109 protein-coding genes, 6 tRNA genes, 1 pseudogene and 1 riboswitch (1 of these 117 only partly in view) are annotated in these 112,107 nt (G+C 57.8%); of the genes and pseudogenes, 71 read left to right on the top strand and 45 right to left on the bottom strand.

From position 1 onward, the window contains the following. Positions 1 to 70: 70 nt before the first annotated feature. Positions 71 to 907 carry a branched-chain amino acid ABC transporter permease gene (locus tag ACTJKV_RS08985; RefSeq protein ID WP_274103805.1) on the top strand — a complete coding sequence of 279 codons (837 nt, stop codon included), beginning with the start codon at positions 71 to 73 and terminating at the stop codon, positions 905 to 907. 78 nt (positions 908 to 985) lie between these two features. Here the strand turns inward: ACTJKV_RS08985 and ACTJKV_RS08990 are convergent, their stop codons facing one another. After that, positions 986 to 1,516, bottom strand: a complete 531-nt coding sequence (locus ACTJKV_RS08990) for an outer membrane protein assembly factor BamE (RefSeq protein WP_062598204.1) — start codon at positions 1,514 to 1,516, stop codon at positions 986 to 988. A 274-nt stretch (positions 1,517 to 1,790) separates the two neighbouring features. Here ACTJKV_RS08990 and ACTJKV_RS08995 point away from each other — a divergent pair, with 274 nt between their 5' ends. The 8 genes from ACTJKV_RS08995 to ACTJKV_RS09030 all read left to right on the top strand — a co-directional run bounded on the left by ACTJKV_RS08995 (position 1,791) and on the right by ACTJKV_RS09030 (position 7,372). Next, the gene (locus tag ACTJKV_RS08995) at positions 1,791 to 2,330 is read left to right on the top strand and encodes a ubiquinol-cytochrome C chaperone family protein (protein ID WP_274103741.1); all 540 of its coding nucleotides are present in this window, start codon (positions 1,791 to 1,793) and stop codon (positions 2,328 to 2,330) included. 8 nt (positions 2,331 to 2,338) lie between these two features. Continuing rightward, positions 2,339 to 2,902: a YceD family protein gene (locus tag ACTJKV_RS09000; protein WP_062425589.1), complete on the top strand. Its 564-nt coding sequence runs from the start codon at positions 2,339 to 2,341 to the stop codon at positions 2,900 to 2,902. Between the two features lie 99 nt (positions 2,903 to 3,001). Continuing rightward, on the top strand, positions 3,002 to 4,063 hold the full coding sequence (gene plsX / locus ACTJKV_RS09005) for a phosphate acyltransferase PlsX (protein WP_062425588.1): 1,062 nt from the start codon (positions 3,002 to 3,004) through the stop codon (positions 4,061 to 4,063). Between the two features lie 3 nt (positions 4,064 to 4,066). Next, positions 4,067 to 5,038, top strand: a complete 972-nt coding sequence (locus tag ACTJKV_RS09010) for a beta-ketoacyl-ACP synthase III (RefSeq protein ID WP_440598614.1) — start codon at positions 4,067 to 4,069, stop codon at positions 5,036 to 5,038. A gap of 249 nt (positions 5,039 to 5,287) precedes the next feature. Further along, complete coding sequence (locus ACTJKV_RS09015; RefSeq protein ID WP_062425586.1) at positions 5,288 to 5,626, top strand: integration host factor subunit alpha; 339 nt, start codon at positions 5,288 to 5,290, stop codon at positions 5,624 to 5,626. A gap of 165 nt (positions 5,627 to 5,791) precedes the next feature. Next, entirely contained in the window at positions 5,792 to 6,331 is a 540-nt protein-coding gene (locus ACTJKV_RS09020; protein ID WP_274103738.1) for a MerR family transcriptional regulator, read from the top strand. Between the two features lie 186 nt (positions 6,332 to 6,517). After that, entirely contained in the window at positions 6,518 to 7,228 is a 711-nt protein-coding gene (locus ACTJKV_RS09025) for a nuclease (protein WP_440598615.1), read from the top strand. A 62-nt stretch (positions 7,229 to 7,290) separates the two neighbouring features. Continuing rightward, positions 7,291 to 7,372: transfer RNA gene (locus ACTJKV_RS09030), tRNA-Leu, on the top strand. A gap of 5 nt (positions 7,373 to 7,377) precedes the next feature. On the opposite strand, the gene ACTJKV_RS09035 is transcribed toward ACTJKV_RS09030, so the two are convergent. Next, positions 7,378 to 8,838: a TrkH family potassium uptake protein gene (locus ACTJKV_RS09035; protein ID WP_440598616.1), complete on the bottom strand. Its 1,461-nt coding sequence runs from the start codon at positions 8,836 to 8,838 to the stop codon at positions 7,378 to 7,380. Positions 8,839 to 8,952: 114 nt separating this feature from the next. Between ACTJKV_RS09035 and ilvA the strand changes: the two genes are divergently transcribed. Then, entirely contained in the window at positions 8,953 to 10,203 is a 1,251-nt protein-coding gene (ilvA, locus tag ACTJKV_RS09040) for a threonine ammonia-lyase (protein ID WP_062425583.1), read from the top strand. Positions 10,204 to 10,269: 66 nt separating this feature from the next. Continuing rightward, entirely contained in the window at positions 10,270 to 10,578 is a 309-nt protein-coding gene (locus ACTJKV_RS09045; RefSeq protein WP_113225424.1) for an HlyU family transcriptional regulator, read from the top strand. A 62-nt stretch (positions 10,579 to 10,640) separates the two neighbouring features. On the opposite strand, the gene ACTJKV_RS09050 is transcribed toward ACTJKV_RS09045, so the two are convergent. Then, positions 10,641 to 11,255 (bottom strand): FMN-dependent NADH-azoreductase, encoded by a 615-nt coding sequence (locus tag ACTJKV_RS09050; RefSeq protein WP_062425581.1) that lies wholly within the window; start codon positions 11,253 to 11,255, stop codon positions 10,641 to 10,643. Between the two features lie 135 nt (positions 11,256 to 11,390). Between ACTJKV_RS09050 and ACTJKV_RS09055 the strand changes: the two genes are divergently transcribed. After that, entirely contained in the window at positions 11,391 to 12,347 is a 957-nt protein-coding gene (locus ACTJKV_RS09055; protein ID WP_440598617.1) for a LysR family transcriptional regulator, read from the top strand. 81 nt (positions 12,348 to 12,428) lie between these two features. On the opposite strand, the gene ACTJKV_RS09060 is transcribed toward ACTJKV_RS09055, so the two are convergent. Both ACTJKV_RS09060 and ACTJKV_RS09065 read right to left on the bottom strand, forming a co-directional pair. After that, on the bottom strand, positions 12,429 to 14,420 hold the full coding sequence (locus ACTJKV_RS09060; RefSeq protein WP_113272249.1) for a bifunctional 2',3'-cyclic-nucleotide 2'-phosphodiesterase/3'-nucleotidase: 1,992 nt from the start codon (positions 14,418 to 14,420) through the stop codon (positions 12,429 to 12,431). A 160-nt stretch (positions 14,421 to 14,580) separates the two neighbouring features. Then, a complete protein-coding gene (locus ACTJKV_RS09065) occupies positions 14,581 to 15,048 on the bottom strand; it encodes a DUF1203 domain-containing protein (RefSeq protein ID WP_440598618.1) in 468 nt (155 codons plus the stop codon). A gap of 202 nt (positions 15,049 to 15,250) precedes the next feature. Between ACTJKV_RS09065 and ACTJKV_RS09070 the strand changes: the two genes are divergently transcribed. Beyond that, a complete protein-coding gene (locus tag ACTJKV_RS09070) occupies positions 15,251 to 16,093 on the top strand; it encodes a DUF4344 domain-containing metallopeptidase (protein ID WP_440598710.1) in 843 nt (280 codons plus the stop codon). A gap of 98 nt (positions 16,094 to 16,191) precedes the next feature. On the opposite strand, the gene sseA is transcribed toward ACTJKV_RS09070, so the two are convergent. The 4 genes from sseA to ACTJKV_RS09090 form a co-directional block, all read right to left on the bottom strand. After that, positions 16,192 to 17,613, bottom strand: a complete 1,422-nt coding sequence (gene sseA, locus ACTJKV_RS09075) for a 3-mercaptopyruvate sulfurtransferase (protein ID WP_274103731.1) — start codon at positions 17,611 to 17,613, stop codon at positions 16,192 to 16,194. 17 nt (positions 17,614 to 17,630) lie between these two features. Next, positions 17,631 to 18,368: an alanyl-tRNA editing protein gene (locus ACTJKV_RS09080; RefSeq protein ID WP_274103730.1), complete on the bottom strand. Its 738-nt coding sequence runs from the start codon at positions 18,366 to 18,368 to the stop codon at positions 17,631 to 17,633. A gap of 12 nt (positions 18,369 to 18,380) precedes the next feature. Further along, complete coding sequence (locus ACTJKV_RS09085; RefSeq protein WP_062437857.1) at positions 18,381 to 19,418, bottom strand: cysteine synthase A; 1,038 nt, start codon at positions 19,416 to 19,418, stop codon at positions 18,381 to 18,383. Positions 19,419 to 19,538: 120 nt separating this feature from the next. Next, positions 19,539 to 20,987, bottom strand: coding sequence for a cryptochrome/photolyase family protein (locus ACTJKV_RS09090; RefSeq protein ID WP_113272300.1), 1,449 nt, complete (start codon positions 20,985 to 20,987; stop codon positions 19,539 to 19,541). Positions 20,988 to 21,176: 189 nt separating this feature from the next. Between ACTJKV_RS09090 and ACTJKV_RS09095 the strand changes: the two genes are divergently transcribed. The 3 genes from ACTJKV_RS09095 to ACTJKV_RS09105 all read left to right on the top strand — a co-directional run bounded on the left by ACTJKV_RS09095 (position 21,177) and on the right by ACTJKV_RS09105 (position 22,885). Further along, on the top strand, positions 21,177 to 21,443 hold the full coding sequence (locus ACTJKV_RS09095) for a DUF982 domain-containing protein (RefSeq protein ID WP_062425573.1): 267 nt from the start codon (positions 21,177 to 21,179) through the stop codon (positions 21,441 to 21,443). Between the two features lie 233 nt (positions 21,444 to 21,676). Then, positions 21,677 to 22,234, top strand: coding sequence for a methylated-DNA--[protein]-cysteine S-methyltransferase (locus ACTJKV_RS09100; protein ID WP_440598619.1), 558 nt, complete (start codon positions 21,677 to 21,679; stop codon positions 22,232 to 22,234). Positions 22,235 to 22,441: 207 nt separating this feature from the next. Continuing rightward, positions 22,442 to 22,885: a TIGR02594 family protein gene (locus ACTJKV_RS09105; protein ID WP_111847849.1), complete on the top strand. Its 444-nt coding sequence runs from the start codon at positions 22,442 to 22,444 to the stop codon at positions 22,883 to 22,885. Positions 22,886 to 23,004: 119 nt separating this feature from the next. Here the strand turns inward: ACTJKV_RS09105 and ACTJKV_RS09110 are convergent, their stop codons facing one another. Beyond that, a complete protein-coding gene (locus ACTJKV_RS09110) occupies positions 23,005 to 23,250 on the bottom strand; it encodes a hypothetical protein (protein WP_062425570.1) in 246 nt (81 codons plus the stop codon). Between the two features lie 169 nt (positions 23,251 to 23,419). Here ACTJKV_RS09110 and ACTJKV_RS09115 point away from each other — a divergent pair, with 169 nt between their 5' ends. Next, entirely contained in the window at positions 23,420 to 23,743 is a 324-nt protein-coding gene (locus ACTJKV_RS09115) for a DUF2934 domain-containing protein (RefSeq protein WP_274103729.1), read from the top strand. A 210-nt stretch (positions 23,744 to 23,953) separates the two neighbouring features. Here the strand turns inward: ACTJKV_RS09115 and ACTJKV_RS09120 are convergent, their stop codons facing one another. From ACTJKV_RS09120 to ACTJKV_RS09130, 3 genes are all read right to left on the bottom strand, one after another. Beyond that, positions 23,954 to 24,214 carry a hypothetical protein gene (locus ACTJKV_RS09120; RefSeq protein WP_062425568.1) on the bottom strand — a complete coding sequence of 87 codons (261 nt, stop codon included), beginning with the start codon at positions 24,212 to 24,214 and terminating at the stop codon, positions 23,954 to 23,956. Position 24,215: 1 nt separating this feature from the next. Then, positions 24,216 to 24,545 carry a helix-turn-helix domain-containing protein gene (locus tag ACTJKV_RS09125; protein ID WP_274103728.1) on the bottom strand — a complete coding sequence of 110 codons (330 nt, stop codon included), beginning with the start codon at positions 24,543 to 24,545 and terminating at the stop codon, positions 24,216 to 24,218. Positions 24,546 to 24,720: 175 nt separating this feature from the next. Beyond that, a tRNA-Asn gene (locus ACTJKV_RS09130) sits at positions 24,721 to 24,795 on the bottom strand. A gap of 176 nt (positions 24,796 to 24,971) precedes the next feature. On the opposite strand from ACTJKV_RS09130, the gene ACTJKV_RS09135 reads away from it, so the two are divergent. Then, positions 24,972 to 25,265 carry a PGPGW domain-containing protein gene (locus ACTJKV_RS09135; protein ID WP_112359640.1) on the top strand — a complete coding sequence of 98 codons (294 nt, stop codon included), beginning with the start codon at positions 24,972 to 24,974 and terminating at the stop codon, positions 25,263 to 25,265. On the opposite strand, the gene ACTJKV_RS09140 is transcribed toward ACTJKV_RS09135, so the two are convergent. Next, complete coding sequence (locus ACTJKV_RS09140; RefSeq protein ID WP_062598189.1) at positions 25,252 to 25,899, bottom strand: exopolysaccharide biosynthesis protein; 648 nt, start codon at positions 25,897 to 25,899, stop codon at positions 25,252 to 25,254. The two genes, ACTJKV_RS09135 and ACTJKV_RS09140, sit on opposite strands and share 14 nt — an antisense overlap. A 537-nt stretch (positions 25,900 to 26,436) precedes the next feature. On the opposite strand from ACTJKV_RS09140, the gene ACTJKV_RS09145 reads away from it, so the two are divergent. The 4 genes from ACTJKV_RS09145 to ACTJKV_RS09160 all read left to right on the top strand — a co-directional run bounded on the left by ACTJKV_RS09145 (position 26,437) and on the right by ACTJKV_RS09160 (position 29,570). After that, positions 26,437 to 27,024: a YqaA family protein gene (locus tag ACTJKV_RS09145; protein ID WP_112518984.1), complete on the top strand. Its 588-nt coding sequence runs from the start codon at positions 26,437 to 26,439 to the stop codon at positions 27,022 to 27,024. A 132-nt stretch (positions 27,025 to 27,156) separates the two neighbouring features. Continuing rightward, positions 27,157 to 27,684 carry a dual specificity protein phosphatase family protein gene (locus ACTJKV_RS09150; protein ID WP_062598340.1) on the top strand — a complete coding sequence of 176 codons (528 nt, stop codon included), beginning with the start codon at positions 27,157 to 27,159 and terminating at the stop codon, positions 27,682 to 27,684. Positions 27,685 to 28,004: 320 nt separating this feature from the next. Next, positions 28,005 to 29,390: a glycoside hydrolase family 28 protein gene (locus ACTJKV_RS09155; RefSeq protein WP_274103727.1), complete on the top strand. Its 1,386-nt coding sequence runs from the start codon at positions 28,005 to 28,007 to the stop codon at positions 29,388 to 29,390. Between the two features lie 103 nt (positions 29,391 to 29,493). Continuing rightward, a tRNA-Pro gene (locus tag ACTJKV_RS09160) sits at positions 29,494 to 29,570 on the top strand. Between the two features lie 387 nt (positions 29,571 to 29,957). On the opposite strand, the gene ACTJKV_RS09165 is transcribed toward ACTJKV_RS09160, so the two are convergent. The 3 genes from ACTJKV_RS09165 to ACTJKV_RS09175 form a co-directional block, all read right to left on the bottom strand. Beyond that, the gene (locus ACTJKV_RS09165) at positions 29,958 to 30,107 is read right to left on the bottom strand and encodes a hypothetical protein (protein WP_111847855.1); all 150 of its coding nucleotides are present in this window, start codon (positions 30,105 to 30,107) and stop codon (positions 29,958 to 29,960) included. Between the two features lie 93 nt (positions 30,108 to 30,200). After that, positions 30,201 to 31,742 (bottom strand): undecaprenyl-phosphate glucose phosphotransferase, encoded by a 1,542-nt coding sequence (locus tag ACTJKV_RS09170; RefSeq protein ID WP_440598620.1) that lies wholly within the window; start codon positions 31,740 to 31,742, stop codon positions 30,201 to 30,203. A gap of 288 nt (positions 31,743 to 32,030) precedes the next feature. Next, positions 32,031 to 32,603 (bottom strand): polysaccharide biosynthesis/export family protein, encoded by a 573-nt coding sequence (locus tag ACTJKV_RS09175; RefSeq protein ID WP_062425562.1) that lies wholly within the window; start codon positions 32,601 to 32,603, stop codon positions 32,031 to 32,033. Between the two features lie 217 nt (positions 32,604 to 32,820). Here ACTJKV_RS09175 and ACTJKV_RS09180 point away from each other — a divergent pair, with 217 nt between their 5' ends. Next, complete coding sequence (locus ACTJKV_RS09180; protein ID WP_440598621.1) at positions 32,821 to 33,447, top strand: hypothetical protein; 627 nt, start codon at positions 32,821 to 32,823, stop codon at positions 33,445 to 33,447. A gap of 60 nt (positions 33,448 to 33,507) precedes the next feature. Here the strand turns inward: ACTJKV_RS09180 and ACTJKV_RS09185 are convergent, their stop codons facing one another. Continuing rightward, positions 33,508 to 33,720, bottom strand: a complete 213-nt coding sequence (locus tag ACTJKV_RS09185) for a DUF2842 domain-containing protein (RefSeq protein ID WP_062426135.1) — start codon at positions 33,718 to 33,720, stop codon at positions 33,508 to 33,510. 173 nt (positions 33,721 to 33,893) lie between these two features. On the opposite strand from ACTJKV_RS09185, the gene ACTJKV_RS09190 reads away from it, so the two are divergent. Then, complete coding sequence (locus tag ACTJKV_RS09190; RefSeq protein ID WP_440598622.1) at positions 33,894 to 35,012, top strand: COX15/CtaA family protein; 1,119 nt, start codon at positions 33,894 to 33,896, stop codon at positions 35,010 to 35,012. Here ACTJKV_RS09190 and ACTJKV_RS09195 read toward each other — a convergent pair. The 3 genes from ACTJKV_RS09195 to speB all read right to left on the bottom strand — a co-directional run bounded on the left by ACTJKV_RS09195 (position 35,002) and on the right by speB (position 37,828). After that, entirely contained in the window at positions 35,002 to 35,880 is an 879-nt protein-coding gene (locus tag ACTJKV_RS09195; RefSeq protein ID WP_111847858.1) for an aminoglycoside phosphotransferase family protein, read from the bottom strand. The genes ACTJKV_RS09190 and ACTJKV_RS09195 overlap by 11 nt on opposite strands. Then, entirely contained in the window at positions 35,877 to 36,803 is a 927-nt protein-coding gene (gene argC, locus ACTJKV_RS09200) for an N-acetyl-gamma-glutamyl-phosphate reductase (protein ID WP_440598623.1), read from the bottom strand. The genes ACTJKV_RS09195 and argC overlap by 4 nt, the downstream gene beginning before the upstream one ends. A gap of 71 nt (positions 36,804 to 36,874) precedes the next feature. Continuing rightward, positions 36,875 to 37,828 (bottom strand): agmatinase, encoded by a 954-nt coding sequence (gene speB, locus ACTJKV_RS09205; protein ID WP_111847860.1) that lies wholly within the window; start codon positions 37,826 to 37,828, stop codon positions 36,875 to 36,877. Between the two features lie 273 nt (positions 37,829 to 38,101). Between speB and ACTJKV_RS09210 the strand changes: the two genes are divergently transcribed. Next, on the top strand, positions 38,102 to 40,057 hold the full coding sequence (locus ACTJKV_RS09210; RefSeq protein ID WP_440598624.1) for an acyltransferase family protein: 1,956 nt from the start codon (positions 38,102 to 38,104) through the stop codon (positions 40,055 to 40,057). A 91-nt stretch (positions 40,058 to 40,148) separates the two neighbouring features. Here the strand turns inward: ACTJKV_RS09210 and rpsI are convergent, their stop codons facing one another. From rpsI to ACTJKV_RS09230, 4 genes are all read right to left on the bottom strand, one after another. Then, positions 40,149 to 40,616, bottom strand: coding sequence for a 30S ribosomal protein S9 (rpsI, locus tag ACTJKV_RS09215; protein ID WP_440598625.1), 468 nt, complete (start codon positions 40,614 to 40,616; stop codon positions 40,149 to 40,151). A gap of 2 nt (positions 40,617 to 40,618) precedes the next feature. Continuing rightward, positions 40,619 to 41,083 carry a 50S ribosomal protein L13 gene (rplM, locus tag ACTJKV_RS09220; protein WP_062425555.1) on the bottom strand — a complete coding sequence of 155 codons (465 nt, stop codon included), beginning with the start codon at positions 41,081 to 41,083 and terminating at the stop codon, positions 40,619 to 40,621. A gap of 250 nt (positions 41,084 to 41,333) precedes the next feature. Further along, positions 41,334 to 42,170 (bottom strand): DMT family transporter, encoded by an 837-nt coding sequence (locus ACTJKV_RS09225; protein ID WP_112518995.1) that lies wholly within the window; start codon positions 42,168 to 42,170, stop codon positions 41,334 to 41,336. Between the two features lie 366 nt (positions 42,171 to 42,536). Then, positions 42,537 to 43,232 carry an NADPH-dependent F420 reductase gene (locus ACTJKV_RS09230; RefSeq protein WP_440598711.1) on the bottom strand — a complete coding sequence of 232 codons (696 nt, stop codon included), beginning with the start codon at positions 43,230 to 43,232 and terminating at the stop codon, positions 42,537 to 42,539. Between the two features lie 45 nt (positions 43,233 to 43,277). Between ACTJKV_RS09230 and ACTJKV_RS09235 the strand changes: the two genes are divergently transcribed. The 4 genes from ACTJKV_RS09235 to ACTJKV_RS09250 all read left to right on the top strand — a co-directional run bounded on the left by ACTJKV_RS09235 (position 43,278) and on the right by ACTJKV_RS09250 (position 46,863). After that, positions 43,278 to 44,171, top strand: coding sequence for a LysR family transcriptional regulator (locus ACTJKV_RS09235; RefSeq protein WP_440598626.1), 894 nt, complete (start codon positions 43,278 to 43,280; stop codon positions 44,169 to 44,171). 485 nt (positions 44,172 to 44,656) lie between these two features. Continuing rightward, a complete protein-coding gene (locus tag ACTJKV_RS09240) occupies positions 44,657 to 45,091 on the top strand; it encodes a CoA-binding protein (RefSeq protein ID WP_440598627.1) in 435 nt (144 codons plus the stop codon). A gap of 84 nt (positions 45,092 to 45,175) precedes the next feature. After that, on the top strand, positions 45,176 to 46,459 hold the full coding sequence (locus ACTJKV_RS09245) for an O-acetylhomoserine aminocarboxypropyltransferase (protein ID WP_440598628.1): 1,284 nt from the start codon (positions 45,176 to 45,178) through the stop codon (positions 46,457 to 46,459). Positions 46,460 to 46,506: 47 nt separating this feature from the next. Then, entirely contained in the window at positions 46,507 to 46,863 is a 357-nt protein-coding gene (locus ACTJKV_RS09250; RefSeq protein WP_130977420.1) for a cupin domain-containing protein, read from the top strand. Positions 46,864 to 46,899: 36 nt separating this feature from the next. Here the strand turns inward: ACTJKV_RS09250 and ACTJKV_RS09255 are convergent, their stop codons facing one another. Continuing rightward, complete coding sequence (locus ACTJKV_RS09255) at positions 46,900 to 47,562, bottom strand: glutathione S-transferase family protein (protein ID WP_274103717.1); 663 nt, start codon at positions 47,560 to 47,562, stop codon at positions 46,900 to 46,902. Positions 47,563 to 47,680: 118 nt separating this feature from the next. On the opposite strand from ACTJKV_RS09255, the gene ACTJKV_RS09260 reads away from it, so the two are divergent. Then, positions 47,681 to 48,667 (top strand): helix-turn-helix transcriptional regulator, encoded by a 987-nt coding sequence (locus ACTJKV_RS09260; protein ID WP_274103716.1) that lies wholly within the window; start codon positions 47,681 to 47,683, stop codon positions 48,665 to 48,667. Here ACTJKV_RS09260 and ACTJKV_RS09265 read toward each other — a convergent pair. Both ACTJKV_RS09265 and ACTJKV_RS09270 read right to left on the bottom strand, forming a co-directional pair. Further along, on the bottom strand, positions 48,657 to 49,904 hold the full coding sequence (locus ACTJKV_RS09265) for a cytochrome P450 (protein ID WP_274103715.1): 1,248 nt from the start codon (positions 49,902 to 49,904) through the stop codon (positions 48,657 to 48,659). The two genes, ACTJKV_RS09260 and ACTJKV_RS09265, sit on opposite strands and share 11 nt — an antisense overlap. Positions 49,905 to 50,067: 163 nt before the next feature. Continuing rightward, positions 50,068 to 51,315 carry a GGDEF domain-containing protein gene (locus ACTJKV_RS09270; RefSeq protein WP_274103714.1) on the bottom strand — a complete coding sequence of 416 codons (1,248 nt, stop codon included), beginning with the start codon at positions 51,313 to 51,315 and terminating at the stop codon, positions 50,068 to 50,070. Between the two features lie 416 nt (positions 51,316 to 51,731). Between ACTJKV_RS09270 and clpP the strand changes: the two genes are divergently transcribed. The 5 genes from clpP to ACTJKV_RS09295 all read left to right on the top strand — a co-directional run bounded on the left by clpP (position 51,732) and on the right by ACTJKV_RS09295 (position 58,625). Beyond that, positions 51,732 to 52,364 (top strand): ATP-dependent Clp endopeptidase proteolytic subunit ClpP, encoded by a 633-nt coding sequence (gene clpP, locus ACTJKV_RS09275; protein WP_062437784.1) that lies wholly within the window; start codon positions 51,732 to 51,734, stop codon positions 52,362 to 52,364. A gap of 359 nt (positions 52,365 to 52,723) precedes the next feature. Further along, positions 52,724 to 54,001, top strand: coding sequence for an ATP-dependent Clp protease ATP-binding subunit ClpX (gene clpX, locus ACTJKV_RS09280; RefSeq protein ID WP_062425546.1), 1,278 nt, complete (start codon positions 52,724 to 52,726; stop codon positions 53,999 to 54,001). Between the two features lie 411 nt (positions 54,002 to 54,412). Then, positions 54,413 to 56,830, top strand: coding sequence for an endopeptidase La (lon, locus tag ACTJKV_RS09285; protein ID WP_274103713.1), 2,418 nt, complete (start codon positions 54,413 to 54,415; stop codon positions 56,828 to 56,830). A gap of 201 nt (positions 56,831 to 57,031) precedes the next feature. Beyond that, a complete protein-coding gene (gene hupB, locus ACTJKV_RS09290; protein WP_062425544.1) occupies positions 57,032 to 57,307 on the top strand; it encodes a DNA-binding protein HupB in 276 nt (91 codons plus the stop codon). 138 nt (positions 57,308 to 57,445) lie between these two features. After that, a riboswitch (FMN riboswitch) is annotated at positions 57,446 to 57,594 on the top strand. 128 nt (positions 57,595 to 57,722) lie between these two features. Beyond that, on the top strand, positions 57,723 to 58,625 hold the full coding sequence (locus tag ACTJKV_RS09295; RefSeq protein ID WP_274103712.1) for a DMT family transporter: 903 nt from the start codon (positions 57,723 to 57,725) through the stop codon (positions 58,623 to 58,625). Positions 58,626 to 59,356: 731 nt separating this feature from the next. Here the strand turns inward: ACTJKV_RS09295 and ACTJKV_RS09300 are convergent. Beyond that, a tRNA-Val gene (locus ACTJKV_RS09300) sits at positions 59,357 to 59,432 on the bottom strand. A gap of 652 nt (positions 59,433 to 60,084) precedes the next feature. Between ACTJKV_RS09300 and ACTJKV_RS09305 the strand changes: the two genes are divergently transcribed. From ACTJKV_RS09305 to dnaE, 26 genes and pseudogenes are all read left to right on the top strand, one after another. Beyond that, a tRNA-Asp gene (locus tag ACTJKV_RS09305) sits at positions 60,085 to 60,161 on the top strand. A gap of 43 nt (positions 60,162 to 60,204) precedes the next feature. After that, positions 60,205 to 60,281 (top strand) — tRNA-Asp (locus ACTJKV_RS09310). 421 nt (positions 60,282 to 60,702) lie between these two features. After that, entirely contained in the window at positions 60,703 to 61,068 is a 366-nt protein-coding gene (locus ACTJKV_RS09315) for an NADH-quinone oxidoreductase subunit A (RefSeq protein WP_062425542.1), read from the top strand. Further along, positions 61,059 to 61,643, top strand: coding sequence for a NuoB/complex I 20 kDa subunit family protein (locus ACTJKV_RS09320; protein WP_274103711.1), 585 nt, complete (start codon positions 61,059 to 61,061; stop codon positions 61,641 to 61,643). The genes ACTJKV_RS09315 and ACTJKV_RS09320 overlap by 10 nt, the downstream gene beginning before the upstream one ends. A 17-nt stretch (positions 61,644 to 61,660) precedes the next feature. After that, entirely contained in the window at positions 61,661 to 62,263 is a 603-nt protein-coding gene (locus ACTJKV_RS09325; RefSeq protein WP_111847870.1) for an NADH-quinone oxidoreductase subunit C, read from the top strand. Continuing rightward, positions 62,260 to 62,691 (top strand): GFA family protein, encoded by a 432-nt coding sequence (locus ACTJKV_RS09330; RefSeq protein WP_062437776.1) that lies wholly within the window; start codon positions 62,260 to 62,262, stop codon positions 62,689 to 62,691. The genes ACTJKV_RS09325 and ACTJKV_RS09330 overlap by 4 nt, the downstream gene beginning before the upstream one ends. Next, the gene (locus tag ACTJKV_RS09335) at positions 62,691 to 63,881 is read left to right on the top strand and encodes an NADH-quinone oxidoreductase subunit D (protein ID WP_062425538.1); all 1,191 of its coding nucleotides are present in this window, start codon (positions 62,691 to 62,693) and stop codon (positions 63,879 to 63,881) included. The genes ACTJKV_RS09330 and ACTJKV_RS09335 overlap by 1 nt, the downstream gene beginning before the upstream one ends. Positions 63,882 to 63,883: 2 nt before the next feature. Beyond that, on the top strand, positions 63,884 to 64,138 hold the full coding sequence (locus tag ACTJKV_RS09340) for a hypothetical protein (protein WP_062426132.1): 255 nt from the start codon (positions 63,884 to 63,886) through the stop codon (positions 64,136 to 64,138). A 16-nt stretch (positions 64,139 to 64,154) separates the two neighbouring features. Further along, positions 64,155 to 64,958, top strand: a pseudogene (nuoE, locus tag ACTJKV_RS09345) (NADH-quinone oxidoreductase subunit NuoE); the annotation flags it as partial. A 20-nt stretch (positions 64,959 to 64,978) separates the two neighbouring features. Further along, a complete protein-coding gene (nuoF, locus tag ACTJKV_RS09350; RefSeq protein WP_062425536.1) occupies positions 64,979 to 66,283 on the top strand; it encodes an NADH-quinone oxidoreductase subunit NuoF in 1,305 nt (434 codons plus the stop codon). Between the two features lie 159 nt (positions 66,284 to 66,442). After that, positions 66,443 to 68,524 carry an NADH-quinone oxidoreductase subunit NuoG gene (gene nuoG, locus ACTJKV_RS09355; RefSeq protein ID WP_274103710.1) on the top strand — a complete coding sequence of 694 codons (2,082 nt, stop codon included), beginning with the start codon at positions 66,443 to 66,445 and terminating at the stop codon, positions 68,522 to 68,524. A gap of 12 nt (positions 68,525 to 68,536) precedes the next feature. Continuing rightward, the gene (gene nuoH, locus ACTJKV_RS09360; protein ID WP_062425534.1) at positions 68,537 to 69,580 is read left to right on the top strand and encodes an NADH-quinone oxidoreductase subunit NuoH; all 1,044 of its coding nucleotides are present in this window, start codon (positions 68,537 to 68,539) and stop codon (positions 69,578 to 69,580) included. 39 nt (positions 69,581 to 69,619) lie between these two features. After that, positions 69,620 to 70,111, top strand: coding sequence for an NADH-quinone oxidoreductase subunit NuoI (nuoI, locus tag ACTJKV_RS09365; RefSeq protein ID WP_003502385.1), 492 nt, complete (start codon positions 69,620 to 69,622; stop codon positions 70,109 to 70,111). Positions 70,112 to 70,248: 137 nt separating this feature from the next. Further along, entirely contained in the window at positions 70,249 to 70,863 is a 615-nt protein-coding gene (locus tag ACTJKV_RS09370) for an NADH-quinone oxidoreductase subunit J (protein WP_274103709.1), read from the top strand. A gap of 29 nt (positions 70,864 to 70,892) precedes the next feature. Continuing rightward, on the top strand, positions 70,893 to 71,201 hold the full coding sequence (gene nuoK / locus ACTJKV_RS09375; RefSeq protein ID WP_062425532.1) for an NADH-quinone oxidoreductase subunit NuoK: 309 nt from the start codon (positions 70,893 to 70,895) through the stop codon (positions 71,199 to 71,201). A 7-nt stretch (positions 71,202 to 71,208) separates the two neighbouring features. After that, positions 71,209 to 73,206, top strand: a complete 1,998-nt coding sequence (gene nuoL / locus ACTJKV_RS09380) for an NADH-quinone oxidoreductase subunit L (RefSeq protein WP_062437769.1) — start codon at positions 71,209 to 71,211, stop codon at positions 73,204 to 73,206. Next, on the top strand, positions 73,206 to 74,717 hold the full coding sequence (locus ACTJKV_RS09385) for an NADH-quinone oxidoreductase subunit M (RefSeq protein WP_062425530.1): 1,512 nt from the start codon (positions 73,206 to 73,208) through the stop codon (positions 74,715 to 74,717). Before nuoL ends, ACTJKV_RS09385 begins: the two co-directional genes overlap by 1 nt. 18 nt (positions 74,718 to 74,735) lie before the next feature. Continuing rightward, positions 74,736 to 76,178 (top strand): NADH-quinone oxidoreductase subunit NuoN, encoded by a 1,443-nt coding sequence (gene nuoN / locus ACTJKV_RS09390; protein ID WP_062426130.1) that lies wholly within the window; start codon positions 74,736 to 74,738, stop codon positions 76,176 to 76,178. Positions 76,179 to 76,204: 26 nt separating this feature from the next. Further along, positions 76,205 to 76,945 (top strand): biotin--[acetyl-CoA-carboxylase] ligase, encoded by a 741-nt coding sequence (locus ACTJKV_RS09395; RefSeq protein ID WP_274103802.1) that lies wholly within the window; start codon positions 76,205 to 76,207, stop codon positions 76,943 to 76,945. A 195-nt stretch (positions 76,946 to 77,140) separates the two neighbouring features. Further along, positions 77,141 to 78,808, top strand: a complete 1,668-nt coding sequence (locus ACTJKV_RS09400) for a ribonuclease J (protein WP_274103708.1) — start codon at positions 77,141 to 77,143, stop codon at positions 78,806 to 78,808. 104 nt (positions 78,809 to 78,912) lie between these two features. Further along, positions 78,913 to 79,317, top strand: coding sequence for a methylmalonyl-CoA epimerase (gene mce / locus ACTJKV_RS09405; protein ID WP_274103707.1), 405 nt, complete (start codon positions 78,913 to 78,915; stop codon positions 79,315 to 79,317). A gap of 193 nt (positions 79,318 to 79,510) precedes the next feature. Then, the gene (locus ACTJKV_RS09410) at positions 79,511 to 79,780 is read left to right on the top strand and encodes a DUF1467 family protein (RefSeq protein ID WP_062425528.1); all 270 of its coding nucleotides are present in this window, start codon (positions 79,511 to 79,513) and stop codon (positions 79,778 to 79,780) included. A gap of 598 nt (positions 79,781 to 80,378) precedes the next feature. Further along, positions 80,379 to 81,701, top strand: coding sequence for a proline--tRNA ligase (proS, locus tag ACTJKV_RS09415; protein ID WP_274103706.1), 1,323 nt, complete (start codon positions 80,379 to 80,381; stop codon positions 81,699 to 81,701). Positions 81,702 to 81,721: 20 nt separating this feature from the next. Next, entirely contained in the window at positions 81,722 to 83,029 is a 1,308-nt protein-coding gene (locus ACTJKV_RS09420) for a lipoprotein-releasing ABC transporter permease subunit (protein ID WP_062437764.1), read from the top strand. Positions 83,030 to 83,044: 15 nt separating this feature from the next. Continuing rightward, positions 83,045 to 83,728, top strand: coding sequence for an ABC transporter ATP-binding protein (locus tag ACTJKV_RS09425; protein ID WP_062437763.1), 684 nt, complete (start codon positions 83,045 to 83,047; stop codon positions 83,726 to 83,728). A 464-nt stretch (positions 83,729 to 84,192) separates the two neighbouring features. Beyond that, entirely contained in the window at positions 84,193 to 87,690 is a 3,498-nt protein-coding gene (gene dnaE, locus ACTJKV_RS09430) for a DNA polymerase III subunit alpha (RefSeq protein WP_274103705.1), read from the top strand. 139 nt (positions 87,691 to 87,829) lie between these two features. Here the strand turns inward: dnaE and ACTJKV_RS09435 are convergent, their stop codons facing one another. The 4 genes from ACTJKV_RS09435 to ACTJKV_RS09450 form a co-directional block, all read right to left on the bottom strand. Next, a complete protein-coding gene (locus ACTJKV_RS09435) occupies positions 87,830 to 88,120 on the bottom strand; it encodes a hypothetical protein (protein ID WP_440598629.1) in 291 nt (96 codons plus the stop codon). Between the two features lie 155 nt (positions 88,121 to 88,275). Then, the gene (locus tag ACTJKV_RS09440) at positions 88,276 to 89,496 is read right to left on the bottom strand and encodes a L,D-transpeptidase family protein (RefSeq protein WP_440598630.1); all 1,221 of its coding nucleotides are present in this window, start codon (positions 89,494 to 89,496) and stop codon (positions 88,276 to 88,278) included. 151 nt (positions 89,497 to 89,647) lie between these two features. Next, the gene (locus tag ACTJKV_RS09445) at positions 89,648 to 90,922 is read right to left on the bottom strand and encodes a DNA polymerase IV (RefSeq protein ID WP_440598631.1); all 1,275 of its coding nucleotides are present in this window, start codon (positions 90,920 to 90,922) and stop codon (positions 89,648 to 89,650) included. A gap of 91 nt (positions 90,923 to 91,013) precedes the next feature. Beyond that, entirely contained in the window at positions 91,014 to 91,322 is a 309-nt protein-coding gene (locus ACTJKV_RS09450; RefSeq protein ID WP_062425521.1) for a DUF3572 domain-containing protein, read from the bottom strand. Between the two features lie 129 nt (positions 91,323 to 91,451). Here ACTJKV_RS09450 and ACTJKV_RS09455 point away from each other — a divergent pair, with 129 nt between their 5' ends. Together ACTJKV_RS09455 and ACTJKV_RS09460 are read left to right on the top strand one after the other, a co-directional pair. Beyond that, positions 91,452 to 91,823 carry a response regulator gene (locus ACTJKV_RS09455; protein WP_062425520.1) on the top strand — a complete coding sequence of 124 codons (372 nt, stop codon included), beginning with the start codon at positions 91,452 to 91,454 and terminating at the stop codon, positions 91,821 to 91,823. A gap of 18 nt (positions 91,824 to 91,841) precedes the next feature. Beyond that, the gene (locus ACTJKV_RS09460) at positions 91,842 to 93,209 is read left to right on the top strand and encodes a PleD family two-component system response regulator (RefSeq protein ID WP_112952412.1); all 1,368 of its coding nucleotides are present in this window, start codon (positions 91,842 to 91,844) and stop codon (positions 93,207 to 93,209) included. A 692-nt stretch (positions 93,210 to 93,901) separates the two neighbouring features. Here the strand turns inward: ACTJKV_RS09460 and rpmG are convergent. The 10 genes from rpmG to ACTJKV_RS09510 form a co-directional block, all read right to left on the bottom strand. Next, positions 93,902 to 94,069, bottom strand: a complete 168-nt coding sequence (rpmG, locus tag ACTJKV_RS09465; RefSeq protein WP_003496403.1) for a 50S ribosomal protein L33 — start codon at positions 94,067 to 94,069, stop codon at positions 93,902 to 93,904. A gap of 89 nt (positions 94,070 to 94,158) precedes the next feature. Beyond that, positions 94,159 to 95,331 carry an MFS transporter gene (locus ACTJKV_RS09470; protein ID WP_274103700.1) on the bottom strand — a complete coding sequence of 391 codons (1,173 nt, stop codon included), beginning with the start codon at positions 95,329 to 95,331 and terminating at the stop codon, positions 94,159 to 94,161. 9 nt (positions 95,332 to 95,340) lie between these two features. After that, positions 95,341 to 96,018 carry an NUDIX hydrolase gene (locus ACTJKV_RS09475; RefSeq protein WP_274103801.1) on the bottom strand — a complete coding sequence of 226 codons (678 nt, stop codon included), beginning with the start codon at positions 96,016 to 96,018 and terminating at the stop codon, positions 95,341 to 95,343. A gap of 6 nt (positions 96,019 to 96,024) precedes the next feature. Continuing rightward, complete coding sequence (locus tag ACTJKV_RS09480) at positions 96,025 to 96,459, bottom strand: DUF983 domain-containing protein (RefSeq protein ID WP_274103699.1); 435 nt, start codon at positions 96,457 to 96,459, stop codon at positions 96,025 to 96,027. A gap of 73 nt (positions 96,460 to 96,532) precedes the next feature. Next, entirely contained in the window at positions 96,533 to 98,887 is a 2,355-nt protein-coding gene (gene rnr, locus ACTJKV_RS09485) for a ribonuclease R (RefSeq protein ID WP_274103698.1), read from the bottom strand. Further along, on the bottom strand, positions 98,884 to 101,574 hold the full coding sequence (gene topA / locus ACTJKV_RS09490; protein WP_274103697.1) for a type I DNA topoisomerase: 2,691 nt from the start codon (positions 101,572 to 101,574) through the stop codon (positions 98,884 to 98,886). The genes rnr and topA overlap by 4 nt, the downstream gene beginning before the upstream one ends. 243 nt (positions 101,575 to 101,817) lie before the next feature. After that, on the bottom strand, positions 101,818 to 102,972 hold the full coding sequence (gene dprA / locus ACTJKV_RS09495) for a DNA-processing protein DprA (protein ID WP_274103696.1): 1,155 nt from the start codon (positions 102,970 to 102,972) through the stop codon (positions 101,818 to 101,820). A gap of 32 nt (positions 102,973 to 103,004) precedes the next feature. After that, the gene (gene plsY, locus ACTJKV_RS09500) at positions 103,005 to 103,622 is read right to left on the bottom strand and encodes a glycerol-3-phosphate 1-O-acyltransferase PlsY (protein ID WP_062598157.1); all 618 of its coding nucleotides are present in this window, start codon (positions 103,620 to 103,622) and stop codon (positions 103,005 to 103,007) included. A 43-nt stretch (positions 103,623 to 103,665) separates the two neighbouring features. Next, positions 103,666 to 104,958, bottom strand: coding sequence for a dihydroorotase (locus ACTJKV_RS09505; protein ID WP_274103694.1), 1,293 nt, complete (start codon positions 104,956 to 104,958; stop codon positions 103,666 to 103,668). After that, the gene (locus ACTJKV_RS09510; protein ID WP_274103692.1) at positions 104,955 to 105,896 is read right to left on the bottom strand and encodes an aspartate carbamoyltransferase catalytic subunit; all 942 of its coding nucleotides are present in this window, start codon (positions 105,894 to 105,896) and stop codon (positions 104,955 to 104,957) included. The genes ACTJKV_RS09505 and ACTJKV_RS09510 overlap by 4 nt, the downstream gene beginning before the upstream one ends. A 129-nt stretch (positions 105,897 to 106,025) precedes the next feature. On the opposite strand from ACTJKV_RS09510, the gene ACTJKV_RS09515 reads away from it, so the two are divergent. From ACTJKV_RS09515 to ACTJKV_RS09535, 5 genes are all read left to right on the top strand, one after another. After that, on the top strand, positions 106,026 to 107,678 hold the full coding sequence (locus ACTJKV_RS09515; protein WP_062425510.1) for an acyl-CoA dehydrogenase family protein: 1,653 nt from the start codon (positions 106,026 to 106,028) through the stop codon (positions 107,676 to 107,678). After that, positions 107,678 to 108,292 (top strand): GNAT family N-acetyltransferase, encoded by a 615-nt coding sequence (locus tag ACTJKV_RS09520; RefSeq protein ID WP_274103689.1) that lies wholly within the window; start codon positions 107,678 to 107,680, stop codon positions 108,290 to 108,292. The genes ACTJKV_RS09515 and ACTJKV_RS09520 overlap by 1 nt, the downstream gene beginning before the upstream one ends. Before the next feature lie 131 nt (positions 108,293 to 108,423). Beyond that, entirely contained in the window at positions 108,424 to 109,074 is a 651-nt protein-coding gene (locus ACTJKV_RS09525; RefSeq protein ID WP_162743437.1) for a TetR/AcrR family transcriptional regulator, read from the top strand. 233 nt (positions 109,075 to 109,307) lie between these two features. Next, on the top strand, positions 109,308 to 109,454 hold the full coding sequence (locus tag ACTJKV_RS09530) for a hypothetical protein (RefSeq protein ID WP_274103807.1): 147 nt from the start codon (positions 109,308 to 109,310) through the stop codon (positions 109,452 to 109,454). Continuing rightward, complete coding sequence (locus ACTJKV_RS09535; RefSeq protein WP_062425507.1) at positions 109,451 to 109,777, top strand: DUF6105 family protein; 327 nt, start codon at positions 109,451 to 109,453, stop codon at positions 109,775 to 109,777. The genes ACTJKV_RS09530 and ACTJKV_RS09535 overlap by 4 nt, the downstream gene beginning before the upstream one ends. On the opposite strand, the gene ruvX is transcribed toward ACTJKV_RS09535, so the two are convergent. Together ruvX and ACTJKV_RS09545 are read right to left on the bottom strand one after the other, a co-directional pair. Continuing rightward, positions 109,720 to 110,208, bottom strand: coding sequence for a Holliday junction resolvase RuvX (ruvX, locus tag ACTJKV_RS09540; RefSeq protein ID WP_274103687.1), 489 nt, complete (start codon positions 110,206 to 110,208; stop codon positions 109,720 to 109,722). The genes ACTJKV_RS09535 and ruvX overlap by 58 nt on opposite strands. Before the next feature lie 13 nt (positions 110,209 to 110,221). After that, on the bottom strand, positions 110,222 to 110,524 hold the full coding sequence (locus tag ACTJKV_RS09545) for a zinc ribbon domain-containing protein YjdM (RefSeq protein WP_274103685.1): 303 nt from the start codon (positions 110,522 to 110,524) through the stop codon (positions 110,222 to 110,224). A gap of 80 nt (positions 110,525 to 110,604) precedes the next feature. On the opposite strand from ACTJKV_RS09545, the gene ACTJKV_RS09550 reads away from it, so the two are divergent. From ACTJKV_RS09550 to gatA, 3 genes are all read left to right on the top strand, one after another. Beyond that, positions 110,605 to 111,309, top strand: a complete 705-nt coding sequence (locus ACTJKV_RS09550) for a metal-dependent hydrolase (protein WP_274103683.1) — start codon at positions 110,605 to 110,607, stop codon at positions 111,307 to 111,309. A gap of 125 nt (positions 111,310 to 111,434) precedes the next feature. After that, positions 111,435 to 111,722: an Asp-tRNA(Asn)/Glu-tRNA(Gln) amidotransferase subunit GatC gene (gene gatC, locus ACTJKV_RS09555; protein ID WP_062425503.1), complete on the top strand. Its 288-nt coding sequence runs from the start codon at positions 111,435 to 111,437 to the stop codon at positions 111,720 to 111,722. 57 nt (positions 111,723 to 111,779) lie between these two features. Then, positions 111,780 to 112,107: the 5' portion of an Asp-tRNA(Asn)/Glu-tRNA(Gln) amidotransferase subunit GatA gene (gene gatA, locus ACTJKV_RS09560; protein ID WP_111847892.1), read on the top strand. It continues 1,154 nt past the right edge of the window; the window shows 328 of its 1,482 coding nt (coding positions 1–328); its start codon is at positions 111,780 to 111,782; its stop codon lies beyond the right edge, outside the window.

Below are 112,107 nucleotides of genomic sequence, written 5' to 3' on the forward strand. Positions count from 1 at the left end.
GAGGGCTGAGATGGCCTATTTTCTGCAGCAGATTCTGAACGCGGTTCCGATTGCAGCTCTCTAAGCCGCGCTGGCCTTCGGCTATGCCATCGCCTTTGCCATCACCAAGCGTGCCGATGTCACCTTTGGGGGAATTTTTGCTTTTGCCGGACTGACCTGTCTGCTCTTTGCCGATTTTGGCTGGAACCGGCTTTGGTTGACCCTTGCTGCCACATTGGCCTTCGGGGCGGTCGCTGGTCTCTTCGGCGGACTATGGGCAGGCTTTCTGATTGGCCGCGCGGTGATGCGACCTCTTGCCCGAGCCACGCCCAACGCGGTCACGGTGGCGTCGATCGGGTCGCTGATTGCGCTGATGGAGAGTGCAAGACTTGCAGCCGACACCCGTTCGCTCTGGTTACCTCCGCTCTTCAACGATCCAGTCCGGCTCTGGCAACAGGGCGATTTCTTCGTCACGACGACGCCGATGCAGATTTTGAACTCCGCCTGCTTTTGCGCTCTGATCGCGGCTGGCTGGCTGTTCCTTCGCTCGTCTCAGTTCGGCAGGCAGTGGAGGGCCGTTTCCGAAGATGCCTTCGCAGCGAAAATGATGGGAGTGAATGCGGGCAGGGTGTTTCTGCTTTCATACTGTGCCGCAGCGCTCGTTGCCTCGGTTTGCGGGGTGCTCGCCACCTTTTATTACGGCAATATGGATTTCGGCGCGGGTCTCACGTTCGGCTTGAAAGTCGTCTTGATCTCTGCTGCCGGCGGATATTCGAGCCCGCTGAAATCCGCAGCAGGCGCTGCCGCCATTGGTGTCGCGGAGACGTTCTGGTCAGCCTACGGAGCCGTCACGTGGCGCGATGCCGGTGTCCTCCTCATGCTGATCCTGTGGCTGATCGCGGCGCGCAGCGAACGTCCTGTATTGTGACAGGGATTATGGCCGAACATAAAAAAGGCCGGCGTCCATTTGGCGCCGGCCTTTTCGAAACCATCGGTATGTCTCGCGTCAGAAGGCGCTGTTGTTGCCGCCGAGGATGCTCTTGGCGATGCCGGCACCGGCAGGGCCACCCGAAAGCAGCTGCTGCAGGAAGGTGAGGTCCTTGCCGCCCGTCGGCGTGGTGCGCGAGATGCTGTCGAAGACCTTGCCGTCCTGAAGCGTGTAGTTCGCCTTCTGGGCGACAACGCCGTTCTTGTCGAAATAGATCGCAAGAATGTTCTGCTCGACGAGCTGCGGCTTCATGAAAGCTGCTCTGCGAACGCGCTTTTGCGAGATGTAGTAGAACACCTCATTGCCGAACGTTGCCGTCGTCGACGGCGTACCCATGGTCAGCAGCACCTGTTCGCGGCTCGAGCCGACGGGGATCAGCTGCAGCGACTGTTCGTCCAGCACATAGCCGTTATGGAAAACGTCCGTGGTGCTGGAGCAGGCCGTCAGCAGGCTCGAGGCAACAACAACGGCGATGGCGGCTTTGCTCAGAAACTTGGTCTTTCCGGCCGACTTCTGCTTGTTCACCTGCGTTTCCCCGACTGCGATCATGAATGGCACCTTCCGGCATTGCGTGTCGTACCGCTTCTGTACACACGATTATGTCAATCCGGGGACAGGAATTCCCCGTTTCACCATGGAATGCAACATGTTTCAGAAACCGGCACCGCCTCCTGGCGCCTATCCTTGACTGTTTCAGCACGATGATGAACGTGACTGACACGGCATTGCAATTCTCGGATGCTTCGGTAAACCAGCTTTGACAATCATGCAACAAGTGCGATGGGCGAGACACGATTTCGTCGGTCGATATTCGGATTTTTCGATGGTTTTTGGGCTTTTCAGAAAGAAAAACAACAATCGCGCCATCGTTGATCGCCAATATTCTATATTGACGCAGGCCGCTCGCCAGCCGGGCTTCTATCTGCACATGGGCGTTCCGGACACGGTCATGGGCCGTTTTGAAATGCTGGCGGTTGTGATGATTCTGTATTTTCGCCGCACCAAAGGCGCATCGGTCAGCGGCCAGGAAATCGCCCAGGAGATCGTCGATGCCTTCTTCCAGGATCTCGACCATTCGATGCGGGAACTGGGGATCGGCGACCAGGGCGTGCCGAAGCGGATGAAGAAATTTGCAGGCATGTTTTATGGCAGGCTGGAATCCTATGCCGCTGCAATCGACAGTGCGGATGCCCATGCACTTGCGGCAGCGCTCCGTCGCAATATATATCCCCAGGCAGATGAGGCCGCGCCGGATATGCGCGCGCTTTCGAAATGGATGATGTCGGCGTCGGAGATGCTGTCTGCGCAGCCGGAAGACGCTGTGGCGACGGGAACTGTCACGCTGCCTTCACCGGATTTGTGAGGTTTTCAATGAAATCGCCCCATGCGGCCAATGATGACGCGCCCTTTTCCTATCCCGTCAAGGTAGGTCATATTTCTGCCAATCCGGTCAGGATTGGTCTCGAGGCAAGCCCGGAAGAGCTGAAGGCGCTGGCAAAATTCTGGGATGTCCTGTCAGTGGACTATCTCAAAAGCGAATTGCAGGTCACCCGTTGGAAAAGGGACGGCATCAGGATCAAGGGTCAGGTGCAGGCCGGTATCACGCAGGCTTGTGTGGTAACGCTTGAGCCCGTTCCGAGTGTGATCGATGAAAAGGTCGAGCAGATTTTCGTGCCGGAAGGTTCGAAACTCGCGCGCATGACGACGAATGATGACGGTGAGATCGTGCTCGATCCGGACGGTCCGGATATTCCCGATCAGTTTGTTGGTGACACGATCGATGTCGGCGTGGTCGTTGCGGAATTTGCCGCTCTGGCGATTGATCCCTATCCACGAAAAGACGGTATCGATTTCGACGGATACGGCGAGAAGACGCCGATGGAAGACAAAAAACCTTCGCCCTTCGCGGTGTTGAAAGATTGGAAAAAAGACTGAATGCCTTCGTAAGAAGCGAACAATTCAGTTGTAAGGCTGGGCGGAAACGGTATTTTCGCCCGAAAATTACCGCGCGGCGGTCAGAAGGATCAGGGACGAGTGATCAGAATAGCAATTGACGTCATGGGTGGGGACCACGGCCCTGATGTTGTCATACCCGGTGCCGCAAAGGCACTCGAGCGGCACAACGACGTGACATTCCTGCTCTATGGGCAGAAGAGCAAGTGCGATCCTATTCTGGCGCAATATCCTCGTCTGATGGAGAAGTCCGAGTTCTTCGACTGCGAAGTCTCGGTTGCCATGGATGAAAAGCCTAGCCAGGCGCTTCGTCGCGGTCGTTACGTCTCCAGCATGTGGCGCGCCATTGAAGCGGTCAAGGTGGGCGAGGCGGATGTCGCCGTTTCTGCCGGCAATACTGGTGCGCTGATGGCCATGGCGAAATTCTGTTTGCGCACCATGGCGCGGATCGAACGTCCCGCGATTGCCGGCATCTGGCCCACGCTGCGCGGGGAGAGCATCGTTCTCGATATCGGCGCGACCATTGGTGCGGACTCACAGCAGCTTCTGGATTTTGCCCTGATGGGCGGTGCCATGGCGCGTGCGCTGTTCGATGTCGATCGCCCGACGGTCGGCCTTCTCAATGTCGGTGTCGAAGAGGTCAAGGGACAGGAAGAGGTCCGCGAAGCTGGTCGCCTCATTCGTGAAGCCGATCTCGCCACCATCGACTACCGCGGTTTCGTCGAAGGCGACGATATCGGCAAAGGTACGGTCGATGTCGTCGTCACCGAAGGCTTCACTGGCAATATTGCGCTGAAGGCCGCAGAAGGCACCGCACGCCAGATCACGACTTTGCTGCGTGAAGCGATTTCCCGCAGCTTCATCGCGAAGATCGGCTATCTTCTGGCCAAGAGCGCATTCGATGTGCTGCGGGAGAAGATGGACCCGCGCAAGGTCAATGGCGGCGTGTTCCTGGGGCTGAATGGTATCGTCATCAAGAGCCACGGCGGCACGGATGCGCTCGGCTTCGCCTCCGCCATCGATGTCGGCTACGACATGGTGCATAATGGCCTGACCGCCAAGATCGAAAATGATTTGAAAGCATACCACGCAAGAAGACTTCCGCCTCCGGCGCCTGAAGCTCTCGTGGTTGATGAGGAATAACCAATGATCCGCTCTATTGTACGTGGCTTCGGAGCGGCGCTGCCGAAGCGGGTTGTGACGAACCAGGAAATCGAAGGCATCGTCGAGACCTCGGACGAGTGGATCGTTCAGCGCACCGGCATCAAGCAGCGCTACATTGCAGGCGAGGGCGAGACATCGGCGTCGCTCGGCGAGGCTGCAGCCCGCGCGGCATTGCAAAATGGCGGGTTGAAGCCCGAAGACATCGATCTCATCATTGTTGCCACATCCACACCCGACAACACGTTTCCCGCGACAGCGGTAAACATCCAGAACCGCCTCGGCATCACTGGCGGCTTTGCCTTTGACGTTCAGGCTGTTTGCTCCGGCTTCGTCTACGCGATGGCGACGGCCGATCTCTATATTCGTGGCGGCATGACAAAGCGCGTGCTGGTCATTGGTGCGGAAACCTTCTCGCGCATTCTCGACTGGAAGGATCGCACCACCTGCGTTCTTTTCGGCGATGGCGCCGGTGCCGTCATCCTGGAAGCAGGCGAGGGCGAAGGCAAGACCTCCGACCGGGGAGTGCTGACCTCCCATCTGCGTTCGGATGGCGCGCACAAGGAAAAGCTTTACGTCGATGGCGGACCATCGACGACTGGCACTGTTGGTCATCTGCGCATGGAAGGCCGCGAAGTCTTTAAACACGCCGTCGGCATGATCACGGATGTGATCGAGGCAGCCTTTGAGGCCACCGGCACCACGGCAGAGGATCTGGATTGGCTCGTTCCACACCAGGCCAACCGCCGCATCATCGATGGCTCGGCGAAGAAGCTTGGCATTTCGCTGGAGAAGGTTGTCGTCACCGTCGATCTGCACGGGAACACCTCTGCGGCCTCCATTCCGCTGGCGCTCGCAACCGCTGCTGCCGACGGGCGCATCAAGCAGGGCGACCTCGTTATGCTGGAAGCGATGGGCGGCGGCTTTACCTGGGGCTCGGTGCTTCTGCGCTGGTAACGTTTCGGTGACGATCGACCGCATCGGCCCGAAAGTCGAAATCGATTTTCGGAAAAGCACGATGTGTCGATTCAAAAAGGTAAAGGCGTCCCTTGTTCGTCCAGTAGGACGCACGGCGCTTTAACGTAAACCCTTGCCATCATTGCCGTAAATCCCTAAACGATTCTGGAAACATTCCTTGACCGTTGCCGTCAACGGCAATAGTCTCAGGCGGTTTCCAGAACACAACAGAGATAAGCGCGGGGAAAAATGGCCGGTAAAACTGTGACACGTGCGGATTTGGCCGAGTCTGTGTTTCGCAAGGTGGGGTTGTCCCGAACTGAATCCGCCGAGCTGGTCGAAACCGTCATTGACGAGATCTGTAATGCCATCACCCGTGGCGAGGTGGTAAAGCTCTCCTCCTTCGCAACCTTCCAGATCCGTGAAAAGAACGAGCGTATCGGTCGCAATCCGAAGACCGGCGAAGAAGTGCCGATTTCACCGCGTCGCGTCATGACCTTCAAGGCCTCCAACGTTCTGAAACAGCGTATCCTCAAGGCCCACGCATCGCGCAAGGCGAAGCAGAAGACCCAGAAGCCCGGCTCATAAAGAGGCTTCTTTCGACGCTATCCACGCCCATTCTGGTACCTCACTGCTTTTCTTCCTGTGAACATACTTGAATTTCAACCGTCAAGCCGTTGAAATAAAGACGATTCGCATCATACCTTGTCGTGTGTTTTGCAAACCTGTCATTTCGTCGGGTGGGAGTTAAGCGTGGATAAGAGTCCAGACGCCTTTAGAACGATCAGTGAAGTTGCGGACGATCTCGATCTGCCGCAGCATGTGCTGCGTTTCTGGGAAACCCGCTTTCCCCAGATCAAGCCGATGAAGCGCGGCGGCGGGCGACGCTACTATCGCCCGGACGATGTCGATCTCCTGAAGGGCATCCGGCATCTGCTTTACGATCATGGATACACGATCAAGGGCGTGCAAAAACTCCTCAAGACCAATGGCAACCGCTTCGTCGCCGCGATCGCGTCTGGCGACATGGCGACCATGGAAGCCATCATGGCTGCCAGCGGAGAGAAGCAGACCGCGGAGCCGCGCGTCGTGCAGACGGACGAAGACGAAGTCGTGGGGCGTCCCAAGGCGAGGCCCAGCGGCCGCTTCTTCGGCTTCGGCGGTGGGTCATCCGACGACACGCCGGAAATTTCCATCGGCAAATCCAGCATCAGCAAGGATGATCGCGCCCTGCTGCAGGAGGCGCTCTTCGACCTTCTGGAGTGCAAACGCCTGCTCGACCAAGTGCGTTAAACGGCCAGCGGACGCATGGAGAGCAGTGCTCTCCGTAACAACCGCTGCCACAGACGTCTCAGTTTTGGCTTGTGAGAGAGTTGTGGATAACGCCGCGGCTTATGATCACAGATCGAATTTATCTCAAATGCCAACCTTTCGGAAACTCCTTCAGCGGATAATGCCCGCCTGAAAAGGAGTTGTTCTGTGAGCAAGAGAAAACCTTCAAGCCGCCGCGCCTCATCCAAGTCCAAGGGTGGAAGCGTCTGGTCCTGGTTGATCCTGTTTGGCGTGGCCGTCGGCGGGATTCAGGCCTATGAGCATCGCGACACCCTGTTGCCCAAGATGAAGAACGTCGTTGCCTCGACGTCCAAGAGCAGCGCACCCGCAACCCGCGAAACTGCTTCTGCCAAGCCTCAGTCCGCGCAGAAGCCGACGCAAACCGTTGCCCTGCCAACGTCTGGTGCACCCGTTCCACCACGCTCGATCGCCATGGTGGGTTCGCCGGCAGGTGCCGGTCAATTGCCTCCCGCAACATTGCCTTCGCCAAAGCCGCAGGTGGAAAATGTTTCGCTCGGCGCAAAGCCCGGCACCTTCGCCTTTTGCGGACGCTCCGGCCTCAACAACTGCGTCATGGATGGCAGCACCTTCTGGATGAAGGGCGTGAAGATGAAGCTTGCCGGCATCGAGGTGCCGCAGACAGATCAGGCCCGCTGCATGGAAGAGCGCGCCCGCGGCTTCACCGCCAAGGTGCGCCTGCGCGATATGCTCAATTCCGGCAGCTTCCAGGTGGCGGCTGGCGGGCAGGGTGCCGAAGTAAAAGCAGTTTCCAGGTCAGGCATGTCCTTTGCCGACCAGCTGATTCGCGAAGGGCTTGCACGTCGCGCTGGTTCCCCAAGCCCATCGTGGTGCGGTTAATTCAATTCCCCATAGACATGCAGTTGACCGGATGCGGTGACGCTGTGTAGATGGAAATGCAAGCGGGCGTGATGGAATGGTAGACATACCGGACTTAAAATCCGGAGCGAAAGCGTGCGGGTTCGAGTCCCGCCGCCCGTACCAAATCTTCAGCTTCTCCAGAACAGCGGCATCAGCAACACCAGCACGGTCAGGATTTCCAGACGGCCGAGCAACATCATCAGCGACAGCAGATAGAGTGCGGGATCGCTGATGGTGGAGAAGTTGCCGGCCGGGCCGATAATCGGACCGACACCTGGGCCGACATTGGCAAGCGATGTGGCCACACCCGATGTCGCGGTCAGGAAGTCGTAGCCCATCGCGCTCATCGCCAGGCTGCCGGCAATCCACAGTGCGATGAAACAGCTGAGAAACAGGAAGACGTTGCGAATGGTTTCGGCATCGACGACCTGCACGCCATAACGCACCGGATAGACGGCGTCCGGATAAATCAGCTTCCGCAAACCGGTCTTCACCACATTATAGACGATGACAAAGCGGTAGGCTTTGATGCCGCCAGCCGTTGAGCCGGAGCAGCCGCCCATGAAGGTGGCGAAGAAGGCGACGACCACGACAAACGGACCCCAGAGCGTATAGTCGTCGCTGGCAAAACCGCCGGTCGACAGGATCGATGTCATGTTGAAGAAAGAATGGCTGAGCGCAATGTGAAGCGACACGCCGTTTTGGATGTGATGATAGATGCCGACCGCCAGCGAAATCGCGCAGAGATAGCCGATGAACACGCGGATCTGCGGGTCATAGAGAATATCCATCCTGCCGCGCACGGCGAGCAGGATCATGACCGAAAAGGGCAGGCTACCAAGGATCAGGAAGAAAGTCGCGATCCACAGCAGCGCGACATTGTCGCCGAAATAGCCGAAGGACGCGTCATGGGTGGAGAAGCCGCCCGTCGCCACCGCCGACATGGCGTGATTGACCGCATCGAAATGGGTCATGCCGGCAAAATCGAAGGCGATGGTGCAGGCAATCGTCATCACGACATAGATGGCAACGAAGGCGCGTGTAAAGCTCGCCAGTCGTGCGAAAGGCCTGTCGCTGGCGGTGTCTGAGGATTCCATCCGAAAGAAGGTCATGCCGCCCACGCGCAGCAGTGGCAGGATGAAGAGACCAAGCGCCACGATACCGATGCCGCCGAGCCAGCAAAGAAGCGAGCGCCAGATCAAAATTCCCTGTGGTGCCTTGTCGAGACCGGAGATGACCGTGGAGCCTGTGGTGGTGATCGCGGAGATGGATTCGAACAGGGCTTGTGCAAAGGAGAGGTTGAGTTCGGAAAGATAGAGCGGCACGGCACCGACGAGCGAGAAGACCAGCCATAAGACATTCACAAGCAGGAAGCCGAAGCGCTTGTTGAAGGTCGGCATCGGTCCGCGTGTGGCAAGCGCACAGGCAAGAGCAAGCCCGCCGCACATGAAGCCGGAAGCGGCAAAAACGATCCAGTCGTTATTTCCGTAGTAAAGGTCCGTCATGGCCGGCACGACCGTGGAGGTTGCCATGTAGAGGCCGAAGATCGACGTAATATAGACGACGGCGCGCAGGAGATTGGCGTTCAAAAAAATCAAACCTTGATCGAGTAACGCGTACCGAAGTGGCGCAAAGAGTCTTTGTGTCGGGCTTGTTCCTATGGCATAGCGGGTGCCATCTGGAATTTCAATGGATTGAAAATCGTGGACAAACTGCTTGTAGAAGCCGCACGGCGAGAAGTTCGGGAAATCTTTCCCGAGACGCCGTTGCAGTTGAATGAACATCTCAGCCGTCGGTACGGAGCCGAGATTTGGCTGAAGCGTGAAGACCTCACGCCCGTTCGTTCCTACAAGATTAGAGGCGCGTTCAATTTCCTGCGCAAGGCCGTTGCCGGTGCCGGCAAGGAGAAGATCTTCGTTTGTGCGTCAGCCGGCAATCACGCCCAGGGTTTTGCTTTCGCCTGCCGCCATTTCGGCGTCAAGGGTGTGGTCTTCATGCCGGTCACGACACCGCAGCAGAAGATCGACAAGACGCGCATTTTCGGTGCCGAATTCATCACCATCAAGCTGATCGGCGATATTTTCGACCAGTGCTATGCAGCAGCACGTGCCTATGTCGAAGAGAATGACGGCTACATGGTGCCGCCCTTCGACCATCAGGATATCATCGAAGGTCAGGCAACCGTTGCCGCTGAGGTGATGGACCAGCTTCCCGATGGCGCAAAGCCCGATCTGGTCGTCATGCCGGTCGGCGGTGGCGGCCTAGCTGCGGGTCTCACCGGATATTTTGCCGGTACGGTCGCGCGAAACAACTTTGTCTTCTGCGAACCGGAAGGTGCGCCAAGCCTGAAGAAGAGCATCGAAGCGGGCGAAGCCGTCACGCTGAACAAGGTCGATAACTTCGTTGATGGGGCTGCTGTTGCTCGCATCGGCGACCTCAACTTCCAGGCACTCAAAGATTTCCCATCCGAGCAGGTCGAACTGATCCCGGAAAACGCCATCTGCGTCACCATCATCGATATGCTCAATCTCGAAGGTGTGGTGCTGGAGCCAGCGGGCGCGTTGTCGATTGCTGCTCTGGAAAAGCTCGGCCGCGAGAGGCTGGAGGGCAAGCGGGTGATCTGCGTCGTCTCCGGCGGCAATTTCGACTTCGAGCGTCTCCCGGACGTGAAGGAACGCGCCATGCGTTTCACCGGGGTGAAGAAGTACTTCATCCTGCGTCTGCCGCAGCGTCCAGGCGCGCTTCGCGACTTCCTTAATATGCTCGGTCCGGATGATGACGTTGCCCGCTTCGAGTATCTGAAGAAATCGGCCCGCAACTTCGGCTCGATCCTCATCGGCATCGAAACCACGTCTCGCGACAATTTTACAACTCTGTTCGAGCGTTTCGAGGCGGCAGGGCTTGGCTATGAGGATATAACCGAGAACGAAATCCTCGCGAACCTCATTATCTGATCGAACGCATCATTACGCCGGGCGCGATACAAGCGCTCGGCGCAACGACAACAGGAAGGGTAAAGCATGGCCTCGTTCTTCTCGAAACTCTTTTCCGGCTTCGGCTCCGGCCAGTCGGATGCGCCAAACAAGGCGGAGACGTCCGAACCGCATCAGCATGGCGAATACACCATCTACGCCACGCCGATGAAGGAAGGTGCGCAGTACCGCTTGGCAGGCCGTATCGAAAAGACTGTCGGAGACGATGTGCTTGTGCATGAATTTGTTCGCGCCGACGTGTTCACCAGCATGGATGACGCGGTTGAATGCACGGTGCGCAAGGGCAAGCTGATCATTGACCAGAACGGTCCGAACCTGTTTGCCGACAAAAAATAACGGCCGCGACAAGCGCGACCGTTGGTATCTTTCGAAAAGAAGCGGCCGGAGCGGCCGCTTTTTTATGCGGCCTTCGCCAGTTCTTCGACCTTGGCATTGGCGGCAGCAATGGCCTTTTCGGCAGCTTCCGGACCGAATGCCAGACCTTCGATACGGATGACTTCGACATCCGTCATGCCCATGAAGCCGAGAACCGTCTTCAGGTAGGGCACGGCATGCTCAAGCGAAGCGGCCGGGCCTTCGGAGTACACGCCGGCAGCGGACAGAACGATGTAGACCTTCTTTCCGGTTGCAAGACCGATCGGGCCGGATTCGGTGTATTTGAAGGTCATGCCGGCGCGCGCGATGTTGTCGATCCAGGACTTCAGACCCGAGTAGATCGAGAAGTTGATGAGACCGGTGCCGATGATGACAGTGTCGGCTTCCATCAATTCAGCCACGCGCTTGTCGGAGTAATCGGCAGCGGAGGCCTCTTCCGGGGTGCGCTGTTCGGCAGGCTTGCGAATGGCAGAGGTGGTGACGGAATCGAGATGCGGGATCGGGTTCTGGCCGAGATCGAGATGGGTGATCTGGCCGTTCGACTGTGCGTTGATCTTCTCGGCAAGATCGGATGCGAACTTGTTGGAGAGCGATTCATTGCCACGCGGGCTGGAAGTGACGAGCAGAATCTTCGACATTTTGGTGCCTCTTGGTCAGTCTGGGGAGGATGGTGCGAGGCGCGGCCCCGCTTGGTTGACTTGGTTATCGGCCAGTTTTGCCATCTAGAAAACTGTGATAATCTGAAATCTATCTATCGATAAAATGGATGGGACATGGACGCCAACCCGACCCTTGACCAGTTGCAGGTCTTCTTGACCGTTGCCGAAACGGGAAGCTTTTCAGCCGCTTCGCGCGTGCTCAACCGCGCGCAATCGGTGGTGAGTTACACCATTGCCAATCTTGAGGCGCAGCTTGAGGTCAGCCTTTTCGAGCGCAGCGGCCGCCAGTCGAAACTGACCGACGAGGGCCGCGCCATGCTGGAGGATGCGCGAAGAATCGTAGCCGGATTGCAGGAAATGCGATCACGCGCCAAAGGGCTGAAGCAGGGCCTTGAGGCAGAGGTCTCCCTCGTTCTCAGCACCATGGTTCCAGCCGAGGCCGTGGTAGAGGTTCTTCGTGAATTCCGGGAGGAATTCCCGACCGTGTCGCTCACCCTCAATGTCGGTGAATTGGGTATGGTCATGGAGATGGTGAGAAGCCGTAAAGCGCTAATCGGCATTGGCGGGGCGGTCTCACAGCAGGATGATGGTCTGGTCCTCGAAAAGATCGGTCACTCCTTCATGGTACCCGTCGCGGCCAGTGACCACGCCCTGGCAAAATTGCACCGCCCGGTGACACTCGCCGATGTCCGTGAAGAGGTGCAGATGGTGGTGATGGACATGTCGGGGCTGACCAACGGCCGCGACTTCAATGTCCTGTCCTACAAGACATGGCGAGTCAGCGACATCGCGACGAAATACCAGTTGATCAAGGGTGGTCTTGGTTGGGGTGGGCTGCCCGCATCGCTGGTCAGGACCGACATCATGAATGGCAGTCTCAAGGTGCTTGACCTCGACGCCTACGAACTCGGCGAATATCCGCTATATTCCCTGCGAAAGGCCGATACGCCTGCGGGTCCGGCAAGCCAATGGCTGATCGATGGCTTTGAAAAGCGGCTGTCGAAATGCCCGGACAATAAGAGCTTCATGAACATCGTCCGCCCCATGCCCTTGAAAGACGCTGCCGAGTAAAGGCTTCTCCTTGCTCAGCAGAAAATCGAAGCGCCACAGCGTCGAGAAGTGGCGGCGACAGAACTGCCGCCGCCACGACCATTAGCCGAGCATCAGACGGAACTTGGCAAAGCCTTCGGCGCCATCGCCAGCGTCCTCGATCTTGGCACCCTTCACATCCTTGGCATATTGACGACCCTTCGGGCCTGTCTCGAAAATGGCTGTCGTGTCCGCCACCTTTGCGAAAGACCAGTTGTCGTCAGCCGATGGATTGATCGTGCCCTGATTCATGATGTAGCGCACGATCACGTCGCGGTTGGTATCGGGGGCGACGAAGATGATCTTGTCGCTGCCGATCGCCGGGAACTTGCCGCCGCCGCTGGCGCGGTAATTATTCGTGGCAACAACGAATTTCTGTTCCGGGTCAATCGGCTTGCCTTGGAACTGCAGATTGACGATGCGGCTGCTGTCCGGATTGACCGCCTTGCCATCCTTGTCGAACTTCGCAGGCTTCGACACATCGATCTGGTAGGTGACACCATCAATCACGTCGAAATTGTAGGACGGGAAGTCGCTGCTCAGCAGGGGAGCGTCCTTGGAACCGGCTTTGACGGTATTGAACATGCCAGCCGACATTTCCAGCCAGTCCTTGACCTGCGCGCCGTTGATGAGGACGGCCTGCACCGTGTTTGGATAAAGATACAAGTCGGCGACATTCTTGATCGCAATGTCACCGGCAGGGACATCCGTATAATAGTCGGCGCCGCCACGACCGCCAGACTTGAAGGGCGCGGCTGCGGAAAGCACCGGCAGGTCCTTGTACTGGCCTTCCTTCAGCATATCCTTGATGTACCAGGTCTGTGCATTGGAGACGATCTGTACGGACGGATCGTCCGCCACCAGCGCGAAATAGGAATAGAGCGGCGCAGAGCTCTTGCCGACGGGACGACGCACATAGGCGAGTGCTCCCTCGTGATCAGTCTTGACCGCTTCGATCACCTCGGGCTTGTCCTTCACATCGGCCACGATCTTGCGGTTGTCGTCGCGGTGGTAGATGGGACGGGCTTCCGAGGTGAAGTCGACGATCTTCCAGCTCTTGCCGTCCTTTTCGAGCAGGAGATCGATGAGGCCCATATGCGAGCCCCAGAAGCCCGCCATGACGGCGGGCTTGCCCATCAGCGTGCCCTTGACGGGATCGGCGCCCTCGATGCCATCCCATGTCTTCGGGCCGGGGAAGACCAGATGCTGGTGACCGGTAAATACCGCATCGATCCCTTGAACGCCTGCGAGATAAAGCGACGCATTTTCCATACGCTCGCTCTGGCCTTTGCCCTCGATACCGGAGTGGGAGAGGGCAATGACGATATCGGCGCCCTGTTCCTTCATCACCGGCACCCAGGCCTTTGCAGCATCGACGATGTCGCGCGTCTGCGCCTTGCCTTCAAGGTTCTTCGCGTCCCACATCATGATCTGCGGCGGTACAAAGCCGATGATGCCGACCTTGATCGGGCTTGTCGTGCCGGACCCATCGCGGATTTGCTTTTCCAGGATCACATAGGGCTTGAAGTAGAGCTCGTCCTGCTTCGGATCGGACGCCAATTGACCCTTGGTCAGGTTGGCGCAGACATAAGGGAATTTTGCCCCGCCCAGCGTGTTGAACATGAAGTCTAGGCCGTAGTTGAACTCGTGATTGCCGAGCGTGCCGCAATCATAACCGAGCACGTTCATGGCATTGATGACCGGGTGCTTGTCGCCCGCTTTCATGCCGCGCTCATAGGCGATGTAATCGCCAAGCGGGTTGCCCTGAAGAAAGTCGCCATTATCGACCAGCATGGAGTTGCCGGCTTCGGCACGCACGGCATCGATCAGCGATGCCGTCCTTGCCAAACCCAGCGTGTCGTTCGGCTTGTCGGCATAGTAGTCGTAAGGGAAGACGTGGACGTGGATATCGGTGGTTTCCATGATGCGCAGATGCGCCTGGTTGCCCGCAGCACGCGCCGCAAAAGGATGCAGCATGACGAAGGCGGACGAAGCCGCAATGCCGCTGAGAAGCGAACGGCGCGTGATAGGGTGAAGGCCGATAAGGGAAGACATGGAAACTCCTGATCTCAAAATACGATGACCTGTCTCAACCGCGACAAGGTAAAACGAATTGCTGAGGAGTCTACCAGCAAAATGACGCGTGTATGACGCAACCCATCCCGACAGTCGCATGAGCGAAATTTAATGTATCCCACACCGGCCTCGTCCTGGCTCATGCTCTGTCGATGCGGCACTGGAAGCAATTGTTGCGTGCCGAGCGTACATGCACATAGGCGACGTCCGGCCTTTCAAGCAGTTCCTGCGCGCGCGCCACGATCTTAGCCGTGGGTGTGACCGCACCCGTTCCGTAGACGATGCGGTCACCCGCATCGTAGCCCCGGACAATGTAGTCCGAACTGTTCAGCATTGGAGGTGGTACCTGTGCGGAATCATAAGACCCGCAGTCTTCCGCATGAATGAAAATCGGCCCGGTCTCGGCGTAAGGCTGCAGATGACGAAAGGGCCGGTAGGAGATTAGCAGGGCCGAGTCTCCACCCTTGATCAGACCGAGGCAGGCGCGGCAGGGCAGATCTGCTGAGGCGATCATTCGTTCAGGCACTTGGCCGTTCGAATCTCGTTCTCCAAGCCTGATGGCATCGACGTGGTCTTTGGGTATTGCGGTGAATAGGATGGCGGTCATGGTGGCTCCTTGCGACCTCGTTCAGTTGCTTCTTTGTCGCTATGGCTGCCAAACAAATCTCTATCCACCCGTTTCTTGCCGGTAAGCGAAACCAACCCATTGCGTGGACCGTTCTGTTTAGCGATCTATGCTGCGTCCTCGTTCTGGAAAGTTGACGTCAATGCTGCGAAGGTTTCGAGCCGTTCTTTCGGTCGCTTTTTTAGTGTCCGCCTTGCCGTCTGCGCATGCGCAGGTTGCGCCCGCACTTGACGATCTTTCAGACGAGCAGTTGCAGCAGACGGTCAATTTCGTCATCGGCAATGCCGTATTCGGCGTCTATCACGAAGCCGCCAAGATGCTGATCTCCGATTTCAGCCTTCCCGATGCGGACGACGGTCGCAATACCGCAGACCAGCTTGCCGGCACGATCATGCTGGAAGCCAACCAGGAGTGGCTGGATACGGCCATCGTCAATGCAACCGATAGCTGGTATCTCGCGCGTAGCTCAGGAGAGCTTCCCGAGCATAATGCGCCGCTGTATAGCGTTCTTGTCCCGAATGTCGCCCGCGACCGCCAGATGGCCTGCCTCATGGTCGGTAAGGACAATGAAGGCTACGGCGACCTTGCAGAATTGATGGGGCTGCCGAAGGATGAGTGGAAGGCATGCGAAGTGGCCTATCCGCAGACCGTGGCGCGCTGGAGCGACTTACTCAAACCCCATGTGAAGACGCCGGGCACGACGAAATTCGACATACGATATGAGCCTGCGCGCGATCCGTTTCTGGATATCTATGCGACGATGGTGAAGGAATCGAAGGTTCTCGATCTCATCGCCCGCGAATTTAGTGCTTATGAGCTCAAGGGCACGGTAAAGCTGACGGCCAGAAGCTGCGGGCGGCCGGATGCCTATTGGTCCGAGGAACGCCGCGAGATCACCTATTGCTATGAGCTTGCAAGATTTCACGGCGAGCTGATCGCTGCCCATCTTCTTGCAACCAATGGCGACCGTGGCGACGCACCTGCGAAAGAAATCCCGACCGCCGTCAATCTCGGCCAGGAGCTTTAAGAGCTGAGGCTCGATCTCGTAGAGCGAAGGCGAAGTAATGCCACGCTGAATGAGCCCGCCTCATCCGATCCAGGAGAGGCGGACGCCAGCCCGGCATCTTAGCCGCGGCGCGAAATTTCGAGATATTCGCTGTCGGTCAGTGGCTCCACCCAGGCTTCATAGGTGCTGACGGGGGAGAAGCCCATCATCTGGTAGAGCTGCAAGGCGCGCGGGTGGTCCAGCGTATTGGTGGAGACGGTGACCTTCTTGGGGTTGTCCTGCCAGATCGAGTAAAGCGCCTGAAGCAGGAACCATTTTCCGACACCAGCGCCAATCGCCTCTTCCATCAGACCGAAGTAGGATAGTTCGGTGACGTCGTCATTGCCTCTGTTGAACTCGAAGAAGCCAGCCGGCGAACCGTTGAGATAGAGCACTGTTACGCAGTTCTTTGGGTCGCGCAGCACGGCGGTAAGCTCGGCATCGCTCATGCGCATGCGCTTTTGCCAATGCCAGCGCTTGCCGACGCGCCAGTAGAGATAGCGATAAAAATGCAGCGGGATGTCATGCGTTCGCATGATCGCCGTCTGGATATTGACCGGCACCGCCAGGCTGACCTTTGGCGCCGATGTCATTTCAAGCTGGGTGACATGGGCTTTGAGGGGACCGTGTGGCTCCGTCTGCAGAGGCTCTGCCGGGCCAGTCACGATAGGCGTGTCCTCTTTCGATCCCCACTCCGACCATGAGCCGTCATAAAGCGAATTGTCCGAATGACCGAGCGACTCTAGCGCCAGCGTCACGACGGCGGCCGTCACGCCGGAACCGCAACTGGTGACGACCGGCTTGGAAAGATCGATGCCGGCCTCTGCAATCATCTTGCGGATGGTTGGCAGATCCTTGAAGTGGCCGTTCTCCGAAAAGGCAGTGGCAGGCAGGCTGCGAGCACCAGGCATATGGCCGGAACGCATGCCGGCGCGCGGCTCGGCCTCGTCTCCGGTGAAGCGGCCAGCACCTCTGGCGTCGGCAACCTGCTTTTCGCCCGTCTCGACGACAGCGCGCATATCGGAGAACGAGGTCACACGGTTGGCTTTGAACTCGGCGTGAAACTCTGCCTGCTCGATCTGCGGAGCTTCCGTCTCAAGCGGTTTGCCGGCAGCCTTCCAGCCATCGAGGCCGCCATCCAGCACATAAACCGTTTCGGCACCCATGACGCGCAGCATCCACCAGACGCGCGGCGCGGAGAAGAAGCCGGGGCCATCATAGACCACGATCGTATCGGTGTCGGTAATCCCAAGCTTGCCGACTTCCTCGGCAAAAAAATCCGGGGAGGGCAGGGAGTGCGGAAGGCCCGTCTCATGATCGGCAATTGCGTCCTGATCGAAGAAGACGGCGCCTGGAATGTGGCCGCTGGCATATTCCTGCTTTCCGTCGCGTTTATGTGCCGGCAGATACCAGGACGCATCGACGATGCGGAAGTGCGGTGTTCCAAGCTGCTGCTCGACCCAATCCGCCGAAACGACGAAACGGCTTTTATCGGTGCTCACGATGTTTCTCCCAGAAATCAGGCGGCGTCGGCGGGTTTGCCGAAGCGAATGCGGAAACGGCGGTTTTCCTTGCCTTTCTTTTCGATCTTGGCGATGTAAATCTCGCCGACTTCCTGCGTTTCCGACACATGAGTGCCGCCGCAGGGCTGACTGTCAACCGAAGAATTCTCGCCGATGCAGACGAGGCTGACACGGCCAAGCCCGACGGGTGGCCGGACATGCTTGGACTTGACGATGCCAGGATTGGCCGCCAGCTCCTCGTCGGTGATCCATTGCAGGTAGATGGGGTGATTCTGCTCGACGAGTTCCATCAGCTTGGCGGTGATCGCATCCTTGTCGATCGTCTCCGACATATCGAAATCGACCCGCGATTCATCCTCGCCAACGGCAGCACCGGTGATCGGCCAGGAGCAGACCACCGATAGGAGATGACAGGCGGTGTGCATCCGCATCAGCTTGTAGCGTCGCTGCCAGTCGATATGAAGGGTCAGCTTTTCGCCGATGTCCGGGGAGGGCTGACCGTCCAGGGGCACGTGAATGATGACGCTCTTGTCCGCGCCATGGCGCGTTACGCCGAGTTCGATCTTCGCGCCATCGGCCCGTTCGAGAAAGCCCGTATCGCCGGGCTGGCCGCCTGACGTGGCATAGAAGCAGGTCTGATCCAGCTCTACGCCACCATCTTCATGCACTGCCGTGACCACCGCTTCGCAAGTTGAAAGATAAAAATCATCACGAAACAGGGCATTCACAGGCATATTGCATTGACCTCAGACGGTTTCGTACGGAACCGAAATCTCTTTCTTCTCCGTCAACCAGGCCGGAAGGGGAAGCCCCTTGGAGCGCAGGAAGTCGGGGTTGAAGAGCTTGGACTGGTAACGGTTACCGTAGTCACAAAGTATCGTGACGATTGTATGCCCGGGTCCGAGGTCGCGGGCAAGCCGAATTGCGCCGGCAATGTTGATGCCTGAAGAGCCGCCAAGGCACAGACCGTCCTTGGTGATCAGTTCGAAGATGATCGGAAGCGCCTCGGCGTCCGAGATTCGATAGGCAAAATCCGGTGTAAAGCCTTCGAGATTGGCCGTTATGCGACCTTGGCCGATGCCCTCGGTAATCGAGGATCCTTCCGACTTCAGGACGCCGTTCTTGTAGAATTCGTAAAGCGCTGCCCCTTCCGGATCGGCAAGGCCGATCTTGATATCGGGGTTGAAATCGCGAAGACCGTCCGCGACGCCGGCTAGCGTCCCGCCGGAACCGACGGCGCAGATGAAACCGTCCACCTTGCCATCCGTCTGGTCCCAGATTTCCGGTGCGGTTGTTTCGATATGCGCCTGACGGTTGGCGATATTGTCGAACTGGTTTGCCCAGATTGCTCCGTTCGGATCGGTTGCGGCAAGCTGCTTTGCCAGACGACCGGAGACCTTCACATAGTTGTTAGGGTTGGAGTAGGGGGCGGCCGGCACTTCGACAAGCTGTGCGCCAAGAAGCTTCAGCGCGTCCTTTTTCTCCTGGCTCTGCGTCTCCGGGATAACGATCACCGTCTTGTAGCCGAGCGCGTTGGCAACCAGCGCAAGCCCGATGCCGGTGTTGCCGGCCGTACCTTCCACAATCGTGCCGCCGGGACGTAAGAGCCCGCGTCGTTCCGCATCTCGAATGATGAACAGCGCGGCACGATCCTTGACCGACTGGCCTGGATTCATGAACTCGGCCTTGCCCAGAATTTCGCAGCCCGTGGCCTCGGATGCTGCCTTGAGGCGGATGAGCGGGGTGTTCCCAATTGCGGTCAGCACGGAAGAATGGATGGTCATGATCAGGCCTTCTGTCCAGTCAGCGATTCAAAGCCGTTATGTCGTTATCTAACGGCCTTGTGACAAGAAATTATCTTCTGGCGAAGAGGGTTCCAGCGCAAAATCTTGCTGATGCCCAGGTTATTCACTCTTCTTGATATGGGAGTAGGCCTCAAGCGCACGCTGGCGTGCCTCATTATGATCGACGACGGGCTTTGGATAGGTCTTGCCCAATTCGATCCCGGCCTTGTCCAGCACATGCTTAGGCGCATCGAACGGCTTGTGAATGTACTTGGCATCGAGCTTCGAAAGCTCCGGCACGAAAGTTTTGACATAGTCTCCGTCGGGATCGAACTTCTCGCCCTGAATGATAGGATTGAAGATGCGGAAGAACGGCGAGGCGTCGGCACCCGATCCGGCCACCCACTGCCAGTTGCCAGCATTCGAGGCAGGGTCGGCATCCACAAGCGTATCACGAAACCACTTCTCTCCTTTACGCCAGTCGATCAGCAGATGCTTGATCATGAAGGACGCCGTGATCATCCGCACGCGATTGTGCATGACGCCGTGCTTCCACAACTGCCGCATGCCAGCATCGACGATCGGGTAGCCGGTCATGCCCTTCTTCCAGGCGTTGAACTTTGCCGTGTCCGTTTTCCATTCGAACGCATCGAAACTGTCGTTCCAGTTCTTCTCGTCGAGTTTGGGGAAGTGGAAGAGAAGATGGTAGCAGAACTCGCGCCAGACGATCTCCTTGCGAAACCGGCTGATGTCGTTCGAGGCGATGTGGGAGGAAAGGCCTTTGGTGGCGTGCCAGAGCTGGGCAGGCGTGATCTCCCCGTGGGTTAGGTGCGGAGAGAGCATCGAGGTTGCAGGCTGTGCTGGGAAGTCACGACCCTTCTCATAGCCCTTGAGCGCGCTATCGATGAAATCGTCCAGCCGCTCTTTGGCTCCCGCTTCGCCCGGCGTCCAGACGTCCGAGAAATCCTTTGCCCAATCCGGTTTTGTCGGCAGGAGCTTCCAACTGTCCAGCTTTTCCGACGTCGGCCAACTGGAAGGCGCTGATATCTGGCGCGGCTTGCCCGTGGGCTCTGGCGGCTCGTCTCCACCTTCGATGGCGCGCCAGAAAGGCGTGTAGACGCGGTAGGGTCCGCCACTCTTGGTCTTCACCTTGGATGGTTCGTGCAGGAGATGGCCCGAGAAACTCTCGACCTCGTATCCATCATCGCGAAGCTGCTTCTTGAGGTGGCTGTCGATCTCCACACCATCGGGGTCGTAACGACGGTTCCAGAACACAGCACCAGCGCCCACGTCACCAATAAGTGACTTGAGGATTTTGCTGGGGTCTCCACTGCGCAGGATGAGGCGACTTTCAAGCTTTTCCAACTGGTCGGAAAGGGCTTTCAGCGAGTGATGAAGCCACCACTCCTGCGCGCCACCCAAAGGGCCGTTTGAGCCCTGTCGATCCTCGCGTATATAGAGAGGAATGATCGCTCCGCCATGCTCCCGCGCGGCTGCAAGGGCGCGATTGTCAGAAAGGCGCAAGTCCTTGCGAAACCAAAGGATTATGGGGCTGTCCTGCGTCGTCATCGGCTTTCCTTCTGCTTTCATTTTTAACGCGCGTAAGGGGGTTTTGCTCCCCTGCAACGAGGGTAATACGGTGGTGCGATACCTATGGTTTTTGAAGGGTAAATTTTGTTGGGTTTAAATCAAAACAGGTGGAACCATATGCCGGACGTGACGTTGGAGGCACGTGAATTGAGAATGGAAGACCCACCAATGATGCTGAATGAAGTAAAATGGGATGCGCCTGTTGTGATCTCTCTTGAGAACGGCGCGCCTCGCACCTTCAACGGCGTTTATGAAGCCTTTGATTTTCTCCAACACGAGTGGCCCAGCCGCCATGGCAAGGCGTATGAGCAGGCGTTGCGCCTTTGCAGGGCGTCGCTTCTGGGAAGCGTTTCCGGCGAGATCGCACGGACCGCTTTCGTTGAGGCGAGCCGGGATGCAAACCGCCTCGTGGAGATGCCTAAGCTCGCATCGTAAGCGACCCGTTCGATCTTCAGATTAAGAAGACCTTTTCAGCCACCCGCCGCGTTCCCGCCGGGTGGCTTTTTGCTGCGCTCTATCACTTGGATGTCGGGGTGAGGCAGCCGTTTACCGACACATCTTCGCCTAAAAATCTTTGATAAAGCCTCGACTTAACCTCAAAAAAATGGTTGCTGAAACGTTAACCCCGACGCTCGTTTGGCCGAATGGGACTGAAATGGGGCAGGCCGGTGACGCGCAAAATCCGCTACTCAACCTTCTCTACTGCCATGGGGTTTTGCGCCTTCGCATGGCATGAAGGCGGCATCTGCCGTTTCCAGTTGCCCTTTGATTTGGAAGATGATGCGAGGGCCCATCTATCACGCCGTCTGCCCAATGCCGAACATTCCGACCCGAGTGCGGAAGCAAGGCCTCTATTGGAAAAGGTGAGAGCCTATTTCAAAGGTCAACCGGTCGAATTTCTGAATATCCAACTTGATGTCGGCCCTCAAAGTGATTTCTTTTCAACGGTTTATGGAATCGTGCGGGCTATGCCGTGGGGAACATCGAAAACCTATGGTGAAATCGCGAAGGAATTGAATGCTCCCCCGCAAGCTGCTCAGATCGTTGGGCAGGCGATGGCAAAAAATCCGCTGCCGCTTCTTATCCCATGCCATCGGGTTCTTGCCGCTGGCGGTAAGCCGGGTGGCTTTTCGGCTGAGGGCGGCGTGAAGACGAAGCTGCAAATGCTGGCGTTGGAAGGTCTTTTCAACATTCAGCCAAAACCCGAACAGGCTTCACTATTTTGATAACTCCAAGGGCGATTTTGGGGCATAACATACCCATAATCGCCCATGTCTCGTCAAATTCTGGCTAGATTCGGAGCATAGACGGCTCATCAGCAGTCGTCGTGAGCGAGACGTTTCGCTCCTAAGACTGCCCTACTTTGAATGTGCGCAAGGACACTTCGGCGCGGGCTGGAGCCAAGTTGTCCTGTGCTTTTAAAGGGCAAGAGAGTGAGAGTATCTGCGTTTCTTTTGGCTGTGGGGCTGTGTGCCGCGGTCATAACGCCCGCCTCGGCGGGCATGTTGAACCAAGCCGAGCAATATGCCGGTCTTCATGAAGGCAAGAACAACAAGACGCTGAAAGCAATTTTGGGCGTCAACCCTCGTAAAACTCCGTGGTGCGGCCACTTTCTCAGCGTTGTTGCCGAGAAATCGGGACGTACCCCACCAAAATCCTCCGGTTTCGCCAAATCCTGGAAATCCTTCGGTTACGCTGTTCCGGTCGGTGCCGCCAAACCCGGTGACGTTGTGGTCGTCAGAAGCGGCAAGCGATATCACGCAGGCATCCTGAAGAGCATGAGTGGTGCCACTGCTCAAATCCTCGGCGGCAACCAGTCCGGCCGCGTACAGGTGTCCAACTTCAGCCGCAAGTCCATCGTCTCTGTTCGTAGGTAATCGCGCTTCAAGTTAAAGTACGCCCGGGTACACCCACGAAAGCGTGGCTGGCAGCATGGCGCTCACAAGAGAATCTATGGTGGGTTTAACGTCACCCTAGGTCCCTTTCCGCACGCGGTCTACGGCTGTTCACGTGTGCCTGGAGCGGCATCGCGCTGGTCGTCATCTTCCAGGTCCGTTGCAACGATAAAAGCGTCTTCGTGCTGGCGTGCCGCCTGCCGACGTGCTCTGAGGCTGGTCAGCTCATCGGGGTCCAACTCCTGCTGATGTTGCGTCAGATCGCCTTCCGTTTCGAAACGCGCGACATCTTCGTCTTTGATGTCGAGGTGATTCTTCTTGTCGATCGTCGATTTGTCGTCGGTCATGGTACGCTCCCATCGATATTGAATGATTGTCGGGAGGGAAACGGGCAGGGCGCCGCTTCGTTCCTTTTTGTGACCACTCCATCCCGTATGACAACACCGTCAAAGCATGGGCGCAGGAACCAAATAAGAGTGCCGATTGTTTTCCGATATCGAAAACGGGAGAAGCACCATGCAAGTCGATCGTGAATCCGAAATACGCAACAAGGCTTATGAGAAGTGGGAAAGCGAAGGTCGGCGCGATGGCGACCACGAGCGCCACTGGCAAGAGGCAGAATTGGAAATCGATGCGACACGCAACACATCTGTGTTGGGCGTGGAGGATGAAGACGCTACGGGTCAATCGCCTGCGGTCGTCTCTCTGAACCGCGAGCAGTCGCAAGACAATGGTAAGTCCGATGACGAGCTTGAAGAAGGTCTGGAAGACACCTTCCCAGCGAGCGACCCGGTCTCCGCCACATCCACAGCGGTTTCCGGCCGTGCTGGCAAGCGTTGAGATCCAGCAGGTTTCAACCAAAGCTGGATGTTCGAAGTGTTAAGGCGATCGCCACGGCGGTCGCCTTTTTCGTGTGCGATCAGACATCTCCCGGTGACTAAGGTGTCTAAAGCATGGTCCACGCAAAAGCGTGCCGCGGTTTTGCGATAGAGACATGCGATAGCTAGGGCCTAAGGCCTGAGGCGCTAATCTGAAAGATTGCGACACGCCTTAGTGGACGGCCGGCTCCTCGTCCCCAAGAAAGCTCCTGATGCCATCCCGTTCGCATGTTGCGAGAAACTCTTCCCAGGCGTCCTTGTCGGTGGCGAAGGGCTCGTCCCAGGTCGTCACGTCGTCCTCTTCGGAGATGACCTCCAGCTGCCAGTCCTGCTGCGTTCCGGCGGGCCGGAAGATATCCACGAGCACGGTGATGCCGTCATCCTCGAACTCTCCCGAAAATTCAGAGTGTTCCAACTTTTGTTTCTTGGACATATCAGCCTCCCGCTCCGGTCGGCGCATCGGGCGCCAGATGTTCTTTATATTGTACTGTCTCAGACTGGTCGGTATCGAATTCGCCGGGCGACTTCAGAAGACGTAGACCCGGACCGCCGGCTGCAGATGTCTGATTGTTGTCGATGAAGGAAATTCCGGCCTTCTCCAAAGCAGCACGAAGCCTGTCGCTCAATTCAGGATCAGATCCGCTTTGGCCGCTCTCAAAAGACGCCAGATCCGCTAGATCTACCCCTGCAGCTTCGCCAAGCTTTTCCGGGGACCAATCGAGCATTGCGCGCGCGGCTCTGCATTGCGAAGCGGTGATCGACATATCCGCAGTCTCCATTGCGATAGATGACCGAAGCGGCTGCCTTGATCCTTATTCGTCGTAACGAATATGCGATCTCGTCGCAACGATGTGTACACCCCAGACGTTGATGGTCGGAGATTTTTCAGCGGTATTTTTTGGAGAGATATCTTGCTTACAACGCGGTCGATTGTAAAAATGGCTCCCCGGGCCGGATTCGAACCGGCGACCTGTCGATTAACAGTCGAATGCTCTACCGCTGAGCTACCAGGGAACGTGCGCCGCTTGGCGTGGCGTGAGCGGGGTAATACAAACGCTTTGACGATTTGCCAAGCGCTTTTTTCAAAAAAAATGAATTCCTCTTGTTTTATCCACCGAAGGCCCCACGTTTCCGGGCATGACGATGTTGAAAAAAATTGTCCCAACCCTGTCGAGCTGAGGTGATCTGGCGTGAATTTCGGTATTCACCCCAAAACGGGGCGGCTTCACATGGGCAAATGGAGCGTGGCGATGCCGCGCTCGCGTATCGGACGCATCGTTATCGGCACGGTGCTCGTGATTTGCGGCCTTCTTGGCTTCTTGCCAGTTCTCGGCTTCTGGATGGTTCCGCTCGGACTTTTGGTGCTGTCTCAGGATTTGCGCTTCGTTAGGCGCAAGCGCCGTCAGTTGGCCATCTGGTGGGAATATCGCAAGCGCGCCCGTCAGGCGCGCCGCGAAGACGCTGAAGGCATCAAGCGCCCGTAAGCGAGTTGCTGAGGCCCTGGCCGGCCCACACCGCCGCATAGGCCAATGCTGCGAAGTAAATCGTCGTCAGCGCGAGAAACAGGTAGCCACCAAGCACGGTCGCTCCGTCACGCTGAATCATGCCCGCGGAGAACAACAGGATGGCGATCCCCGGCAGGGTGTTGGAGAAGGGAATGAAGCCGAGCGGCATCATCAGCAACAGGCCTGCCACCATGATGGCGATACCGTTCACCCGGTTCATGATTGCACCGGTCGTCAGGGAAAGCAGGCGTGGGCGAATATACTTATCCAGCCAGGACACGATATTGATGCCCTTTTGCAGCGCAGGCACAAGGCGCGCCGTCTCCATCTGCCGATCCAGAATGCGTTTGGGCAACCACGGCAGCCGGTTCAGAATGATGGCAAGGCTGATCATGATGATGGCTGCCCCAAACACCGTGCTGACGCCTGGAATGGAAACGGGGATGAGGAAGGGCAGGGAGGCGATGGCGCACATCAGAAGGAGGCCTTGTTCTCCGATGGCCTCCATCAATTCCCGCAAAGTGATCGTCTTTCCGCCAAGCTGATTGATCAGCTTTTGCAAAACGGAACTGAGATTTTCAGACGTATCTTTGAACGCGAAGTCCTGCGTCATGCTTTCTCCCGAAATCAATTGAACTCGGGGATTGATAGCATTCGCGCCCACAAGTGACTATCCGCAAATGCTCAAGGGATAGGCGGTCAGCGTCAGACTTACGGCAATGGACGACTTAATTCGTCAGTGAGAAACCCACTTGTTGTAAGCACCCAGCAGAAGAACAACCATCAAGATGCCGAGAATAAACGGGTTCAACGAAGTAAAGAAATTAACGTAGTCCATAACTGTCTCCTCCTCAGTATGTCCTCGCCCCTCCATTCTACGCCGAATCGGCGGAAACGCCAGAATAAAAGGAATTGATACTGCGCTGCAGCAAGGACCGCCGCAGATATCGATAAACGAGAGTATTTTGACATTTCGCGCCGCAGCAATTTTGTATATTGAGCATGATGATGCTGCGCTGCATCATTTGCCATTTGCGCATTTGATCGGTAAGGCAGGCACGAAAGCCGCTACGAAGTCGCAGCGGCGACAAGCGCAGGCCGTGGTTGGGCCGACCCAATGCAAAAATCGCTGGATTGAACGGAGAACAAAATGCTGAAGGGTCTTTATGCCTGGGCGATGAACCTTGCGGCACGCAAAACCGCCGTCTGGTGGCTGGCCGTCATTGCCTTTGTCGAGAGCTCCATCTTCTTTCTGCCCGCAGATGTCCTGTTTCTGCCCATGGTTCTGGCAAAGCCACGCAAGGCAATGTTCTATGCGACGGTCGCGACGGTCGCATCGGTTCTTGGCGGAATCGCCGGGTGGTATCTCGGCCATTACGCCTTCGAAAGCGTTGCTCGTCCGCTCTTGGAGTTCTACGGCAAGCTGGATGCGTTCGAGCATCTGAAGGCTTCGGTGGATTATGAAACGATCGTCCTCCTGTTGATCACCTCCGGACTTGCGCACCTCCCGCCGATCAAGGTGGTGACGATCCTGTCCGGTGCCGCAAATATCAGCCTTGGGCTTTTCATCGTGACGGCCATCGTGACGCGAGGTGCGCGATTCTTCATTCTGGCCGGTCTTCTGCAGCGTTACGGCGAAAGCATCCGGCACTTCATCGAGAAGCGCCTTGGCATGATCGCAGCACTCGTTGCCAGCGCCCTGATTGCCGTCTACGCCGTCTATATCTTCGTGCGGTGACATCGTCTGCGCCTGCGCGCTTGCAGGTCAGAAACGTTCATCTTGATGTCAGCCTCAGCATCTATCCCTTCCGTCAATAGCAGTTGGAAGATGGATAGAATGCGCAAAAAAATGATCACGCTTGGGAGCGCCTTGGCGGTCCTGCTGTTGAGCTTCTTCGCCTATCTCGGCTTCCTGCAGCTTTCCGGGAATTTTCATGAGGTGTTGGCCGGCGAACTCTATCGTTCGAACCAGCCCAGCGCCGAGCAACTGGCGCTTTATGTGAAGCAGCACAATATCAAGACCGTCATCAACCTGCGCGGTAAGAATGATGGCTCGACCTGGTACAAGGACGAGGTTTCCGAGTCTAAAGCACTCGGCGTAAATCATGTCGATTTCGCCATGTCGGCGCGTGAGACGCTATCGATGGACAAGGCCGAAGCGCTTGTCGAAATCATGCGCACATCGCCAAAGCCGATCCTCATCCATTGTCGCTCCGGCTCCGACCGCACAGGCCTCGCCTCCGCGATCTATCTGGGCAAGATCGCAGGTGTCGATCCTGAAACCGCGGAAAAGCAATTGTCCATTCGCTATGGCCATCTGGGTGTGCCGGTCATTTCCGCGGCCTATCCTATGGATGAGAGCTGGGAGCGGATCGAAAATGGTTTGGCGCAAATGTAACCGCCACGACCAGTAGTGCTATCGCTGCGGTTGGCTCATCTCCATAAATTTCACGTCTCGCTTTTGCGCCTTTTTCAAGAGCGGGACTCATCCCATGTCCGGGAAGTTCGCCAAGTCAGAGCCTCCAAGTGGCGGGTCGATTCGTCGTTTACCCGTCTTTCGCTGAAGTACCTTCCTAAGCCAAGCGTGGTTGATTCCGCAAACAATCTGTCGCGGCAAGCTGGGTTAGCCTTGCAGGTTTGGCATCCAATCATAAAAATGTGAGACATGACGTGACGCAACGATCCTCGAATAGAGGTCTTGCCAAACAGGATGCGCCCATGACCAAGTCTCAGATACCCGCCTTACGCCCCACTGCCGCTTGCCTTGCTGTTGGGCTGATCCTTGTGATGAGCTCGGCGGCTGGTGCGGCCGTGACCGGCGATCGTCGCGCGGTATCGGAACCGACCTTGCCCACACAGCTCTGCGCCACGCTTTCACCGCAGCCAGCGGCGCAAAGTGCACAAGCGCAACAGGTGCTGGATACACAGCGGCTTCAGGCGGCAATTGATGCATGCCCCGCAGGTCAGGCCATCAAGCTGGTCGCCGGCAATGCTGGGGGCCGATTCGTCAGCGGCCCGCTGACAATCCGTTCCGGTGTCACCCTCTGGCTCGACCGGGGCGTAATATTGGCCGCAGTCGCTGATCCTCAAGCTTATGACCGCGGCAGCGGCACGTGCGGAACAATCGATACGAAAGGGGATGGCTGCCGCCCCTTCCTTCTGTTTGAGAAAGCGCAAGGCGCGGCTCTGGTCGGTGACGGCCTCATCGATGGTCAGGGTGGGGAGGTCATGGCTGGCGGCAAGGAGACCTGGTGGCAACTTGCCCGCAGAGCCCAAAGCCAAGGCGGCAAGCAGAACAATCCCCGGCTGATCCAGGTCGATGACGGCGCAGACATCGTTTTCTACCGCGTGACGCTGCGCAATGCGCCGAACTTCCATATTATACTGAACCGTGTGAAGGGCGCCACGCTTTGGGGTGTGCGCATCGATACGCCCGCAGATGCGCGCAACACGGATGGCATCGATCCTGCCGGTTCTCAGGATGTGACCATCGCTCACAGCTTCATCCGTGCCGGGGACGACAATATCGCTATCAAGGGCGGGAGCGCTCCGACCCGATACGTCTCGATTGTAAACAGTCACCTCTACTGGGGCCATGGCCTGTCGATTGGCAGCGAGACCGAATCGGGTGTGAGCAACGTCCTCGTCCAAAACGTTACCGTCGACGGGGCGACGTCGGGACTGCGTATCAAGAGCGATATCAGTCGGGGTGGGCTCGTCACTGGCATCCAATATGAGAATGTGTGCCTGCGCGGCAATCTGCGCCCGATCGACTTTGACACGCGTTACGACAAACAGGCTCACGGCTCGAAGATACCGGTTTACCGAGACATCCTGCTGCGCAGTGTAACAGGAGAGACAGGAACGCTGGTTCTCCGGGGCTATGATGCCACCCATCCGCTTGAAGTGACGTTCGACGGTGTGCGCTTTGATCCCAAAGCAAGCTGGCAGATCGACAACGCCACCCTATCTGTCGGTCCGGGTGGCCTCATACCCCCACCGCCTGTAAAGGTATCGCCTGCCTCTCAACCTTCCGCAACGTCTGACAAAGCATCGCCACCCGATTGCACCGCACGCTGGCTGGATTTCCCAGAAGTGAACTGACCGCCAGGCTCACCTTCGCAAACCCGATTTTCTGTTTTTGTTTGCGGACTTTATTTTTAGGGTTGCGTGCGACACGCCTTCTATATAAACGCGTCTCTTGTGTCGGAGCGTAGCGCAGCCCGGTAGCGCACTTGACTGGGGGTCAAGGGGTCGCAGGTTCAAGTCCTGTCGCTCCGACCATTTTTGAGGTTCTCCCCAAGCCTCGATTTTTCTGAGAAACACCTTGGGATCAGCCCTTTGACCATCTTCGCATGGAGATGGCGCGGCTCTTTATCTTCACCCATTAATCCACCCAATCGTTCATTTTTGAATTTTCTAATGGAACGCTCAAGCGGGGCGACGTGTTAGTCCATCGTAACAAATCGAGGCGTCGCTGGGGATGCTTCGAAAGAGATGGAGAGAGAAATGAACAGCATTATCTATATTGTAGGTCTGGTTGTAGTCGTTGGCATGATCCTGTCTTTCGTGGGCTTGGCCTGACAGGACAGGCGTCTCTAATGTGTATGAGGCGCCGATGCGCGCGAGGTAGCGCAGCAAGATTGTGTGCTGCGCCCCTCCCGAAGGCGATCAGTTTTCCTGAACGGACACGCCGTTTGGTCCGATATTCATTTCGATACCCTTAGGCTTCGACTCTTCGTGCCACACATAGATGCCAAGAGCGGCGACGAGTACGACCAGCGCGCCGATGATGAAGTAGAGATTGTTAGACCGCGTCATTCGGATTTCCCCTGAAAATGAAGATGTACGGCTGAACAACGCGGAAAATCCTGCCCGGTTCCACCGGGTAGGTGGTAATCGGCTACGGGTCCGTCAGTATGCGTTTTCTGACTTCAACAGGCGGATCGGTGTCAGGAAAAGAATCTTGAGATCGAGCCAAAGAGACCAGTTTTCAATGTAGTAGAGATCGAAAGCGGTGCGCTGCTTGATCTTGTCGCTGTTGTCGATTTCGCCGCGCCAGCCGTTGATCTGCGCCCAACCGGTAACGCCTGGCTTGACCTTGTGACGGGCGAAATAGTGTTCTACGACCTCGGTATATTTCAGGTCGCCCGTCTGGGCATGGACGGCGTGTGGCCGGGGACCGACGAGGGACAGATCTCCCGCCAACACGTTGAAAAACTGAGGCAGTTCGTCCAGCGAGGACTTGCGCAAGAAACGGCCCACCGGCGTGACGCGCGGGTCATTCTTGGTCACTGCCTTGACAGCGCTTGGATCGCTCATTTCGGTATACATTGACCGGAACTTCCAGACGTTGATGGTCTCATTATTGAAGCCGTGGCGCTTCTGCCTGAAGAACACCGGACCTTTCGACGTTGATTTAACCGCGATCGCGGCTCCGATCATCACGGGCCAGAGCAGGAGCAGAGCGATGACGCTGAAGAGAATGTCGAACATCCGTTTCGCCACGCCGTCCCAGTCCCGAATGGGCTTGTCCACGACGTCGAGCATCGGCACGCCGCCATCGCGGGAATAGGAGCGGGGTCTGAAACGCAGCTTGTTGGCATGGGCCGCAATGCGGATATCGACGGGCAGCACCCAAAGCGTTCGAAGAAGCTCCATGATGCGCGCTTCGGCGCTGATGGGCAGCGCGATGATCAGCATATCGAGTTTCGTCAGTCGCGCGAACTCGACCAGTTCCCCGAACGTGCCGAGCTTCGGGTAACCTGCGACGATATCGGGCGAGCGGTTACCGGTGCGGTCGTCAAAAATGCCGCAGATACGGATATCGTTATCGTGGCGTTCCAGAGAACGGATCAAATCTTTGGCTGCCTGACCCCCGCCGACGATGACGGCGCGGCGCTCCATGACCCCGTTGCGACCCCAGTGACGAATAGCGAGCCCGACGATCGATCGTTCCAGAAGAAGAAAGACTGATCCCGCGGCGACCCACCAGGCAAAGCCTGCCCAGGAGTAGCCATCCTCCCTCAACAACATGTACATTGCGCCGGCTGTCACGGCGCATGCGGTGACGTATGAACCGACGATGCGCGCGGCCATGGCTAGAGGGCGGCGCAGTGAGGGGAGCTGGTAGGTATCGGTCAGCTGAAGCAGAAGAGCGGTGAAACCTGCGTTGAAGAGGCAGGTGACGACAAGCGCCAGGTGAACCCGCCAGCTGCCGGAGATTTCCATGCCGTTGAGGACGAGCGCAATGATCGAAAGGCCGACGAACTCGAAGAGGCGCAGCTGACCGATCACCATATTCGGTGAGTGGCTGGTATCGCGAAGTTGATTGGCGACCTGCCGGGCGAGGGGATTGAGGGTCGGCTTATTGCCGTCGCCTGCCGCTTTCTGAGAGAGCTGCAACCGCACGACATCGAGATCGGAGCTTCGTCCGTCTCTTTCTTGATCGCCCATAGACTTATCCCGTCATCATTTTTCAGATACAGATAAGCCATAGATACTAAAAGAAGCGTTGACGATTGCCATTCACGGAATCGCTTTACACTTTTGATGTCACTGAAGCGCTGCCAAGAAGTACCAGGCCGCTACAGCAGTAATGGGGGCGGGATACGCAATACCAGTTTACCCGCAACTATGGACAGAGGCTTAGGCCGCCGGATCGGCGCCTGCCGCTTCTGCCGCTGAACTTGAATTTCTGGCTTTAGCTTTGGTGAAGCCAGGGAGCGCTACGACGCAGTTTCCTCAAAAGAAACGTTCCCGCACATAGATGGTGTCGCCCCCCAGCACAGGTGCTGAGATCAGCACGCGTCCGGTGTTGACCTCGGCGTTGAGTTTACGCGTCACATCGACGTCGCGCTGGTTTGCACGTGAGGTGAAGCCTCCTGCAATGGCAATGGCGTTCTGGATCGTCATGCCGGGGACGTAGGAATACTGCCCCGGTCTGCCCACTTCACCCATGACGAAGATCGGGCGATAGCGATCGACCTCGATGCTGACATCGGGATTGCGCAGATAGCCTTTGCGGAGTTGTGCGGCGAGCGCTGCTTCAACCTGCTTGGCCGTTCGGCCGCGTGCCGGAATTTGCCCAACGAGCGGGAAGGCGATGTAGCCCGCCTGGTCGACAGTGTAGGTGTTGGTGAGGCCGGCTTGATCGAAAACGGTAACGCGCAACCTGTCGCCGCTATCCAGACGATAGGGCTGTAGGGCAGCGGCATTGATGGCGGAGGGCGCGGGTTGATAGGCAGCGCAACCACCAAGCGTCATCGTCGCGGCGAGGGCAAAAGCTGATATCAAACGTGGGATGGCGAAATTCATTCGCAATCATGCTCCGGGGACATTTCTTGACCTCAGTTATCCGTTCGTCATGGTTAATTCCGGGTAAAGAAAACTTTTTTTGGAAGAATTTCGCTGGAGATCGTCGAAGTACCGCTTGGCGTCGACTGTTTAACGCTTGTGTTACTGCGACGCGGTTAGAAGGGTAGAACTGTAACCGTGCGAGCAAAGCTGCCGGCGATGAGAAAATGAAGGCGCCATGACCGCGAACGACAATGCGACCGAACCACAGGATGATCTTGATCGCGCCGCTGAGGAAGCGGGGCTTCCGATAGCCTATGTTGCGGATCTTCTCGTCATGCCAGGCGCCAAGCCCGTTGCGGTTGTCGCGTCACCCAGTGGGGCGGATGGATCGACAGCGACCGTCATGCTGGCAAGAGCGATTGCCGAACTGGCGCGATCCGTGGTGCTTGTGGACATGACCGCGACGGGGGCTCCTTCGCGGCTGATGGTGTCGGACGAATCGCTCCCGGGCATCATGGATCTCCTGACGGGTGATGCAGCCTTCGGCGAAACCATCCATCGTGACCGGCTCTCCACGGCGCATATCGTTCCGCAAGGCGTGGGCTCGGGACATCGCGTCAGCGGCGTACTCGAGCGGCTCGTGATGGTGCTCGGCGCATTGTCGGGGAGTTACGATACTGTGCTGCTCGAGTTCGGCGCAGCCAATCCCGCTGAAATCTCGCGCGTCCTCAAATATGTCGATGCGGATATCGTGCTTTCCGTTCCGGATGGTGATCCTGAGGTGCTGCGTGAGGCAGAGACGGCGTTCCGCGCGAGCGGACACAGCCAGATCATTCCGATGGTATCGGCAGCGAGAGCCTGACCCAGGCCGCACCACTAACAGCCTGAAACGCGTCGTTTTTCACGCTTCCAGCGAAACGAGTTATTTCTGCCGTTTCGGACCGGCCATCCATTTGATGATCAGCATGGCTGGCAAGATCCACAGAAGACCGGACAGCACGAAATAGCCGAGGTGAACCCACCACGGCGAGTTTGCGAGCGTTGCCGAGGCGAAGGCTGTGGCAACAACCGCATAGGTCACGACCAGCAGAATGATGATGATAGTGCCGATGAATGATCTAAGGCGGGGATGCATGGCTGATGTCTCGTCCGTCACGTGTTCCTGGGATTCCTCTATAGCAGCGCCCGTCAAAAACGGTATCGCTTTTCGCAAGCGGATTTGCCGCGACCCGATGCCGCAAAGGCTAACCCCTTGTTTTGCCCAGCCGCTTGAGGCAAACCAATGTTAGGAATTGTGGAGTGTCAAGAATGCGATCCGATACGCTGGCGACGGCGGATGCCTCTGTCGAAAAACGGGTGAAAACGGCTTTGCAGCAGCAGGAGAGCAACCGCAAGCTTCTGCGCATCTGGCTGCGCGTCGTGCTGTTCACGCTGTTCTGTCTCGTCCTCGTGGGCGGTGCCACACGCCTGACCGAATCGGGTCTTTCGATCACCGAATGGAAGCCGATCCACGGCGCCATCCCGCCCTTGACGGTCGCCGAATGGGAAGAAGAATTCCAGCTCTACAAGCGTATTCCGCAATATCAGGAAATCAATCGCGGCATGTCGCTGGACGAGTTCAAGACCATCTTCTGGTGGGAATGGGCGCATCGTCTGCTGGCGCGGGCCATCGGGTTGATATTTGCCCTGCCGCTTGCCTATTTCTGGCTCACAGGGCGCATCGAAAAACGCCTGCGCCTGCCACTGGTCGGTCTTCTGGCGCTTGGAGGTTTTCAGGGTTTCGTCGGCTGGTGGATGGTATCGTCCGGCCTGGTCAACCGCACGGACGTCTCCCAATACCGGCTCGCGACCCATCTGACGATCGCCTGCCTGATTTTTGCTGGCTGCATGTGGATATTGCGCGGTCTTTCCTATCATTCTCCAGAAGCATCGCATGAGCGCGAGGGCAGGCGATTTGCGGCCCTTTTGGCGGTGCTTTGTCTCGTCCAGATCTATCTCGGCGCGCTCGTTGCCGGCCTCAATGCCGGTCTTTCCTACAACACATGGCCGCTGATGGATGGTTCACTGATCCCTGGCGATCTCTTCATCCAGCAACCCTGGTGGATCAATCTCTTCGAGAATCCTAAAACGGTGCAATTTGTCCACCGAATGGGCGCCTATACGCTGTTTGCCGCGACACTCTGGCACATGGTCAGCCTCTGCCGCAGATTGCCGAACACGCCACATGCGAGGCGTTCCGTGCTGTTCTTCGTTCTTGTCTGTGTGCAGGCGTGCCTCGGCATCACCACGCTTCTCACCCATGTGGATATCCATGTGGCGCTCGCCCATCAGGGCATGGCGCTGATCGTCCTTGGTTTCGCCATTGCCCACTGGCGGGGTTTTATCGGGGAATATCCTGCGCCGGTATCCGTCGAAGTCAGGGACTGAGATCGTTTAATAGGCCGCGTGCAACGGTGAGGAAGGCGAGACGCTCCAAAGCGTCCTCGCTTTCATCGAGGACGCTGCCATCATCCTCGAGGGACCAGCAGATCGATGCTCCCGCATGCGCAATGGCGTAGCGGAGGATTTTCTCTCGCGAGCAGTCCAGCGTTTCTGAAAAAATGGCACAAAGCCGTCTGATCCGTTGCGGATCGACGATATCCGGCAGGGCGTTCAGCGGATTACCGAAGATGTTTGCGACATCATAGGCGGGATCACCGACCAGTCCCTGAGGATCGATTGCCAGCCAGCCGCGCGGGCCACCCGTGACGATGTTGTCGTGGTGCAGGTCTCCATGAAGCGGATTTACCATCTGCTGATGAGCGAGCAATTCCCGAACGATATCGGCACAGTACTGCAAAGGCTCACGCAGGCGCTCATCGCTTTCCGTCTCGGCCCGGGCAAAGAGAGAGCGGAAATGCTGGTCCAACGTCGTGAGCCCGCCGGGAGGTGCTCCGCCTGGCGCGTGAAGTCTCTGGAGAACCTCGCAGATGATTGCATTCGCGGCGTCTTCCTCATGTTGAAGACGGTAGGCGCGAAGCGTCAGATCACCCGCATCTTCCAGCAGGCATTCTGTACCCTCTTTCTGCAGGAGATGCACGGCACCTTGGCCCTGCCGCCACTTCAGGAAGGTCATACCGGGAAGCTCGCCCAATCCCCGCGGCTTCAATCGCTTCAAGATCGCTGAGGAGCCATCTGTCAAAGTGACGCGGTGGACAATGCTGCTCGCTGTATCGGCAAGAAAAAAGGCGGAGGAAATGCTCCACCGCCTTTTGATCTCATCCGGAATGTCGGACGTGATGACGCTCTCGCTCATGCAGACAGCATCAGCTCCATGTTTTGAACGGCCGCACCCGAAGCGCCCTTTCCGAGGTTATCGAGAACCGCGACGAGGTTGATGTGCTCTGCATTGCCGAAGACGTGCAGCTTCATGATATCCTGGTTTGCGAGTTCTTCAGCATCGATACGCGCGATCGACTTGCTCTCTTCCAGAGGCACCACCTTGACGATGTCCTGTCCGGCATAATGCAGAGTAAGGGCGGCGTGAACCGTTTCCGCAGTCGTGCCGTCCTTGAGGTTGGCGGCAAACAGCGGAACCTGAACGATCATGCCCTGCGGGAAGCGACCGACCGATGGCGAAAAGAGCGGTGCGCGATCCAGGAGCCCATGGCTCTTCATTTCCGGCACGTGCTTGTGCTTCAGGGTCAGGCCGTAGAGGAAGTTGTTGGCACTGATCGCATCCTCTCGGCTTTGGTCTTCCATCTGCGCAATCATCTGCTTGCCGCCGCCGGTATAACCGGAAACGGCGTTGACGCTGACGGGATAGCCGTCCGGCAGTATGCCTGCGGCACGCAAGGGACGGATAAGAGCGATGGCGCCGGTGGGGTAGCAGCCGGGATTGGCGACGAAGCGGGCGGAGCGAACCTTTTCCGCCTGATCCTTGTCCATTTCGGCAAAGCCGTAGGCCCAGTCGGGGTGGATACGGAAAGCGGTAGAGGTATCGATGATCCGAACCTTGTTGTTGCCGGACACCATGGAAACAGCTTCCTTGGACGCATCATCCGGCAGGCAGAGGATCGAGATATCGGCGCTGTTCAGCATATCCTCGCGCATGGATGCATTGCGGCGCTCGGCTTCAGGAATCGACAGCAGCTCGATATCGCGGCGGTCGGCCAGGCGCGTGCGGATCTGCAAGCCTGTAGTGCCGTGTTCGCCATCGATGAAGATTTTCGCTGCCATGTCCTTAACCTTACATTTTCAATATGTTGTGGGAGTTTTCAGACTCGATTTGTTAGCGCGTGGGATGCGGATCAGGTTGATCTTGCAAGCCGCTCGGCACGCAGCCCAAGCATATACATCGCAACCGTTGCCCCGGCAATGGCCGTGATATCCGCATGATCATAGGCCGGCGCCACCTCCACCACGTCGGAACCGCGAATGTCGAGTTGCCCAAGGCCGCGCAGGACCGAGAGGATTTTCGCGCTCGATGGCCCACCAGCCACGGGCGTGCCGGTGCCGGGCGCAAAGGCCGGGTCGAGGCAATCTATATCGAAGGTCAGATAGGTCGGCAGGCCACCCGTGTGCCTGACGATCAGTGAGGCAATGTCGGCGGCGCGCATGTCCTCAAGCTCGTAGCCATAGAGGATCTTGATGCCGCAATCTTCGGGCGCATGCGTGCGGATACCGATCTGGATCGAGCGATCAGGGTCGATCAACCCATCTCGTACCGCGCGCACAACGAAGGAACCATGATCGATGCGCTTGCCATCATCGAACCATGTATCCTGATGGGCGTCGAACTGCACCAGCGCCAAAGGACCGTGTTTGGCCACATGCGCTTTTAACAGCGGCCAGGTGATGAAGTGGTCGCCACCCAGTGTCAGCAGATAGTCGCTATCGGCGACAATCTTGCGCGCCTCCTGCTCGATTGTTTCGGGTGTCTGCCAATGATTGCCGTAGTCCAGCAGGCAGTCTCCATAGTCGATCGTCGGCATCGACTCGAAGAGATCACGTGCGAAGGGATATTGCGGATCGTTGTCGAAAATGGCTGAAGCGCGACGGATCGCCTGAGGTCCGAAACGAGCGCCGGGCCGGTTGGATGTGGCAGCATCGAAAGGAATGCCCCAGACCACGGTGGAAGCGCCCTCCAGGTTCTTGCTGTAGCGACGACGCATGAAGGACAGCACGCCCGCATGGGTCGGATCGCTGGCCGCCGAGGTGAGAGAAGGGGCCGTGAAGGCGTGATCGATCGTCTTTTTAGCCATTGCTCATCCTTCGGTGAAAACATCGAGAATATTCAATATCGCATTAAGCAGTTCGGGATAAGATTGCCTCGTGGTAAACACCTCGTAAACATCTAATCTGATAGTATATCCGACAGCTTCACCGTCTTGTTCGGGTCTTTTTGTCCCCGGCATTTCCAGCAAGCCATGCGTCGTTGCCGATCACCCTGGCGCTTCAGGGGTTCGGAACTGCGCTTGACTCTGTGACCGCCGCTTCTCGAAGGCTAGCTATACGCAACGTGACATGTGGTTTTTATGAACTATCGACCCGAAATTGACGGTTTGCGTGCCTTGGGATTGCTGGCCGTCATTTTTGCCCATGCGGGTTTCGCAGCCTTCGATGGCGGCTATATCGGTGTCGATATCTTCTTTGTCATCAGCGGCTATCTGATTACCAAGGTGATTCTGCGCGAATATGCGGAGGGCCGTTTTTCGATCGGCCGTTTTTATGCGCGCCGCGTGCGCCGCATTCTTCCCGCACTATTCTTTGTCCTCCTCTGTACCATACCCTTTGCCTGGATGTGGTTGCTGCCGGACGCCTATGAGCAGTTTTCCAAGAGCCTGATGGCGGCGACGCTTTCACTTTCCAACATCTACTTCCTGAGAAATACCGGATACTTCTCCCCCGAGACGGCAGAAGTCCCGCTGATCCACACATGGAGCCTCGGTCTTGAGGAGCAGTTCTATCTGCTTTTCCCGCTGCTCTTTCTGTTCCGGCTGAAGATCAGGACGATCTTCTCCATTGTGCTCGCTCTTGCCTTAGGCAGCCTGCTTTTGAGCGAAGCCGGCTCCCGCTTTTTTCCCGTCGCCAATTACTACCTGTTGCCGACCCGGATCTGGGAGATTCTTCTCGGCTCGATCTGTGCATTCCAGATCTTTGGTAAAGACCGGCGCACAAGCGATGTTCTGGCGGCAGCGGGCCTGTCCCTCGTCATTCTATCGATCTTTCTGTTCGATCCTTCGCTCAATATTCCTTCGCTGGTGGCTCTGCTCCCCACGGGAGGCGCAGCTCTGATTTTGCTGTTTGCCTCGCAGACCAGCGTCGTCGGGCGCATCCTTGCCCTGTCTCCTTTGGTTTGGCTCGGCCGGATCAGTTTCAGTGCCTATCTCTGGCATCAACCTGTCTTTGCGTTCTGGCGCATCCGCAGCCCCGAGCCGCCATCGACGATTGTGATGTGCGCATTGATCGCTCTTGTTCTGCTGCTCTCGGCCCTGAGTTGGTATTTCGTCGAACAGCCATTTCGTGGCCAACGGGTGCGCTTTGCCAAACTCGCATGGGCGGCCTGCGCACTGGCTGTCGGGCTGGTTGGTTTCGGCGCCTGGGGCGATGTGAAAGAGGGCTTACCCTCCAGGCTGCCCAACAATGTCAGGGAATTCGTCGATCGCACCACCTGGAACGATAACTGTCTCTTCCAAAGAGAAGACGGCATTCCAGCTCTTCCCAGCATGGAGTGCATGTTCAATATCGGCAGCGGCCGGACGATTGCCGTCTGGGGCGATTCCATCGGGGCTTCGATTTCCCCGGCCTTGCAGGAGGAGTTGAAGCGCCGCAACATCGGTATGGTGCAGCTGACCCATGGCTTCTGTGCGCCTATCCTTGGCGTTTCTGTCGCAAGAGACGAAGGCGCTGCCAATTGTGAAGAGTTCAACAGGCGCGCATTGGATTACCTGGCGGCCAGCAATGTCGAAACAGTTATCCTGTCGGCCTCATGGGTCAGCTTCCTCGCGGCACCCTATATGCAGATCGACAGCGAGGTATACGCCAATGGAGCGATCCCGCTGCAGGCGATTGCCGACAATCTTCGTGAGACTGTTCAGCGGCTGGAGGCGACCGGAAAACAGGTTGTGATCGTCTATCCGGCTCCGCGTTTCGACAAGCCGGTGGTCGACCTCATGGCCTCGCGCATGTTGCGGGGCGACCCTGCGCCAAGCTTCGAGTTCTCGAAAGCCGATTTTGAGGCAAACACCGGTCGCGCCTACCAGCTCCTGAACTTGGGTCTGCCTCAGGACGTCAGCAAGGTGCTGCCGGAGCAGCTCTTCTGTGATCCTACTTCAAAGGGTGGCTGTTACTTTGGGCTGGATGGCGTGGCCTATATCGCCGATAGAGGTCATTACACCAGGGCAGGGGCCGAACGGATTGCCGCCGCGGTCGCGGACGAATTGTTTGGTGCCGATGGCATAACCGGATCCATCCCGCTGCCGCTTAACTGACAGCCTGCGTCATCACCACTAAGAGATAAGCATCAATAGAAAAAGGCGGAGCCGAGGCCCCGCCTTTTCGATTTTTGTATTCCAGAAGCGATTAGCGCTTGGAGAACTGGAAGCTACGGCGAGCCTTGGCCTTACCGTACTTCTTACGTTCAACGACGCGGCTGTCGCGGGTCAGGAAGCCACCCTTCTTCAGAACGGGGCGCAGGCCCGGTTCGAAGTAGGTGAGAGCCTTGGAAACACCGTGACGAACGGCACCGGCCTGACCGGAGAGACCACCACCGGCAACAGTCGCGATGACGTCAAACTGACCTGCACGTGCTGCTGCAACGAGCGGCTGCTGCAGGATCATCTGCAGAACCGGACGTGCGAAATAGGCAGTGAAGTCACGGCCGTTGATGATGATCTTGCCGGAACCAGCCTTCACCCATACGCGGGCTACGGCGTTCTTGCGCTTGCCGGTCGCGTAGGAGCGACCGAGAGTGTCAACCTTGCGGACGTGTACGGGAGCCGAAGCTTCCGATGCCGGGGCGAGGTCTTTCAGGGAGGAAAGATCGGCCATTATCAGGCGCTCCTTACGTTCTTCTTGTTCAGCGATGCAACGTCGAGAGCGACAGGCTGCTGTGCTTCGTGCGGGTGGTTCGAACCAGCGTAAACGCGAAGGTTCTTCATCTGGCGACGACCGAGCGGACCACGCGGGATCATGCGCTCGACAGCCTTTTCAACGACGCGCTCCGGGAAGCGACCTTCGATGATCTGGCGAGCCGTACGCTCCTTGATGCCACCCGGGTAACCGGTGTGCCAGTAGTACTTCTTGTCGGAATACTTCTTGCCGGTGAAGACAACCTTTTCCGCATTGATGATGATGACGTTGTCGCCATCATCGACGTGGGGGGTGTAGGTTGCCTTGTGCTTGCCGCGCAGGCGGGTAGCAACGAGGGTGGCGAGACGACCAACAACGAGGCCTTCGGCGTCGATGATGACCCACTTCTTCTCCACCTCAGCGGGCTTCTGAACGAAAGTAGACATTCTTTTCACTTTCTTTAGGACCCGTCATCCGGCTGTTGCCAGATTGGATGCGGGCGTTTCTTGTTGCTTGATTTGGCCGCATTTGCGCGTGCCGGAAGACATGTATTCCAGGAGAATTCAGTCTGGCGCGCTTATAAGCGGTGCGCCGCAAACCGTCAACAGGAGCAAAAACGCAGCCTTCAAAAATAGCGTATAAAAATCAGAAGGTTAATGATGTGGTTTTATAATACCACACAAAAACATGACGTTCTTATCCCAAGCGCATGATGAGAACGCCCATCGCGATGATGCCGCCGGCGACGTAGCGCCAGATGCTGGCCTTCTCCTTGAGCAGGAAAACCGAGATCAGGATGGCGAACAGAATGGAGGTTTCGCGCAGGGCTGCGACCACCGCCACCGGCGCCTGCGTCATTGCCCATAATGCAAGGCCGTAGGACAAAATCGAGCCGCCGCCACCGGCAAGACCGCGCCACCAGTTGCGCCTCACATGCTGCACGACCGGCAGATAACCACGTTGATAGAAGGCATAGGAGAAGAGCAGGACAGGCGGGAGCAGGGACATCCACAGCGTATAGGAAATGGCATTGCCCGAGGTCCGCGCACCAACGCCATCAACGAATGTGTAGCCTGCAATGACCACTGCATTGGCGAGCGCCAGCAAAATGGCCTTTCGACCGCCACGGCGTGCCTCGAAGGCAAGGGTGAGGATGCCCGCCGAAATGACAGCAATGCCGGCGAAGGCAGCGGTGCTCAGCCTTTCATCGAGAAACAGGCTGCTGCTCGCTGCCACAATCAAAGGCGCAACGCCGCGCATGACGGGATAGACGAGGCCGATATCGCCGACGGTATAGGCTGCGGCGACCAGCCGGAAGTAAGCGAACTGCAGGATGGCGGACGCCACCAGAAAGGGCAGCGCGACGAGCCCGGGAAGGGGCAGGAACGGCAGGAAGGGAACACAACAGATGGCGGCACCCGCAGCGATCAACGACGCATCCAGCGCCTTGTCCGATCCGGATTTGACAAGGGCGTTCCACGAGGCATGCAGAAGGGCGCCGAAGAGGACAAGAAGCAGGACATCGAGGGACACGGGCGACTCATGAAGCGTCTGGATGGAAATCCGACCTTAGAGCATGTGGCGCGAAAGTGTTACGCGGTTTTGCGATGATGAGATGCGACAAAACAAGGCGCTAAAGCTTACAAAGCGAAGCGGAAACAGCGAGCGACGCCTATGATTCCTTGGCCATCTACTCTGTCAAACGGGGTGAGGGAGGTCCGCTTCCGCACGACGTTGCGACAAGGTTGAACCTCTCGGTGGTCCTCGCTAGGGTTGATGACCACCGAGAGGTTTTCGCGCCGGGACGCACAAGGACGTCCTTCACTGTTGAAACGATGCATCGTGCTTTCCGACGATCGATTCCGATGTTAACGGCTTATGCCGTTGCAGTAGACGGCGTCACGCGTCCACCATGTGACGCTCCACTTTCGCAAGAGCGGCTTCTAGCTCGGCTGCGGTCATTCGCACGCAATAGGCTGGTGTGCCACGTTCAAAACGCCAGCCTTCGGCCAAATTACCTGCGTCCACTGCATCGAATCCGAACTGGTTATAGAGCGTTTTGCCGATCGTCTTTCCCTCTTCATCATCACCGGCGATAGGCAGAGCCCGACGCTCGCCAGCCCCCGCAGGCAGGCCATCCTTTTCCAGATCGTTCATGGTGATGGCGTTGAAGGCCTTGATGATCCGGGATTGCGGCAGATGCCGGGCAAGCAATTCGCTCGTTGTGATCTTGCCGTCATCGAGTTCGACGATCCGCCCATCACGATCGGGATAATAATTATCTGTGTCTATGACCACCTTGCCGTTGAGAACTGCGACGGGAACCGAGCGGTAGGCGGCAAGGGGGATGGCGATGACGACGATGTCGCCGAATGCTGCTGCCTCATCGACCGTTCCGACCTCGCAACCCACGGCGTGACGCATACTGAACAAGGTGTGCGGTCCGCGTGAGTTGCTCAACATCACCTGATGGCCCGCGCGAACGGCTAGCTTGCCGATGGCTCTGCCGACAAAGCCCGCACCGATGATTCCGATTTTCATATCTCGTCTCCGTGTTGATGGTGAGGGAGGTTTAATTCGCGTCGGACATGCGATAAATCACCATGATGAGATGACATTCCCAACCAATAAGAGGCAATCATGGATAGGCTCACCAGCATGGCGGTGTTCGTCAAGGCGTCCGAAGTCGGGTCCTTCGCTGCCGCTGCGGAGGCGATGGGCATGTCACCGCAAATGGTTGCCAAGCATGTCGTCTTTCTCGAAGACAGGCTCGGTACAACGCTTCTCTACCGCACGACGCGACGGCAGAGCCTGACGGACGTCGGTCGCGCCTATTACGACCGCTGCAAGCTGGTTCTGGCAGAGGCCGAGGCGGCGGAAACGCTGGCCCAGGACATGCGGTCTCTGCCGAGCGGCGTCTTGCGGGTCAATGCGCCGATGACCTTTGGTGCTTTTAGCCTGGCACCCTTCGTGACGCGCTATCTCAGGCGATATCCGCAGATGCAGATCGATCTGACACTCAACGACCGGTTCGTCGATCCACTCGAAGAAGGCTTCGAGGTAATGGTGCGGATCGGGGAGGTCGAGGACACCTCTCTTGTTGCACATGCACTGGCGCCCTATCGGTTGATTGCCTGCGCGTCGCCGGACTATCTAGCCAAACGCGGGACGCCGCGAACACCATCTGAATTTCAGCACCACGACTGTCTGGCCTATGCCTACTGGTCGCCCTCCATCCCTTGCCGATGGCAGTTTACGCGCGGAGGGCAGGTCGAAGAAATTCAGGCGACAGGGAGGATCCGTAGCAACGACTGGAAAACGCTTCTGCATGCTGCAGTGGAGGGCTATGGCATCACGCTCGGACCGGAGGGCGTCCTCAGCGGCGAAATCGCGGCTGGCCGGCTTGTGCGAGTCCTGCCCGATTACGAGGGCCCCTCCCGCCCCATGCATGTTCTCTATCCCGCAGGGCGTCGTCCCACAGTAAAAGTGAAGAGCTTCGTTGATGCCATTGTTGACGAGTTCGGTTTGAAATGAGGTTGTCGAACGCGACGATCCCTTCGTCATCCGATAAATGAGGCCGCATATCTGCTGAAGGGAATTGCTGGAATTATGAGCCAAGACAGCCGGTAATCTGGCGAAAACGTCGTGTTTTGAAAGGCCGCCGTGCGTTATCGATCCGCGCAGTTTATACAACCCAAGAATGTATGAAGTACTTTGTCAAACATCCAAAAAAGTAAGATCGTCACTAAAACTTTGTTTTTATTGAAGCTCAAACGTTTCAGATTGGGATTTGTTATAGACGCGACGTAAATTGCTAATGTAACTATAAGTAGTTGCTAAAGTGATGGTGAACGAAGTTCGAACAAAGGCGGTACGATCGGGCATTTGCCCTGTTGCCATATAAAAGGGCAGCGCGAGATGCAAATTTACGCATCCTTTTCTGCGCCAGGGAATTCATGCTTTATCCATTACCATCTCGATCTAGAGTTGGATCAGCCACCAAAGGGAGGATGACGATCATGGATCACGACAATTATGCCGACGAGGACATCCGTCGCATTTTGACCGACACGACAACGATCGCGCTGGTTGGCGCTTCTCCAAATTCCGCACGCCCCAGCCATGGCGTCATGTCGTTTCTTCTTTCAAAGGGCTACAAGGTTTTCCCGGTCAATCCAGGCCATGAGGGCAAGGAAATCCTTGGGCAAAAGGTCTATGCCAAGCTCGCTGATATTCCTGAGCCCGTCGACATGGTCGATGTGTTCCGCGCATCGGAATATCTCTCCAGCGTCATGGAAGAGGTGATCCACATGTCACCCCGCCCCAAGGTCGTCTGGGCACAATTGGGCGTGGAAGATTATGATGCCGCGGCGAAGGGGGAGCATTACGGCGTGGAAGTGATCATGGATCGCTGCCCGGCCATTGAGCATCCTCGTCTCAATATCGGACGATAGTTAGGATAGTTCGCACTTATCTTTCGCCGTCGAAGCGATATGATCCTTTCTGTGCTCGTTTAAAAAGACAGTCGGAGGGACACCATGTCAGACCATACGCCGGGCTTTTCTACCCTTGCTATTCACGCCGGTGCGCAGCCAGACCCGACCACTGGCGCGCGCGCCACGCCTATCTACCAGACCACGGCCTACGCGTTCCGTGATTCCGACCATGCGGCAGCGCTCTTCGGCCTGAAGGAGTTCGGCAATATCTATACGCGCATCATGAACCCGACGCAGGCGGTTCTTGAAGAGCGCGTTGCAGCCCTTGAGGGCGGAACCGCGGCGCTCGCCGTGGCGTCGGGCCACGCAGCACAGTTGTTGGTCTTTCACACTCTGCTGCAATCCGGAGATAACTTCGTGGCCGCCCGCCAGCTTTATGGCGGCTCGATCAACCAGTTCGGCCACTCCTTCCAAAACTTCGGCTGGCAGGTGCGCTGGGCGGATGCCGCTGATCCTGCGAACTTTGAAGCCCAAATCGATGTGAAGACGAAGGCGATCTTCATCGAGAGCCTCGCAAATCCCGGCGGCACATTTGTCGATATCTCTGCCATTGCAGAGGTGGCGCACAGGCATGGGCTGCCGCTGATCGTCGACAACACAATGGCGAGCCCCTATCTCATTCGGCCGATCGAACACGGTGCCGACATCGTCGTCCACTCGCTGACGAAGTTTCTCGGAGGCCACGGCAACTCCATGGGCGGCATCATCGTCGATGGCGGTACGTTCGACTGGTCCGCATCGGACAAGTTTCCGGCTCTCTCGCAGCCGCGTCCGGAATATTCGGGTGTCGTCCTGCACCAGACCTTCGGCAATTTCGCCTTTGCCATTGCCACCCGCGTCCTCGGCCTTCGCGATCTCGGCCCTTCTATTTCCCCCTTCAACGCCTTCCTGATTCTCACCGGCATCGAAACGCTGCCGCTGCGCGTCCAGCGCCACTCGGACAACGCGCTTGCGGTTGCCAAATGGCTGAAGGCGCATCCGAAGATTGGCTGGGTGCATCACGCGGGGCTGGAAGACAGCGACAACCACGCTCTGCAACAACGCTACTCGCCAAAGGGTGCAGGTTCCGTCTTCACCTTCGGTGTGAAAGGCGGATACCAGGCCGGTAAATCGCTGGTGGAAGGATTGCAGCTCTTCTCGCACCTTGCCAATATTGGCGATACCCGCTCTCTCGTCATCCACCCTGCATCGACCACCCATGCTCAGCTGACGCCCGAGCAGCAGGTTGCTGCCGGTGCAGGCCCAGACGTGGTGCGTCTCTCTATCGGCATCGAGGATGTGAAGGACATCATCGCTGACCTGGAGCAGTCGCTGGCGAAAATCTGACGACCGAAAAACTTGAGAAGTCTCAATCTGAAAGGACAAGATCGCCCATGGCCCTGACACTGAATTTCAAGCCTGACGGCGATCTTTCCACCATTCAGCCGGAGGAGGGCGCTCCGGCGCCCGACAGGCTGATTGCTGGCGATCCGAAATTCACCAGCTGGAACCTGGAGGAGGCCGAAGGCGGTCTCTATGCCGGCATCTGGCAATCGACACCCGGCAAGTGGCGGGTGGAGTATGATGAGTGGGAGTACTTCAACATTCTGGAGGGCCACTCGATTCTGACGGTGGATGGTGGAGAGCCAATTCACCTAAAAGCGGGCGATCGCCAGATCATCCGCCCAGGCTTCAAAGGCACCTGGGAAGTGGTGGAGACGACGCGAAAGGACTATGTCGTCCGGCTCTAGACCAGCCGCAGCCACAAGCGTCGTCTCCATCGCTCATCACGACATTGGCTTGCTCAGCGCAGCAGCGGCAGCTTCATGCTCTGCGACCATAGTGGCGTCATCGGCGGTCACTGTCTGCACGCTCTGACGAGCCCCGATGCGATCCATGTATCGCTGAAAAGCCGGACGGGCTTCCACAAGGCCGAACATCGTCGTCCAGGTAAGCGCGATCCCCCACAGAAGATCGGCGGCTGTGAACCGCTCGCCAAGCAGGTAGGGTCCCTTCTCCAGCTGCACTTCCAGCATGTCGATTAGCGAGTCGTAACTCGCATAGGGCGTTTCATTGAGAGAGCCCGGCTCGCGTTTCATGTAGCGGTCGTAGATGGCCGGTTCAAAGCAGCTGCCATAGATGAACAGCCAACGGACATAGGCGCCGCGATCCGGGTCGGTGAGGGAAGGGACGAGCCCGGCTTGTGGGAAGAGGTCGGCCAGATAGAGATAGATCGCGCCCTGTTCGGTGATCAGCGTATCACCGGCGCGCACCGCCGGCACCTTGCCGAGCGGGTTGATGGTCAAATACTCCGGCCGTCTTTGTTCGCCTGCCTTCATGTTCAGGACGTGCAACTCATAAGGCACGTTCAACTCCTCCAGCAAGATGCGGGCACCGGTGGCACGTGTTTGCGGTGAATAGAAGAGTGTTACTTCGTGGTTCGTCGTCATCGGTCGTCTCCCGTGCTGATTAATCTCGCGATTTCGCGATGACCAGAGATTGCGCTTTCATACCTGTCAGATCATGTCAGGTTGGATTAGACATAAATCGAGAAACAGGATTTTTTCGATGCGTGCGAGCCGATTGATCAACATCCTCACCACCCTTCAAGCGAAAGGGCTGGTGACGGCTGAGGTGCTGGCTGCGGAGAACGATGTCTCTGTGCGAACGATCTATCGCGACATCGATGCGCTTTCTCTCTCAGGTGTCCCAGTCTATAGCGAACGAGGCTCGGATGGCGGGTATCGTCTTCTTGATGGTTATCGTGTTCGCCTCAATGGGCTGACACCGTCCGAGGCGGAGGCCATGTTTCTGTCGGGTATTCCCGGCGCTGCCGCAGATCTCGGCTTGGGGGCGCTGATGGCGGGCGCGCAGAAGAAACTGACGGCCGCCTTGCCGGAGGATTTGCGTGAAAGCGCGCGACGCCTGCAGACGAAATTCTATCTTGATGCACCAACTTGGCTCGCCGAAGGTGAGCAGCCGCATTATCTGCAAGCCATTGCCGGTGCCGTCTGGAGTTCCAAGCGCATCCGCATCCGCTATCGGTCATGGACGGCTGAAAAAAAACGGGTCGCAGATCCGCTTGGCATCGTCATGAAGGGGGGTGCCTGGTACGTCGTCGCACGCGTTGAAAACACACCCCGCACCTATCGCATATCCCGCGTCCTCGATCTCATCGTGACCGATGAAGGCTTCGACTGGCCGAAGGGTTTCGATCTGGCGGCCTATTGGAACGAGAACACGAGAAGGCTCGAACTCGATCTTTATCCGAACTGGGCGACGATACGAATTTCACCCCACGGCTTGAAAGAGATCGAGCATACCGCTCCACCTTACGTCCGCGCCAATATCGGTTTCGTTGGAGAGGCCGACGAGGCTGGGTGGCAGACGGTGCGGCTGCCGGTGGCGCATAGGCATATGGCCGTCCATGAAATGTTGAAACTGGGGCCGGAGGTCGAAGTGATCGACCCGCCGGAATTGCGAGACGCCATGCGTCAAGCGATCGAAACGTTGATGCACCGTTACGCGCGGGGAGCAGACGACCTCACCAAGTGAGGTCGAGCCGTTCCAGACCGTGAAAGTGATAGACGTCCTTGACCTTCGGCTGGCTCGCCAGCGTGAGATGCGGCAAGCGCTGGAAGAGCAGAGGCAGGACGATATTCAGTTCCAGCCGCGCCAGGGGTGCGCCGATGCAGAAATGGATGCCCGCACCAAAGGAGAGGTTCGGGGCCTCGGCACGATCCGGCTTGAAGTTGAGGGGATCGCTGAATTTTAGCGGATCGAGATTGGCGGCGGCGAGGATGAGGCTGACCTTGTCGCCTCGCTCGAATTTCACGCCGTCGATTTCCACCGGCTCCAGAGCCCAGCGCTGAAAGATATGGACGGGGGCACCGATTCGAAGCGTCTCTTCCACGGTCCGTTCGGTCGTCTTCTCGTCGCCGAAGAGCGATTGAGGGTCGAGGCCGCTTTCCAGAATGACGCGCAGCGAGTTGCCGATCTGGTGGACGGTCGCTTCATGGCCGGCGTTGAGAAGGACGATTGTTGTGGAGATCAGTTCATCATCGGTCAGAAACTGACCCTTATGCTCCGTATGGATCATGTGGCTGAGCAGATCGTCCTTCGGCTCAGCCCGACGCTCGGCAATCACGCTGCGCACATAATCGGCGAATTCATTGGCCGCACGGTCGGCGGCAAGCTCGTCTTCGCGACTGCGCTTGAACATGTACATGCCGACATAGGCATGCGACCATTTGAGTAGCTGCGGCCCCATTTCCTCCGGAATCCCGATCATCCGGGCAATCATCGTCACGGGAATGATATCGGCAAAAGAGGAGAGAAGCTCCGTCTGACCGTCCTTTTCGAAGCGGTCGATAAGCCCGTGGGCGAGCGTCTCGATCTCAGGCTTCATCTTCTCCACGTGGCGGGAGACGAAGGCGCGGTTCACCAGGGTGCGAAGCCGGGTGTGTTCCGGCGGCTCGATCTCGAGCAGGGAATGACGCTCTGCCGCATCGAAATTCTGAGTGTGTTCGAGCGGCTCGGGCAGGCCAAGTTCTTCTCGTGTGGCGATGTGAAGGATCTGGCGCCCGAAGCGACGGTCACGCAACAGCGCGTTGACGTGATCATAACCGGTGAAGAACCATTGCTTCTGTTCCTCCCAGTAGAAGGTTGGACAGTGTGCGTGGAGAAGAGCGTATGTGGCGTTTGGATTGCCATAAAACGCCGGGTTACGGGCGTCGAGCGAAACGGAGCGCTGTTGCGCGTCGATGTGGATAAAGTCAGGCATCGTGTTCATGTCCAACCTCTACAGCATCGGCCCGAAAATCGGAATCGATTTTCGGAAAGCACGATGCGTAGATTCAAAAAGTTAGAGCGTCCTTTGTGCGTCCTAAAGGACGCACGGCGCTCTAGCGAAAACATAGCTGACGGGAAAGAGAGGCGAGGCTGAGAATAGACAGTCAGTTGTTACCCATCGCCGCGATGCGGTTGAGTGCCGCGACCTGCCGGTCGGCATTATTGTCGTGCGGGTCTTCACCCCGGTCATCAGCCGGGAGCACGACATTGGCAATGCCGTCATTGACGACCGTGCGATTGCGGCCTGCGGATTTCGCTGCATAGAGCGCCCGGTCCGCCATCTTCAGCATCAGATCCAGTTCCGCCTCCGCGATCGGGGCGGAGTAGATGCCGATACTCACCGTGGAGGTAAAGCTTTCCTCTCTCCCCTCGGTGGAAAGACGAGCGAAATAGACACGCACGCCATCGACGATCCTCAGCGCAGCGTTCAGGTCGTCGTGGGGCAGCAGATAGGCAAACTCTTCGCCGCCCATGCGCACGAAGATGCCCTTTTTGCCGACGATGCGATTGACGAGATCGCAGAACTGAACCAGCACCTCGTCACCGCACTGGTGACCATGGCGGTCGTTGATCTTCTTGAAATGATCGATGTCGAACAAAGCAAGCAGGAGTTGCGATGAGCGATGTTCCGGCGCCTTCCTGATCTCAGAATAGGCTTCCATCAGTCCGCGCCTGTTAAGAACGCCTGTCAGATGATCGGTTATTGAAAGACGGTGCAATCGCCGCTCATTGTCCTCCATGAACATCTTCAAGGCAATCATCATCAGCACGACGAAGCTGAAAGCGGCCGAGTAGGCGACCGGTGCTGTCAGCGGCAGCGTCTGGCCGGCAAGCGAATCGTAGGGAATGATCAGGGCTGCGGTCAGAGGACCGATCAGCGCGTGCACAACGAGGGCTACGGCAAAGATCTTGCGCGTCGTTGAGACCGGCTCTTTGGAGGTTAGCACGACGCCGGCGATGGTGACGTAACCGACTGCCGCGCAGCCATGATAGACGAGAACGCGTGCCAGCATGCTGTCGCGCACCGCCGGCAGGAACATGAAGGCCAGCCACAAAAGCGGTGGAATGAAAATCCACCCCTCGATTTTCCGCCGCTCAAGGCGAAGCAGGCCGGCGAGCCAAAAGCCGAAGGCCGAAAGCGCAAGCGTGTTGCCAACGGTGATCGTCCAGAAATCAGCGAGATAACCCCGTTGCGCCACGAGCGCAGAGCCGGCGCCCACCGCCGCAAAACCGCAGGCGAAAAACAGGTGATGTTTCTTGGAGGACGAATGAAGCCAGAGCACGGCCAGCAATGCAGCGAGAGTCGATGTTTCCAACGACCAGAGAAGCATGCCTGTTTGGGCCTGGAACACAGCGCAATCCTAGTTAAATTTCAATGAGTCGCTTCGTCTGACCGTCGAGTGTGATCGAGGAGTAAGGTCGAGAACGCCACTTCGACGTGTAGTCCTGCGACAGGTAACTTTCAACGAAAAACTCTCACGCAAAGTATCTTCCTTACGTTACGTAAAGAATTCGTCACCTCTCGTTCCGCTTAACCGCTTGTTGACCAGTCCGGCTGTTCGTCGTTGATGAGGAACCGGCGCAAGCGATGAGAGACTGGTCTGCAAGGGATTTCATCTTTAAAGCGGCGCAAGAATTGTCCTCGCTATTAAGGATATCCGCTGCCTCAGTCTTGAAGTGCCGACCAAGGACACTCTATGTAGTGAGTTGACGAATAATGATTCCGGGCGCTCGGAGCTTCCGGGCTAGAATTGGATAAAGGACGGACATGACAAATCCAGTTGATACCGCCATGGCTCTGGTGCCGATGGTCGTGGAGCAAACCAACCGCGGTGAGCGCTCCTATGACATCTACTCCCGTCTTCTCAAAGAGCGCATCATCTTCCTGACAGGTCCTGTCGAAGATCACATGGCTTCGCTCGTTTGCGCCCAGCTTCTGTTCCTCGAGGCGGAAAACCCGAAGAAGGAAATCGCGCTCTACATTAATTCCCCGGGTGGTGTCGTAACGGCCGGCATGGCAATCTATGACACGATGCAGTTCATCCGCCCTGCCGTCTCTACGCTTTGCGTTGGCCAGGCGGCCTCGATGGGCTCGCTGCTTCTGGCAGCCGGCGAAAAGGGAATGCGCTTTGCAACGCCCAACGCCCGCATCATGGTTCACCAGCCGTCCGGCGGCTTCCAGGGCCAGGCATCCGACATCGAGCGTCATGCCCGAGACATCATCAAGATGAAGCGTCGCCTGAACGAAGTCTATGTGAAACACACCGGCCGTACGTTGGAAGACGTTGAAAAGACGCTCGATCGCGACCATTTTATGGATGCCGGAGAAGCGAAGGACTGGGGCGTGATCGACAAGATCCTCACTTCCCGCCAGGAAATCGAAGGCGTTTCCGCGAATTAAGGCGACTGCTTGACGATGCCGGTTTATTGGCCTGATCGTAATTCTGGGCTTTAAACCGGCGAATAAAGCGATAATAGTACATATTAAGGCTATGTTGAATTTTTATGACGTAGTCTGAACCAAGCTCTCCCGAACGACGTAAAGCTTTGAGGGAGAGCATCGGAAGACATACCGGAGCACGCGTGTTCCGGGGTTTTAAGGGGAATTCGTTGCCGCCGTGCGTCAGTTCATATATCTGATACGGCTAGTACCCCGGGAACGAAGCGGATGCGAAGGCCCGAAATGGCGGTCGCATTTGCAGGCGGTAAGTTGACCGCGATCCGCTTTGCGGACCTGCGGCGTGCTGGAAGGAAAGAGATATGAGCAAAGTCAGCGGCAGCAACGGCGGCGACTCGAAAAATACACTCTATTGTTCATTCTGCGGCAAGAGCCAGCACGAAGTCCGGAAGCTGATTGCCGGGCCGACAGTGTTCATCTGCGATGAATGCGTCGAATTGTGCATGGACATCATCCGCGAGGAGAACAAGAGTTCGATGGTGAAGTCGCGTGAGGGTGTTCCCACCCCGCAGGACATCATCAAGATCCTCGATGAATACGTCATCGGCCAGAAACAGGCGAAGAAGATCCTGTCTGTCGCCGTTCACAACCATTACAAGCGCCTCGCGCACGCCTCCAAGAACGGCGATGTCGAACTGGCGAAATCGAACATCATGCTGGTTGGCCCGACCGGTTGCGGCAAGACCTATCTTGCCCAGACGCTCGCGCGCATCATCGATGTTCCCTTCACCATGGCGGACGCAACGACGCTGACCGAAGCCGGTTATGTCGGTGAAGACGTCGAAAACATCATTCTGAAGCTGCTCCAGGCTGCCGACTACAATGTCGAGCGCGCCCAGCGCGGTATCGTCTATATCGACGAAGTGGACAAGATTTCCCGCAAGTCGGACAATCCGTCCATCACGCGCGACGTATCTGGCGAAGGCGTTCAGCAGGCACTTCTGAAGATCATGGAAGGCACGGTCGCATCGGTTCCCCCGCAGGGTGGTCGCAAGCATCCGCAGCAGGAATTCCTGCAGGTGGATACGACCAACATTCTCTTCATATGCGGCGGCGCATTTGCTGGCCTCGACAAGATCATCTCCGCCCGTGGCGAGAAGACATCCATCGGCTTCGGTGCAACGGTCAAGGCAGAAGACGATCGCCGCGTTGGCGAAGTGCTGCGTGAACTGGAACCTGAAGACCTGGTCAAGTTCGGTCTCATCCCCGAATTCATCGGTCGTCTGCCGGTTCTGGCAACGCTCGAGGATCTCGATGAGGATGCGCTGATCCAGATCCTGTCCGAGCCGAAGAACGCTCTGGTCAAGCAGTACCAGCGCCTATTCGAGATGGAAGATGTTGAACTGACATTCCACGAGGACGCGCTTCGTGAAATCGCCCGTCGGGCCATCACCCGTAAGACAGGTGCCCGCGGTCTGCGCTCGATCATGGAAAAGATCCTGCTCGACACGATGTTCGACCTGCCGACGCTGGAAGGCGTCCGCGAAGTGGTGATTTCGGACGAGGTCGTCAGCGGCCTCGCTCGCCCGCTCTACATCTACGCCGATCGTCAGGACGAAAAGGCGAATGTGTCGGCCTGATTGCCAGGCTGATCGCAATCAAATGGAAAAGGCTCGCCATTGGCGGGCCTTTTTTCTGTTTTAAACCTCGAAATAGCGAATAACCGTGCCCGTATCCGATTTTGAGTTGGAGCGGATTATGCTTTGCTGATAGAGTCTTACCAGTGATTTGTGTGATGGTGTGACGTTGTGGTGAAGGTCGCTCATCGAATCCACCTTCGCGGGCCCGGCGGGGGTGGAGAGTAAAAAGCGTATTCACGCCCATCTTTTTTTCAAAGGTATGCGGCCCCACGATAGACAGCGGGTTGCTGGTTTCCGTGACTTGAAAATGACAGTGCGAAACTCCACTTTCAGTCACGAATAAGAATATGCCGGAAACTTCCCAAGACGTCCGGCAAGCGTCCCGAATAGGGACCATGGAAAGGAAATGATATGACGAACATCACGTCTGCTGCATCTGGCGGTACCTATCCCGTACTTCCTCTGCGCGACATTGTCGTTTTCCCACATATGATCGTTCCATTGTTTGTCGGACGCGAAAAGTCCATTCGCGCATTGGAAGAGGTCATGGGCTCCGACAGACAGATCATGCTTGTCACCCAGATCAACGCGAGCGATGACGATCCGGATCCGTCTGCGATTCACAAAGTGGGCACGGTTGCCAACGTTCTTCAGCTCCTGAAGCTGCCCGACGGTACCGTCAAGGTTCTTGTCGAGGGCAAGGGCCGCGCACAGATCGAAGAATACACCGGCCGCGAAGACTTTTACGAAGCAACCGCAACGATTCTGGACGAGCCCGAAGAAGATGCCGTTGAGATCGAGGCCTTGTCTCGTTCCGTTGTGTCCGAGTTCGAAAGCTACGTAAAGCTCAACAAGAAGATTTCGCCGGAAGTGGTTGGCGCTGCTGGACAAATCGACGACTATTCCAAACTCGCCGATACCGTTGCCTCGCACCTCTCCATCAAGATCACCGAAAAGCAGGAAATGCTCGAAACGGTGAGCGTGAAGCAGCGCCTGGAAAAGGCTCTCGGCTTCATGGAAGGCGAAATTTCCGTTCTGCAGGTTGAGAAGCGCATCCGCTCGCGCGTCAAGCGCCAGATGGAGAAGACCCAGCGCGAATATTACCTGAACGAACAGATGAAGGCGATCCAGAAGGAACTCGGCGACGGCGAAGATGGCCGTGACGAGATGGCCGAACTGGAAGAACGCGTCGCCAAGACCAAACTCTCCAAGGAAGCCAAGGAAAAGGCCGAAGCGGAGATGAAGAAGCTTCGCCAGATGAGCCCGATGTCGGCGGAAGCCACGGTCGTGCGCAACTATCTGGACTGGCTGCTCGGTCTGCCATGGGGCAAGAAGTCCAAGGTCAAGGTTGATCTGAACGCTGCCGAGCAGGTTCTGGATCTGGACCACTTTGGTCTCGACAAGGTCAAGGAACGTATCGTCGAATATCTGGCCGTACAGGCCCGTGCGACGAAGATCCGTGGACCGATCCTGTGCCTCGTTGGTCCTCCAGGCGTCGGTAAGACCTCGCTTGCGAAGTCCATCGCCAAGGCAACTGGTCGCGAATATGTTCGCATGGCGCTTGGTGGCGTTCGCGACGAAGCGGAAATCCGCGGTCACCGCCGGACCTATATCGGCTCCATGCCGGGCAAGATTGTCCAGTCGATGAAGAAGGCCAAGAAGGCGAACCCGCTCTTCCTGCTCGATGAAATCGACAAGATGGGCATGGATTTCCGTGGCGACCCATCGTCGGCTCTGCTCGAGGTGCTGGATCCGGAACAGAACTCCACCTTCATGGATCACTACCTGGAAGTGGAATACGATCTGTCCGACGTCATGTTCGTGACAACCGCCAACACGCTCAACATTCCTGGTCCGCTGATGGACCGTATGGAAGTGATCCGTATTGCCGGTTACACCGAAGACGAAAAGCGCGAGATCGCCAAGCGGCACCTGCTGCCCAAGGCAATCAAGGAACATGCCCTGCGTCCGGAGGAGTTCTCCGTGACGGATGGCGCCTTGATGGCCATCATCCAGCAGTACACCCGTGAAGCCGGTGTTCGTAACTTCGAACGTGAGCTGATGAAGCTCGCCCGCAAGGCTGTCACCGAGATCATCAAGGGCAAGACCAAGTCGGTCGAAGTCACGGCTGAAAACATCAACGACTATCTAGGTGTGCCGCGCTTCCGTCACGGCGAGGCCGAGCGTGAGGATCAGGTCGGCGTCGTCACGGGTCTGGCCTGGACCGAAGTGGGTGGCGAATTGCTCACTATTGAAGGCGTGATGATGCCGGGCAAGGGTCGTATGACCGTGACCGGTAACCTGAAGGAAGTGATGAAGGAATCCATCTCGGCGGCGGCGTCCTATGTCCGTTCGCGCGCGGTCGATTTCGGCATCGAGCCTCCACGCTTCGACAAGAGCGACATCCACGTGCACGTGCCGGAAGGCGCAACACCGAAGGACGGTCCGTCTGCAGGTGTCGCCATGGCGACGGCCATCGTCTCCATCATGACAGGTATTCCTGTTTCCAAGGATGTGGCGATGACGGGCGAGATCACGCTTCGCGGCCGTGTCCTGCCAATCGGTGGACTGAAGGAAAAGCTGCTTGCAGCGCTTCGCGGCGGCATCAAGAAGGTGCTGATCCCGGAAGAGAACGCCAAGGATCTGGCGGACATTCCAGACAACGTGAAGAACGGCATGGAGATCATTCCGGTGTCCCGAATGGGTGAGGTTCTTGAGCATGCTCTGACCCGTAAACCCGAGCCGATCGAGTGGGATGGCAGCATCGAAACGCCGGTGATTGCGACTGTTGAGGGTGTTGATGACGGCGGCCAGACGATCGCACATTAAGATTTTGAGCGATCTATGATGCTAAATTAGCACAGAACTTCTGGAAGGCCGGCGGAAATGCCGGCCTTTTTTGTGAAAAAACCACGAGACCTCTTGTTTTTCAGGCGATTCCGTCGCTTTTGGGTGGCGGTGCGCGAATAGAACTCTATTCTGCGCGGACCTGATTTTGAGTCGTTTCATACCACTGAAAGGGATGGAAACATGAACAAGAACGAGCTCGTTTCCGCAGTTGCCGAGAAGGCTGGCCTGTCCAAGGCTGATGCCGCTTCTGCCGTTGACGCCGTATTTGAAACTGTACAGAACGAACTGAAGGCTGGTGGCGACATCCGTCTCGCTGGCTTCGGTAGCTTCAGCGTCAGCCACCGCAAGGCAACCAAGGGCCGCAACCCGGCGACCCGCGAAGAGGTCGATATTCCTGCTCGCAACGTCCCGAAGTTCTCTGCAGGCAAGGGCCTGAAGGACGCGGTCAACAGCTGATCCGTCCCGACCTCATCTCGCATGAGGTCAATGACAATTCGATATCCTGCAAGCCCGGCCTCCGCGCCGGGCTTTCTTTTTGACCATCTTGCGTTGTGGCTTGGCGTACCATATTTCTATTTCGCCGGTCCTTCCGGCATTCGTTCTCAGGGCGGGGTGTAATTCCCCACCGGCGGTGAGAGGGAAACCTCAAGCCCGCGAGCGCCTGTTCTTCGAAAGAGGGCAGGGTCAGCAGATCCGGTGCAACTCCGGAGCCGACGGTATAGTCCGGATGAAAGAGAATGAGGTCAGGCTGCGCTCTCATCTGCGAAAGCAGGGGGAGGTAGTGCGCGTTTCATCGTGTCCTTGCCGATGCGGTTTCCGTCGTCCTCATCTGTCCTGATTTGTGTTGGTCCTTTGGAAAAGGAAACATGACATGAATCAGAGCACTGTTTCGCTCTTCCGCTCCCGGGCCGTTCTCGGCGCCGGTTTTATGGTTCTGGCGGGTATCGCCTTTGCCGCACTCAACGTCGTCACCCAGGAGCTCGCCATGACGCTCGGCTTTCCGCCGGCATCCACGGCGTTCTGGCAATATGGTTTCGCGCTCATCCTTTCGCTGCCCTTGCTGGTTCGGCTAGGCCTGCGCGCAATGAAGACCGATTATCCCTTCCGCCACATCTTCCGTGTCCTGCTTGCCGCTTTCGGTGTTCAGGCCTGGGTGACGGGGCTGGTGACAGTGCCGATCTGGCAGGCGATCGCGCTTGTCATGACCTCGCCCTTCTTCATCATCATCGGCGCTCGGCTCTTCCTGGGTGAAACCGTCGGCCGCGACAGATGGCTTGCAACACTCACGGGCTTCATCGGCGCGATGATCATCCTGCAGCCATGGTCGGACAGCTTTACCATGGCCGCGCTGCTGCCTGTGCTTTCCGCACTGCTGTGGGGTGGATCGTCGTTGATCATGAAGAACCTCACGCATCACGAGCCGCCCGAGACGGTGACCGTCTGGCTCCTCGTCCTGCTGACGCCAATCAATGCGGGCCTCGCCGCAGCTTCTGGCTTTGCTGTTCCGGAAGGTCTTGCGCTCTGGCTGCTGCTTGCGGCAGGGCTGCTGACGGCGCTTGGGCAATATCTCCTGACGCTCGCTTACAACGCCGCTGATGCGGCCTATGTGCAGCCCTTCGACGATCTGAAGCTACCGTTGAACGTTCTTGCAGGCTGGCTGGTGTTTTGCTACGCGCCGAGCGGCTATCTCTGGCTCGGTGCCACTCTTATCCTCGTCGCGTCACTCTTCCTCATGCTGCGTGAAGCGGGCAAGGAAGCGGTGGTCGTCTCGTGACGGAAAATACAACCACACCGGGCGCGCTACGCCCGGTGCCATGGCTAAACGCCTAAGGCATCGGCCCGAAAATCGGAATCGGTGTTCGGAAAAGCACGATGCGCAGAGTCAAAGCGTGAGACGCGTCCTTTGTGGATCCAACAGGAAGCTTGTCGCGCCAAGCGCTTTGTCAGGCGTCGAAGGTGCTCTTCTCCGATGGCATTCGCCGAGGGGAGGGCACGCACAGGACTTGAGCGGCAGCAAACTGTCCACAAGGCATGTGCGAATGACCTTCGATCAGTGCGAAAACGTCTGTCGGAAAGGGCGTAGTTTTTTAAAGTGAGGTGAGTTTCATAGGCTCATCGCTGCTTGTCCTGATTCTCCGAGTCGTACTGAACCCATCGGAAAAAGAAATAAATAGGCAAGGCAATAAGCGCCAGGGTGGCGAGCGTGTGTACTGACATGGTTCATCCCATTACTCGCGTCTTCATCATGAGGACGACGAGATACTTATGGTGCGAAACCTCTTTATAATTCTTGAATCGCTTGATGAGCGAGTTGTCCGATTCTGGGACAGGGCGTGGAGCGACAAACGCGGTCTCAAACTGAGCTGGCTCAAGCATCGCCGGTTGCTCGGATCATCAGCGAGCGACACACAACAGCACCAGCAGAGCTCGACAAAGACAGCGCAACATCAAGGCTGTCGAAGAGGCAGCCATTTAAGTTTTAAGTGGTGACATCTGGGAAGAAAATGGTGGGCGATGAGAGACTCGAACTCCCGACATCCTCGGTGTAAACGAGGCGCTCTACCAACTGAGCTAATCGCCCTTCGCGTCTTGCAGATCGTGTCCGCCGCGTCGGTGGCCGTGATCTATTCGGATCGGATGGAAACCGCAAGAGCCTTTGTGAAGTTTTTTTGTTTTTTCCGATTTTTTGTCGCGGTGCAAAAGGCAAGTGATTTGGCAGCCACGCAAATTTCCTACGCTATATCAGCTCTTTACCACCCAGGGACCGACCAGCTGTTTCTGATAAACCCAACCGCCCGACGCCAGTGACCTTTTAGCCTGCGATAGCGGAGCCACCACTCTATCCTCGGATGGACCTATCTTCCTTTTCCGCGCGATGACGAGTCAGGCCCCAAGAAAATCTGGACGCGCTAAGGTCCGAAACGGCACAATGTTTGGAGGAGAAAAGGGGAGGAGCCCTCGTCATGGATTCGCGTCAAAGGAGGCGACTCGAGAATGGTCTCCAAGAGTAATAGCGCGGTCTGTGGATAAGATGTTTGAGTTGCACAATTGCGGTTGCTTCGTCGATGGCCCGGAAAGCTGGGCTTTTGGAAGCTGGTCCCATGGCAAAATGCACAAGCTTATCCTTTTGTCGTGAAAGCTGCTTGACACCCCCACACGAACGCCTTAGTTAGCCGCTCAACGAACAGCCGAGGCGGTTCGTGCAGCGAGGTGGAAGCCTCCTGTCAGGAGATGCGGGTGTAGCTCAGTCGGTTAGAGTGCCGGCCTGTCACGCCGGAGGTCGCGGGTTCGAGCCCCGTCACTCGCGCCATCCTGTCCCTCGGAACTCTACGAACGCCAAGCGTTCGTCATGCGCGGGTGTAGCTCAGTCGGTTAGAGTGCCGGCCTGTCACGCCGGAGGTCGCGGGTTCGAGCCCCGTCACTCGCGCCACTTTTTTTCTACCTCCATTGATATATCTGCGATCAGCAGGGCGCGGTTTGCACCGCAAGATTTAGTCAATTTCGCCTTACTCAACCGGTCAAATTGTTCCGCCGGAAAGTCCAGTTTTGGCTCTTCCTCGGTGTCATAAAACGTTACCGCACGGCACAAAAATATGTGACGATTTAAAAGAGCGGTTTAAACGATTTTTGTCGATGTTTCTTAAGTATTTAGCTATATGTCGAATGGTCAGAGCATCGGCTGTTTGACATTACCGTGTCTAATCCGTGGCGGGATTGGCGCGAAAAGGTGCTTAAACCCTTGCAGAGATGGCGCGGCTGCGCTAACCACTGCGGCGTTGCAACACAATTCGGCCCTGCGGAACGTCAGTTCCAAATGGGTGCCCGACGCTCGGTCGGGCAAGGAAGAGACAATGACTGAACTCCTCAGTTCCTATATTCCGATCGCAATCTTCATCGGTATCGCACTCGTCATCGGCCTGGCGCTGTTGATCGCGCCTTTCGCGGTTGCTTACAAGAATCCCGATCCTGAGAAGCTTTCCGCATTCGAATGCGGCTTCAACGCGTTTGACGACGCTCGCATGAAGTTCGACATTCGATTCTATCTCGTTTCGATCCTTTTCATCATCTTCGACCTGGAAGTCGCCTTCCTGTTCCCGTGGGCAGTCTCCTTCGGTGAAATCGGCTGGTTCGGTTTCTGGTCCATGATGGTGTTTCTGGCCGTTCTGACCATCGGCTTCATCTATGAATGGAAGAAGGGAGCGCTGGAATGGGCGTAGTTCAAAACGACTCGACGCTTATCGCGCAAAAGCCCAAGGGCATTATCGATCCATCGACCGGCAAGCCGGTCGGTAGCGATGACGCTTACTTCAGCGAAATCAATGACGAATTGGCCGACAAGGGCTTTCTCGTCACCTCGACCGACGAGCTCATCACTTGGGCGCGCACCGGCTCGCTGATGTGGATGCAGTTCGGTCTGGCCTGCTGCGCCGTCGAAGGTCTGATGCAGGCCTCCGGTCCGCGTTACGACATGGAGCGCTTCGGCGTTGCCCCGCGCGCCTCACCGCGCCAGTCGGACGTCATGATCGTTGCCGGCACGCTCACCAACAAGATGGCGCCTGCGCTACGCAAGGTCTATGACCAGATGCCGGAGCCGCGCTACGTCATCTCCATGGGCTCCTGCGCCAATGGCGGCGGCTACTATCACTATTCCTACGCCGTCGTTCGCGGTTGCGACCGTGTCGTGCCAGTCGATATTTACGTGCCGGGCTGTCCCCCCACGGCGGAAGCGCTGCTTTACGGCGTGCTTCTGCTGCAGAAGAAAATCCGCCGCACAGGCACGATCGAGCGTTAAGGGCAGAGGACTGAAGAATGAGCGAAGCTCTTAACGATTTCGCGGCCTATGTGCAGGAAGCGCGCGGCTCTCTTATCGAGTCGCATGCCATCGCTTACGGCGAGTTGACGCTGAACACGACGCCGGCAAACATCATCGCGCTTCTGACTTTCCTGCGTGACGATGTGCAGTGCGGGTTCGTCAACATCATCGATATCTGTGGCGTTGACTGGCCGCAGCGCGAAAAGCGCTTCGATGTCGTCTATCATCTGCTGTCTCCGCGCCAGAACCTGCGCGTTCGCATCAAGCTTCAAGTGGCCGAGGACGAAGGCGTACCGTCTGCGACGTCCGTTTTCTACGGCGCTGAGTGGTTCGAGCGCGAAGCCTGGGACATGTATGGCATTCCGTTTGAAGGCCATTCCGATCTTCGCCGGATCCTGACGGATTATGGCTTCGAAGGTCATCCGCTTCGCAAGGATTTTCCGCTCACCGGTTTCGTCGAAGTGCGCTACGATGACGTCCAAAAGCGCGTTCTTTACGAGCCCGTGGAGTTGAAGCAGGAATTCCGCAGCTTCGATTTCCTCTCGCCTTGGGAAGGAACGGATTACGTTCTTCCGGGTGATGAAAAGGCCAAGCAATGAGCGAAGCAGTTTCCACAGAGCAGGGACAATGTCTTTGCGGCGCCGTTCGCATGCAAGCGACGATCGGCGCCCGGGAAATGGGTGCATGCCATTGCTCCATGTGCCGTCGCTGGTCCGGCGGTGTTTTCCTCGCTGTTGAATGCAAGTCCGTCTCTGTAGAGAATGCCGAGGCGCTCGGCGTCTATTCGTCGTCCGAGTGGGGCGAGCGCTGCTTCTGCAAGACATGCGGCAGCACGGTGATGTGGCGCTCCAAGGATGGCGCGCATTTTGCCGTTTCCGCCCAGCTCTTCAACGATCCGTCCAGCTTCACGCTGGCATCCGAGATTTTCATTGACGAAAAGCCGACAAGCTATTCGTTCGCCGAGGCCACCAAGAAAATGACCGGCCCCGAATTCATCGCCATGATCACGTCGGCGGAGCAACACTGATGACTGAACATAATGTTCGCAATTTTACGATCAACTTCGGTCCGGAACATCCGTCCGCGCACGGCGTGCTGCGTCTCGTTCTGGAACTCGACGGCGAAATCGTTGAGCGCGTCGATCCGCATATCGGCTTGCTGCATCGCGGCACGGAAAAGCTGATCGAAGCCAAGACCTATCTTCAGGCTGTCCCTTACTTCGACCGTCTCGACTACGTCGCGCCGATGAACCAGGAGCACGCCTTTGCGCTTGCCGTCGAACGGCTGCTCGGGCTTGAAATCCCGATGCGCGGTCAGTTGATCCGCGTTCTCTATTCCGAAATCGGCCGCATCCTCTCGCACATCATGAACGTCACGACCCAGGCCATGGACGTTGGTGCCATGACGCCGCCGGTCTGGGGCTTCGAAGAGCGCGAAAAGCTGATGGTGTTCTATGAGCGTGCTTCGGGTGCACGCATGCACGCTGCCTATTTCCGTCCAGGCGGCGTCCACCAGGATATTCCGCAGGAACTGGTCGATGATATCGGCAAGTGGTGCGATCCGTTCATCACGGTTCTCGACAACATCGAGGGCCTGCTCACCGACAACCGTATCTACAAACAGCGTAACGTCGATATCGGCGTCGTGTCGCTCGAAGATGCGTTCGCCTGGGGCTTTACCGGCGTCATGGTTCGTGGTTCGGGTGCTGCCTGGGACCTGCGCCGTGCGCAGCCCTATGAGTGCTATTCCGATCTCGACTTCGATATTCCGGTCGGCAAGAATGGCGACTGCTACGACCGTTACCTGATCCGCATGCAGGAGATGCGCGAATCGGTGAAGATCATGAAGCAGTGCGTCGAGCTTCTCTCGGGCAAGCACCGCATCGGTGCGGTCTCGTCGCTCGATGGCAAGGTCGTGCCGCCGAAGCGTGGTGAGATGAAGCGTTCGATGGAAGCACTGATCCATCACTTCAAGCTCTATACCGAAGGCTATCACGTTCCGGCTGGCGAAGTGTATGCGGCCGTCGAAGCGCCGAAGGGCGAATTCGGCGTCTATGTTGTGGCGGATGGCACCAACAAGCCGTATCGTTGCAAGATCCGCGCCCCGGGCTATGCCCACCTGCAGGCGATGGACTTCCTCTGCAAGGGCCACCAGCTCGCTGACGTGACCGCCGTTCTCGGCTCTCTCGACATCGTGTTCGGGGAGGTCGATCGCTGATGATGCGTCTGCCGCTCGCCATATCGGCTTTGCTTGCAGCCACGGGACCGCTCTTCGCCCAAACGGCGACGAACGAGGTTTCGTCAGGCGCCAGCGGCGGCAGTTCCACCATCAAGCAGCTGCTGGATCTGGGATACGAGATCAAGTCCTCGCTTCCCAACGGCAGCAAATTCATTGTGTTTATGCAAAAAGACAAAGCGGCTTATGCTTGCGAGTTCGTCACGGTGGCGAGATCGCGGTGTGAGTCGTTAAATTGATGAGGCGTGAGGAAGTATGTCCGTTCGTCGACTAGCCGAAGATCAGGTCCAGCCCGCAAGCTTCGCATTCAATGCGGAGAACACGACGTGGGCGGAAAAGACGATCCAGAAATATCCGGAAGGACGCCAGCAGTCTGCGGTCATCCCGCTGCTGATGCGCGCCCAGGAGCAGGACGGCTGGGTCACCCGCGCCGCCATCGAGAAGGTCGCCGAGATGCTGGATATGGCCTATATCCGCGTTCTCGAAGTGGCGACATTCTATACGCAGTTCCAGATCAAGCCGGTGGGCACCAAGGCTCATATTCAGGTCTGTGGCACGACGCCTTGCATGCTGCGTGGCTCTGAAGCGCTGATGGATGTCTGCCGCCACAAGATCCACCACGATCCGCTGCACACCAATGAAAGCGGCACGCTCTCTTGGGAAGAAGTGGAATGTCAGGGCGCCTGCGTCAACGCGCCGATGGTCATGATCTTCAAGGACGCCTATGAGGATCTGACGCCTCATCGCCTGGAAGAGATCATCGATGCCTTCGAAGCAGGCAAGGGCGATACCGTCAAGCCCGGTCCGCAGATCGACCGTCATCTGTCGGCACCTGTTGGTCCGCTGACGACGCTGACGGAAGAGACCAAGCCGGATCGCTCCAATCTCGACAAGAAGGACGAGCCCGCGCCAGACGCTGCGCAAACGCCGCCTTCCAACGCCGCAAAGCCGAAGACGGATACGCCGGAAACAGATCCGAAGCTGAAGACACCTGCGACGGAGCCTAAGGCTGCAGCGGAAAATGCCAAGGCTGCCGACACCAACAGCGATGCCAAGAAGTCGCAGTGAGAGGTTGAACCATGCTGAAAGATCAAGATCGTATCTTCACCAATCTCTACGGCCTTAAGGACAAGTCGCTTAAGGGCAACATGGCGCGCGGCCATTGGGATGGCACAAAGCAGATCATCGAAAAGGGCCGTGACTGGATCATCAACGAGATGAAGGCTTCTGGCCTTCGTGGTCGTGGTGGTGCAGGCTTCCCGACCGGCTTGAAGTGGTCCTTCATGCCGAAGGAAAGCGATGGCCGCCCGCACTACCTCGTCGTCAATGCTGACGAGTCCGAGCCCGGCACCTGTAAGGACCGCGAAATTCTGCGCCACGATCCGCATACGCTGATCGAAGGCTGCGTGATTGCCGGTTTCGCCATGGGCGCTCACACGGCTTATATCTATGTGCGCGGCGAATATATGCGTGAACGCGAAGCGCTTCAGGCAGCCATCGACGAGTGCTATGACGCCGGCTTGCTTGGTGTAAACAACAAGAACGGCTGGGATTTCGATATCTACGTTCACCACGGCGCAGGTGCCTATATCTGCGGTGAAGAAACCGCTCTGCTCGAAAGCTTGGAAGGCAAGAAGGGTCAACCGCGCCTGAAGCCGCCATTCCCGGCGAATATGGGTCTCTATGGCTGCCCGACCACGGTCAACAACGTCGAGTCGATTGCCGTTGCGCCAACGATCCTGCGTCGCGGTGCCTCCTGGTTCTCGTCGATCGGCCGTCCGAACAATGTCGGCACCAAGCTGTTCATGGTCTCCGGCCATGTCGAGCGCCCATGCACCTTCGAGGATGCACTGGGTGTGTCCTTCAAGGAACTGATCGAGCGTCACTGTGGCGGTATTCGCGGCGGCTGGGACAATCTTCTCGGCGTCATTCCAGGCGGCGCATCCTGCCCCATCGTTCGCGGTGAGGACATGAAGGACGCCATCATGGACTTCGACGGCATGCGCGAAGTGAAGTCGTCCTTCGGTACCGGCGGCATGATCGTCATGGACAAGTCGACCGACGTCATCAAGGCGATTGCCCGTATCGCGGCCTTCTTCAAGCATGAGAGCTGCGGCCAGTGCACCCCTTGCCGTGAAGGCACGGGCTGGATGTGGCGTGTTCTTGAGCGCATGGTCAAGGGCAACGCACAGAAGCGCGAAATCGACATGCTGTTCGAAGTGACGAAGCAGATCGAAGGCCACACCATCTGCGCGCTCGGCGATGCGGCCGCGTGGCCGGTTCAGGCGCTGATCCGTAATTTCCGTCCGGAAATCGAAAAGCGCATCGACCAATATACCTACAGAGCCATGGATGATGGCGCTGTAATGGAAGCTGCCGAGTAACGTGTACGGCGGCTGACAAGGCCAGGGACCGGGTTTCACCGATCCCGAAAATCATTTAAGCATCCGGTCGAATCTTAGTGATGCGGCAGGATGCGATCGGGATTTGTCGTGGACCGCGGTTTTGGCGGGACGGACAGGCAACAGGACGTAAGTAGAACCATGACAAAGCTCAAGGTTGACGGTAAAGAGATCGAGGTTCCGGATCATTTCACGCTGCTTCAGGCGTGTGAGGAGGCTGGTGCCGAAGTTCCGCGCTTTTGTTTTCATGAGCGTTTGTCGGTAGCCGGTAACTGCCGCATGTGTCTGATCGAGGTGAAGGGCGGACCACCCAAGCCAGCAGCCTCCTGCGCCATGGGTGTGCGCGATATTCGCGGCGGCCCGAATGGCGAACTGCCGGAAGTGTTCACCAACACGCCGATGGTCAAGAAGGCCCGCGAAGGCGTGATGGAATTCCTGCTCATCAACCACCCGCTGGATTGCCCGATCTGCGACCAAGGCGGTGAGTGCGACCTGCAGGACCAGGCCATGGCCTTTGGTATCGCCGGTTCGCGCTACTCTGAAAACAAGCGTGCGGTCGAAGACAAATATATCGGCCCGCTCGTCAAGACGGTGATGAACCGCTGCATTCACTGCACGCGCTGCGTTCGTTTCACCACGGAAGTTGCCGGCATTTCCGAACTCGGCCTGATCGGTCGCGGCGAGGATGCCGAGATCACCACCTATCTCGAGCAGGCCATGACCTCCGAGCTGCAGGGCAACGTCGTTGACCTCTGCCCGGTCGGCGCCTTGACCTCCAAGCCCTTCGCCTTCACGGCGCGTCCATGGGAACTCGGCAAGACCGAAACCATCGATGTGATGGATGCGCTTGGCTCTGCAATCCGTGTGGATACTCGCGGTCGTGAAGTCATGCGCATCATGCCGCGCGTCAACGAATCGATCAATGAAGAGTGGATTTCCGACAAGAGCCGCTTCATCTGGGACGGCTTGAAGACGCAGCGTCTCGATCGTCCTTATGTCCGCAAGGATGGGCGTTTGCAGCCTGCCACCTGGGGCGAAGCCTTTGGTGCGATCAAGGCTGCCGTTTCGGCGACGTCTGGCGAAAAGATCGGCGCCATTGCCGGCGATCTTGCCTCCGTTGAAGAAATGTTTGCGCTGAAGTCGCTTCTTGCGTCGCTCGGCTCGACCAATGTCGATTGCCGTCAGGACGGTGCAGCACTCGATCCGTCGCTTGGTCGTGCAAGCTACATCTTCAACACGACCATCCAGGGTATCGAAAAGGCCGACGCGCTGCTGATCATCGGTTCCAACCCGCGCTTCGAAGCGGCCGTCCTCAACGCTCGCATCCGCAAGCGCTGGCGCCGTGGCGGCTTCCCGATCGGCGTGATCGGCGAAGCGGGCGAACTGCGTTACGACTACGAATATCTTGGTGCTGGCACCGATACGCTGACCGATCTGGTCAATGGCTCGGGAAGCTTCCTCGAGAAGCTGAAGCTGGCCAAGAACCCGATGATCATCGTCGGCCAAGGCGCTTTGACGCGCGAAGATGGTGCAGCAATTCTGGCCGATGCGGCAAAGCTTGCTGGCAACATCGGCGCTGTCTCCGAAGCCTGGAACGGCTTCTCCGTTCTGCACACGGCAGCATCGCGCGTCGGTGGTCTCGATCTTGGTTTCGTTCCGGCGGACAAGTCCGCGAACACTGCTTCTATCGTTGCCTCTTCCGACGTGCTCTTCCTGCTTGGCGCGGATGAGATCGATCTTTCGGACAAGACTGCAAAGCTCACCGTCTATATCGGTTCGCATGGCGACAATGGCGCGATGAATGCCGACGTGATCCTGCCGGGTGCTGCCTATACCGAAAAGTCCGGTATCTGGGTCAACACCGAGGGTCGCGTCCAGCTCGGTAACCGCGCGGGCTTTGCTCCCGGCGAAGCGCGCGAAGACTGGGCGATCCTGCGTGCGCTGTCCGATGTTCTCGGCAAGAAGCTGCCATTCGACAGCCTGTCTGGCCTGCGCGCACAGCTTTACATTGCACATCCGCATTTTGCCGATACCGATGAGATTGCTGCGGGCAACGTCCACGACCTCACGGCGCTCTCTGGCAAGACCGGCGCTCTTAACAAGGCGGGTTTTGCAACGCCGGTTAAGGATTTCTATTTGACGAACCCGATTGCGAGAGCGTCCGCCGTGATGGCCGAATGCTCCGCATTGGCCCGCAACAATTTCAAGGCTGCGGCAGAGTAAGGGTAGGGGATTATGGACTCGTTTTTCTGGAGCTATGTCTGGCCAGCGCTGATTATTGTCGGCCAGTCTCTGCTGCTTCTCGTTATACTTCTGGTCGCGATTGCGTTCCTGCTTCTGGCGGACCGCAAGATCTGGGCTGCCGTTCAGCTGCGCCGTGGCCCGAACGTCGTTGGTCCCTTCGGTCTCTTCCAGTCCTTTGCCGACTTGTTGAAGTTCATCCTCAAGGAGCCGGTCATTCCGTCCGGTGCCAACAAGGCAGTCTTCCTGCTTGCGCCACTCGTCGCAGTGACGCTCGCTCTAGCCACGTACGCCGTCATCCCGTTCAACCAGGGTTGGGTGATTGCCAACATCAATGTCGGCATTCTCTACATCTTCGCGATTTCGTCGCTCGAAGTGTACGGCATCATCATGGGTGGCTGGGCGTCCAACTCGAAGTACCCGTTCCTCGGCGCGCTGCGTTCCGCCGCGCAGATGGTGTCCTACGAGGTCTCGATCGGTCTCGTCATCGTGACCGTTCTGCTGTGCGTTGGCTCGTTGAACCTGACGGATATCGTCAATGCCCAGCATTCGGGTATCGGTACATCGCTCGGTCTGCCGGCATCGTTCCTCGACTGGCACTGGCTGCCGCTCTTCCCGATGTTCATCGTTTTCTTCATTTCGTCGCTGGCTGAGACCAACCGTCCGCCTTTCGATCTGCCGGAAGCGGAATCGGAACTTGTGGCCGGTCACATGGTGGAGTATGGCTCCACCCCGTACATGATGTTCATGCTGGGCGAATATGCCGCCATCGTTCTGATGTGCTGCCTGACGACCATCCTGTTCCTTGGCGGCTGGCTGCCGATCGTCGATGTGTGGTTCCTGAACTGGGTTCCGGGCATTGTCTGGTTCGTGCTGAAGGGCGTCATGGTGTTCTTCATGTTCGGTCTGGTGAAGGCATTCGTCCCGCGTTACCGCTATGACCAGCTGATGCGTCTCGGCTGGAAGGTCTTCCTTCCGCTGTCGCTTGCCATGGTCGTGATTGTTGCATTCGTACTCAAGCTGACGGCAGGGGCATGATGATGTCTGAATTCCGCGCTTGCAGATTTGGAGGTTGAGATGGCCAGTCTTTCCCAAGCCGTCAATTCGCTGTTCCTCAAGGAATTCGTCGGCGCGATCTTTTTGACCATGCGCCACTTCTTCAAACAGAAGGCAACGGTGAACTATCCTTTCGAAAAAGGCCCGGTCAGCCCGCGCTTCCGTGGTGAGCACGCTCTGCGTCGCTATCCGAACGGCGAAGAGCGCTGTATCGCCTGCAAGCTGTGCGAAGCGATCTGTCCCGCTCAGGCGATCACCATCGAAGCCGGCCCGCGCCGCAACGATGGCACACGCCGCACGGTTCGTTACGACATCGACATGGTGAAGTGCATCTATTGCGGCTTCTGCCAGGAAGCCTGCCCGGTGGATGCGATCGTCGAAGGCCCGAATTTCGAGTTTGCGACGGAAACCCGCGAAGAGCTCTATTTCGACAAGCAGAAGCTTCTCGACAATGGCGATCGCTGGGAACGTGAAATCGCGCGTAACCTCGCTCTGGATGCGCCTTATCGTTAAGGCTCACTCCATGTCTTCGGAGCTTTTCTCCGGGGATCAAAAAAGATGAAATGCCTGTCGGCGATCGCTGGCGGGAACGAAACGGGCAGGGCGGTCTGAAGGCCGCTTTTGTCCGGTGAGGACAAAAAGGCACCAACATGGGTCTGCACGCTGTATTCTTCTACATCTTCGCTTTCGTCGCCGTGGCGTCTGCGTTTCTGGTCATTGCATCCAAGAACCCGGTTCACTCGGTTCTGTTCCTGATCCTGACCTTCTTCAACGCGGCGGCGCTCTTCCTGCTGACGGGCGCCGAATTCCTCGGCATGATCCTGCTGGTCGTTTATGTCGGCGCTGTGGCGGTGTTGTTCCTCTTCGTCGTCATGATGCTGGATGTGGATTTTGCCGAGTTGCGTTCCGGCGTGCTGCAATATGCGCCGATCGGTGCCTTGATCGGGGTTATCCTGGCGGCGGAACTGATCGTTGTCATTGGCGGCAGCGTGCTGAACCCGGAGGCGGCGAAGTCGATTACGATGCCGATCCCGAACCCGGTCGAACGCGCAAACACTGCCGCTCTGGGTGACGTCCTCTACACGAACTACATCTACTTCTTCCAGCTGGCAGGTCTCGTGCTGCTTGTGGCAATGATCGGCGCCATCGTGCTGACGCTGCGTCACCGCACGGACATCAAGCGTCAGGACATTTCAACGCAGGTGGCCCGCGATCCGAAGACCGCCGTTACGACGGTCAAGGTCAAGCCGGGTCAGGGCCTCTGAGGCGCGAACGGATCCAAGGAACATAGAATATGGAAATCGGTCTTTCCCATTACCTGACGGTCAGCGCGATCCTCTTCACGATCGGCATCTTCGGTATCTTCCTCAACCGGAAGAACGTCATCGTCATCCTCATGTCGATCGAACTCATCCTTCTGGCGGTGAACCTCAACCTCGTCGCCTTCTCGTGGGTGCTCAACGACATGGTTGGTCAGGTCTTCGCCCTGTTCATTCTGACTGTTGCTGCTGCAGAAGCGGCCATCGGTCTTGCAATACTCGTAGTCTTCTACCGCAACCGCGGATCGATCGCCGTGGAAGACGTCAATATGATGAAGGGCTGATAAGGCTATGATCTACAAGGCTATCGTCTTTCTTCCGCTGATCGGCTTCCTGATCGCTGGTCTCTTTGGCCGGTCCATTGGCGCCAAGGCCTCGGAATATGTCACCACCGGCCTCATGGTCGTGGTGGCGATCCTCTCCTGGATCGTGTTCTTCGACGTCGCGCTTCTGACCCATGAGGCCGGTGAGGTCATCAAGGTGCCGGTGCTGCGCTGGATCCAGTCCGGCGGCATCGACGTCGAGTGGGCGTTCCGCATCGACACGCTGACCGCGGTCATGTTCGTCGTGGTCAACACGGTGTCCTGTCTCGTGCATCTGTACTCCATCGGGTACATGCATCACGATCCACATCGTCCGCGCTTCTTCGCCTATCTCTCGCTCTTCACATTCGCCATGCTGATGCTGGTGACCTCCGACAACCTGCTGCAGATGTTCTTCGGCTGGGAAGGTGTAGGTCTGGCGTCCTATCTGCTGATCGGCTTCTGGTTCAAGAAGCCGTCCGCATCGGCTGCCGCCATGAAGGCCTTCATCGTCAACCGCGTCGGTGACTTCGGCTTCATTCTCGGTATTTCCGGTCTCTTCGTCCTGTTCGGCTCGATCAACTTCGAAACGATCTTCGCGGCTGCTGGTTCCTACCTGCCTGCCGATGGCGCAGCCTCTACCGAAGCGGTCATCAACCTCTTCGGTATGCAGCTCGACAAGGCGCATGCACTGACGGCGGTCTGCCTGCTGCTGTTCATGGGCTCGATGGGTAAGTCGGCTCAGTTCCTGCTGCACACCTGGCTGCCGGACGCCATGGAAGGCCCGACGCCTGTGTCGGCGCTGATCCATGCCGCAACCATGGTGACGGCCGGCGTGTTCCTGGTCGCGCGCATGTCGCCGGTCTTCGAACTGTCGCCGAACGCTTTGATGTTCGTCACGCTGATCGGTGCCATCACGGCCTTCTTTGCAGCGACCGTTGGTCTGGTGCAGAACGATATCAAGCGCGTCATTGCCTATTCGACCTGCTCGCAGCTCGGTTACATGTTCGTGGCGCTCGGCGTCGGCGCTTACGGCGCGGCTATTTTCCACCTCTTCACGCACGCATTTTTCAAGGCATTGCTGTTCCTTTGCGCTGGTTCCGTTATCCACGCGGTTGATGGTGAGCAGGACATGCGTCACATGGGTGGTCTGCGCAAGCATATCCCGATCACCTTCTGGACGATGACCGTTGGCAATCTGGCACTGACAGGCGTCGGTATCCCCGGAACGATGATCGGCTTTGCCGGCTTCTTCTCCAAGGACGTGATCATCGAGTCGTCGTTTGCGTCGCATAGCCCGCTTGCAGGTTTTGCGTTCACCATGCTGGTCGTCGCAGCGCTGTTCACCAGCTTCTACTCCTGGCGCCTGGCGTTTATGACCTTCTTCGGCAAGCCGCGCGCTTCCGCTGATGTCATGCACCACGTCCATGAATCGCCTATGGTGATGCTGATCCCGCTTTTCGTGCTGACGATCGGTGCGATCTTCGCCGGTGTCGTGTTCGAAGGCTACTTCTTCGGCCATGAATATGCGGAGTTCTGGAAGGGTGCGCTCTTCACGCTTCCCTCCAATGAAATCCTCGAAGAGTTCCACCACGTGCCGCTTTGGGTCAAGTGGAGCCCCTTCATTGCCATGGTTCTCGGTTTCGTCACAGCCTGGTATTTCTACATCAAGTCGCCGGAAACGCCGAAGCGTCTGGCAGAGACCCACCGCGGCCTTTACCAGTTCCTCTTGAACAAGTGGTACTTCGACGAACTCTACGACTTCCTCTTCGTTCGTTCCGCAAAGGCGCTCGGTCGCTTCCTGTGGAAGAAGGGCGACGTGGCCGTCATCGACGCCTATGGCCCCAACGGTATTGCAGCGCGCGTGGTTGATGTGACCAACCGTGTCGTCCGTCTGCAGTCCGGTTACCTTTATCACTATGCCTTCGCGATGCTGATCGGCATCGCAGCACTAGTCACCTGGATGATGCTCGGGAGTGCCCTCTGATGACCGATTGGCCCATTCTTTCCACGGTCACCTTCCTGCCGCTCGTCGGCGTGGTGCTCCTGCTTCTGACCAATGAGAACGGCCCCTTCGGGCGCCGCAACATTCTCAATGTCTCGCTTCTGACGACGGTGTTCACCTTCATCGTCTCGCTTTTCATCTGGATCGGTTTCGACAATTCGAACCCCGGCTTCCAGATGATCGAGAAGCACAACTGGTTCGGCAACATTGCCGCCTATCATCTGGGCGTCGATGGCATTTCCATGCTCTTCGTCATCCTGACGACGTTTCTCATGCCGTTTTGCGTTCTCGCAAGCTGGGATTCCGTCCAGAAGCGCCTGAAGGAATACATGATCGCCTTCCTCCTTCTGGAAGTCGTCATGGTCGGCGTGTTCGTTGCGCTGGACACCGTTCTCTTCTACGTCTTCTTCGAAGCGACGCTGATCCCGATGTTCATCATCATCGGCGTCTGGGGCGGCAAGGATCGCGTCTACGCATCCTACAAGTTCTTCCTCTACACGCTTCTCGGCTCGGTTCTCACCATGCTCGCCATCATGGCGATGTACTGGCAGGCTGGGACGACGGATATGACAGAGCTTCTCAAGCACGGCTTCCCGGCTGGCATGCAGACCTGGCTATGGCTTGCCTGCTTCGCGGCCTTTGCCGTCAAAATGCCGATGTGGCCGGTTCATACCTGGCTTCCGGATGCACACGTTCAGGCGCCGACCGCAGGTTCGGTCATTCTGGCGGGCGTCATGCTGAAGCTCGGTGGTTACGGTTTCATCCGTTTCTCGCTGTCGATGTTCCCACTGGCGTCCGAGCATTTCGCGCCCTTCGTCTTCACGCTGTCGGTCCTTGCCATCATCTACACTTCGCTGGTGGCGATGATGCAGGAAGACATCAAGAAGCTGATTGCCTATTCCTCGGTTGCCCATATGGGTTACGTAACGATGGGTATCTTCGCGGCCAATGTGCAGGGTCTGCAGGGCGCGATCTTCCAGATGCTGTCTCACGGCATCGTGTCGAGTGCACTCTTCCTCTGCGTCGGCGTTGTCTATGACCGCCTCCACACCCGTGAGATCGCGGCCTATGGTGGCCTGGTCAACAACATGCCGAAATACGCCGTGGCTTTCATGGTCTTCACCATGGCCAATGTCGGCCTGCCTGGCACCTCGGGCTTCGTCGGCGAATTCCTGACCATCATTGGCGTTTTCCGCGCCAACACCTGGGTGGCCCTCTTTGCCGCAACGGGCGTCATTCTCTCGGCATCCTACGCGCTGTGGCTCTATCGCCGCGTGATTTTCGGTGCGCTTGAGAAGGAAAGCCTGAAGGCGATGCTCGATCTCAACACCCGTGAAAAGGTCATCCTTTATCCGCTGGTGGTGCTGACGATCTTCTTCGGCGTCTACCCGGCACCGGTCTTCGATGCGACGGCGGCATCGGTGGATCTCGTGATCAATAATTATACCGCCGCATTGCAGGCAGCGCAGAATGTTGCGCTCTCGCTGAACTGACGACAGGACCCGTTGGATATGACCGCTGAACTTCTTTTTGCCAGTCTGCGCATCGCGACGCCCGAGCTGATCCTTGCGGTCGGTGCGCTGGCGCTGCTCATGATCGGCGTCTTCTCCGGCGACAAGTCGACCAACACTGTGACGGGTCTCGCCGTCGCGCTCTTGGTCGTCGTCGGCCTGTGGATCATCTTCGCTCCTGCAAGCGGAGAAGCCTTTGGTGGCGTCTACGTCGCCGATGCCTTCGGCAACTTCATGAAGATCCTGGCGCTGATCGGTTCCATCGTCGCCATGATCCTCGCGGTTGGCCACAGCCGTGTCGAGCCGATCGGTCGTTTCGAATATCCGGTGCTTCTGGTTCTGGCGACACTTGGCATTCTGCTGATGATCTCCGCCAACAACCTGATCTCGCTTTACATGGCGCTGGAGCTGCAATCGCTGGCACTCTACGTCATCTGCGCGATCAACCGTGAGAGCCTGCGCTCGACCGAAGCCGGTCTGAAATATTTCGTTCTTGGCGCGCTGTCTTCGGGCATGCTGCTTTACGGCATGTCGCTGATCTACGGCTTCACGGGCAATACTGGCTTCCAGGAAATCGCGGCTGTACTGTCCGCCGAAACCCGTTCGCTTGGCGTCGTCTTCGGTCTGGTCTTCGTGCTGGCCGGTCTGGCATTCAAGATTTCCGCCGTTCCCTTCCACATGTGGACGCCGGACGTCTATGAAGGCGCGCCGACCCCGGTCACGGCCTTCCTTGCCGCAGCCCCGAAGATCGGTGCCATGGCGATTTTCGTTCGCGTCGTTGTCGACGCATTTCAGCCTGTCTTCGCGGACTGGCAGCAGATCGTCGTTTTCGTGTCGATCGCATCCATGCTGCTCGGCTCCTTTGCCGCAATTGGGCAGAAGAACATCAAGCGCCTGATGGCCTATTCGTCGATCGGTCACATGGGTTACGCCCTTGTCGGTCTCGCTGCCGGAAACGAATCTGGTGTCGCCGGCGTGCTGATTTACATGGCTGTTTACATGGGCATGACGCTTGGTACCTTTGCCTGCATTCTTGCAATGCGTCGCAAGGAAGTCGGCAATGTCGAGAATGTCGACGATCTGGCCGGGCTTTCTTCGACCAACCCCTTCATGGCGCTGGTTTTGACGGCTCTGATGTTCTCGCTGGCCGGCATTCCGCCGCTCGCAGGCTTCTTTGCCAAGTACTATGTCTTCCTCGCAGCCATCGAAGCCAAGCTCTATGCGCTGGCGGTTATCGGCGTCGTCGCATCGGTCGTCGGTGCCTACTACTATCTGCGCATTGTCAAGCTCATGTGGTTCGATGATGCCAAGGGTGGCTTTGAAAAGGCTGCTGGCGAGTTGCGGATCGTTTACGCACTCTCCGGCCTCTTCGTCATCGCCTTCATCTTCTTCGGTGGCATGCTCGGCAACGCCGTGACAGCTGCGGCAAAGACGTTCTTTTGAGCGAAAACGCTATGAAACAGCGCCGGATGTCTCTCGATGACTTCCGGCACGAGGCATTGGTGGAGACATCCTCCACCAATGTCGAATGTCTCGCCCGGGCGCGCTCGGGCGATAGCGGCAATCTGTGGATGACCGCAGTCCGCCAGAGCGGCGGCAAGGGCCGCCGAGGCAGGCCATGGGTGTCCGAGCCCGGCAATCTCTACGCCTCTCTTCTTCTGATTGATCCCGCACCGGCGGACCGTCTTGGTTCCTTGCCTCTTGCCTTTGCGCTTGCCGTCTACCGCGCGATCCGCGCCGTGCTGCCCTTCGGTGGTGCGCCACTGGAAATCAAGTGGCCTAATGATATTCTCATCGGCAGAATGAAGACCTGCGGCATTCTAATGGAAGCGGAGCAACTTGCCGATGGGCGCCGCGCGATCGTCATCGGCATCGGCATCAACATCGCCCGCAAGCCCGAAAATCCGCTCTATCCCGTCACCATGCTGTCGGAGCATGGCGCGTCGTGCGGACCGGACGAGCTCTTTGCTCATCTTTATCGCGAGACCGCCGAGGTTCTCTCGGTCTGGAACGAGGGCAGGGGCGTGAGTGACATCATGAGGGACTGGCGTGCAGCCGCCTGCGGTATTGGTGAGCATATCACCGTGAACTTTCCAGATCGCTCCATCGGCGGACGCTTTGCCGGGATAGACGATCACGGTTTTCTGTTGCTGGACGAGGATGACGGCCCGAGACGGGCGATCGCCGCCGGCGACGTTTTCTTTGGCTGAAGCCTTTCGCGCGATCGAACTGCGCGGCCTCGGCTTTTGAGTTTGGAGCATCCCTGCTGCTCGTAGAATCAGGGCGTCCATCCGGTCCGCGTCGGCCCGGCATCTCGGCGTTTCATCAAGTCCGGCGCGGTTTAAGGCAATGGTGGAGCGTGGCGCAAGCGCGCGGCCATTGCCTGTTGCAGATTGGATAATGACATGTCTCAACAAGACGAACTGGTCTTCCTGCCGCTTGGTGGCGTCGGCGAAATCGGCATGAATCTGGCGCTCTATGGTTATGGTCCTGCCGCGAAGCGGCAATGGATCATGGTGGATTGCGGCGTCACCTTCGCGGGCCTCGATCTGCCCGGCGTCGATCTTGTTCTGCCCGATATCCGCTTCATCGAGGCGCAGCGACAGAACCTCAAGGGTATCATCATCACCCATGCCCATGAGGACCATTACGGCGCGCTGAACGATCTCTGGCCTGGCCTCAACGTCCCGGTCTATGCGTCGGGCTTCACCGCGGGCATGCTGGAAGCCAAGCGTAACTATGAGGGCACGCGCGCCGAGATCCCGATCTCGCCATTCAAGGCGGGCGATCGCATCAATCTCGGCCCGTTCGAGATCGAGGCCATCGGCGTCAACCACTCGATCCCCGAACCCATGTCGCTCGTCATCCGCACGCCGCTTGGCAATGTCGTTCACACAGGCGACTGGAAGATCGATGACGCGCCGTCGCTTGGGCCGCTGACAGATGAGGCACGCTTCCGCGCCGTTGGCGAGGAAGGCGTTCTGGCGCTTCTTTGTGACAGCACCAATGCTGTGCGCGATGGTGTATCTCCGTCGGAGGAACAGGTTTCCGAGGGGCTGCGCCAGATCATTGAGAATGCCGAAGGGCGCGTGGCGATCACCACTTTCTCGTCCAATGTCGGCCGTATCCGCTCGATCGCCCAGGCTGCGGAGCGCGCGGGTCGCGAAGTGCTGCTGCTCGGCTCGTCGCTGAAGCGTGTCGTCAACGTCTCGCAGGATCTCGGCATCATGGAAGGCATCAAGCCGTTCCTGGCCGAAGATGAGTATGGTTATATTCCCCGCGACAAGGTGGTGGTCATTCTCACCGGCTCGCAGGGTGAGCCGCGTGCGGCACTTGCAAAACTGTCACGCGATGAGATGCGTAATGTGGCGCTCGCCAAGGGCGACACGGTGGTCTTTTCCTCGCGCGCCATCCCTGGCAACGAAAAGGCCATTCTCGATATCAAGAACGGTCTGATCGAACAGGGCATCCACATCATCACCGACAATGAAGCTCTGGTGCACGTTTCCGGCCACCCCCGCCGCAACGAGCTGCTGCGCATGTATGAGTGGACCAAGCCGCAAATCCTCGTGCCGGTGCATGGCGAAGCAGCGCATCTCGTGGCGCAGAAGGAACTGGCTGAGCAGGCCGGTATCAAGCAGGTCCCCAAGGTCCGCAACGGCAACGTCCTGCGTCTGGCGCCTGGCCCTGCCGAAGTCATCGACGATGCTCCGCATGGCCGCGTCTTCAAGGACGGCCGTCTGGTTGGCGATTTCGAAGAAATGGGCATCGGTGACCGCCGCAAGCTCTCCTTTGCTGGTCACGTCTCGGTCAATGTCGTTCTGGACAGCCGTTACGACTTCCATGGCGATCCGGATGTCGTACCCTTCGGTCTGCCTGAATTCGACGACGAGGGCGAGGCAATGGAGGACACGCTCTATGACGCCGTTCTCGGCGCCATTGAAAGCATCCCGCGCGCACGCCGCAAGGATCTGGAACTGTTGCGCGAAGCGGTCCGCCGGGCCGTTCGTGCTGCCGCCAACCAGACCTGGGGCAAAAAGCCGATCGTCACGGTATTCGTGACGAAGATTTGACGATAGGTTCGGTACTGCACGTATCAGCATAGGTGCAGTACCGGAAGACGCTTCGTTCTGCGCGATATGTCGCTATGTTCGGCTGAGAAATTGGGAGGATGACCATGCTTGGACGGATCAACCACATCGCCATTGCAGTGCCCGACCTCGCGGCAGCGACTGCCACCTATCGCGATGTGCTCGGTGCTGCGGTCTCGCAAGTGCAGACCCTGCCGGACCACGGGGTGAGGGTGGTGTTCGTCAACCTGCCAAACAGCAAGGTCGAACTGCTTGAGCCACTGGATGGCAACTCCCCGATCGCGGCTTTTCTCGAAAAGAATTCGTCCGGCGGCATGCATCATATCTGTTACGAGGTGGAGGACATCATCTCCGCACGCGACAGTTTGAAAGGCGCCGGCGCACGCGTACTTGGCGATGGGGAGCCGAAGATCGGCGCCCATGGAAAACCTGTCCTCTTCCTCCATCCGAAGGACTTCTGCGGCACGCTGGTGGAGTTGGAAGAGATTTGATCGCGGGCCGCGTGTCTCCTTGGACGCACAAAGTATGCTATCTGCTTTGATCTAAACATCGTGCTTTCCGAAAATCGATTCCGATTTTTGGACCGATGCTGTAGGAATCGTTTGCCGCTGCTCTGTCTGTTTCTTGCGCTTCTCCAAGCCTTGAATGAGACAAGAGATGCGGGTTCTGCTCGGGGAGGTCTACATGCAGTGGCTGTCGGTTGTTGCCGTTTTTTTCATCGTCTGGTGGACGGTTCTGTTTGTCGTGCTGCCGATTGGGCTCAGAACGCAAATGGAAGACGGTGACGTGGCGCTGGGAACCGTGGCAAGCGCGCCAACGCGTTTCCAGGGTGCGAAAATCCTGATCGCCACCACGCTGATCTCGATATTGCTCTGCGCGATTTGGTACGGCGCCACCTGGTACTTCGGCGTTAGCCTCGATGATCTGCCCCGTATTATCCCGGTTTATGACTGAGTTGAGCAGGTGAACGGGCCGCGCCCACCCGCTGCGGCGTCACCGTCTGTCATAAGAATGTTGCATTTGGTTGGACGGTGATTCGCGTAGAAGCCACAAGCGGGACGCCGATGGATGAGCTGTCTTCCGCCAACCCACTGAAAGACAATCGATTTCAGGGCAAAAAAAAACAAGGCGATTAAGCCTTGTTTTTCAGTTTCGCGTGATCTGTTTCCGTTTCCGGGGCTGCGAACAAGCGCGCCTAAGATCTCATCCTCCCAAGACTGACCGCGAAGACGGCAGAAATTTAAACTCCCTGCCTCTTTTGTGAGCTAAAACTAGCCCAAAGATTCCACCTTGTCACCACGTTTTTTGCATTTTTGTTACAGTCAGCAAAAAATTTCCTCATGAACATTATGTCGCAGGTGCCCAGCAAAATTATTTCTCCTGAAACCGTTCAGGAGCGAACGTCCTGTTCTCACGCGGATGTGAATGGTGTTTTTGGGGCGCCGATCGTGCGGGTTTCCTTCTGCAGGAGAAACGGTTATGTACGGCGCAAATATCCTTTAATTCTGACGATTCCCGGTAGATGGCGAGTCGTCGCACTCAGGACATAGTCATGCGTCTCAGCCGTTATTTTTTGCCCATCCTGAAGGAAAATCCCAAGGAAGCTGAAATCGTCTCTCACCGCCTCATGCTGCGTGCGGGCATGATCCGTCAGCAGAGCCAGGGCATCTACTCCTGGCTGCCGCTCGGCAAGCGCGTGATGGACAAGGTGAACCGCATTATCCGGGAAGAGCAGGACCGTTCCGGCGCGATCGAGCTTCTGATGCCGACGTTGCAATCGGCGGAGCTTTGGCAGGAAAGCGGTCGTTATGACGACTACGGCAAGGAGATGCTGCGCATCAAGGACCGCCAGGACCGTCAGATGCTCTACGGCCCGACGAATGAGGAGATGATCACTGACATCTTCCGCTCCTACGTGAAGTCCTACAAGAACCTGCCGCTGAACCTCTATCATATCCAGCTGAAGTTCCGCGACGAAGTGCGCCCGCGTTTCGGCACGATGCGCTCGCGCGAGTTCCTGATGAAGGATGCCTATTCCTTCGACCTGACGAAGGAAGCTGCGATCCATTCCTATAACAAGATGTTCGCTGCCTATCTGCGTACCTTCTCTCGCCTTGGCCTGCGCGCCATTCCGATGCGCGCCGATACCGGCCCGATCGGTGGCAACCACAGCCACGAATTCATCATTCTGGCCGATACGGGTGAATCGGAAGTCTTCTGCCACAAGAGCTTCCTGGAGCAGGGCATTCCCGGCGACGACACCAATTTCGATGACGTTGCTGGTCTGCAGGGCATTTTCGATACATGGACCGCGGACTATGCCGCAACCTCGGAGATGCACGACGAGGCTGCCTTCGACGCGATCCCCGAGGGCGATCGTCTTTCCGCGCGCGGTATCGAAGTGGGCCACATCTTCTATTTCGGCACGAAGTATTCTGAGCCGATGGGTGCCAAGGTTCAGGGTCCCGATGGCAGGGAACATCCCGTCCACATGGGATCCTATGGCATTGGTCCGACACGCCTTGTTCCTGCCATCATTGAAGCCTCGCATGACGAGAACGGAATCATCTGGCCGGCGTCGGTTGCTCCTTTCGATGTCGTCATCATCAACATGAAGGCTGGCGATGCAGCCTGCGACGCGGCATGCGAGAAGCTCTATTACTCGCTGTCCAACGCTGGCAAGGATGTTCTCTACGACGATACCGACGACCGCGCAGGTCAGAAGTTCGCGACGGCCGATCTCATCGGCGTACCTATGCAGATCATCGTCGGACCGCGCAGCATTGCTGCCGGTGAAGTCGAGGTGAAGGACCGCAAGACGGGCGCACGTGAGAACGTCACGGTCGAAGCGGCAATGAACAGGGTTCTCGGCTGAAAAGCCGACAAGGAGTGGACATGGCAAAAGCCGAGGCTGACAACGGTGCAGTTGCATCCGTGAAGGATGGGGCGGCACGGCCGTTTTCGGCTTTCGAACGCATGGTGGCCTGGCGCTACCTGCGTTCGCGCCGCAAGGAAGCCTTCATATCGGTCATCGCAGGCTTCTCGTTCGTTGGCATCATGCTGGGTGTGGCGACGCTGATCATCGTCATGGCGGTGATGAACGGTTTCCGCACCGAACTGATCTCCCGAATTCTCGGCATCAACGGTCACATGATCGTTCAGCCGATCGATCAGCCCTTCAACAATTACGATGAACTGGCGAAGAAGTTTGGCGCTATTCCCGGCGTGACGATGGCCTTGCCGCTCGTGGAAGGCCAGACGCTGGCCTCCGGACGCAACGGCGCAGGCAGCGGTGCTCTGGTGCGTGGCGTGCGTCCGGAAGATCTCGAAAAGATCAAGGAGATATCCAGCAACGTCAAAGCCGGCGATCTCGTCGGCTTTATGTCGGGGCAGGGTGTTCTGGTCGGCTCGAGGCTCGCCGCACAGCTCGGCGTGACGGTGGGAGATCAGATCACCCTCATTTCACCGGAAGGTGACGTGACGCCCATGGGTGTCAATCCGCGGGTAAAGTCCTACCCAATCTCCGGTGTCTTCGAGATTGGTATGTCTGAATATGACGCGTCGATGATCTACATGCCGCTTACCGAAGCGCAGCTCTATTTCAATTCCGAGGGCATCGTCCAATCCATCGAGCTCTTCGTCAGCCATCCCGACGATGTCGATAGCATTCGTCCGCTGGTGGAAACAGCGGCGGGGCGGCAGGTCTATATCACCGACTGGAGACAGCGCAACCAGACCTTCTTCTCAGCGCTTCAGGTGGAGCGCAACGTCATGTTCATGATCCTGACGCTGATCGTTCTGGTCGCCGCGCTCAACATCATTTCCGGCCTCATCATGCTGGTGAAGGACAAGGGCAGCGACATCGCTATTCTGCGCACCATGGGGGCAACCTCCGGCGCTGTCATGCGTATCTTCTTCATGACCGGGGCTGCGATCGGCATCGTCGGCACATTTGCGGGTGTGGCGCTTGGCGTTCTCGTCTGTCTGAATGTGGAATCGATTCGCCAGTTCTTCTCCTGGATTACCGGAACCGTTCTCTTTGATCCGCAGCTCTATTTCCTGAGCCAGCTGCCGGCGGAGATGGATTTGAGCGAAACGATCACCGTCATCGTCATGGCGCTAACCCTGTCCTTCCTGGCAACGATCTTCCCCGCCTGGCGTGCGTCGAAGCTCGACCCCGTCCAGGCCCTGAGATACGAATAGGACCCGCTTCACACCATGGCAAAGAAAATGGCTCTACAGCTTACCGGCGTGGAACGGACCTATGGTCAGGGCGAAACGAGCCTTTCCATTCTGAAAGACGCGAATTTCGAATTGAGAAGCGGCGAGATCGTCGCGCTTGTCGCGCCATCTGGCACGGGCAAGTCGACGCTGCTGCATCTGGCGGGACTGCTGGAGCATCCGGACGCGGGCGAGGTGTTCATCAGTGGCAAGCCCTGCGGTACGCTTTCCGATGAGGAGCGCACTTCCATTCGCCGCAGCGATATCGGCTTCGTCTACCAGTTTCACCATCTGCTTCCGGAGTTCTCGGCACTTGAGAATATCATGATGCCACAGATGATCGCCGGTCTCGCGCCGAAGGAAGCACAGGTGCGGGCCAAGGCGTTGCTGGATTATATGCGCATCGGCCACAGAGGCGATCATCGTCCGGCGGAACTGTCCGGCGGTGAACAGCAGCGCGTGGCGATTGCAAGAGCCGTTGCCAACGCGCCGCTTCTGCTTCTGGCAGATGAACCGACCGGCAATCTCGACCCCGAGACCGCTTCCTACGTTTTCGATGCCTTGGAAGCGCTGGTGCGCCAGTCGGGCCTTGCGGCCCTCATCGCGACTCATAATCACGATCTAGCAGCACGCATGGATCGCCGCGTGACGCTGTCCGAAGGCAAGATCGTCGAGTTCTGATCGATCGCACGATGCGTTGATCCAAAAATGTGAAGGGTCCCTTGTGCGTCTGATAGAACGCACGGCGTTTTAAGTGCCCTTATCCCCATCAACCCCGTCTGGCCCGCCAGGCGGGGTTTTGTTTATGCGTTGATTCGCTTGAGGCGGAACTAAGGAACCGGATTGAGTCGCATTACGTTGGCAATATGCCAGCCCAAAAAAGCTGTTGACACGGAAACAAAATGAGAACAAAGTTGGAACATAACAAGTAAGGAGAGACAAATGACCGATTTTATCCGTGACCTTGCCGCCTTTGCCTCCATCGCTCTCTTTGTTGCGAGCTTCTCTGTAATCCTCACATCCATGTGACTTGAGACCCTTTGGTCTTTCCGGCGATAGCGGTGCACAGGCATCCTTTGCCGGTGGACTTTGCTGCTCGAAGGGATCAAAATCAGCCCGATTCAGAATGACGGGAATGCAGCACAATGGGCGATCATCTTACGGAGCAAAACCACTCGGGCATGCTCTTGAAATCTCCCGGCTTTGTGCACTTGCGTGTTCATTCCGCCTATTCCCTGCTCGAGGGCGCGCTTCCCCTTAAAAAGATCATGGCGAAGGCTGTCGGCGATTCACAGCCTGCCATCGCCATCACGGACACCAACAATCTTTTCGTTGCGCTGGAATTCTCAGAGAAGGCGCGAGAAGAGGGGCTGCAGCCGATCATAGGGTGCCAGCTTTCCATCGACATGCAAGATGCCGTCGAGGACAGGAGAGGCGGCAACAACCTCTCCAAGCTTCCTTCCATCGTGCTGCTTGCCGCAGATGCGGAGGGCTATGAGCGCCTGGTGGATCTGATTAGCCGTGCCTATCTCGATGGCGAGGGCAGTGGTCACGCCGTCAACATTGCCAAGTCTTGGCTGGAGGAGGCCAGCAATGCTGGATTGATCGCATTGACAGGCGCGTCCGGCGGCCCTGTCGATATGGCACTGAGAGAAGGACATGCGGCTCAGGCAAAGAGCCGGCTTCTTGCGCTGAAGGACATATTCGGGGATCGGCTCTATATCGAGTTGCAGCGCCAGGGCAATTTTGACCGTGCCCATGAACGTCGCATGATTGCGCTTGCTTACGAGCACGACATTCCACTCGTCGCAACCAACGAGGCCTTCTTTCCATCCAGGTCAGATTATGAGGCGCACGACGCTCTGATGGCGGTAGCGCACAACGCCATGGTTTCGGATGACAGCCGTTTCCGTCTGACGCCTGACCATTATCTGAAGAGCCGCGACGAGATGGTGGCGCTCTTCAAGGACATTCCCGAGGCAATCGAAAATACCGTCGAGATCGCCCAGCGCTGCTCCTACGTCTTGAAAAAGCGTGGCCCCATTCTGCCGCGCTTTACCGGTGCGAGTGACGACCCGGAAGAGGCAGAACGCGCCGAGTCACTGGAGTTGCGACGCCAGGCTGTCGAAGGGCTGGATATGCGCCTTGCCGCTCTCGGTATGGCCCCTGGCTACACCGAGCAGGAGTATCGGGATCGTCTGGATTTCGAACTCAGCGTTATCGAGCGCATGAAGTTTCCCGGCTACTTCCTGATCGTTGCCGACTTCATCAAATGGGCAAAGCAGCATGATATTCCGGTCGGCCCTGGTCGTGGTTCGGGTGCGGGATCGCTGGTCGCCTATGCGCTGACGATTACCGATGTCGATCCGCTACGCTTCTCGCTGCTCTTCGAACGCTTCCTCAACCCGGAACGCGTGTCGATGCCCGACTTCGATATCGACTTCTGCCAGGATCGCCGCGAAGAGGTGATCCGCTATGTTCAGCGCAAGTATGGGCGTGAGCAGGTGGCGCAGATCATCACCTTCGGTTCGCTCCAGGCACGCGCAGCCTTGCGTGACGTGGGCCGCGTGCTGGAAATGCCTTATGGCCAGGTGGACCGCATCTGTAAGCTTGTGCCGAACAATCCGGCCAACCCCACCCCTCTCTCCAAGGCCATCGAAGAAGAGCCACGTCTTCAGGAAGAGGCGGACAAGGAACCGGTCGTCGCGCGGCTCCTGGATATTGCCCAGAAGATCGAAGGTCTTTATCGCCACGCCTCGACCCACGCCGCCGGTATCGTCATCGGCGACCGCCCGCTGTCGAAGCTTGTCCCGATGTACCGCGATCCGCGCTCCGATATGCCGGTCACTCAATTCAACATGAAATGGGTTGAAAGCGCCGGTCTCGTCAAGTTCGACTTTCTCGGCCTCAAAACCCTGACGGTGCTGAAGGTCGCGGTCGACTTCGTTGCCAAGCGTGGCATCCATGTCGATCTTGCAGCCATTCCGCTGGATGATCAAAAGACGTATGAGATGCTATCGCGTGGCGAGACCATCGGCGTCTTCCAGGTGGAAAGCGCCGGCATGCGCAAGGCGCTGATCGGCATGCGTCCAGACTGCATCGAGGACATTATCGCGCTCGTGGCGCTCTACCGCCCGGGCCCTATGGAGAACATCCCGGTCTATAATGCCCGCAAGCACGGCGAAGAAGAAATCGAGTCGATCCATCCGACGATCGACCACCTCCTGAAGGAGACGCAGGGCGTTATCGTCTACCAGGAACAGGTGATGCAGATCGCCCAGGTTCTGTCCGGCTATTCGCTCGGCGAAGCCGATCTTTTGCGCCGCGCCATGGGCAAGAAGATCAAGGAGGAAATGGACAAGCAGCGCGAGCGCTTCGTTGAAGGTGCGATCCGCAACAATGTGTCCAAGGCCCAGTCCGACACGATCTTCGATCTTCTGGCCAAGTTCGCCAATTACGGCTTCAACAAGTCTCACGCCGCGGCCTATGCGATCGTCTCCTACCAGACCGCCTATATGAAGGCGCATTACCCGGTGGAATTCCTCGCTGCGTCGATGACGCTCGATATGGCGAACACCGAAAAGGTCAACGACTTCCGCCAGGATGCGGCGCGTATGGGGATCGAGATCGTCGCGCCTTCCGTACAGACATCCTTCCGGCGTTTCGAAACCGGTGAGAACCGCATCTATTATTCGCTGGCTGCCTTGAAGGGCGTCGGTGAAGGTGCGGTCGATCACATCGTTGAGGTGCGCGGCGACAAACCTTTCGCCAGCCTCGAGGATTTCTGCCAGCGGATCGATCCGAAGCAGGTCAACCGCCGCGTTCTGGAAAGCCTGATCAATGCCGGTGCCTTCGATAGCTTCGGCAGAGATCGTTCCGAACTGATCGGCGGCCTCGATCGTATCATCGGATATTCCCAGCGTGCGCAGGAAAGCCGAGTCACCGGCCAGCACGACATGTTCGGCTCAGGGGCCGCGACTGGGCCGGAAAAGCTGGTGCTGCCTGCCTATCAGCCCTGGCTCGCCTCGGAAAAGCTACTGCGTGAGTATCAAGTGCTTGGCTTCTATCTCACGGCCCATCCGCTCGACACCTATCGCGCCGTGCTCGACAAGCTTCGGGTGCAAAGCTTTGCCGATTTCTCCGCGGCGGTGAAGCAGGGGGCAACTGTTGGACGCCTCGCCGGCACGGTCACCGGCAAGCAGGAACGCAAGACCCGCACCGGTAACAAGATGGGTATCGTGACCTTTTCGGATGCGTCGGGTCAGTATGAGGCCGTTCTGTTTTCAGAAGGGCTTGGGCAATATCGCGACCTGCTCGAAGTCGGCAAGTCGTTGGTCATTACAGTTCAGGCGGAAGAGCGGCCCGAGGGGATCGGTCTGCGCATCCAGACAGCCCAGTCGCTTGAGGAGAAATCCGTTCAGATGCAGAAGGCGCTCCGCGTCTATGTGCGCGATTCCGGTCCTCTGAAAACCGTTGCGCGACACCTGAATGCCAAGGGCGATGGCTCGGTTTATTTCGTCGTTATCAAAGATGATGGGCAGCGCGAGATCGAAGTTGAACTGACGGAGAAATACCGCATCTCACCGGAGATCGCAGCCGCGCTTCGCTCGGCTCCCGGTGTGGTGGACGTCGAGCTTGTATGATTGATGGGCGGGCGAACATGGTTCACCCGCACCACGATTATTGTATGTTGCGTGAGCCTCTGCAGCGGTTCCGCGAGAACGACGTACGATAAAGCGAAGAGCTCAAGCGTAAGGCACGTATCTGAAAGATTGTGAAGCTTTAGAACAGGCTGTTTGCCGGGTAGGCGTAAGCACCGTTATCGATGAAGCCGTGGCGCGAGAGGCAGGCGCGTAAAGCCGCGTTATGATAATAGGAATTGGTGAATGTCGTGCCGCGTGGTGGCACGCTCGCCTCGACGTTGCATCGTGCAAGCGCGTGGTGGAAGACGTTCAGGATGACGGGGTCGCTATCGACGGCCGGGCCACCGTAGACGCTGTAATTTTTCGGTGCTTCAGCAGCAGACACACAGGCAAGCGCGACGACAGCGGCGCCAAGATATTTCACGTTCATAGGCAGGCTCCCCAAACAGGCTTGATGAGCCTTTAAACGTTAACGCGACGCAGTTGTTCCTTGCGCGGCCGCGCCGGTATCGTCGGCCCGAGGTCGGCACCGATCCTTGAGAGGCGCGATGCCCAGATACCAGCACTGCTTTCTGTATCGAAGCCTCAGTCGCGCGTGATGGTGACGAAGTCAGTGCCTTGACCGGTTTCCAAGCCGTGGCTGAGATCGGAAACGGTGATAGAGCTTCCGACAGCAAGCTGCTCCTCAAGTCGTCCACGAACGTCTGCCGGAATGTCGATACGATCAAGCACCGCGCGCAACTGATCATAACCGCCTGGGGCATCCGCGACGTCGATCCCGAGACGCTTTCGTGCGGCAATTGGGATGTGGTTTTCCAGTGTCAGTCCGTTCCACTCCGCTCTGTCGCCTTCAATGTCGATGACTTCGAAGAAATGCGTACCGAGCGCCACCTGCGGGTCTTTGATGTGGATCGGCGCTTCGAAGAGCGGTTTGAAGTTCTGTCGCACCATGAGTTGCCCATTGGGCGGTGCATCGGCGCCTGTGGATGCATAAAGCGCGTCGAGGAACTCGTCGGTGACGAGGGGGCCGGTGGTCTTGATGCCCTTCCAGCGCTTGTAGCCGTTGACGGCATTGATCGTCATCTGACCCGAATAGCCATCGGCCACACCTGCGTCAAAGCCGATGCTGGTCAACAGACGCTGAACATCCATGATCTTCTCCCGTTCGCCACGCCGGGTAATCAAAATCCGCAGTGGCGCACCTGTCACCTTGGATGTGGCCTCGGCGGGAACGGAGCTGGTCTTCTCATTGACTGCGACTTCCACCAGCTTCAGCGACGCATCGAAGGTGGCAGGCCGCATCTCGATATCGGAAAGCAGACGGCCTTCGTCAGCTGCCTTGGGTTGAAGAAGGGTGGGGTGGTCGATGCGCTGCAGAGAGACATCCGCGCTCGAAATGATCACGTGAACGCCGCGGCTCGTCATGCCGTAAAGCGACTTTGCGAATTTTGCGGGCAGGCGAATGCAGCCATGCGATGCCGGATAATTCGGGACATTTCCCTCATGCAGGGCGATGCCGGACCAGGTCAGCCGCTGCATGAACGGCATGGGGGCCGCAGAATAGATATTCGACTCGTGATATTTGCGCTTATCCAGAATCGAGAAGATGCCGCTCGGCGTCTCGTGGCCGGACTTGCCTGTGGATACGCGCGATGTGGCGACGACCTCTCCGTCTTCATAAAGGGACAGCGACTGGTCGTTCTTCGAGACGACGACCTGCAGACTGCGCGCATCACCGGCGATTGCCGCTTGCACGAGAACGGAGGTGGAAAGGAGACAGGCTCCCACAAAGCTACGCAACATCATGTTTGCTCCAACGCGATACACAACATGCCGCCAAGGAGGCAGCGGCAAGGGAGACTTACGGCGCGCTTGAAACCGCGCCAGTCAGAAGGCCAAGCATAGGCTTGGCTATTTAAGGAAGCTTTTAAATGCGGTCACGAAGCCGTGTGATCACTCATTTTTTCGCGCCGAATGTATAGCCGGTTTCCACCGTGCCCTTGCCGAACTTTTCTCTCAGCTTGTCCATCGCCGCTTCCGCTGCGGCCCTTCTGCCAGCCGTTTTGTCTACAAGATCGGGAGGATCCGCTTGGGCCGGATCGCACAGATCGGTCACGCCAATGCCGATCAGGCGAAATTTCGTGCCGTCCGTTTCTCTTTCCAGAAGCGAAAGGCCTGTCCGAAAAATTCGGTCTGCCAGTTGGGTCGGATCTTCCAGCCTCTTGTTACGCGTGCGGGACTTGAAGTCCGCGGTCTTCATCTTCAACACCACGGTCTGCCCGGCTGTGGCATTCTTTTTCAGCCTCCACGCGACCTTCTCGGACAGGGAGCGCAAGACAGGCACGAGATCTTCATAGCGTGAGATGTCGTTGAAGAAGGTCGTCTCGGCGGAAACGCTTTTTGCCGGATCATTGGTGTGAACCTCACGGTCATCGATGCCGCGCGAAAGCCGATAGAGACGCTGCCCCATCGTGCCGTAACGGCGCATCAGGTCCGTTTCCTCCATCTCCTGCAACTGGGAGATCATGCGAATGCCGTCGGCCTCCAGCGTGGCCGCAAAGGCCTTGCCGACGCCCCAGATGGTGGTGACAGGACGCGTCGCAAGAAAACGGGTGGCCTCCCTTTCACCGATCACAGAGAAGCCGCGGGGCTTTTGCAGGTCGGACGCGACCTTTGCCAGAAACTTGCAATAGGAGAGGCCGACGGAAACCGTGATGCCTATTTCCTTTTCCACCCGGCGTGCAAACTGCGCCAGCACCCGTGCCGGCGGATCGTGGTGCAGTCGCTCGGTACCGGATAGATCAAGAAAGGCCTCATCGATCGAAATCGGCTGCACCAGTGGCGTCAGATCCTGCATCATCATTCGGACCTGGCGCCCGACCTGGCTGTACTTCTCCATATTCGGCTTGATGACCACTGCGTCCGGGCAGGCTTCGAGCGCCTTGAACATCGGCATGGCGGAGCGAACGCCATGGATGCGGGCGATGTAGCATGCCGTGGAAACGACGCCACGCTTGCCGCCACCGATAATCAGCGGCTTGTCGATGAGATCCGGATTGTCGCGTTTCTCCACCGAGGCGTAGAAGGCATCGCAATCGATATGGGCGATGCTGAGATCGTAGAGTTCATCATGGTAGAGGAGGCGGGGGCTGCCGCACTGACGGCATCGTTTTGTTCCCTCCGGCTGGCCAGCCAGACAGTCACGACAGAAACCGGGATGGTCGTTCGACATTGCAGCCATGGCCAAGAAACAAAAAGAGAACGACCATGACCATAGTGGTAAATCAGAAGTCGCTCAAGAGCACGACTTGATGCTATACATCTCAGTAGACCCCGGAATCGAGACCGGGGCCGGAATATTTATGCCACGCGGCCTGCACGTCTTCCGGCTTGAACCCGGAGGCTTCACAAAAAGCCATGAGGTCTGGCTCGTGGTTCATGATGAAATCCGTAAGCCCTGCCAGAAAGCCGGTGTCTTGTATGGCCGCGCGTAGCATGTTTGGCTGCAGTCCGGAGAGCGCCAGAAAGCGGGCGAGAATATCCGGTTCGTTTGCCAACCATCCGAGAATGGCGGCAACGGTTTCTTCGGGGTCTTTGACGACTGGTTTGCCGTATTTCATCTCACACCGCATTTCTTGCCGGAAGTTACCTATTTTTCAACCAAATCGCTTTAACCTCCCTCAACAGGGGATAATGGAATCGGTTCTTCGGCAACTTATATGTCAGGCGGACGGTTTCAAAGCGTAACAAGGACTGCCGCCATGCCCAAACAGGTCATGATAGTTGAAGACAATGAGCTGAACATGAAGCTCTTTCGTGATCTGATTGAGGCATCCGGTTACACGACCATACAGACACGCAATGGTATGGAAGCCCTTGAGCTTGCTCGTAAGCATAGACCCGACCTTATTCTTATGGATATTCAACTACCGGAAGTATCTGGACTTGAAGTCACCCGATGGCTCAAGGAAGATGACGAACTTCATGTGATTCCCGTGATTGCCGTCACAGCCTTTGCTATGAAGGGAGACGAAGAGCGCATCCGCCAAGGTGGTTGCGAAGCTTATGTTTCCAAGCCAATATCTGTTCCGAAGTTTATCGAGACGATCAAGACATATTTGGGCGATGCTTAAGGTAATAGGGGCGACCGAATGACTGCTAGAATCCTGGTCGTCGATGACATTGTAGCCAATGTGAAGTTTCTGGAAGCCCGTTTGCTGGCCGAATACTTCGACGTCGTCTGCGCCGATAATGGCCGTGATGCGCTGGCAATCTGCGCGGATGGTCAGGTCGATGTCATTCTTCTCGATATCATGATGCCGGAAATGGATGGCTTCGAGGTCTGCGAGCGGCTGAAGGCAAACCCGGCGACAGCCCACATTCCCGTCGTCATGGTCACGGCGCTCGATCAGCCGGCCGATCGCGTCCGAGGATTGAAGGCTGGCGCGGATGATTTTCTGACAAAGCCCGTGAACGACCTCCAACTCATTTCGAGGGTCAAGAGCCTTGCGCGTCTCAAGACCATGAGCGACGAGCTGCGCGGTCGTATGATGACCGCAGAAACCATGGGCATCCAGGAATCGATCGGGGTCGACGGCCATATCGAAAAGCCTGGTCGCGTTCTCCTTGTCGATGGCAGGGCCAGCTCGCAGGAGCGTATCGTCAAGGCATTGAAGCCGGTTGGCGAGGTGATCGCTTGGAGCGATCCTGCCAACGTTATTTTCGAGGCCGCGGAAAACGCCTATGACCTCGTCATCATCAATTCCAACTTCGATGACTGCGATCCTCTAAGGCTTTGTTCGCAGTTGCGCTCGCTCGAGCGAACGCGTTTCCTGCCGCTTCTGATCATCACCGAGCAGAACGATGATGCCATGGTGGTCCGGGCGCTGGATCTCGGCGTCAATGATTACATCATTCGTCCGATCGATCCCAATGAGCTGGTGGCGCGCACGCTTTCGCAGATCAAGCGCAAGCGCTTCAATGACAGGCTGCGCGAGAATCTGGCTCAGACCATGGAGCTTGCGGTTATCGATGGGCTCACCGGCCTCAACAACCGCCGCTATCTCGATCTTCATCTAAAGACCTTGTTCAACCGTGCGGCCCTCCGAGGCCGTCATCTGTCCGTCTGCATGACGGATATCGACCGCTTCAAGCAGGTCAATGATCTCTACGGCCACGAGGCCGGCGACGAGGTGCTGCAGGAGTTTGCCGCCCGGTTGCGCTCCACGGTGCGCGGTGCGGATCTGGCCTGCCGTTACGGCGGTGAAGAGTTCGTGGTGGTGATGCCGGACACCTCGGTGGAGGCTGCCTCGGTGGTGGCCGAGTCCCTGCGCTCGATCATTGAGGATACCGTTTTTGTGCTGCGCTCCGGGCAATCCTTGAAGATTACCGCGTCGCTCGGTATCGCTTCGAATGCAACGGGCGTCGAAAGTCCGGAGCAGTTGATGCGACAGGCAGATCGGGCACTCTATGAGGCGAAGAGAAGCGGCCGAAACCGCGTCGTTGCTGCCGCAGCCTGAGTAAAGTTCCAGAGATTGATCGACCCTTGATGCTTCGTCAGTAGCGCGTTGCTGCGGCTAAGCTGGCTTTGCGTCTCTGTCCCGGCATGGCACACTTAACCATATTTCAAAGCAAGAATGGCTGCACCTTAATAAAGTGTTGAACTTTTAGGCGTCTTGAGCGAAACTTTGTTCATACAAATAACTTTATGCCGACATATCAGTTGATAGAAGGCACTAGCACTTTAACAGACCGCTCGGTTCTATTTTCAAGGGAGCCGTGCACGAAATACCCCTTGATGCTCAGGTCCGCCGCATCTCCTGGGTCTTGGGGTCGGTCGGCCGGCGATGCCAATTGATGGTTCCTCGTGCTATCGCGGTTATCCCGGCCGACCCCACGCCATCACGATCTCTCAAGTTACACGTAGTATAACTCGACCGTCTGCGTTGCGCGGCTTCTCTTGACGCGTCCGGCAGCCGTGTCCAGGTCTCGCATTCTAGGATCGGCCTGAAAATACGTTCGCACTTAAAGAATGGTCCAGGCAAAACTGAGCAGCGGTTTTGCGATAAGGGCATGCGACAAAACAATGACCTGAAGCGTAAGGAGCGACTCCGAAAGATCGCGACAGGCTCTAGGTCGAGTTTTTAAACGACCGCCCAAAACCAAAAAACGCGCCTCAAGGGCGCGTTCTTTAAGGAGAAAATCAAGTTGATTACTTGATCTTGGTTTCCTTGAATTCGACGTGCTTGCGAACGACCGGGTCGTACTTGGTCTTCGTCATCTTGTCCGTGAATGTACGGCTGTTCTTCGTGGTGACGTAGAAAGTACCTGTGTCGGCCGTCGACAGCAGCTTGATCTTGATTGTTGTAGCTTTCGCCATGGTCGTCCTGCCTTTAACAAGTAAGTGAGCCGCGGACCTGTTCGATCCCGGCTAAATCTGGCGCGAAACTACGGATCGCGCCCGAAAAGTCAAGTCTGTTTTGAGCCGAAAACCGAACGCCCAATGGAAAGAACGACATAGAAGCCGAAAAACAGCGCCAATGCCCAGGCAAAGCCGTGGCTTCCGGAGATATCCATCGCAATACCAACCGTCTGTGGACCGGCAATCGTGCCCGTCGCATAGCAGAATATGAAGGCCGCATTGGCCGCCACAAGGTCGGACCCAGTGAGTCGCGAACCGAGGTGCGTTAGTCCGACCGTATACATGCCCGAGACGAGGCCGCCCCACAGTAGCAGCAGTACCGCGACCAATATCCAGTTGTTGACGAGGAGCGGCAGCGCGAGCGTGCCGCAAAGACCGATAAAGGCCATGACGCCAAGCAGCAGACGGCGATTGGTGATGCGGTCGGAGAGCAGGCCGATCGGGATCTGGAAGGTCATGTTGCCGATTGCCATGACGGTCAGGAGAAGCGCTGCTTGCGATTCATTAAAGCCTTCACGCGTGGCATAGATCGGGAAGAGCGAGAGCCCACCGGCCTGTACCGCGCCGAAAACGAAGGCGGCAGCAGAGGCCATGGGCACAAGCCAGATATACCGTACGAAATGGTGGGCCGGTTTTTCGTCCAGCGCAGGGCTTTCCTTGCGCGCCAGAAAAATCGGAATTGCAGCCAGGAGGATGATGGCACAGCCGACGAGAAACGGTGTGATGCCCTCACTTCCTACGGTGGAAAACAGGAGGGGTCCGACCGCAAAGCCGACTGCGAGCCCTGTCGCATATACGCCAAGCACGAGCCCGCGTTTGCGCGGCGGCGCTGCGGCATTGATCCAGAATTCCGACAGGATGAAAAGCGTGGTCGTCGCGCCATGAAAGACGATTCTGAGCGGAAACCACATCCAAAAGTCTGCCGCATAATAAAAGCCCATGGCGCTGACGGAGGAGATGACCACCGCCGTCAACATGGTCCTGGCAACGCCGAAGTCATGCGCAAGCTTGCTGGTGATGGGCGCTGCAATCATGGCAGCGACACCGGCCATGGCAGAGTTCAATCCGATCATGCTGGACGAAATGCCCCGACGCTCGAGGATGAGGCTCAAGAGCGGCAATCCGAGGCCGATGGCGATGCCCACGGCGCTGATGGCGGATATGGCGGCAATAAGCGATGGCCAGTGGATATTGTCGGCGTCGCAGTTGGGATGTGACATGGAGACCTTTTACAGAAAGCCGCGAATGAATGTGCCGCGACGCTCGAAGTAAAGTCGCACCCGGCTTTCAAATTGTAGTGGCTGATCACCTATCATGAAGTTTGTGACATCTTCGAGAACCATCCGTGTAATCGCCGCCATGTTCACACCGGAACTGTCGCGCATGTCAAGCCATTGAAGGTCTTGCAGCTCGGCAGAGTCTTTTATATTTGCCGGCTCAATGCCGACGTCGTCGGTGAAGCAGAAAAAGAATCGCGTGTCGAATCGCCTGATGCGCCCCGGCGGCGTGATCGCACGCGCGACATAACGCAGTGGTGAGAGGTCCGGTCCCTGTCGCGCGCGCTCGGTTCGAAAGCAAAGCCCCGTCTCTTCTTCCAATTCGCGCACTGCCGCCAGAGCCAAGGCCCGAGCCCCTGCAACCGTCATGACACGCGAGGCAGAGCGCCTGAGCTTGTCGATAACGAGAGGATCAAGGTCGACACCAAAGGGCAGGGCGTGATCGCGTGGGTCGCGCCGGCCACCGGGAAACACATAGACGTCCGGCATGAAGACGTGGCCGCTGCTGCGCTTGCCGACGAGCACACGTGGAGAGCCGTTCGAACGATCGACCAGGATCAGGCAGGCCGCATCCCTCGGACGCAGGTAGGGTGATTTTTCAGCTTGGGATTCAGCAGGCAAGGGAGTGATCGCCTGTCAGTGTGATGACCCGTCAATCTGCGTCTTCTCAGGCTCATTGCTGAAGCCGTGCATCCTTAGCGCCCATTGCAGGCCAATGACGCCACCCTTGATCGGCTGGATCGTCAGCAAGGCCACGAGAATCGTGATCGGCACCCAGATGGCAAAATGCACCCACATTGGCACCATGAGGATCAGGTCAGTCATCAAAAAGCCGCCCACCGCCACGTGTCCGAGAATCATGATCGAGATATAGGGCGGCAGATCGTCAGATCGCTGGTGATGGAGGTCTTCGCCGCAGGCGGCGCATTGATCCACCGGCTTCAGCCAGGCCTTGAACAACCGACCGGTGCCGCAGGCGGGGCATCGGCACGAGATGCCGCGCATGATCGAGCGTCCCAGCGGACGTTCCTGCTTCTCGCCGCCATAGTGCACTGTCTGCGTCTCGCTCATGACCGTTCCTCCAAATGATTGCGGCGCTGAAGCATCGCTGCAAGATCCTGCTCGATCTCGCTACGAAGCTCGTTCAGCGTTTCCTGCGCGGCGGCCTCGTTCCCGGTGTCGCCGTGCGCCCCCCACCCCGGCGCGCCGTCTTGTGGAAGGATCGTGTTGCTGTGGGCATCTTGCGCCCCTCGCTCAACATCTCAAAGCGGAGCGCGCCTGCCAGCGGTACGGCTTCTGCCAGACGAACCTGAACCGTGTCGCCAAGCTGGAAGCCGAGACCGGTCTTCTCACCCGTCAGTGCCTGATGCGCTTCGTCATAGATGAAGTAGTCGGTCCCAATCGTAGATATAGGAACGAAGCCGTCTGCGCCAAATTGCGGAAGCGCGACAAATAGTCCCGCCTTGGTGACACCCCCGATGCGCCCTTCAAACTCTTCTCCCACGCGCTCGGAAAGATGGTGGGCGATCAGACGGTTGATCGTGTCGCGTTCGGCCGCCATCGCGCGGCGCTCGAAGGTGGAAATTTCGGCGGCGATATCGTCGAGCGTGGCCTCTTCCTGTGGCGTGATGCCGCCTTCGCCAAGTCCCAGAGACCCGACGAGCGCACGATGGACGATCAGGTCGGCATAACGGCGAATGGGGGAGGTGAAGTGGGCGTACTTCATCAGGTTCAGACCGAAGTGCCCGATATTCTCGGGGCTGTAGATCGCCTGGCTCTGGGAGCGCAACACCATCTCGTTGACCATGATCTGATGTTCAGTGTCTTGCGCGCGTGCCAGAATTCCGTTGAAGGAATTGGCGCGAACCTCTCCGCCCTTGGCCATGGAGATACCAAGCGTCGCGAGGAATTCACGCAGCGTCTCCTGTTTGGCAAGCGTGGGGGCATCATGAATGCGGTAGACGAGCGGCTGTTTCTTCTTTTCCAACGTTTCTGCGGCTGCGACGTTGGCCTGGATCATCATTTCTTCGATCAACTTATGGGCGTCGAGACGTTCGGGAATGATGACCTTGTCCACGGTGCCGTCGGCACGCAGCAGAATCTTGCGCTCGGGCATGTCGAGTTCGAGCGGCTGGCGACGGTCGCGACCACGCTTCATCACCTCATAGGCATGCCAGAGAGGCTTCAGGATCGGCTCAAGCATCGGGCCGGTCTTGTCATCAGGCTTGCCATCGATGGCCGCCTGCGCCTGCTGATAGGAGAGCTTGGCCGCACTCTTCATCATGATGCGATGGAAGGTGTGAGACGCCTTGCGGCCTTCCTTCGAAAACACCATGCGCACCGCAAGGGCAGGGCGATCGACACCTTCCTTCAGTGAGCAGAGATCGTTGGAAATCCGTTCCGGCAGCATCGGGACGACGCGGTCGGGGAAGTAGACGGAGTTGCCGCGCTTAAGCGCTTCGCGATCGAGCGGCGCACCCGAGCGCACGTAGTAAGAGACATCGGCAATCGCAACGGTGACGATCACGCCATCGGGGTTGTCCGGCGACGGATCGGGCTCCGCATAGACGGCATCGTCATGGTCCTTGGCGTCCGCCGGGTCGATGGTGATGAGCGGCAGATCGCGCCAGTCTTCCCGATGCGCCATGCTGGCGGGCTTCGCCTTATCGGCTTCTGCAAGAACATCCTGCGGGAAGATATGCGGGATGCCGTGCCCGTAGATCGCGATCATCGAAATGGCTTTTTCCGACGCGACCGAGCCGATGACGGAAAGCACACTGGCGCGCTTCAGACCGTAGCGCCCGCTGTTGCGCGAGACTTCGACTTCGATCAGATCGCCATCCTTGGCATCGTTGACGCCATCGGGGTCGATCACCAGTTCTTCGCCGCGCCGGTCCACCGGCATCAAACGACCACCGCCGCCCGGGTTTTCCTTGAAGACACCGATCAGCGCATTTTGGCGGCGATCAATAAGCTTGATGACGCGGGCGGTATAGGCCGGCCCGGCACGATCCTTGGAGGGGAAAATCTTGGCAAGCACACGGTCATTCAAACCGGCCGCCGGTCCTTTTTTGCCGCGGTCCTGCGATGACTGGCGGATAAGGACGGCGGGTGCCGCACCCTGATCTTCCGGCCACTCTGCAGGGCGGCCGATCAATTCGCCATCCTTGTCACGCGTGGTGATATCGAGAACCGTGACAGGCGGCAGGCCGCCTGGTCGCATCAGCGACTTGCGGTTCTTCTGCACCATGCCGTCAACTTCAAGTTCCTTCAACAGCGCCTTCAGCACCACGCGGCTGTCGCCCTTCAGGCCAAAAGCCTTGGCGATCTCGCGTTTGGAGGCCTGTTGCGGATGTTCGGCAATGAACTTCAGCAGCACTTCGCGCGAAGGCACTTCTCCATGGATGATGCCTTCGCCTTGGTTCACGCGCTTTGAGCGAGCGGTGCGTCCGAAACCGTCATTGGCGGAATTCTGTTTCTGACGCGGTGTCTTGCTCACGATGCTGCCTTCTTGGTTTTTGCTGCTGTCTTGGGCTTTGCCGCTGCCTTAGGCTTGGCCGCAGCCTTGGTCTTGCTTGCCGCTTTTGCCTTTGTCGGCTTGGCGTCTGCATCGCCTTCGGTCTTCTTCTTTGCCGGAGCCTTCTTGGCCTTGACCGGCTTGCCGCCGGTCTTGGCAATGCGCTCTGCAATCAGCACCAGCGCTTCGTCCAGCGTCACCGTATCGGGAGCTTGCGCCTTGGGGATCGTCGCATTGACCTTGCCCCAGTTCACATAGGGACCAAAACGGCCGTCGCGAACGGTAATGGCGCCGCCATCGGGATGGTCACCAAGCGACTTGAGCGCAGCAGGCGTGGAGGAGCGTCCACGACCGGGCGCTGCCTTCTTCTCGGCAATCACCGTCACGGCGCGATTGAGGCCGATGGAGAACACGTCTTCCACGCTCTCCAGATTGGCGTAGCCGCCATCATGCATCAGGAAGGGACCATAGCGGCCTATGCCGGCCGAAATCATCTTGCCGGTTTCCGGATGCTTGCCGATGTCGCGCGGCAGGTTGATCAGCGCCAGCGCCTTCTCATGATCGATTTCTTCAGGCTTCCAGCCCTTTGGCAGGGATGCGCGCTTGGCTTCCTTGCCGTCGCCACGCTGGATATAGGGCCCGAAGCGACCGGAGCGGAGCGTCAATTCTTCGCCCGTCATCGGATCGGCGCCAAGCGCCTTCGGCTCGTTCAGCGCTGCGGCTTCGGATTCCGCGCCATCCGAGGTCAGCTGGCGGGTATAGTTGCAGTCAGGATAGTTCGAGCAACCGACGAAGGCACCGTATTTGCCGAGCTTCAGAGACAGGTTGCCGGTACCGCAGACCTGGCAGATGCGCGGATCGGAGCCGTCTTCGCGCTTGGGAAACACCAGCGGTGCAAGCACTTCGTTCAACGCGTCGAGTACGTTGGTGACGCGCAGTTCCTTGGTGTCTTCGATCTGGGCGAAGAAGTCCTTCCAGAAGTCGCGGAGAACCTGCTTCCAATCGAGTTCGCCGGCCGAAATCCGGTCGAGCTTCTCTTCCAGGTCGGCCGTGAAATCATATTCCACATAGCGGGTGAAGAAGCTTTCGAGGAAAGCCGTCACGAGCCGACCGCGCGAATGCGGGATCAGCTTGCGCTTGTCGACGACGATATATTCGCGGTCGCTGAGTGTCTTCAGCGTCGCGGCATAGGTGGAAGGACGACCGATGCCGAGCTCTTCCATCTTCTTGATGAGCGATGCTTCGGAATAGCGTGGCGGCGGCTCGGTGAAGTGCTGGCTCGCATTGATCTTCTGCTTGGCGAGGTTCTCACTGGCATTGATCTGCGGCAGACGTCCACCGTCTTCGCTATCGTCGCTCTGTTCGCCGTCTTCCTTCTGGTCCGTATAGGCGGCAATAAAGCCATCGAAACGGATGACGGAGCCGACGGCGCGAAGACCGGCCTTCTCGCCCTTGTTTTGGGCAAGGATTTCAACCGTTGTGCGCTCGATCTCGGCCGAAGCCATCTGGCTTGCAATGCCGCGCTTCCAGACAAGGTCGTAGAGACGAAGCTGATCGGAATCGAGGTAACGCTTCACCTTGTCCGGCGACCGATTGAAGTCCGTCGGGCGGATCGCCTCGTGGGCTTCCTGGGCGTTCTTGGCCTTGGTCGAATAGAAACGCGCCTTCTCCGGCACGTAGCGATCGCCGAACTGGTCGCCGATGGCGCTGCGTGCGGCGTCGATCGCTTCCGGCGCCATCTGCACACCGTCGGTACGCATATAGGTGATCAGACCGACGGTCTCGCCACCGATATCGATACCCTCATAAAGTCTTTGCGCCACCTGCATGGTCCGCGAGGCGGAGAAGCCGAGGCGCGAAGACGCGGCCTGCTGCAGCGTGGAGGTGGTGAAGGGCGGGCCGGGATTGCGCTTGACGGGCTTTGCCTCGACCGTCTCGACACCATAGCTTGCGCCTTCGAGCAACGTCTTTAGCCGGGTCGCATCGTCACCGGTCTTGATGGACTTGCCCTGCAGGCGCTTGCCGTCTGCGGATACGAGCTTTGCTTCGAACTCGTCACCGCGCGGTGTCTTCAGAAGGGCTGAAATGTTCCAGTATTCTTCCGATACGAAGCGCTCGATCTCCGATTCACGGTCGCAGACCAGGCGGAGCGCCACGGACTGCACACGTCCAGCCGAGCGGGCACCAGGCAGCTTGCGCCAGAGAACCGGTGAGAGATTGAAGCCGACCAGATAATCAAGTGCGCGGCGGGCGAGATAGGCATCGACGAGCGGAATGTCGATGTCGCGCGGCTCAGCCATCGCATCCAGAACGGCCTTCTTGGTAATGGCGTTGAACACCACGCGCTTGACCGGCTTGTCGCCCAGAACCTTCTTCTTTTTTAGAAGATCGAGAACGTGCCAGGAAATCGCTTCACCTTCGCGATCAGGGTCGGTTGCCAGAAACAGGCCGTCGGACGCCTTTACGGCATCGGCGATATCTTTCATGCGTTTCTGTGAGGCAGGATCGACCTCCCAGGACATTTCGAAATCCTGGTCGGGAAGAACAGAACCATCCTTGGCGGGAAGATCCCGAACGTGGCCGAACGATGCAAGAACCTTATAGCCGGGGCCAAGATACTTGTTGATCGTCTTGGCTTTTGCCGGAGACTCTACGACGACGACATTCATATTTTTTTCTCTGGAAACATGTCCGTTAACCGGCATCGTCGCTGATTCCGCACGCAACAACGCCTTCCTTTTATTTCGACATGGACAGGTAATGCGCTGCGGTCAAGGGGGAACGCCTGTTTTTCTGTCTTCATGCCCATATGCAACTTCTGGAATTTTTCTAATGGAAAGACAATTTTTGATTGGCGGAATGCTCCTGTCCGCCATCGGGCGGAAGCTTCCCTTGAGCGACCCCTTGGCGTCTCAATCCGCCATGATCATCGAAATTCGTCCGCCCGAGTGCCGGTTCAATTTTCCGGCAATATCGAGTTCGAGAAGCAGAAGATAGACAGTTGCCGCAGGCAAACCCGTGTGGCGGATGATGTCGTCGGTTTCGACCGGCGAGGGGCCGAGCGCCTCGGCAAGGATGGCGCGCTCCTTGTCTCCTGCGCGGTCTCCGGTTTGAGAGATGGGTTGATCCCCGGTGTCTTCTCGGACGACGTGCTGCAGGTCGAGTCGCGGCTCCATCATCGGCGAGAGTGCATCGAGAATATCGGCCGCTTCCGTCACTAGTGTGGCGCCGTCCTTGATCAACCGGTTGGTGCCATGGCAGCGAGAATCGAGTGGCGAGCCGGGCACCGCAAAAACGAGCCGGCCAAAATCGCCAGCCAGCCGTGCAGTGATGAGAGAGCCGGAGCGTTCAGCCGCCTCAACGATCAGCACGCCGAGGGACACGCCTGCAATCAACCTGTTGCGCCGTGGAAAATCGCGCGCACGCGGCTCCCAGCCAAACGGCATTTCGCTGATGGTCGCACCGCCGTTGGCGTAGATATCGTCCAGCAGGCGGAAATTCTCGGGTGGGTAGGGCTTGTCGAGTCCACCAGCCAGCATGGCGACGGTACCGGTTGACAGGCTGGCGGCGTGAGCGGCGGCGTCGATGCCACGTGCAAGACCGGAAGCAATGGTGTAACCCGCCTGTCCGCATTGCCGTGCCAGCATTGCCGCAAACTTCGCGCCGTTGATCGAGGCGTTGCGGGAGCCGACGATTCCAAGCGACGGGCGGATGACGGTGGCACTCGAACCCTTCATAGCGATCAAGGGCGGTGCGCCGTCTATCTCTCGCAAAGCGGGCGGGTAGTCCGGCTCGCCGATGCCGACGAAGCGGGCGCCAAACCGTGTTGCGGTTTCCATCTCGCGCTCGGCCTGAGCAAGTGTCGCGATGCGTGGGCTGCGCGCCGCGCCGCCGCGACGGGAAAGATCGGGCAGGGCATCCAGCGCCGCTTCAGCACTGCCGAAGTGATTGATCAGATCGCGGAAGGTGACGGGACCGATATTGTCGCTGCGGATCAGCCGCAACCAGGAAAGCTTCTGCTTCTCCGTCAGGGCGATGCCGCTTTTCGTCTCGCCATCACGCGACATATCTGCCCCCAAACCTTCGAGACAATTGCGTCTCAGCCCTTCTTGCCGATCTTGCTTTCCGTACCGGCCAAGAGCCGCTTGATGTTTTCGCGGTGCATGTACCAGGAAATGATGCTGAGAACCGTAACCAGAAGCGCGGTCTTTTCCGGTCCCAAAATCCACAGGACGATCGGGATGACGAGCATCGCGACCAGCGCCGAGAGGGAGGAATATTTGGTAACGAAGGCGGTGATCAGCCAGATGGCGGCGAAAAGCAGCATCATCAGCGGAGCGGCGCCGAGCAGCACGCCGATATAGGTCGCCACACCCTTGCCGCCCTTGAAGCCGAGCCAGACCGGGAAGAGGTGGCCGAGAAAGGCGAAGAAGCCCGCCACCAGCGAGGCCTCATATCCCCAGAGCGCATTGGCGATCAGCACCGCTGCCGTGCCCTTGAAAGCATCGCAGAGAAGGGTTGCCGCGGCGAGCTTCTTATTGCCGGTCCGCAGCACGTTTGTCGCGCCAATGTTTCCCGAGCCGATCTGGCGAACGTCGCCGAGACCCGCCGCCCGCGTCAGAAGCAGGCCGAAGGGAATGGAGCCGAGCAGGTAGCCGATAACAGCCGCAGCCAAGAGAAATGCCGGCGCTGTCTCCCAAACGGTCAATGCAGTCATGTTTATGTCCCCTCTTCAGGTGCGTCTTTGCGCACCACCATTTTTACTGCAGTGAATGAACAAGCTTGCCCGCAACATATGTGCTGACAGCGCGACCGCTGAAACGTGCATCTTCGAATGGTGTGTTCTTAGAACGCGATACCAGCTTCTTTTCCGAAACCAGCCATGGTTCATCGAGATCGATCAGTGTGATATCGGCCTTGGCGCCGGGCTTCAGCGTTCCGGCATCCAGTCCGAAAATCTGCGCCGGTCGCGTCGAAAGCGCGTCGATCAGGAGCATCAGCGGCACCTGATCACTGTGATACAGCCGAAGCGCTGCGGCCAACATGGTCTCCAGCCCGATCGCACCGCTTGCCGCATCCGAGAAGGGCAGGCGCTTGGTGTCGACATCCTGCGGATCATGCGACGAGACGATGATATCGATCGTCCCTTGCTTCAATGCCTCGACCATGGCGACACGATCGTCTTCCGACCGCAGTGGTGGCGAAAGTTTGAAGAAGGTGCGGTATTCGCCGATGTCGTTTTCGTTGAGCGTCAAATGATTGATCGAAATGCCGCAGGTTGCCTTCACGCCGCGGGCTCTCGCAAGCTTGATGGCCTCTGCCGATTCCGGCACGGAAATTTTGGCGGCATGATAGTTGGCGCGCGTCAGTGCCGCGATGCGCAGGTCGCGTTCGAGCGGAATGATTTCGGCTTCCTTTGGAATGCCGGGAAGACCGAGCCAGCTTGCCAGCAGCCCCTCATTCATATCGCCGTTGCCGATATATTTGTCGCGGGTCTCCAGCGAAATGACGGCCCCAAGCTCGCGGGCATAGGTCATGGCACGGCGGAGCACCAGCGTATCGGAAAGCGCCTTGCGGCCATTGGTAAAGGCAACCGCACCGGCTTCCTTCAGCATGCCAAACTCGGTCATTTCCTCGCCTAGCAGACCCTTCGTCAGAGCCGCTGCCGGATGCACGTTGACGACGGCCTTGTCGCGCGCGGTCTTCTTGACATACTCCACCAGCGCAATGTCATCGATGACCGGATCCGTATCCGGCATCATGATGAAACTGGTCACGCCGCCTGCGGCGGCCGCACGCGAGGCGGATTCGATTGTTTCGCGGTGCTCGGCGCCGGGCTCTCCGACGAAGACGCGCGCATCCACGAGCCCTGGAACGGCAACCAGCCCCTTCGCATCACGCACCGTCGCGCCGTCCGGCGTGCCTTGGTTTTGCGCATCCTTGCCAGCCGCGAGGATCGTTCCATCAGCGCCGATGATGATCGTTCCAGTCTCGTCGAGATTGCGCGACGGGTCGACGATACGCACATTGTTGAGGACGGTCGCGGCACTCATACGCGCTCTCCCATGTTTTGAGAAAGGAGAAGGGTTTCCATCACCGCCATGCGCACGGCGACGCCCATCTCCACCTGGGCTTCGATGACGCTTTGCGGTCCATCGGCCACTTCCGAGGAGATTTCCACGCCGCGGTTCATCGGACCGGGATGCATGACGAGTGCATCTTCCTTGGCGGCTTTGAGCTTTTCCGCATCGAGGCCGTAATAATGGAAATACTCGCGGATCGAAGGCACGAAGGATCCCGCCATGCGCTCGCGCTGCAGGCGCAGCATCATGACCACATCGGCGCCCTTCAGGCCTTCCTTCATGTCGTGATAGACTTCCACGCTCATGTCGGCGATGCCGGAGGGCAGCAGCGTCGGCGGAGCGACGACACGCACCCGCGCACCCATCTGATTCAGGAGGATGATGTTGGAGCGGGCTACGCGCGAATGCAGCACGTCACCGCAAATGGCGACCGTGATACCAGAGATACTGCCCTTGGCGCGGCGGATCGTCAGCGCATCGAGAAGCGCTTGCGTCGGATGCTCATGCTGGCCGTCGCCGGCATTGACAACCGAGCAGGCAACCTTCTGCGCCAGAAGCGCTGCCGCACCGGCGGATGAATGGCGCACGATCAAAACGTCAGGGCGCATGGCGTTCAGCGTCATTGCGGTATCGATCAGCGTTTCGCCCTTCTTCACCGAAGAGTTACCGACCGACATGTTCATCACGTCCGCGCCCAGCCGTTTGCCGGCCAGTTCGAAGGAGGATTGCGTGCGGGTCGAGGCTTCGAAGAACAGGTTGATCTGTGTCAGACCGCGAAGCGTCGACGTCTTCTTTTCACGCTGGCGGCTGATCTTCACGGCCTCGTCGGCCTTGTCGAGAAGAAGCGTGATATCCTGATGGGAAAGCCCCTTGATGCCAAGAAGATGGCGGTGGGGAAAATAGACCATGGAACTGTCCTCCGGGCCGGAATAGTCAGTCGCGGTCTATAAAGACAGGTGGCTTTGTCGGCAAGCATGGGATAAGCCGGGAACGAGCCTATATAGGCATTTAATTGCGAATCCCGATAAAAGTACACGATGACAGATATGAACCGGACTGAAGAACAGCTTGCCGAACTGAACCAGCCTAGCCTCTGGTCCGGGATCAATGCCTACCGGTCCGATCCGCTCATCGTCGATCTGACCTCGAACCTCTCGCGTCCGCTTCGCGACGAGCTGGACCAGATCGGTCGCTATGTCACCTCTGCCGAAGCCCAGGAACTGGCGCGCATGGCAAACCGCAGCACACCGCAGCTTCACACCCATGGCCCGCGCGGCGAGCGTCTGGATCAGGTGGAGTTCCACCCTGCCTGGCATGCTTTGATGCGCCGCTCCATGTCCTCCGGCCTGCACAGTGCGGCATGGGAAAATTCCGCCGATACGCGCGGCAGCGAACATAAAGCCCGCGCGACGAAATTCTATCTGACGGCGCAGCTCGAGGCTGGCCATCTGTGCCCGCTGACCATGACCCATGCCTCGGTTGCAGCGTTGATGGCATCGCCGCGCGTTCAGAACGAATGGGCGCCGAAAATCCTCTCGCGCAAATATGATTCCTCGCAAAAGCCCGCCATGCAGAAGACAGCCGTCACCATCGGCATGGGCATGACCGAGAAGCAGGGCGGCACGGATGTGCGCGCCAACCGCACCACCGCCGAGCGTGTGGGTGAAGGTATCTACCGGCTCTCCGGCCACAAGTGGTTCCTTTCGGCGCCGATGAGCGACGGCTTCGTCATGCTGGCGCAGATGGGCGATGGCATGGGCTGTTTCCTCGTACCGCGCTTTCTGGAAGACGGCTCGGCCAACGGCCTGCATTTCCAGCGGCTGAAAGACAAGCTCGGCAACCGTTCCAATGCGTCGGCCGAAGTCGAATTCAGCGATGCCTTCGGTTATCTGCTGGGCGAGCCCGGTGCCGGCATTCGCACCATTCTCGACATGGTGACATTGACGCGGCTCGACTGCGCACTGGCCTCCTCCGGCATGATGCGCGCCTCGCTCGCGGAAGCGGTTCATTTCGCCCGAGGTCGTTCGGTCTTCGGCAAGCCGCTCGTCAACCAGCCGGTGATGACGCGCGTGCTGGCGGACATGGCGCTGGATGTGGCTGCTGCAACCGCCTTGTCGTTCCGCTTGGCTACTGCCTTCGACAGCGCTCGCAGCAACCCTGCGGAAGCGGCATATGCGCGCGTGATGACGCCGATCGTCAAATACTGGTGCTGCAAGATCGCGCCGGCCCTGATCTACGAGGCGATGGAAAGCCTTGGCGGCAACGGCTACGTCGAAGAACGCCCGATTGCGCGTCACTATCGCGAAGCCCCGGTCAACGCCATCTGGGAAGGTTCCGGCAATGTGATGGCGCTCGATGTGCTGCGCGTGCTGCAGCGTGGTAAGGATCTGTTCGATCTCGTCTTCGAAACGCTGGAGCGCGACCTCGGCCCATCCGGCAAGAAGACCACCGATGTGCTGCGCGCCGCGATTGCACTATGTGAGCGTGACGAGGGCGCTGCCCGCCTGCTGGTGGAGCAGTTTGCTCTTGCCGCAGCCGCCGCCGAACTTTGCCGCATCGGGGCAGGGCGCATCGCCGACGCCTTCCTTGAAACTCGCCTAGCGGGTGGCTGGCGCCACACCTATGGCATGCTCGACAGCCGCTTCGATCCCACCTACATCATCGATCTGCTTTATCCGCCGGTGTCGTGATGCTGACTTTTCGCAGAGCCGTTCCACAGGACGAGGAGGCGCTTTACGCCATCTGCCTTGCAACCGGCGACGCGGGCAAGGACGCCTCGCATCTTTACGCCGACGAAAAGCTCGTCGGTAATATCTATGCCGTTCCCTATCTCAATCTTTGCCCAGACAGCGCTTTCGTTGTCGAAGACGGGGAGGGCGTCTGCGGCTACATCGTCGGCGCCACCGATACCGCAGCTTACGAAGAACGGCTCGAGCAGGCCTGGTGGCCGAAGCTGCGCGAGCTTTATCCGCTCGCGGAAGAAGAGGCCAACGCTTTGCCAGAAGAACACCGCAAGCGCGTTGCCTTCATTCACCAGCCGTCGCCCATGCCCGCTTCAGTGCTTCAGAACTACCCCGCCCATATCCATATGAACCTCCTCTCCCGCGCTCGCGGCACTGGTGGCGGTTCTCGGATGTTGTCTATGTGGGTAGAGATGGCGCGTAGCAAGAGTATTTCCGGCATCCATCTTGGCGCCAATCCTGACAATCACAATGGCATCGCCTTCTGGCAGTCGCGTGGCTTTTCGCCGCTGGCCGGCATGCCGGCGGGCACCGCATGGTTCGGCATGTCGTTGGACGCCTGAGTCCAAGAAACAGGCGTCTTTTCCACCATCCACAGGAAAGCCAGGGTTGTTAGGCTTCGTCTCGATTGTCGCGTTGTTAACTCTTTGCTAACCGCGCATGATACGTCACCAATCGGAGATTCGGAAAAGCCATGCTCGCCATCGATGGCACTGCCGCCCTCATGTCGCCCGCGCCGGAAAAGCGCATCAAGGATCGCGCCGCAACGGAGAAGGCGATCTTTGCTGCGGCAAAGTCGCTCTTGGCGGAGGAGGGCTTCCAGGGTTTCGGCATTAATGCCGTGGCGCGTCGCGCCGGTTGCGACAAGCAGCTGATCTATCGTTATTTCGGCGGTCTCGAAGGCCTGGTTTCAGCCATCGGCGAGGATCTTGGCTCCTGGGTGCAGGATCGGATTCCCGAAGACACAGGCGGCATGTTCCTGCTGACCTATGGCGACCTGATGGAGCGGCTGATGCTCTCCTATCTCGATGCGCTCCGCGCCGATCCGTTGGTCTGCAAGATCATTGCCTGGGAACTCTCCGAGCAGACGGAACAGGTCAAGCAACTGGCTGACGCGCGCTCAAAGGCGCTGGTCAAATGGATCGACCGCATGCGTGGATCCTTGCAGCCGCCAAAGGGCGCCGACCCTGTGGTGCTGAATGCTCTCCTCTTCGCCTCCATCCAGCATCTGGTGATTGCCGGCGCAACAAATGGCCAGTTCTCCGGCGTGTCGCTGAAGAGTGACAAGGATTGGGACAAGATCGCCGTCGCCGTTAAGCGCATCGTTCGCGCCCTTTACGGCTGATCCGGCACGCCCTTAATCGCTTCCCTGTCGATCGAACAGACGCCGTTGGCCGTGCCGATGGCGATTAGACCGCTGCGCTTGTCCACAGCCTGCGTCTCGCGTTAACCATAAATGCAGGTTTCGTTTGCTCCGCGTTAACCGTGAGTTCATGGTGTTAACGATTTGTTAACTACGAATTAAGAGCTGGATGAGAAGGAAGCGCTGTGAGCCGCTGGATACCTTTGAGCGTCATGATGACGTTTTTCGCCCTGCTACCACTCGATCTGAATGCGCCGACGCTGAACCTGTGCATCATGGGGTTACTGCGCTGGGCTGTCATCGCAGCGCTGCCTGACGAGCAGACGGCTGGAACGACCCTGGCAGGGGAGCGGATGGCATGAAGTGGTTTCTGATTTTGTGGGCGTGTCCCGTGCTGCTGCTCGGCAGCTGGTACTTCCTGTCCTACTACGACATGAGTTTCGGCTTTTTCATGCTGACCCGGCAGGCGCACGATCTGGTCTTCCAGATCTATGGCAATGTGCTCGGCATTCCTCCCGAGACGATCCCGCCGCTCGTGGCGCGCGCAATCGCGGTGGACAGCCTGCTCGTTTTCGCGATCATCGGATTTCGCAAGCGCAAGGCAATTGCCGCGTGGTGGCGTGCGCGTCAACCTTCTATGGATGCATCTCTCGCCAGCATGGAAAGCCGATCCAAGGCACCTTGAAGAATGAAACTTGCGGCGGCGGAATCGATGCGTTCGGCGCGCTTCGCCCGCGAGACATCCATTTCCAGAAGTGCTCTTTCGGCCGCGACTGTGGAAAGCCTCTCATCCCAGAAGACGAAGGGGATATCGGTCTTCTCGCTCATGGAGCGAACGAAGGCGCGAGTCGCCTGAACGCGCGGACCGGCAGAGCCATCCATGTTCATCGGCAGACCGATGACGAAGGCCGCGACCTTTTCCTTCGCGGCAAAATCCAGAAGCAGCGCTGCATCCTGGGTAAACTTGATCCGCTTCAGCACCGGGCGAGGGGTGGCGAACCGCCGTGACAGGTCCGACATCGCAAGACCGATCGTCTTGGTGCCGAGATCAAGACCGGCTATCGCCCGTCCAAGCCCCAGGGTCTCAGCCAGTTCCTCTATCGTCAGCGTCGCCATGCGGTGACCCTTTTTATCTCTTGCGGACAAATTCCGTACGCAGCACCAAACCCTTGACCGCATCGCTTTTGCAATCGATCTCCTCTGGATTGTCGGTCAGGCGGATCGACTTGATCACGGTTCCCTGCTTCAGCGTGGTGCTCGTACCCTTGACCTTCAAGTCCTTGATCAGCGTGACGGAATCACCATCTGCAAGCAGGTTGCCTGCGGCATCGCGAACCTCACTGGCCTTGGCCGCCGCGGCTGCGACTTCCGAGGCAGGGCGCCATTCGCCGGTCGCTTCGTCATACACATAGTCGTCATTATCTGCGGCCATCTTATCACTCCAAAGTAAGGTTTTGGGTTTTATGGGTCGTCCTATCTCATAAGATGGCAGGAACACAAAGGAGAACTTCGATGAAAATCACCTGGCTAGGCCATTCCGCTTTCCGTCTTGAAACAGGCCACGCAAAGATCCTGATCGATCCATTTTTCACCGGAAATCCAGGCTTCGCCGGACAGGACGCCAAGGATGCGGCTAGCGGCATCACCCATATTCTCCTGACCCACGGTCATGGCGACCATGTGGGTGATACGGTGAAGCTGGCAGCAGAAACGGGAGCAACAGTGCTCGCCAATGCCGATCTTGCCGCCTGGCTCGGCTCCAAGGGTGTCCAGAAGCTCGAGATGGGCAACACCGGCGGTACGGTGGGCTTCGACGGCTTTTCCGTCACCTTCACCAATGCACTGCACTCTTCCGCGCAGATCACCGAGGACGGTGTGTCGCATGCACTCGGCAATGCCAATGGCCTGATGCTGCATTTCGAAGACGGGCCGTCGGTCCATCACATGGGCGACACGGATATCTTCTCCGACATGGGGCTGATCAACGAGTTGCACGAGCCGGATGTTGGCCTCGTTCCCATCGGCGATCGCTTCACCATGGGCGGGGCTGTAGCTGCACTTGCCTGCCAGCGCTTCTTCAAGTTCCGCCACGCCATTCCCTGCCACTACGGCTCATTCCCGATCGTCGACCAGACGGCGGACAAGTTTGTCTCGGGTATGGATGGTTCGCAGACACGGGTGGACGTGCCGAAGGTTGGTCAAGTCCTGACATTCTGATGACCCGGCATCGGCGTGTCTTGGCCCAAAACTGCGCCGCAGAGGGCCGCGACACGCTTTCTACCGTTGCGAAGGACGGGCATGGTCATTATAGCGGGTAGAAAATTCTTGACCGGAGTAGAACCATGTCCGTCGATCTTGCCACCGTGAAGCGCGTCGCGCGCCTGTCCCGCATTGCCGTTAGCGAAGACGAAGCCAACACCATGCTTGGCCAGTTGAACGGCATTCTCGGCTTCGTGGAGCAGTTGTCGGAAGTGAATGTGGATGGCGTCGAGCCTATGACCTCGGTGACGCCGGTTGCGATGAAGAAGCGCGCCGACGTGGTGACGGATGGCGACAAAGCCGATGACATCGTTGCAAATGCGCCGGCCACCGACCGCAATTTCTTCATGGTGCCGAAAGTGGTCGAGTAAGCGCTGCCCGCTTGCTCCCACGTTGAAAATTCAAAAGTTTCGAAAGCTGTTGCCGATATGACCGAACTGACCAGCCTCACCATTGCCGAAGCGCGTGACAGACTGAAGGCAAAGGAATTTTCCGCCGTCGAACTGACGGATGCCTATCTGAATGCCATCGATGCCGCCAACGATAAGCTCAATACCTATGTCGTGACGACGCATGACAAGGCTCGCGAGATGGCCAAGGCATCGGACGAGAGGCTTGGCGCTGGAAACGGTGGCGCGCTGGAGGGTATTCCGCTTGGCGTGAAGGATCTGTTCGCCACCCGCGACATCCACACCCAGGCCTGCTCGCATGTGCTGGATGGCTTCAAGCCCAGATACGAGTCCACCGTGACCCAGA

Origin of the sequence: Agrobacterium sp. 22117 (genome assembly GCF_052045735.1) — a bacterium.
GTDB classification, from domain to species: domain Bacteria; phylum Pseudomonadota; class Alphaproteobacteria; order Rhizobiales; family Rhizobiaceae; genus Agrobacterium; species Agrobacterium cavarae.

Excerpts from the sequence above, each read along its gene's own strand:
- ACTJKV_RS09115 (WP_274103729.1), top strand. The coding sequence starts at position 23,420 with ATGCAAGTCGATCGTGAATCCGAAATACGCAACAAGGCTTATGAGAAG.
- ACTJKV_RS09470 (WP_274103700.1), bottom strand. The coding sequence starts at position 95,331 with ATGTCACATCCCAACTGCGACGCCGACAATATCCACTGGCCATCGCTT.
- ACTJKV_RS09000 (WP_062425589.1), top strand. The coding sequence starts at position 2,339 with ATGAAATCGCCCCATGCGGCCAATGATGACGCGCCCTTTTCCTATCCC.
- ACTJKV_RS09045 (WP_113225424.1), top strand. The coding sequence starts at position 10,270 with ATGGCCTCGTTCTTCTCGAAACTCTTTTCCGGCTTCGGCTCCGGCCAG.
- ACTJKV_RS09410 (WP_062425528.1), top strand. The coding sequence starts at position 79,511 with ATGCAGTGGCTGTCGGTTGTTGCCGTTTTTTTCATCGTCTGGTGGACG.
- hupB (WP_062425544.1), top strand. The coding sequence starts at position 57,032 with ATGAACAAGAACGAGCTCGTTTCCGCAGTTGCCGAGAAGGCTGGCCTG.
- ACTJKV_RS09145 (WP_112518984.1), top strand. The coding sequence starts at position 26,437 with ATGCTGAAGGGTCTTTATGCCTGGGCGATGAACCTTGCGGCACGCAAA.
- ACTJKV_RS09260 (WP_274103716.1), top strand. The coding sequence starts at position 47,681 with ATGCGTGCGAGCCGATTGATCAACATCCTCACCACCCTTCAAGCGAAA.
- ACTJKV_RS09085 (WP_062437857.1), bottom strand. The coding sequence starts at position 19,418 with ATGACCATCCATTCTTCCGTGCTGACCGCAATTGGGAACACCCCGCTC.
- ACTJKV_RS09090 (WP_113272300.1), bottom strand. The coding sequence starts at position 20,987 with ATGACGACGCAGGACAGCCCCATAATCCTTTGGTTTCGCAAGGACTTG.
- nuoL (WP_062437769.1), top strand. The coding sequence starts at position 71,209 with ATGATCTACAAGGCTATCGTCTTTCTTCCGCTGATCGGCTTCCTGATC.
- ACTJKV_RS09535 (WP_062425507.1), top strand. The coding sequence starts at position 109,451 with ATGAAGTGGTTTCTGATTTTGTGGGCGTGTCCCGTGCTGCTGCTCGGC.
- ACTJKV_RS09095 (WP_062425573.1), top strand. The coding sequence starts at position 21,177 with ATGATGCTGAATGAAGTAAAATGGGATGCGCCTGTTGTGATCTCTCTT.
- argC (WP_440598623.1), bottom strand. The coding sequence starts at position 36,803 with ATGGCAGCGAAAATCTTCATCGATGGCGAACACGGCACTACAGGCTTG.
- ACTJKV_RS09325 (WP_111847870.1), top strand. The coding sequence starts at position 61,661 with ATGAGCGAAGCTCTTAACGATTTCGCGGCCTATGTGCAGGAAGCGCGC.
- ACTJKV_RS09050 (WP_062425581.1), bottom strand. The coding sequence starts at position 11,255 with ATGTCGAAGATTCTGCTCGTCACTTCCAGCCCGCGTGGCAATGAATCG.
- ACTJKV_RS09435 (WP_440598629.1), bottom strand. The coding sequence starts at position 88,120 with ATGAACGTGAAATATCTTGGCGCCGCTGTCGTCGCGCTTGCCTGTGTG.
- ACTJKV_RS09460 (WP_112952412.1), top strand. The coding sequence starts at position 91,842 with ATGACTGCTAGAATCCTGGTCGTCGATGACATTGTAGCCAATGTGAAG.
- ACTJKV_RS08990 (WP_062598204.1), bottom strand. The coding sequence starts at position 1,516 with ATGATCGCAGTCGGGGAAACGCAGGTGAACAAGCAGAAGTCGGCCGGA.
- ACTJKV_RS09425 (WP_062437763.1), top strand. The coding sequence starts at position 83,045 with ATGGCAAAGAAAATGGCTCTACAGCTTACCGGCGTGGAACGGACCTAT.
- ACTJKV_RS09245 (WP_440598628.1), top strand. The coding sequence starts at position 45,176 with ATGTCAGACCATACGCCGGGCTTTTCTACCCTTGCTATTCACGCCGGT.
- ACTJKV_RS09315 (WP_062425542.1), top strand. The coding sequence starts at position 60,703 with ATGACTGAACTCCTCAGTTCCTATATTCCGATCGCAATCTTCATCGGT.
- ACTJKV_RS09110 (WP_062425570.1), bottom strand. The coding sequence starts at position 23,250 with ATGACCGACGACAAATCGACGATCGACAAGAAGAATCACCTCGACATC.
- ACTJKV_RS09520 (WP_274103689.1), top strand. The coding sequence starts at position 107,678 with ATGCTGACTTTTCGCAGAGCCGTTCCACAGGACGAGGAGGCGCTTTAC.
- speB (WP_111847860.1), bottom strand. The coding sequence starts at position 37,828 with ATGGCTAAAAAGACGATCGATCACGCCTTCACGGCCCCTTCTCTCACC.
- clpP (WP_062437784.1), top strand. The coding sequence starts at position 51,732 with ATGACAAATCCAGTTGATACCGCCATGGCTCTGGTGCCGATGGTCGTG.
- ACTJKV_RS09120 (WP_062425568.1), bottom strand. The coding sequence starts at position 24,214 with ATGTCCAAGAAACAAAAGTTGGAACACTCTGAATTTTCGGGAGAGTTC.
- ACTJKV_RS09255 (WP_274103717.1), bottom strand. The coding sequence starts at position 47,562 with ATGACGACGAACCACGAAGTAACACTCTTCTATTCACCGCAAACACGT.
- clpX (WP_062425546.1), top strand. The coding sequence starts at position 52,724 with ATGAGCAAAGTCAGCGGCAGCAACGGCGGCGACTCGAAAAATACACTC.
- dprA (WP_274103696.1), bottom strand. The coding sequence starts at position 102,972 with ATGTCGCGTGATGGCGAGACGAAAAGCGGCATCGCCCTGACGGAGAAG.
- ACTJKV_RS09340 (WP_062426132.1), top strand. The coding sequence starts at position 63,884 with ATGCGTCTGCCGCTCGCCATATCGGCTTTGCTTGCAGCCACGGGACCG.
- ACTJKV_RS09015 (WP_062425586.1), top strand. The coding sequence starts at position 5,288 with ATGGCCGGTAAAACTGTGACACGTGCGGATTTGGCCGAGTCTGTGTTT.
- ACTJKV_RS09505 (WP_274103694.1), bottom strand. The coding sequence starts at position 104,958 with ATGAGTGCCGCGACCGTCCTCAACAATGTGCGTATCGTCGACCCGTCG.
- proS (WP_274103706.1), top strand. The coding sequence starts at position 80,379 with ATGCGTCTCAGCCGTTATTTTTTGCCCATCCTGAAGGAAAATCCCAAG.
- ACTJKV_RS09010 (WP_440598614.1), top strand. The coding sequence starts at position 4,067 with ATGATCCGCTCTATTGTACGTGGCTTCGGAGCGGCGCTGCCGAAGCGG.
- ACTJKV_RS09320 (WP_274103711.1), top strand. The coding sequence starts at position 61,059 with ATGGGCGTAGTTCAAAACGACTCGACGCTTATCGCGCAAAAGCCCAAG.
- ACTJKV_RS09385 (WP_062425530.1), top strand. The coding sequence starts at position 73,206 with ATGACCGATTGGCCCATTCTTTCCACGGTCACCTTCCTGCCGCTCGTC.
- ACTJKV_RS09240 (WP_440598627.1), top strand. The coding sequence starts at position 44,657 with ATGGATCACGACAATTATGCCGACGAGGACATCCGTCGCATTTTGACC.
- rplM (WP_062425555.1), bottom strand. The coding sequence starts at position 41,083 with ATGTCTACTTTCGTTCAGAAGCCCGCTGAGGTGGAGAAGAAGTGGGTC.
- nuoH (WP_062425534.1), top strand. The coding sequence starts at position 68,537 with ATGGACTCGTTTTTCTGGAGCTATGTCTGGCCAGCGCTGATTATTGTC.
- nuoG (WP_274103710.1), top strand. The coding sequence starts at position 66,443 with ATGACAAAGCTCAAGGTTGACGGTAAAGAGATCGAGGTTCCGGATCAT.
- ACTJKV_RS09185 (WP_062426135.1), bottom strand. The coding sequence starts at position 33,720 with ATGCATCCCCGCCTTAGATCATTCATCGGCACTATCATCATCATTCTG.
- ACTJKV_RS09445 (WP_440598631.1), bottom strand. The coding sequence starts at position 90,922 with ATGTCGAACGACCATCCCGGTTTCTGTCGTGACTGTCTGGCTGGCCAG.
- ACTJKV_RS09370 (WP_274103709.1), top strand. The coding sequence starts at position 70,249 with ATGGGTCTGCACGCTGTATTCTTCTACATCTTCGCTTTCGTCGCCGTG.
- ACTJKV_RS09400 (WP_274103708.1), top strand. The coding sequence starts at position 77,141 with ATGTCTCAACAAGACGAACTGGTCTTCCTGCCGCTTGGTGGCGTCGGC.
- ACTJKV_RS09060 (WP_113272249.1), bottom strand. The coding sequence starts at position 14,420 with ATGTCTTCCCTTATCGGCCTTCACCCTATCACGCGCCGTTCGCTTCTC.
- ACTJKV_RS09250 (WP_130977420.1), top strand. The coding sequence starts at position 46,507 with ATGGCCCTGACACTGAATTTCAAGCCTGACGGCGATCTTTCCACCATT.
- ACTJKV_RS09335 (WP_062425538.1), top strand. The coding sequence starts at position 62,691 with ATGACTGAACATAATGTTCGCAATTTTACGATCAACTTCGGTCCGGAA.
- ACTJKV_RS09295 (WP_274103712.1), top strand. The coding sequence starts at position 57,723 with ATGAATCAGAGCACTGTTTCGCTCTTCCGCTCCCGGGCCGTTCTCGGC.
- ACTJKV_RS09525 (WP_162743437.1), top strand. The coding sequence starts at position 108,424 with ATGCTCGCCATCGATGGCACTGCCGCCCTCATGTCGCCCGCGCCGGAA.
- dnaE (WP_274103705.1), top strand. The coding sequence starts at position 84,193 with ATGGGCGATCATCTTACGGAGCAAAACCACTCGGGCATGCTCTTGAAA.
- ACTJKV_RS09195 (WP_111847858.1), bottom strand. The coding sequence starts at position 35,880 with ATGAGCGAGAGCGTCATCACGTCCGACATTCCGGATGAGATCAAAAGG.
- ACTJKV_RS09140 (WP_062598189.1), bottom strand. The coding sequence starts at position 25,899 with ATGACGCAGGACTTCGCGTTCAAAGATACGTCTGAAAATCTCAGTTCC.
- ACTJKV_RS09265 (WP_274103715.1), bottom strand. The coding sequence starts at position 49,904 with ATGAACACGATGCCTGACTTTATCCACATCGACGCGCAACAGCGCTCC.
- topA (WP_274103697.1), bottom strand. The coding sequence starts at position 101,574 with ATGAATGTCGTCGTCGTAGAGTCTCCGGCAAAAGCCAAGACGATCAAC.
- ACTJKV_RS09190 (WP_440598622.1), top strand. The coding sequence starts at position 33,894 with ATGCGATCCGATACGCTGGCGACGGCGGATGCCTCTGTCGAAAAACGG.
- ACTJKV_RS09455 (WP_062425520.1), top strand. The coding sequence starts at position 91,452 with ATGCCCAAACAGGTCATGATAGTTGAAGACAATGAGCTGAACATGAAG.
- ACTJKV_RS09125 (WP_274103728.1), bottom strand. The coding sequence starts at position 24,545 with ATGTCGATCACCGCTTCGCAATGCAGAGCCGCGCGCGCAATGCTCGAT.
- ACTJKV_RS09155 (WP_274103727.1), top strand. The coding sequence starts at position 28,005 with ATGACCAAGTCTCAGATACCCGCCTTACGCCCCACTGCCGCTTGCCTT.
- ACTJKV_RS09510 (WP_274103692.1), bottom strand. The coding sequence starts at position 105,896 with ATGGTCTATTTTCCCCACCGCCATCTTCTTGGCATCAAGGGGCTTTCC.
- ACTJKV_RS09180 (WP_440598621.1), top strand. The coding sequence starts at position 32,821 with ATGACCGCGAACGACAATGCGACCGAACCACAGGATGATCTTGATCGC.
- ACTJKV_RS09545 (WP_274103685.1), bottom strand. The coding sequence starts at position 110,524 with ATGGCCGCAGATAATGACGACTATGTGTATGACGAAGCGACCGGCGAA.
- ACTJKV_RS09055 (WP_440598617.1), top strand. The coding sequence starts at position 11,391 with ATGGACGCCAACCCGACCCTTGACCAGTTGCAGGTCTTCTTGACCGTT.
- ACTJKV_RS09420 (WP_062437764.1), top strand. The coding sequence starts at position 81,722 with ATGGCAAAAGCCGAGGCTGACAACGGTGCAGTTGCATCCGTGAAGGAT.
- ACTJKV_RS09480 (WP_274103699.1), bottom strand. The coding sequence starts at position 96,459 with ATGAGCGAGACGCAGACAGTGCACTATGGCGGCGAGAAGCAGGAACGT.
- nuoF (WP_062425536.1), top strand. The coding sequence starts at position 64,979 with ATGCTGAAAGATCAAGATCGTATCTTCACCAATCTCTACGGCCTTAAG.
- ACTJKV_RS08995 (WP_274103741.1), top strand. The coding sequence starts at position 1,791 with ATGGTTTTTGGGCTTTTCAGAAAGAAAAACAACAATCGCGCCATCGTT.
- ACTJKV_RS09170 (WP_440598620.1), bottom strand. The coding sequence starts at position 31,742 with ATGGGCGATCAAGAAAGAGACGGACGAAGCTCCGATCTCGATGTCGTG.
- ACTJKV_RS09395 (WP_274103802.1), top strand. The coding sequence starts at position 76,205 with ATGTCTCTCGATGACTTCCGGCACGAGGCATTGGTGGAGACATCCTCC.
- ACTJKV_RS09175 (WP_062425562.1), bottom strand. The coding sequence starts at position 32,603 with ATGAATTTCGCCATCCCACGTTTGATATCAGCTTTTGCCCTCGCCGCG.
- rpmG (WP_003496403.1), bottom strand. The coding sequence starts at position 94,069 with ATGGCGAAAGCTACAACAATCAAGATCAAGCTGCTGTCGACGGCCGAC.
- ACTJKV_RS09080 (WP_274103730.1), bottom strand. The coding sequence starts at position 18,368 with ATGCCTGTGAATGCCCTGTTTCGTGATGATTTTTATCTTTCAACTTGC.
- plsY (WP_062598157.1), bottom strand. The coding sequence starts at position 103,622 with ATGACTGCATTGACCGTTTGGGAGACAGCGCCGGCATTTCTCTTGGCT.
- ACTJKV_RS09165 (WP_111847855.1), bottom strand. The coding sequence starts at position 30,107 with ATGACGCGGTCTAACAATCTCTACTTCATCATCGGCGCGCTGGTCGTA.
- ACTJKV_RS09450 (WP_062425521.1), bottom strand. The coding sequence starts at position 91,322 with ATGCGGTGTGAGATGAAATACGGCAAACCAGTCGTCAAAGACCCCGAA.
- gatC (WP_062425503.1), top strand. The coding sequence starts at position 111,435 with ATGTCCGTCGATCTTGCCACCGTGAAGCGCGTCGCGCGCCTGTCCCGC.
- ACTJKV_RS09330 (WP_062437776.1), top strand. The coding sequence starts at position 62,260 with ATGAGCGAAGCAGTTTCCACAGAGCAGGGACAATGTCTTTGCGGCGCC.
- mce (WP_274103707.1), top strand. The coding sequence starts at position 78,913 with ATGCTTGGACGGATCAACCACATCGCCATTGCAGTGCCCGACCTCGCG.
- nuoK (WP_062425532.1), top strand. The coding sequence starts at position 70,893 with ATGGAAATCGGTCTTTCCCATTACCTGACGGTCAGCGCGATCCTCTTC.
- nuoN (WP_062426130.1), top strand. The coding sequence starts at position 74,736 with ATGACCGCTGAACTTCTTTTTGCCAGTCTGCGCATCGCGACGCCCGAG.
- ACTJKV_RS09550 (WP_274103683.1), top strand. The coding sequence starts at position 110,605 with ATGAAAATCACCTGGCTAGGCCATTCCGCTTTCCGTCTTGAAACAGGC.
- ACTJKV_RS09440 (WP_440598630.1), bottom strand. The coding sequence starts at position 89,496 with ATGATGTTGCGTAGCTTTGTGGGAGCCTGTCTCCTTTCCACCTCCGTT.
- ACTJKV_RS09235 (WP_440598626.1), top strand. The coding sequence starts at position 43,278 with ATGGATAGGCTCACCAGCATGGCGGTGTTCGTCAAGGCGTCCGAAGTC.
- ACTJKV_RS09515 (WP_062425510.1), top strand. The coding sequence starts at position 106,026 with ATGACAGATATGAACCGGACTGAAGAACAGCTTGCCGAACTGAACCAG.
- ACTJKV_RS09065 (WP_440598618.1), bottom strand. The coding sequence starts at position 15,048 with ATGACCGCCATCCTATTCACCGCAATACCCAAAGACCACGTCGATGCC.
- lon (WP_274103713.1), top strand. The coding sequence starts at position 54,413 with ATGACGAACATCACGTCTGCTGCATCTGGCGGTACCTATCCCGTACTT.
- ruvX (WP_274103687.1), bottom strand. The coding sequence starts at position 110,208 with ATGGCGACGCTGACGATAGAGGAACTGGCTGAGACCCTGGGGCTTGGA.
- ACTJKV_RS09530 (WP_274103807.1), top strand. The coding sequence starts at position 109,308 with ATGACGTTTTTCGCCCTGCTACCACTCGATCTGAATGCGCCGACGCTG.
- rpsI (WP_440598625.1), bottom strand. The coding sequence starts at position 40,616 with ATGGCCGATCTTTCCTCCCTGAAAGACCTCGCCCCGGCATCGGAAGCT.
- ACTJKV_RS09210 (WP_440598624.1), top strand. The coding sequence starts at position 38,102 with ATGAACTATCGACCCGAAATTGACGGTTTGCGTGCCTTGGGATTGCTG.
- nuoI (WP_003502385.1), top strand. The coding sequence starts at position 69,620 with ATGGCCAGTCTTTCCCAAGCCGTCAATTCGCTGTTCCTCAAGGAATTC.